The sequence below is a fragment of the Nonomuraea marmarensis genome, assembly GCF_043197025.1.
Classification (GTDB): Bacteria; Actinomycetota; Actinomycetes; order Streptosporangiales; family Streptosporangiaceae; genus Nonomuraea; species Nonomuraea marmarensis.
Genome location: NZ_JBICRM010000032.1, coordinates 1 through 111415, shown reverse-complemented (window position 1 = coordinate 111415; position 111415 = coordinate 1). Strand labels below are relative to the sequence as shown.

Here is a 111415-nt window from a genome sequence, read left to right as displayed (position 1 = left end):
CGCATCGCCCCAGGTGTTCGACGAACGTGCCGAAGGTGCGCCGGCTTACCGGGGCGACCCTGAAGGCGGGATCAAGGGTGAGCTTGGCCTGATGCACGGAGGGGACTCCTGGTTTCGCGGGCGTTACGTGATCCCGATTGTTAGCGTTATCACTTGATCGGGTCAAGGGGCCCGTCGCCGGGTCCGGCTCCCGGGAAGCGCTTGCGGCCTGGGCCTTGACATGCTTGGTGTTACCGCTAACACTCGGGTAACCCCAACGAAACAACCGGGGTCCGCGCGGCGGCCTGCGCAACCTGGCGGCTCGCACCGTCACCTCTGCGCGCCTTCACGGCTGCCCCGAACCCTCTGATGTTAGCGAGAACATGGCCAAGCACTAGCTCGGTAGGAAGAGGCCATCGTGCAAGATCCCCCCGACATCTCCCGCCGGCATCTCCTCGGCGGCAGCCTCGCCCTCCTCGGCGCCGCCGCGACGGGTTGCGCCATCCCCGTCGGACTCGGCTCGGCCCAGACCCGCGTCCAGTACTGGCACTTCCTGGGCGCGAGCGACGGCATCATCATGAACAAGATGGTCGGGGCGTTCGCCAAGGACAATCCGGGCATCTTCGTCGAGGAGAACGTGCTCGCCTGGGGTGAGCCGTACTACACGAAGATCGCGATGGCGGGCTCCGGCGGCCGCTCGCCCGACCTGGCCACCTTCCACCTGGCCCGGCTGGCGGGGATCGGCGCGGGGCAGATCCTCGACCCCATCGACGTGAAACTGCTGGAGGAGAACGGCCTGCGCGCCGCCGACTTCAGCCCGCCGATCTGGGAGCGGGCCCACCTGGACGGGGTGCTGTACGCGATCCCGTTCGACGCCCACCCGATGGTGCAGTACTACAACACCGACATCTGCGGCAAGGCTGGACTGCTCGGCTCGGACGGCAAGCTGCTGCCCACCAAGGGCCCCGACCAGTTGGTGGCCGCGCTGCGCAAGGCCAAGGAGGCGATGGGCGGCAAGCCGCCGCTGGCCTTCGACACGCTCGGCCTGGGCACGGTGGGTCCCTGGCGGGTGTGGTGGTCGCTCTATCCGCAGAGCGGCGGCACGCTGCTGTCGGACGACGGGACGAAGATCACGATCGACGACGGCAAGGCGCTGGAGGCGCTGCGGTTCATGCGCATGCTCGGGCAGGAAGGGCTGTGCGACACGCGTACGGACTACGGCGCGTCCGTGGCCAACTTCACCAACGGCCAGGCGGCTTTCCTGTGGAACGGCGACTGGGAGACCACCGGGCTCAAGGAACGCGGGACGCCGTTCAGCATGACGCGCTTCCCCAGCGTCTTCGGCACCGGGTCCGCGCAGGCCGACTGCCACTCGTTCGTGCTGCCGCACCAGCGCAACCGTGATCCCGAGGTCGAGCGGGCCACGTACCGGTTCATCGCCTACCTCGTCAAGAACAGCGCCGACTGGGCGGTCGCCGGGCACGTGCCCGCGTACCTGCCCACCCTGGAGCAGCCCGACTACCTCGCGCTGCAGCCGCAGTCGGAGTACCGGTCGGTCATCACCGAGGTCGCGCTCGATCCCCAGGTGTGGTTCGCCGGCTCGGCCTCGCGGTTGTGGCTCGAGTTCGGCGACGCGTTCTCCCCGGTCATCACCGGGCAGCGCACGCCGGAGGACGGCCTGGCCGCGGCCAAGGCCTCGCTCAACAGGCTGCTGTCCGCCCCGAACCCCTTCCCCGACCAGGAGCGATGATGACGACCACCGTCGCGGCCCGCGCGACCGCCGCCCCCGTCGCCAAGGTCAAGGTCCGGCGTGCCTGGACGCAGCACGGGCTGCTGTTCGTCGCCCCCTTCCTGCTCATCTACGTGGCCTTCCTGGTCTGGCCGACCGTGCTCGGCTTCCGGATGAGCCTGTCGAGCGTCAACATCGCGGGCTCCAACGACAGGCTCGTCGGGTTCGGCAACTACGCCGAGGCGTTCGGCGACCCCCGGATGTGGCACTCGTTGTGGAACACGCTGGTCTTCACCGTGCTGAGCACGATCCCGCTGGTGCTACTCGGGCTCGGGTTCGCGCTGCTGGTGCACCACCTGCGGTTCGTGCAGTGGTTGTGGCGGCTGTCGTTCTTCGGGCCGTTCCTGCTGCCGTCGGCCGTGGTGGCGCTGCTGTGGCTGCAGATGATCTACCCGCCCGACTACGGCCTGCTCAACGGCACCCTGAGCACCGACACGTTGTGGCTGGGCGACCCGTCCATCGCCATGTGGTCGATGGTGCTGACCACGGTCTGGTGGACGGTGGGCTTCAACTTCCTGCTCTACCTGGCCGCGTTGCAGTCGATCCCGCAGCACCTGTACGAGGCTGCCGCCATCGACGGCGCCTCCGCCTGGGACAAGCTGCGCTCCATCACGTTGCCCATGCTCGGCCGTACGACCGCGCTCATCGTGGTGCTGCAACTGCTGGCCTCGCTGAAGGTCTTCGACCAGATCTACCTGATGACCGGCGGCGGCCCCGAGGACTCCACCAGACCGATCATCGAGTACGCCTACGACGTCGGCTTCACCGGTTACCGCATCGGTTACGCGTCGGCCGTCTCGTACATCCTGTTCGTCCTCATCGTCATCGTCTCCCTGGGCCAGCTCCGGCTGTTCCGCAAGCGGGCGGAGGTCTCGTCATGACCAAGCGGTTCAGCTTCAGCCAACTCGTCCTGCTGGTGGCGGCGCTGGTGCTGGCGGCCATCTGGATCGCGCCCATCGCCTGGGCCGTGGCCACCTCGCTCAAGCCCGAGTCCGAGACCACCGTGGTGCCGCTGCAGTGGTTCGGCAGCGAGATCACCTTCGACTCGTACGCGCTGGTCCTGGGGACCGGGGGCATCGTCAAGTGGGCGATCAACTCGACGGTTACCGCCGTGATCGTGACGTTCATGACCGTGTTGTTCTCGGCGATGGCGGCCTACGGGTTCGCGCGTACGCAGTTCAAGGGGCAGCGGGTGCTGCTGGCGGTGATCCTGGCCGGGATCATGGTGCCGCCGCAGGTGCTGATCGCGCCGCTGTTCGCGGAGATGGTCTCGCTCGGGCTGGTGGACACGTGGTGGGCGGTCATCCTGCCGCAGGTGGCCGCGCCGCTGATCGTGTACATCCTGTTCAAGTTCTTCCAGGACGTGCCGCCGGAGCTGGAGCAGGCGGCGTTCGTGGACGGGGCGGGGCGCTGGCGGGTGTTCTTCACGATCGTGTTGCCGCTGTCGCGGCCCGTGCTGGCCGCGGTGTCGATCTTCACGTTCATCACCACGTGGAACAACTTCCTCTGGCCGTTCCTGGTGTCCACCGACCCGAACACGATGACGTTGCCGGTGGGGCTGGCGAACGTGGTGCAGGGGACGTTCGGGCTGCGGTACGCGCAGATCATGGCCTCGGTGGTGCTGGCCGGGCTGCCGCTGCTGGTGGTGTTCGTGCTGTTCCAGCGGCAGATCATCCGCGGCGTCGCGCACACGGGCCTCGCGGGGCAGTGAGCTACTCCAGGTAACGCGCCAGGTCTTCCTGCGTGTCGGGAACGAGTCAGCAGGGCGGCGGCTCTGACCGGGGCGTCCCCTGGCAGGCGCCGCTTGCTGATCTTGGTGGCCAGTGTGGCCAGTGTGGCCAGGTCGCCGTAGGGGAGCGGCGCGGGCCCGGTGGCGGTGAGGAGGCTCCTGATCTCGTCGCGGGCCCGCTGTGGTGCGTCCTCGCCATGCAGGTTGACCAGCGCGAGCGCCGCCGCGTCCCGTACGAGCTCGGGCGTCGCGGGATCGGCGGCCAGGCGCACCAGGACGCGTGCTTCGACCTGGGCCACTTCACCTGGTCGAGATCGCCGAGCGGATCGTCCATGCGCGAGATGGGTGCCTTGCCGGGGATCAGCCGGTTTCGGGTGACCCGGCGCTGGTACCGGCCATGTTCCTGGCCCTACAAGATTCAATTAGATGATCTATAGTACGTGGCCTGATTGACGACCATTGAACGAAAGTGCCCGTCATCGAGCCGAAGGGACCGTTCATGCCGAAGGAGAGCGAGAGCACCGAGGTCGTCGTCATCGGGGCAGGCCCGGCCGGCCTGACCCTGGCCAACCTGCTCCGGCAGGCCGGAGTCGCCTGCGTGGTCCTGGAACGGCAGAGCCGGTCGTACGTGGAACAGCGGCAACGTGCGGGCGTGCTCGAATACGACGGCGCGCGTGTCTTCGAGGACTGGGGACTGGGCGACAGCGTTCTGGCCGGCATGCCGCACGACAGCATGTTCGAGATCCGCGTCGACGGGGAGCCGCGCTACCTCGACATTCCCACCCTGTCGGGCGGCAGGACAGGCCGGATCGTCCCGCAGCAAATCCTCGTCGGGCGCCTCATCACGACCTATCTCGAAGGCGGGGGAGACCTGAGGTTCGACGCGACCGAGGTGACCCCGTACGACCTCGACGGCGCCCGTCCGAAGGTCACCTACCGCGACTCCGACGGGGACTTACGCGAGATCGCCTGCGACTACGTCGCCGGGTGCGACGGCTACCACGGCGTCAGCCGCGCCAGCGTGCCCGCACAGGCTCTGACCACGTACTCCTACGACCACGGCATTGGCTGGTTCACCGTGCTCGCCGACGTGCCGCCGCCGCGCTACCCGCTCTTCGCGATCACCTCCTACGGCTTCGCCAGCAGTTCCCGCGAGGCCCGGTCGCCAGCCGCTTCTACCTCGAATGCGCACCGGACGACGTCCTCGACGACTGGACCGACGAGCGGATCTGGACGCAGTTACGGCTCCGCCTCGGTGACGAGGGCCTGCCCACCGGCACGATCACCGAGAAGGCCGTCGTGGAGATGCGCAGCTTCGTCTCCGATCCGATGCGGTACGGCAGGCTCTTCCTCGTCGGAGACGCTGCGCACATCATCACCCCCATGGGCGGCAAGGGGATGAACCTCGCGATCGCCGATGCCAACGTGCTCGCCCACGCGCTGCGTGCGGCCGTGCACGACGGCGACGACGAGCAACTCGCCGCGTACTCCGCCACCTGCCTCAAGCGGGTGTGGAACCATCAGGAGTTCTCCCGTTGGATGACGGAAATGACCCACGAGGCGGGTGACGACACGCTGGCCGGGTCGTTCCGCCGCCAGTTGGCGAGGGCGCGCCTGGACCGGCTGTTCACCTCCGACCTCGCGGCCCGCGCCTTCGCCGACATGATGGCGGGCGGCGACGCCCACGACAAGTAGCGGCGTACCCCGATCGCGCGCCTGGCCGGCACGCGGATCTGCGAGCGGCGTACGGACGGCAGTGCGGGGACCGTCTATCGGACGGGTCCCCCGGTCGAGCCGGTGTCCGGTTGCTTCACGAACGTGTCATCGTGCGCCAAAGTTTGTGACCCTTGCAGTCCTTTCTGTCCGAATTGGGGTATTCGACGACAAGGCCGCGGCCCGGAGTGGGTGCGGTCGTCGATAGGGGAGGATCAATGCGAACCGAGGGACAGCTGAGTCCTGAGATGCAGCGGTGCATCGACGCGTGCATGGAGAGTCACAGCTCCTGCGAGCAGACCATGAGCTACTGCCTGCAGCAGGGTGGCCGGCATGTCGACATGGCGATGATGGGCGCGCTCATGGACTGTTCGGACATCACCCGCCTGTGTGCGGACATGACGATGCGCCGGTCGCCGATGGCGATGGAGATGGCCCGGATGTGTGCCCAGGTGGCCGCCAAGTGCGCCGAGGCGTGCATGGCCATGAGCGGTGATGCGACGATGAAGGGCTGTGCCGACAAGTGCAGGGCCTGCGCCGACGCGTGCAAGGCCATGGCGGCCATGCGGGCCTGAGAGCCCGCCCGAGTCCCGGCCGGCGCCTTTCCCGATCATCGCGAAAGGCGCCGGCTGGACGGAATCGGTGACGAAGACGCACCATCCACACCGGCGCGCGCATCCGCCCGCTCGACGGCGAGCCGGGCGCCCGGAAAGCAGAGCCTTCCATTTCGGCGTAGCGTACTGTTTTCGGTCATAATCAAGGAGTTTTCGACCTTTGGAGGGGCGACGCATGGGTGACGAGGACAGGTGGTTCGCGGGCATCGATACCAGCACACCCAACCTCGCCCGGATGCACGACTACTTCCTCGGTGGCAAGGACAACTTCGCCGTCGACCGGGAGGCGGCCGAGGCGGTGCTGGCCATCGCGCCGGAGGTCCGGGTCATGGCGCAGGAGCATCAGGCGTTCCACGTACGCGTGATCCGGTTTCTCCTGGAGCAGGGCATCACCCAGTTCATCAACGTGGGCTCGGGGCTGCCCACCGTACTCAACACGCATGAACTGGCCCGATCTCTCGTACCCGACACCCGCGTGGCCTACGTCGACACCGACCCGGTGGTGCTCACCCACGGCAGGGCGATCCTCGCCAGGGCGCCCGGGGTCTCCGTCGTCGAGGGTGACGTCATGCGTCCCGCCGAACTGCTCGCCGACCCCGATCTGCGTCAGGTGATCGACCTCGATCAGCCGGTGGCGCTGTTGCTGTTCGTCGTCCTGCAGTACATTCCGGACAGCAGCGACCCCTGGGCACGCGTGGCCGAGCTGCGTGACGCTTTGCCGGCCGGCAGCCACATCGTCATCACGCACGTCGTCTTCGACTCCCGCCCGGAGGTTGCGGAGCCGATCGTCGCCCTCTACCGGACGGTCCTGGGCCACGATCAAGGCCGCGCTCGTACGCGTGAGCAGGTGCTGCCCTTCTTCGACGGGCTTCACCTGGTGGAACCCGGGCTGGTGTACGTCCGCGAGTGGCGGCCCGACAGCCCGTTCCTGTTCGAGAGGCCGGAGAAGGCGTGGATGATCGTGGGCGTCGGCCGCTCGGGCGAGCCACCGGCGGAGGGCCGTTCGGCGGGTGAATGAATCACCCGTCACGGGCCGATGGCCGAGGCCGGCTTCGACAGGGTGTACGACAAGGGCCAGATCCGCATCCTTGGATCTGGCCCTTTGAGCTGGTCGAACATGGTGGACGATACTGGGATTGAACCAGTGACCTCTTCCGTGTCAGGGAAGCGCTCTCCCGCTGAGCTAATCGTCCTTGGAGGTGGCGACGGGATTTGAACCCGTGTGGACGGCTTTGCAGGCCGCTGCCTCGCCTCTCGGCCACGCCACCGAGCCAAATCTCTTCGAGCGGAAGACGGGATTCGAACCCGCGACCCTCACCTTGGCAAGGTGATGCTCTACCACTGAGCCACTTCCGCAGTGCTCGATTAACTCTAGCGCCTTTCACGACCGGATGCTCACGCGTGGACCGCGTCCAGCGGGCCACGGCAGGTTACTTGCGCAATTGTCGGGCCACGCTTCGCTCCGTGGCGGGCAGGCTCAGGAAGATCTCCAGGATCCTGGTGAGGCGGTGGACCTCGATGCGGTGGAAGGCCGGGCCTTCCGAGCGGGCCAGGAGCAGGGACAGCGCCAGGGGCGGCAGCGGGGCGTGGATGACGTGCAGGCCCCCTTCGAGCGTCATGGCCGTCGGGCGCGGCGGCGTAGGCTCCGGGATGGTCAGCTCCTGCGGGGCGCGCCAGCTCGCGTAGACGACGCGGTGCTCGGCCGTCGTGGCGGCCCAGTCGGCGCTGAAGAGCACGGGGAGCGAGTCGACGAGCGTGGTCAGGGCCCTGTCGCCGGCCGTGGTGATGTATTTCAGGATTTCCAGCTCGGGATAGGTGCCGGGCGCCTCGCGGGTGGTCCAGATGCCTTCGACCGTCACGTCCTGGACGCTCTGCAGGCTCTTGAGCAGGGCCTGCCTGGGCGTGCTCTCCGGGCAGAAGACCGTGATGTCGTCGACGGCCATGCCCGCGCCCCGGTCGAGAACGGTCACCTGCGTGATGTCGGCCCCCGCCACGCCCAGAACCTTGGTGACCTGCGCCAGGGAACCCGGCCGGTCGGGCAGCGCCACGCGCACTCGAAGAAGCATCCATCTCCTCCCACTGAAGATCCCGTTCACAGCCTATCCGTCGAATACCGGTTGCGGCCTGACCTGCGCTACAACTGAGGGAGTGAAGATTGGGCCGATTGGGGTTTGGCCGCCCGTGGTGCTCGCGCCGATGGCGGGCATCACGAACGCGGCGTTCAGGGTGCTGTGCAGGGAGCAGGGCGCCGGGTTGTTCGTGTGCGAGATGATCACGACGCGCGCGCTGGTCGAGCGCAATCCCAAGACGTTGCGGATGATCAGGTTCGCGGAGTCGGAGACGCCCCGGAGCATCCAGCTGTACGGGGTGGATCCCGACGTCGTGGGGCGGGCGGTCCGGATGATCGCCGAGGAGGACCTGGCCGACCACGTCGATCTGAACTTCGGGTGCCCGGTGCCCAAGGTGACCAGGCGTGGGGGCGGGTCCGCGCTGCCGTACAAGCGGAATCTGCTGCGGCGGATCCTGCGGCAGGCGGTCGCGAACGCGGGGTCGTTGCCCGTGACGATGAAGATGCGCAAGGGGATCGACGACGATCACCTGACGTACCTGGACGCCGGGCGGATCGCGGCCGAGGAAGGTGTGGCCGCCATCGCGCTGCACGCTCGTACGGCGAAGCAGCACTACGGCGGCGTGGCCGACTGGGAGGCCATCGCCCGGTTGAAGGAGGCCGTTCCCGAGATCCCCGTGCTGGGGAACGGGGACATCTGGTGTGCCGACGACGCGGTTCGCATGATGGCGCGGACCGGGTGCGACGGCGTGGTGGTCGGCCGGGGGTGTCTCGGGCGGCCGTGGTTGTTCGGGGACCTGGAGAACGCGTTCAACGGCAGCCCCGAGCGGGCCCGGCCGACGCTCGGCGCGGTGGCGGAGGTGATGGCCAGGCACGCCGAGGGGCTGGCCGGGTGCTTCGACATCGAACGGTACGCCGTGGCCGACTTCCGCAAGCATGTCGGGTGGTATTTGAAGGGGTTCACGGTCGGCAGCGAGCTCAGGCGCGAGCTGGCCACGGCCGAGTCGCTCGACGGATTACGCGAGGGGCTGGCGAAGCTGGAGCACGACCAGCCGTGGCCGCCGAACACGGACACGCCCCGGGGCAAGTCGGGGGAGCGGTCGAAGGTGCTGCTTCCCGACGGGTGGCTGGACGACCCGTGGGACTGCGTGCTACCCCAAGACGCCGAGTCGGACATCTCCGGTGGGTGACGTTCAGTGGGGGCCGGTGGCCTCGGTGCCGCAGGGGCCGCCGCCCACGGCGGGCTGCAGCCGGACGGGCTCGCCGGACATCGTGAGCGTCGGATAGTACTCCGAGATCCGTTCGGCCGAGCGGCCCGCGTAGTGGCAGATGTAGCTGCGCCTGAAGCGGTCGGCGGTGCTGTTCGGCTCCGAGCCGTGCACCAGGCTGCCGTTGAAGAACAGCACGTCCCCCGGGTCCATGTCCACGGGCGCCCGCGTCAGGCCGGGCGGCGGCGGGACGTACTCCCTGGTGAACGAGACGTCCTGGTCGGCCTCCTCCGGGCAGAACAGGTCCATCAGGTGCGTGCCCGGCACGACCTCGAGGCCGCCGTTCGCCCGGTCCACCCGGTCGAGGGCCACCCACGCGGCCACGCACGTGCCCGGCTCGACCCGGAGATAGAAGTTGTCCTGGTGCAGCGCCTGGCCCCTGGCGCCCGGCGGTTTGAAGTAGAACATGCTCTGGGCTGCTATCGGCTCTTCCCCTAGGATGTCGCGGAGAATGGCGGCGATGCGCGTGTCGAGCAGATATCGCAGGGCCACGTCGTTCACCTGGTGAGGGTGCATGATCCGCGGGTAGTCACGAAGAATGTCGTACGGCTGGCCGGGTTCCTGCGGCTGGGGCGAGAAATGTCCCGGGATCGGTCCCCTGGCGTGCAGCGCCATGAACTCGTCGCGTAGCTCGGCCACCTCTTCGGGTGCGAGGAGGCCGGGCACCAGCAGGTACCCCTGATCGTGGAAGTCGTCGAGCCTCATGTGTTCCACGCTAGAGAGGGGGATCGTTGAACGGTATGCCTGTGACCGCTGAGGACTTGTCCGTTCCTGCTGCCGAGCTGATGATCGTGGGCCATTACGACAAGGCGCCCGGGTACGCCACGCGCCGCGCGGGCGGATCGCCCAGCTGGCTGCTGATGTGGACGGAGGCGGGCGCCGGGTTCGTCGAGCAGGGCGGGGCGTCGTTCGCGGTAGGGGCGGGGGATCTGGTGGTGCTGGGGTCCGGGGTGGCGCAGTACTACCGAGTGTTGCCGGGGGCGGCGCGGTGGCGGTTCTGGTGGGTGCACTTCCAGCCGCGGCCGGCCTGGGCGGCGTGGCTGGGGCCGTATGCGAGGGGTGACGGCTCCCATCTGGTGGCGGGCGTGCCCGCGGCCGTGCACGAACGTATCGACCTGGCCTTCCAGCGGGCGCTCCAGGATGCCCGGTGGGTGCCCGCCGCGCCTCTCCCGGCCGTGACCCCCGTTGAGGCGCGGGTGCCCGCCGTCGTCGTCGCGGTACCTGCGCGTGAGCTGGTGCTGGGCGCCGTGGAGGAGGTGCTGGTGCTGGCCACCGCCTCCGCGCGGCCGGAAGGCGGAAGTGACGACGGCGACGAGCGGGTCCGTCGCGTGCTCGCGATCATCGCCGCCGAGCCCGGCGCCCCGCACTCGGTCGCCTCGCTCGCCCGCGCGGTCGCGCTCTCACCGTCCCGCTTCGCCCACCTGTTCGCCGAGCAGACCGGCCAGACCCCCATGCAGTCCGTACGGCAGGCGCGGGTACGCCACGCCGCGAGCCTCCTGGAGGTGACCGACATGGACGTGGGCCAGGTGGCGGCGGCCTCCGGGTTCGTCAGCCCGTTCCACTTCAGCCGGGCCTTCAGGAGGGAGTACGGCCTGCCGCCCCGCGACTACCGCGCCCGTCTTCGGTCATAGCTTCCGCGAGCGGCTGGCCGCGCACCTGCCCCGGCTCGACGCGATCGGCGTGGAGTACCGCTTTAGACGTCCACGTGGCCGCCGCTGCGCCAGTAGACGTTGTCCTTCCTGGACAACAGCCCCTCGTCCACCAGATAACGGCGCAGCGCCGCATAGTCGTCGTGGAACGCCCGCAGCGCCACGTTCACGTCCTTCTCCGCATAGCGCACGCCGGGTTCGAACACCAGCGCGATGTAGCGCAACACCACCAGCCGCTTGTCGCGCTTCATCCCCATGGTCGTCAGCCGCCCGTCCACCAGGAACGTGCGCAGCACCCGCTCCTCCGCGCTCAGCTCCTCGACCGGCTCGGCCCGCGCCCGCAGCAGCTCGCGGAACCGCCCGGGCGTGGCCCGCCACTTCCCGCTCTCGTCGCACGCCGCCAGGCCGCCGGCGGCCAGCTTGTGCAGCGCCCTGGGGGAGTGCCCGCCGGCGTCGCCGAGCACCAGGGAGGCGAAGGTCCGTAACGTGTCATCCTGCGAAAGCAGCCCGAGGACGCGCCGCATCTCTTCGTTGTTCACCCCTACCATTTTGTCCCATGATCACAACACTGTTACTCGTGGCGTCGCTCGCCATCCCGAACAATTTCCTGCTGTACGAGAAAGCCGCCGCCAAGAAGGACGACAACCCGGAGACGAGCTGGTCGGCGAGCGGCAAGAAGGCGGCCAGGCTGGTCGTCAACCCCTGCCAGCAGGCCAAGCTGGGCCAGAGCGGGCGCAGGCAGGCCAGGACGCTCATCTACACGGCGGTGCCCGACTACTCCAAGTCGGAGCAGGTGATCCTCTATTCATCCCCGGCGGCCGCGGGCAAGGCGCTGCGCGACCTGCAAGCCGCGGTACGCGTCTGCGGCACCTCCGGCTACCGCTACTCCGCCAGCACGGTGGACCTCGGCGACAACGCACTGAAGGTCACCGGCCAGGCGTACCAGGGCAAGAAGGCGGCCGTCGGCGGCGAGCGGGCCATCGTGACCCGCCGCGCGAACGCCCTGATCCTCTACACCGTGTCCGGCGAATGGGGCAAGCCCGCCAAGGGCGACTTCCAGCAGCAGACGAAGGACGCCAAGCGCATGCTCGCCAAGGTCTGCACCATTGCCAACTGCTGATTGAAGGAAATGTCCCGATCTTGGGACATGGTCATGACACGACTCCGACGTTTTCCGTTCGAAACTGAATCGACAGGCGTGTGCCGGGACGCCCTTGCCAGTCCGTTCCGGCACACGGCTTGTCGTACTCAGAGCCGGTTGAGCCCGATCACGTGCAGGACCGCGCGGCCCTCCTCGTCGGACGCCGCCAGATCCACCTGCGCGGCGATGCCCCAGTCGCCGTCACCGGCCGGATCCTTGACCGTCTGCCGCACCTTCCACAACCCGCTCTCCTCCTCGATCCGCAGCAGCGCGGGCCCGCGGGCGTCGGCGTCGGTGAAGATCTCCTCGTGCTCGGCGTAGTACGCGTCCAGCGCCGCACCCCAGTCCACGTCGGGAGCGAGCTCCTCCAGCTCGTCCTCCTTCTCGATGGCGCACAACTCGACCAGCCGGAACATCGCGTTGCGCACCAGTACGCGGAAGGCCCGCGGGTTGGCGGTGACCGGGCGCACCTTGGCTTCGAGCTGCTCGTGCTGCTCCAGCGCCGCGGCCGGGTTGGTCAGCTTCTCCCACTCGTCGATCAGCGACGAGTCGACCTGCCGGACCAGCTCGCCGAGCCACTCGATCAGATCGACCAGGTCGTCGGTCTTGAGATGTTCGGGCACCGTACGCGACAACGTGCGGTAGGCGTCGGCCAGGTAACGCAGCACCGTGCCCTCGGACCGCGCCAGCTCGTAGAACTGGATGTAATCGCCGAACGTCATGGCCCGCTCGAACATGTCGCGCACCACGGACTTCGGGCTGACCGTGTAGTCGCCCACCCACGGATGCCCCCGCCGGTAGGTCTCGTAGGCCCCGAGCAGCAGGTCCTCCAGCGGCATCGGGTACATGACCTCGGCCAGCTGCTCCATCCGCTCCTCGTACTCGATCCCGTCGGCCTTCATCTGCGCGACGGCCTCGCCTCTGGCCTTCTTGAGCTGGGCGGACAGGATCTGGCGCGGGTCGTCGAGAATGGACTCCACGATCGAGACCAGGTCCAGCGCGTAGGACGGCGACTCGCGGTCGAGCAGGTCGAAGGCGGCCAGCGCGAACGTGGACAGCGCCTGGTTGAGCGCGAAGTCCTCCTGCAACCGGATGGTCAGCCTGGCCAGCCTGCCCTGCTCGTCGGGCTCGGCGAACTGCTCCACGATGCCCCCGGCCAGCAGCGACCGGTAGATGGCGATGGCCTGGCTGATGTGCCGCCGCTGCCACTTGCGGTCCTCGTGGTTGTCGGTCAGCAGGTGTTTCATCGCCTGGAAGCAGTCGCCGGGCCGGTTGATGACGGCGAGCAGCATGGCGTTGCTGACCTTGAAGCGCGAGTTCAGCGGCTCCGGCTCCGCCTCCTGGAGTTTCTGGAACGTGTCCTCGCTCCAGCCCACGAACCCCTCCGGCGGCTTCTTGCGCGCGTAGCCGCGCCGCCGCTTGGGATCGTCGCCGATCTTGGCCAGCGCCTTGGCGTTCTCGATGTCGTGCTCGGGGGCCTGGCAGGTGACGTAGCCGATGGTGTCGAAGCCCGCCCGGCCGGCGCGCCCGGCGATCTGGTGGAACTCGCGGGCCCGCAGCCGCCGCACCTTGTTGCCGTCGTATTTGGACAGCGCGGTGAACAGCACCGTCCTGATCGGCACGTTGACGCCGACGCCGAGCGTGTCGGTGCCGCAGATGACCTTCAGCAGGCCCGCCTGGGCCAGCCGCTCGACCAGCCGCCGGTATTTCGGGAGCATCCCGGCGTGGTGCACGCCGATCCCGTGGCGTACGAGCCTGGACAGCGCCCGCCCGAACCTGGTCGTGAAGCGAAAACCACCGATCATGGTGGCGATCGCCTCTTTCTCGGCCTTTGTCGCCATATTGATGGACATCAGGGCCTGGGCACGTTCCATCGCGGCGGCCTGCGTGAAGTGCACGACGTAGACCGGCGCCTGCCCGGTGCTGAGCATCTCCTCCAGCGTCTCGTGCAGGGGAGTCATCCGGTAGGAGTAGACCAGCGGCACGGGCCGCTCGGAGTGCTTGACCATGGAGGTCGGCCGGCCGGTGCGCCTGGTCAGATCGCGCTCGAACATCGACATGTCGCCGAGCGTGGCCGACATCAGGATGAACTGCACGTCGGGCAACTCCAGCAGCGGCACCTGCCACGCCCACCCGCGGTCGGGCTCGGCGTAGAAGTGGAACTCGTCCATGACGACCTGGCCGATGTCGGCCGCCGCGCCGTCGCGCAGCGCCACGTTGGCCAGGATCTCGGCCGTGCAGCAGATGATCGGCGCGCCGGGGTTGACGCTGGCGTCGCCGGTCATCATGCCGACGTTCTCGGTGCCGAAGACGGCGCACAGGTCGAAGAACTTCTCCGACACCAGCGCCTTGATCGGCGCGGTGTAGAAGGTGCGCACGTCCCTGGTCAGCGCGGCGAAGTGGGCGCCCGCGGCCACCAGCGACTTGCCGGAGCCCGTCGGCGTGGAAAGGATCAGGTTGCTGCCGGAGACGATCTCGATGAGCGCCTCCTCCTGGGCGGGATAGAGGGTGAGTCCCCGCTCGGCATTCCAGGCGACGAACGCGTCGAAGATGGCGTCGGGATCAGCGTCGATCTCTTCGGGCAGGCGGTCAACGAGTAGGCTCACGCTCTCTATCCTGCCGAAGTTTGCCGCGTGGTCGAACCGGATACGGCCATCTCAGGTCAAGCCGGTTCGGCTAACGAAGATCGAGTTGCAGCAGCACGGTGTCGATCATCCGCCTTCGCCCGCCACTCGCCGAGACCCGGCGGCGTCTCGTCGAACGTGGCCAGGCTGCTCACACCCGGGCCCGCGGGGCCGTCATCAGCAGCCCGCCGAGCAGGGCGAGCACCGCGAGGAACGGCCCGCCGCCGGGCGCGAAGCCGCCCACGGTCAGCGTCAGCACCCCGCCGCCGACCAGCGCCGCCGCGCAGATGATCGAGCCCCACCCACCCTTGCCGTACGGCAGCGCCGGCGGCGTCTCGAACCTGGTGAACGCCTTGAGCAGCGGCCACATGACCAGGCAGAGCATCCCGAACCAGACCGGCCACCCCACGAGCCAGAACGCGCTGCCCGGCACCGGCGTGTCGATCCCCAGCAGGACCACCACCACCCCGGACACCGCGAACAGGGCCGGCATGTGCCACAGGTACACCGTCATGATCCGCGGCCCCGCCCAGGCCAGCAACCGGCCCGTCCGCAGCCGCAGCAACCAGGGCCGCAGCAGCGTGGCCAGACCGATCTGCCCGGCGCCGACGGCCAGCATGGCGAGGGTGGGCGGGCACATGTTCGACATCTCGGCGCCCGGCAGCCCGATCATGCTGCCCGGATAGGGCCCGAACGCCACCAGCAGCGCCGCCGTCCCGAACCCGCCGAGCGCCAACGCCCAGGCGCCCTTCATCCGGCCTTCGGCGTAGAAGAAGCCGAGCTGGTGCACGGCCAGCCAGACGAACACCACGTTCAGGTAGCCCACGACCTCGAACCCGGTCGAGAACCGCACCACGTCCGTCAGCACCGCCCCGGCCGCCAGCGCGGCGGGGACCCGCACGCCGTACCGCTCGTGCAGGCGCAGCGCGTACGGGGTGGCCGTGACGGCGATCAGGTAGACGGCGAGGAACCAGAGCAACTGCCCGGTCAGCCGCGCCCCGACCTCGAGTGGCTGGGCGGGCACGCCCAGCGTGAGCAGGATGTGGGGGAGCGGGATCCACACCGCGGCCAGCGGCAGCAGCGGCCAGGCCAGCCGGCGCAGCCGTGCGCTCAGCCACTGCTGCGCCGGCTTGGCCGACCTGCCGAAGCTGATCGCGTTGGCCGCGCCGCCCGCGAAGAACACCAGCGGCATCACCTGGCTGATCCAGGTCACCACCCACACTCCGGGAGTCGACAGCGCGTTCCCGGTGGTGAGCCGGTCGCCGTCGTAGGTCAGGACCGGGATCGTCCAGTGCTGGAACACGATGAGCGCCATGCCGAACACGCGCAGCAGGTCGATGAACGGGTCCCGCACCGTCGTGCGCGCGCCTGCCGCGCGCTCCACGGTCGCGGCGACGGGGCGGTCCAGCAGGACGGTCATGGGGGAGCCTCGATTCACAGGGAACGGATGGCTCAAGGCTCCCTTCCAGGGCGTTCGCGCACATTGCCGCGAGCCGCCCTCTTGCGGTCAGTTCGCACCACCCCGTCTGGTAGGGCTGGCCCTACCCCCGCACACCGGCGCACCTACTCGTCTCGGGGCTGGGTGCGGCCATACCGTGTAAGCCATGCGCTCCCTGATGAGGCGTGTCCTTCTCGACACCCGTTACACGCTGGTCGGCTTCCCCACGGCCGTGATCGGCTTCGTGCTCCTGATCGCGGGCTTCTCCGCGGGCCTGGGCACCGCGGTCGTGTGGGTAGGCGTGCCGCTGCTGGCCGGCACCCTGATGATCGCGCGGGGCTTCGCGGACGCGGAGCGCGGCTGGTTGTCCGATGTGCTCAAGCGCCCGCCCGTACGCCCGCGCTACCGGCCCGCGCCGTCGGGCGCCGGTCGGTTCCGCCGAATCGTCAACCCGATGACGAGCGGGCAGTCCTGGCTCGACCTGCTGCACGGCATCCTGGTCTTCCCGTTCGCGATCATCTCGTTCGTGCTCACCGTGGTGTTCTGGTGCGTGCCCATCGCCGGGCTGACCTGGCCGCTGTACGGCATCGTCACCTCGCAGATCCCCGGCAACATGGAGCTGCCCGAACTGCTCGGCCTGGGCGACGGCTACTTCGTCAACTCTGTCTTCTACGTCTCGGTCGGCCTGGTCTTCGCGTTGATCATGCCGTTCATGGTGCGCGGGGCCGCGCTGATCAGGGCCGGGCTCGGCCGGGCGCTGCTGACCGGCGTGGCCGAGCTGCAGGAGCGCATCGACGACCTGGCCGAGGGCCGGGCCGCGGCCGTGTCCGCCGAGGCCAACGCGCTGCGCAAGCTGGAGCGCGACATCCACGACGGCCCGCAGCAGCGGCTCGTCTCGCTGGCCATGGAGTTGTCCAGGGCGCAGCGGCAGATGGCCAAGGACCCGGACGCGGCCCAGGCCACGATCAAGTCGGCTATCACCGCCACCCGCGAGACGCTCGACGAGCTGCGCGCGCTCTCGCGTGGCATCGCCCCGCCCATCCTGTCCGACCGCGGCCTCGCGCCCGCACTGGCCGCCCTGGCCGGGCGCTGCACCATACCCGTGGACCTGGACGTGCAGACCGTCGAGCGCTACCAGGCCGCCGTCGAGAACGCGATCTACTTCGTCTGCGCCGAGACCCTCACGAACGTGGCCAAACACAGCCGCGCCACCGTCTGCACGGTCCAGCTCATCCGCATCGGCGACGTCCTCATGCTCACGATCGGGGATGATGGGGTCGGCGGCGCACACGTCGCCAAGGGACATGGTCTCGCCGGGCTGGCCGACCGGCTCCGCGCCGTTGACGGGGAGCTGGCCGTGCAGTCGCCGGACGGCGGGCCCACATTGATCGTGGCGGAGGTGCCGTGCGCGTAGTCGTGGCCGATGACGCGGTCCTGATCAGGGAGGGCCTGGTCAGGCTGCTGGAGGAGTTCGGCTGCGAGGTGGTCGCGACCGTCGGTGACGGCGACGCCCTCGTCCAGGCGATCGCCGAGCACAAGCCCGACGTGTCGGTGGTCGACGTGCGCATGCCGCCGTCGTTCACCGACGAGGGGCTCAAAGCGGCCGTCGAGGCGCGGCGCAGGGTGCCGGGGGCGCCCGTGCTGATCCTGTCGCAGTACGTCGAGGTCTCCTACGCCGATGACCTGCTCGCCGACGCCCGTGGCGCGGTGGGTTACCTGCTGAAGGACCGGGTCGTCGACGTCGAGGAGTTCCTCGAGGGCCTGCGGCGGGTGGCCGCGGGCGGGACCGTGTTCGATCCGCAGGTGGTGTCCCAGTTGATGGTGCGCAGGCGCAAGGACGACCCGCTGGCTCAGCTGACGCCGCGGGAGCGCGAGGTGCTCGGGCTGATGGCCGAGGGGAAGTCGAATCCGGCCATCGGGCGGCAGCTCGTGATCAGTGACGGAGCCGTGGAGAAGCACATCAGGAGCATCTTCAACAAGCTCGGCCTCTACGCGGAGGACAGCGACCAGCATCGCCGGGTGCTCGCCGTGCTGACCTACCTGCGTTCCTGACTCTGTTCAGTTCGGGTCCCTCGGCCCGGCCCGCCGGTGAGCGGGGCGGCTCCGCTCTCCGGTCCCTCCTCGGCCTGCGAGGGTCGCTGGCCGGTCCGCGCGGCGTGCGCGCGGACCTGGCCGCTCGGGTCTAGCCGAGCGCGTCGACCAGCTTCTTGCGCTGCTGGGCGCCCAGGCCGCCGAGGCGGCGCTTCTCGTCGACGCCCGCCTCCTCCATCAGCGCGGTGGCCTTGGCCGGACCGACGCCCTTGACGGCGCGGAGCGCCTGGGACACCTTGATCTTCTTCGCGATGTCGTCATCGCGCTCCAGCAGCTGCGCGAACGTCAGCTCACCGGCCTTGACCTTGCCGAGCAGGGCCGTGCGGGCGGCACGGGCCTCGGCTGCCTTGGCCAGCGCCGCTTGACGCTGCTCGGGGGTGAGAGTGGGAAGTGCCATCTCTGTTCTCTCCTCGGGGAGTTTTACGTTCGGGTCCTGTTACCCGTGGTGCAGTGGCTAATCATGGCGGATACCAGCGGTTCGTGTTGCGGAAAGCGCCCGCTCAACGTGTCCGCCACACCGACGCGGCCGCTTCCGCGCACCTCACGTCCTGCGTGATCGTGCCTCCGCTGACCCCCACGCCACCGACCACGCGCTCTCCCTCACCGTAGTCCGCCCAGAGGGGGATGCCACCTCCGAAACACAGGAATCGGTCCCCGGCCAGCCCGAACAGCTCCCCGCCCGGGGCGGTCAGCTCGGCCAGGTCCTCGGTGGACCTGCGCAGGGCCACCGAGGTGTACGCCTTGCCCTGCGCGAGCACCGGCCCCGCGATCTCCGCACCCTCCATACGCTGGAAAGACACCGGATGCCCGCCCTCGTCCACGACCGCGACGGAGATCGACGCGCCTTCGCGGGCCGCCTGCTTCATGGCCGCTTCCGTCATGCGGAGCGCGAGTTCGAGATTCACGGGTTCGCCCCTCGGCTCAAGATTCTTTCGCCCATTGGACGCTTCATGCGTGCGGGGCGTTGAGAGAGCCCGGGAGATCGCTTGCATCTCCCAGGGAAGAGTGCGGGTTATATCGGGTTTTGTCCCTTCAACGTGGAATGCGTCACATTTTGCCGTTCGGGCGTGTCGCGGCCCTGGTCAGGGTGGCTTTCGCGCCACCGGTCGAGGCCCTCCGGGGTGAGGAAGGCGTCGAAGATCGACTCCATGGCGCCGAGCAGCGCGCCGCGCCAGCCCAGGGCCGAGCCCTCGATCCTGGGCGGCTGGTCGCGGCGGATCGCCATGAGGCCGGGCTCGCAGGCTCGATGCAGGGCCGCCGCCGCTCGCTCGTACAGCTCCACGCCGTGGCCCGACAGCGTCACGGCCTCGGGGTCGTGGGCGTTCACGAGGGCCGCTATGCCGCGTCCGAGCGCGGCGGCGTTGGCCGCGACCGCCTCCTCGCTGGTGGCGAGCACGTGCTCGGCCTGCTCGCGGCCCCGGCCGCCGCCGTGGGCGAGGCCGACGTGGCGCAGCAGGGCGTTCGCGCCGACGTCCATGCTCCAGCAGCCGATCGCCCCGCACGGGCAGGGCCTGTCGCTGCCGGTGAGCGGCATGTGGCCGAACTCGGCGCCCGTGCCGCTCGCGCCGCCCAGCGGTCTGCCGTCCACGACCAGGACGCCGCCGAGGTCGAAGTCCACGTGCAGGTGCAACCCGACCTGGATCCCTTGGAGCCGCCCGCGCCGCGCCTCGGCCAGCGCCGCGAACGCGGTGTCGTTGCCCACGATCGGCATGTCCAGGCCGAGCAGGGCGGGCACGTTCACCGAGCGCCAGCCCAGGTGCGGGATGTCCACGAGGCCGCCGTGCCGTACCGGGCCCGCGAGCGCCACTCCGACCCCTGCCACCCGGTGTCCGAGGCGCTGCTCGTGTGCGGCGACGGCCTCGCCCAGGGGGCCGAGCGCGCCTTGGGGGGTGCCGTCGTGCGGGCGGACGTCGAGCACGGTGACCCGGCCGCCGAGCTCGCACGCCGCCAGCTCCCAGGCGTCCTCGCGCACGTCCACGGCCAGCGCGAGGGGTCCGCGCGGATGCGGCCCCGGCACCTGCGTGGGCCGGCCCCGCGCGTGCTCCGGAGCGGGCTCCTCGTGCAGCAGCTCGTCCTCCGACAGCCCGGCGACGAGCACCGACGCCGTGCCCCTCGCCAGGCGCAGGTCGCGGGTCAGCTGCGACCTGGTGCGGGCGGCCCCGCAGTCGTGTACGGCCCGCAGCAGCCTGACCCGGTTGTGCGCGCGAAGCTCGCCGCTGGTTGTGGCTCCATTCACGGAACACAGTTTATGCTCTAGCCGTGAACAAAAGCCTCATTGATGCCAGACGTGCTCGTGCCGCGGTTTTCGGGTTCTTCTTCCTCGCCGGTTTGGTGATGGGTTTGTGGGCGGCCGGGCTGCCGTCGCTGAACGACCGGCTCGGTCTCGGCCCCGCCCGGCTCGGTAGCGTGCTGCTGCTGATCTCGGGCGGGGCGCTGGTGTCGATGCTGGTGGCGGGGCCGGTCGTGGACAGGTTCTCGAGCCGGAGGGTGTGCTGGATCGCCGGGCCCTTCTCCGGCCTGGTGCTGCTCGGGCCCGCGCTCGCGCCCTCGTACTGGGCGCTGGCGGTCCTGGCGGTGGTGTTCGGGATCGGGCTGGGCGTCACCGAGGTCGCCATGAACGCCCACTCCGTCGAGGTCGAGCGCCGCTACGGCCGGCCGATCATCTCGGCCTTCCACGGGACGTGGAGCCTGGGCGGGGCGGCCGGTGGCGGGATCACCTCGCTCGTCCTGCAGGCACGGCTGGACCCGCAGGTGCTGCTGATCGTGGCGGCGGTGGTGGTGCCGTTCCTGTACGTTCCGGCGGCTCGGTTGCTCCTTCCCGACCCGCCCGAGCACGAGTCGTCCGTGGACGCCGGGGCCAAGCCGGGGGCTTCGTTGCGGTGGGGGCTGATCGCGCTGCTCGGGCTGGCCGCGTTCGCCGGGCATCTGAGCGAGGGGGCGGCCATCGACTGGGCCGCGCTGCACGCCCGCTGGGTGCTGGAGACCGATCCCGCGATGGCGCCGCTGGCCTACACGATCTTCTCCGTGGCGATGACGACCGTGCGGCTGCTCGGGGATCCGATCAGGGCCAGGCTCGGGTCCGTACGCACCATCCAGCTCGCCGGGCTGTTCGCCACCGCCGGGTACGTGCTGGTCCTCGCCTCACCGCTGGCCGGGGAGTCGCTGCGGGTGGTGTGCGCGTGGGCGGGGTGGGCGCTGGCCGGGGTGGGCCTGGCCACGGTGGTGCCCGTGCTGTTCAGCGCGGTGGGGGCGGCGGGCGGCCGGGTGGGGCGGGCGCTGGCGATGGTGACGGCGTTCGGGTACAGCGGGTTGCTGCTCGGCCCCGCCGTGCTGGGGTACGTGGCCGAGGCGTCGTCGTTGCCGGTCGCGCTGATCATCCCGGCCGTGCTGGCCGCCGTGGTCGCGCTCGCCGGTTCCCCGGCCATCCGCTCGCTGCTCCACCTCTCCGCCCCCGCGCCCGTCGCCGCGGAGCCCGCGCCGGCGCGCGACTGAACCTCTCCGGCGGCCCGCCTCGTGCGGTTGGTGGGCTGCCGGAAATTTGCGTCTATGTATGCTGACCTGGTGTTATGCGATCGTGACTTGACCTGCAAGTTACATCCAGGTTTCATGTGCCACACGCGGTAAACGTTTACAGATGGCTGATCGTAAACGTTTACCCAACCTGGAAGGACAGCCTTGGCCGACGGACCCACGATCAACACGATCGCCGAGCGCGCCGGTGTCTCGATCGCCTCCGTCTCGCGGGTCCTGAACGGCCTGCCGACCAGGCAGGAGACCGTGCGCAAGGTGATGGCCGCTGCCGACGAGCTCGGCTACGTGCGCAACGCCGTGGCCAGGTCGCTCAAGTCGCGCCGCACCCACCAGGTGGCCTTCGCCATGGCGGACGTCGGCAACCCCGCCTACCTGGCCATGCTGCGCGAGATCCAGCCGGTGCTGAAGGCCGCGGGATACCGGCTCGTGCTGCACTCCACCGACGCCGTCGCGGCCGACGAGATCGACGTCCTGCACAGCCTCGGCGAGCGTTACGTGGACGGGCTGATCATGAGCCCGCTGCGGGTCACCGAGGCTCATCTCGAGATGCTGGCCGCTGCCAGGGCTCCCGTCGTGATCATCGGCTCGGTTCCGGAGGGGACGCGGGTGGACAACGTACGGGCCGACTCGCGTACCGGTGTCAGGCTGGCCGTCGATCACCTCTACTCGCTCGGCCGCCGCCGGATCGGCCTGGTCAACGGCCCGCTCGACACCGTTCCCGGTGCCGCTCGCGGGGCCGCTTACCGGGAGGCGCTCGGTGACCTCGGCCTGCCCTACGACGAGGGCCTGGTGCAGATCGGCGACTTCTACCGCGCGGAAGGGGGCCGCGCGGTGGCGGAGCTGCTCGCCAGGGTCCCCGACGTGGACGCGCTCATGTGCGCCAACGACCTGATCGCGCTCGGCGCGCTCGACGTGCTGCGGGCGGCCGGTCGGCGGGTGCCCGACGACGTGGCGGTGGCCGGCATGGACGACACCGACCTGGCCGCGGCCTCGTGGCCGTCGTTGACCAGCGTCTCGCTCGGGTCGGCCGAGCGTGGCAAGGCGGCCGCCGAGTTGCTGCTCGACCGGTTGCAGGGTGGGGAGCGGGAGCCCCGGCTGGTCACCGTGCCGCCCCGCCTCGTGGTGCGGGCCTCCACGGTGGGCGAATCGGCCGCCGGGTTCCGTACAGACGAGAAGGAGAGCGGCTCGTGACGGCGACCGTGACGAGGCCGGCGCCGCCGCGCCGGCCGCGGGCCAGGCGCCGCGGGATCTCGCGCCAGACGCGCGAGATGTGGCTGCTCATGTTGCCCGCGCTGGTGCCGGTGCTGCTGTTCAGCGTCGGCCCGCTGCTGTACGGCATCGGGCTGGCGTTCACCGACGCCCGCAACACCCGCGTCCACGAGACGAGCTTCGTCGGCCTGGAGAACCTCGGCCAGCTGCTGGGCGACGACGAGTTCTGGTCCTCGTTCAGGATCGGCGCGATCTGGGCGGTCTCCGTGACCGTGCTGCAGTTCCTCGCCGCGCTCGGGCTCGCGCTGCTGCTGAACGAGAGGTTGTGGTTCAGGGGCGTGGCCAGGGTGCTGGCGGTGGTGCCGTGGGCCATGCCGCCGGTGGTCATCGGGCTGATGTGGAAGCTCGTGTACCACCCGGACGCGGGCATCCTGAACGACCTGCTCGGCACGAACATCAACTGGCTGGCCGACTTCTCCCTCGCGCTGCCCGCGATCATCGTGGTCGGCGTCTGGACCGGCATGCCGCAGACCACGGTGGTGCTGCTGGCGGGCCTGCAGGGCGTGCCCAAGGAGCTGTACGAAGCCGGTGAGATGGACGGCGCGGGGAGTTGGCGGCGGTTCTGGAACATCACGTTGCCGCAGCTCCGGCCGGTGATCGTGGCGATCACGTCGCTCGACTTCGTGTGGAACATCAACCAGTTCGGCCTGGTCTACGTGCTTACCCAGGGCGGTCCCGGCGGGCAGACCAAGTTGCCGATGTTGTTCGCCTACGAGGAGGCGTTCCGGTACAGGTTCGCCGGTTACGCCTCGATGCTGGGCCTGGCCATGGCGATCGTCGTGCTCGCGGTGCTCGCGCTGTACCTGTGGCGGCAGATGAGGGAGACCCGATGAGACGCGTCCCGCAGTACGTCGCGCTGGTCGCGTACATCGTCTTCCTGGCCTTTCCGCTGGTGTGGCTGCTGTCGACGGCGCTGAAGACGCCGCAGGAGATGGCGCTGGCGGACCCGACGTGGATCCCGCGCGAGCCGACGCTGGCCAACTTCGCCGACGCGTTCGGCGAGCAGGACCTGGTCGGCGCGGCGGCGCGCAGCCTGGTCGTGGCGCTGTTCAGCAGCCTGATCACGGTGCTGATCTCGTTGCCCGCCTCCTACGCGATGGCGCGCTACCGCAGCCTGCTCAACCGGGTCGCGATCGGGTGGGTGCTGGTCAGCCAGGTGTTCCCGTTCATTCTGATCATCATCCCGCTCTTCATGATCCTGCGTGATCTGGAACTGGTGAACACGTTGCCGGGGCTGGTGGTCGTGCACGTGACGTTCACGCTGCCGTTCGCGTTGTGGATGTTGCAGGGGTACGTGCGCGCGGTGCCGCCCGAGCTGGAGGAGGCGGCGGCCGTGGACGGCGCGACGCGGCTGCGCTCGATCGCCAGCGTGGTCGCGCCGCTGCTGGGGCCGGGCGTGGTGGCCACGTTGCTGTTCGCCTTCATCTCGTCCTGGAACGAGTTCATGTTCGCGCTCGTGATCCTGCAGGACCCCGACGTCATGACGCTCCCGCTCACGCTGGTGAGGTTCACCGGCCCCGAGGGCGTGGCCAGGCTCGGCCCGCTGGCCGCGGCGTCGCTCATGGCGACGATCCCGAGCCTGATCTTCTTCGCAATCATTCAGCGGCGACTGAAGTCCGGCCTGATGGCCGGCGCCGTCAAGGGCTAGGAGGCTCATATGCGAATCAGGTCCGCTCTGGCGGCGGCGACGATCGTCGCGCTCGCCGCCGCGTGCGGCAGCGGAGGCGGCGGCGAATCCCCGGCCTCCCCCAACGAGCCGGTGAAGATCAACTTCCTCAGCCTGGCGTGGCAGAAGGAATCGGTCGCCGCGAACAAGCAACTCGTCGACGAGTGGAACAAGGCCAACCCCAACATCCAGGTCACCTACGTCCAGGGCAGCTGGGACAACGTCAACGACCAGCTCGTCACCCAGTTCGCCGGTGGCACGGCGCCCGACGTCATCCACAACGACTCGCCCGCGCTGTCCGGCTTCGCCAGCGACGGCTACCTGCTGGACCTGTCCGGCAAGCTGCCCGCCGAGCTGAAGAGCGACATCCCGCAGGCCGCGTGGGACACCGTGACCTTCGACGGCGGCAAGGGCGAGCAGGGCGTGTACGGCGTGCCGTTCCTGCAGGAGTCGCAGGTCATCATCGCCAACAAGAAGCTGCTCGACGCCGCCGAGGTGCGCATCCCGACCGCGGACAACCCGTGGACGTGGGACGAGTTCTCCGAGGCGGCCAAGAAGATGACCAAGGACGGCACATACGGCGTGGCGTGGGCGATGAAGTCGCCGGTCAACAAGACGCTCAACCTGGCGCTCAACTTCGGCGGCACGTTCTTCCAGACGGCCGACGGCAAGACCACGGTCAAGGTCGGGCCCGAGGAGCGCGAGGTGCTCCAGCGCATCCACGACCAGCTCTACAAGGACAAGTCGGCCGACCCGGCGGCGCTCGGGCAGGGCACCGCGGACCCGCTGCCGGCCTTCTACAAGGGCAAGTTCGCGCTGCTGCCCGCGGGCGTCTACCTGCGGCAGCAGGTCGTCGAGCAGGCACCCGACGGCTTCGAGTGGGTCACGCTCCCGGCGCCCAAGGGCACCAGCGCCCAGCAGGGCGCGGTCTCGCAGACGTTGTCGATCGCGCAGGACAGCAAGCACCCGGACGAGGCCATGAAGTTCATCTCGTTCTTCCTGAACGGCGCCAACCAGGCCAAGCTCGCCAAGGGCGACTGGCTGCTGCCGACCTCCCAGACGGCCGCCGCCGACCCGGCGATGACCACTGCGGAGAACGGCTGGGACGTGGCCACCGCCTCCGGCAAGAACCTGGTCGTGGCGCCGTTCCTGAAGGTGAACGGGTTCGACGAGTGGAAGAGCAAGGTCGCCACGCCGGCCCTGCAGGAGTACTTCGGCAACAAGATCACCATCGACGAGGCCGCCGCGAAGCTCGTCGAGGACGGGAACAAGGTGTTGGAGCGGTACCAGCGGTGACTTATCGCGACAAGGCCCGGGGGTGTCTGCTCGGCCTCGCGGCCGGCGATGCCCTCGGGGCCCCGGCCGAGAACCTGTCGCCGTCGGAGATCCGGCGGCGATGGGGGCGGCTCACCGAGATAGAGGGCGGGGGGACCGATGACACGGAGTACGCGATCTTCGCGGCGTCCTTGCTGGTGCGGCACGGTCACTCGCTGACCTCCGCCGACGTGGCGTCCGCTTACCGTTCGGACATCATTCCGCGCGTGACGGGCCCGATGCGGGGGGCGGGGTTCTCCGAGCTGGGCACCGTCGAAGCGCTTCGCCGCGGCCTGGAGCCGCCGCTGACCGGACTGGTGCACTCGCACGGCTGGTCGGACGGGCTCGCCATGCGGGCCGCACCCTATGGTGTGTTCTGCCCTGGTGATCCCTTTGAGGCGGCTCGGCTGGTGGAGCAGGACGGGCTGGTCAGCGGGTCCGGCGAGGGCATCCTCGGCGGCCGGGCGGTCGCCGGTTCCGTGGCGGCCGCCATGGGTGGGGCGTCGCCTGGTGACGTGGTGCTCGCTGCTCTTTCGGTGATTCCCGCCGACTCGTGGACGGCCCGGAACATCGTGCGGGTTCGCGAGGTGCTCGGCCGGTCGCCGGCCACGGGCGCGGTGGACGCGTTGCACGAGGCCGTCGTCGTCAAGCATTACCCGTGGACGGACGTCGCCCCCGAGGCCGTGGCGCTGGCGCTGGCCGCCTTCCTGGTGGGTGACGGCGACGTCGAGGCGTCCGTGACGTTCGGGGTGAGCCTGGGCCGGGACGCCGACACGATCGGCGCCATCGCCGGTGCCATCGCCGGAGCCGGGCAGGGTGAGCGGGGCGTGCCTGCGCGGTGGGCCGCCAGGATCGGGCCCGTGACAGGCAAATGCCTGCCCGTCGTGGCCGGGAAACATGTGCTGGACGTCGCCGAAGAACTGGCGGAAGGACTGTAGATCACGATGTCGGGGGACAGAATCAGGGGGGCGTTCGCCGGTCTCGCCGTCGGTGACGCCGCCGGGTGGCCGGCCGCCAGGCACCGGGCGGCCCTGCACGCGCCCTGGAGCAGGCGCCTGCACCGGGAGCTCGACGCGTTCGCGGAGGACCACCAGATCACTACGTTGCCGGTGCCGTTCGCGCTCAACCAGCCCGTGGCGCCGCTGCGGATCGGCCCGTCCGACGACGCCGAGTGGCTCGCGTGGACGGCGCTCACGATCGACCGGCCGAGGGCCGCGGCGTTCAAAGAGCTCGGCCCGGTCAGGGCGCGGATTTCGGTGGCCACCGCGCTGGACAACCTGGCCAAGGGCGTCGAGCCGCCCGCGTCCGGGCACGACAACCCGCACCATTTCGACGATGCCGCCGCCGTCAGGGCCGTCGCGTTCGGGGTGCTGGGGCGCGACCCCACGCAGGACGCCCAGGTGACGAATGCCTACGACGGCGTCCTGGGCGCCCAGGCCATGGCCGCCGCCATCGCCGAGGCCGTGGCGTCGGGCTCGGTGGCCGGGGCGGTCGAGGCGGCGCTGGCCGTACTGCCTGAGGACACCGCCATCGGGCACAACGCCCGCCTGGCGCTGGCCGTCACCAGGACGGCGGGAGATCCGTTCGGTGCGGTGCCCGCGCTGGACGGCGCGCTGCTCGACCACGTCTACAGCTACGGCGTCGGTGCCGCGCAGACCGTGCCCGTGGCGCTGGCGCTGGCCGAGGCGTCCGGTGGCGAGGTCGGCCGGGCGGTGCCCGCGGCAGCGTGCCTGGCCGCGCTGGCCGACTCCGCGCCCGCGCTGGCCGGGGCGCTGGCGGGGGCGTGCGGCGGGTACGACACGATCCCGGAGGGGTGGCTCGCGTCGGCCCGTACGCTGGCCGGATGTTGCCTGCCTGACCTGGCGGGCCAGGATTTGATCGAACTAGTGGAGGGAATCGCATGACGCCGCTTGAGGACAGGGCCACTGGCTGCGTGGCGGGGGCGGCGGTCGGTGACGCGCTGGGTGGCGCCACCGAGGGCTGGACTCCCGAACAGATCGTCGAGAGGTACGGCGGCCGCGTCGAGGGCATCGTGCCGCCGTTCAACGAGGACTGGCGCAACGCCCGCCCGATCGCCCCCTACCACAAGGGCGACGGCCACATCACCGACGACACGTTGATGACGCACGCCCTGATCCGCGTGTACGAGCAGGTCGGCGGGCACCTCGGCGCGTACGCGATGGCCGACCACCTGGTGCCGGAGCTGATGGGCGAGCGGCGGTGGATCCCCGAGCTGGAGGCCGAGGCTCTGCCGCTGCAGCGGATCTTCCTGGCCGAGAAGTGGATCGTGGCCAGGCTGCACTACGGTCATGTGGATCCCCGCGAGGCCGGTGTCGGAAATATCGTGAACTGCGGCGCGGCCATGTACGTCGCCCCCGTCGGCATCGTCAACGCCGCCGACCCCGACGCCGCCTACGCCGAGGCCATCGACCTGGCCGGGGCGCACCAGTCGAGCTACGGCCGGGAGGCCGCGGGGGTCATGGCCGCGGCCGTCGCCGAGGCCATGCGTCCCGGCGCCACGGCCGACTCCGTGGTCGCCGCCTGCCTGCGCCTGGCCAAGGACGGCACCAGGGGCGCCATCGAGGCGGTTTGCGAGGCCGCCGCCGGGCTTGGACACTGGGACGGCTCGTTCGAGGCGCTGCGCGCCGCCATGCGGCCCTACGACACGGTCGCCGACACCTACCGCGACCAGGGGCTGGGGGCGCGGCGGCCGAGCCGAGTGCACAGCATCGAGGAGCTGCCGCTGGCGCTCGGGTTCCTGGTGATCGCCAAGGGCGACTACCGCGACACCGTGCTGGGCGGGGTCAACTACGGGCGCGACGCCGACTCCATCGCCTCGATGGGCGGGGCCATCGCGGGCGCGCTCGGGGGGCTGGCCTCGGTGCCGCCGGAGTGGGTCGGGCAGGTGGGGGCGGCCAGCCGTACGGACGTGGTGGCGCCCGGGCTGGCGATCGCCGAGGTGGCGCGCCGGGTGCACGCCGACGACCTGGTACGGCGGCGCGGCCACGAGGCCGCCTTCGCCGACCTCGACCGCCGATGATCCGGCTCACCTGGGTCCAGCCCGAGGACCTGGTCGGGCACGAGCTCCGCCAGGCCGCCGAGGACGGCCGGGAGGTGGCGCAGATCGCCGCCCGGTGGCACGCGGCCGGAGGGCACGACGCACCGCCGCGCGCCGGGGCCTCCGAGCCGGGGGCCGCGCGGTTGCGCGGGCTGGCCGAGGAGCTGCTGGACGAGCTGGCGGCGATCCCGTCGCCGCTGGCAGAGCCGTCGGAGCTGGCCGACATCATCGCCGCCTGCCCCGCGTGGCCGGGGAGGACATCGGGCGGCGTCGCGGTGGATCCGGCACGGGTGCTGGGGGCGTGGCTGGGGCGGGCGGCCGGATGTGTGCTGGGCAAGCCCGTCGAGAAGATCCCGCGCGAAGGCATCAGGCAGATCGCGGAAGCCACCGGCAACTGGCCCATCCGCGGCTGGTTCACCGCCAAGGGACTCCCCGGCGACCTCGCCCGCCGCTGGCCGTGGAACCGCCGCAGCGCCGTCAACTCCCTGGCCGAGAACATCGACGGCGTCCCCGAGGACGACGACCTCAACTACCCGCTGCTGGCCCTGTCCCTGCTGGAGCGCCACGGCCGCGGATTCACCACCGACGACGTGGCGAAGTTGTGGCTGGACGAGCTGCCCGCCGGCCGTACGTTCACCGCGGAGCGCGTCGCGTACCGCAACCTTCTGGACGGGGTCGAGCCGCCGCGGACGGCGACGTACCGGAACCCGTTCCGGGAGTGGATCGGCGCGCTGATCAGGACCGACGTGTACGGGTGGGTCAATCCGGGCGACCCGGCCACGGCGGCGGAATTCGCCTGGCGGGACGCCAGGCTCACGCACACCGCCAACGGGATCTACGGGGCGATGTTCGCGGCCGCGATGTGCGCCGCCTCGATGGTGGCCACCTCGGCGGAGGAGGTCGTGCGGGCGGGGTTGTCCGTGGTGCCCGAAGGGTCGCGCCTGCACGAGGCGGTACGCCTGGCCGCCGCGGACGCCGCCCGCGAGGACGACTTCGAGCGTGTCATCGACCTCCTGCACGAACGCCATGGCAATCTGCACTGGGTGCACACGATCAACAACGCCGCCCTCGTCGCAGCCACGCTGGTGCACGGCCGGGGCGACTTCACCGCCACGATCGCCGGAGCGGTCGCCGGAGGCTGGGACACCGACTCGGCGGGCGCCACGGCCGGTTCGGTCGCGGGCGCGCTGAACGGCGGCGTGCCGGACCGCTGGCGCATGCGCGACAGCCTGGCCAGCAGCCTGACCGGGTTCGACGGGGTGGGTCTGGACGAGCTGGCCGCACGTACGCAGGAGATGATGAGGTCATGATCTCGGTTTTCGGCAGCGCCAACATGGACCTCGTCGCGTACGTCACCGAAGCCCCCAAACGGGGCGAGACCATCACCGGTCACCGGTTCCGCACCGTACCCGGCGGCAAGGGGGCCAACCAGGCGATCGCCGCCGCGCGCGCGGGCGCGGAGGTGGCGTTCCTGGGGGCGGTGGGCGACGACGGGTTCGGGGCCGAGATGCGGGCCACGCTGACGGAGGCCGGAGTCGACGTACGCGGCCTGCGCCAGGTGCCCGGGCCCAGCGGCATCGCGCACATCGTGGTGGACGACCACGGCGGCAACTCGATCATCGTCGTGCCCGGCGCGAACGGCACCGTCACCGGCCCCTGTGGCGACGACCTGGCCGCGATCGCGGCCTCGCAGGCGCTGCTGCTCCAGCTCGAACTCCCCATGGAGGCCGTCGTCGCGGCGGCGCAGGCGGCCCAGGTCTCGGGCGTGCCCGTCATCCTCACCCCCGCGCCCGCCCAGCCGCTGCCGGAGGAGTTGCTGGACGCCGTCACCATGATCGTCCCGAACGAGCACGAGGCCGCCGCCATCACCGGCGTCACCGGCCCGGACGCCGCCCTGGACGCGCTGCTCGAACGGGTCCAGGAGGCCGTGATCACGCTGGGCTCGGAAGGAGCGCTGTACGGGTCGCGGGCGGGAGAGCGGCTGCGGATGCCCGCCGTGACGGTGCAGGCGGTGGACACGACGGCGGCCGGCGACACGTTCGTGGGGGCGCTGGCCGTGGCGCGTTCCGAGGGGTCCGGGGTGGAGGACGCCCTGCGCTTCGCCTCCGCGGCGGCGGCACTGTCGGTGCAGCGCGAGGGCGCCAGCACCTCGATGCCCACCCGCCCCGAGATCGAGGACAGCCTCAGCGGTTGAGCCTCAGGTTCACTCCGGGCCGGAACGGCGGGCCGCTCACCGGGCGGTGGGGCGTTGGGTGCGGGTGGTCATGATCGCACGGTAACAAACCGGTTCAGAGGGTGTTCGGGGGGCAGGTGGTGACTATGACCAAAAAATCCGATGAGCTGCCAGCGGCGGTGGGAGACGTAGGCGAGAGCGACGTCGTCGCGGAGCGTTCGGGTGCCAGCACGCCGAGGACCCGCCGCCCGGTGCCGGCCGACACGCCGGACGAACTGGACGAGCCGGAGCCGGAGGAAGTGCCGGAGGACGAGGACGTCATCCGCCCGGACGCCGGCCCCACCGGCTAGCTCATAGCCGCGCCGCAGCTTGTCTGATGCTGCCCTCATGGCCACGAGCTGGACCTGCACCGAGGCGTACGGGATCGCCACTCACTTCTGAGCGGCGGGCCTGCGGGCCAGCTGGGCGGCGCACTCGTCCCGGTAAGAGAGGGTACGGGCGCGCAGGCGCTTCGGATCGGCCAGCACGGCCCTGGAGACCGAGGGCACGACCGTATGCCGTACGGTCCCGAACAACCGCGCCACGTCGGCGGGTGAGGCGCCCTGGGCGCCCAGCCCCGGAGCGAGGATGGGGCCGTTGAGGTCGGCCAGCGAGTGCTCCAGCGCGGGCAGCGTGGCGCCCATGACCACCCCGACCGGCCCGAACGGAGTGTGCCCCGCGTTCGCGGCGGCGGCCCCCGCCAGCACCTGGTCGGCGACGAGCCGCTGCAGCGGGGCCGCTTCCGGGTTGGAGGTGCGGGCCAGCACGAACACGCCCGCGTCGTTGGCCACCGCCGACATGATCGCCCCTTCCAGCGACCCGAACCCCAGGTAAGGGCTCAGCGTCACCGCGTCCACGGCCAGCGGGCTGCCCCGGTCGAGGTACGCCTCGGCGTAGGCGGCCATCGTGCTGTCGATGTCGCCGCGCTTGACGTCGAGCAGCACCAGCGTCCCGGCCTCGCGCAGATCCGCGATGGTGCGTTCCAGTACGGCGATGCCGCGGCTGCCCCAGCGCTCGAAGAAGGCCGACTGCGGCTTCACCACGGCGGCCACGTCACTCACCGCGTCGACGACGGTGCGGCTGAAACGTTCGAGGCCGGCGGGCGAATCGTCCAGCCCCCAGGCATGGAGCAGCGCCGGGCTCGGATCGATGCCCACACACAGCGGTCCGCACTCATCGAGCCTGGCTCGCAGGCGCGTCCCGAAGGAATCGTTCATCTCAAGGGCCCCCTTACGACCGTTGGCAGACTAGCCCGCGGCGGTCGTAGGCAGGAATGTTTTCTCCGGCGACGATATGGGACCGAGGCTCTGCTGCTGAACACATGCAAGGCTCAGTCTTCCATGACTGGCCTTGGGGGTAGATCAGCAGACATGTACGAGATCGCCCATCGGGCATTGGTGCTGCGTACCGATCCGCCGAGTGACGTCGTGGTCGCCGTCGGCGTGCCTTATGAGGAACCGACGGGCGAATGGTCGTGCCCGTACCGGATCGACGGGCTCGACGGGTGGGAGCACGAGCGGAAGGTCACCGGACTCGACTCGCTGGAGGCGATCGAGCTGGCGATGGTCATGGTGCGGGCGGCGCTGGCCGGGTCGCACGAGGCCAGGGAAGGGTTGCTGGTCTGGGACGCCGCGCCGTCGAGCCAGCGTAAGCAGGCGGTGTATGTGACCTGGGACAAGGAAGGCGATATCGCCTATATCGCGATGAAGCACGAAATAGTTCCAGGAGAGGCCGTACGGCAGGTCGTAGCGGACAATGTCGTCCTTGACTTCGGGGAGTCGGGGCAACTCCTGGGCCTGGAGCTCCTGAACGCGGAAGCGCTGCTCCCCTCCGAGATGCGCATCTAGGGGCTTCGGGATAATGGTCACCGTGACCTCTCCCCGCATCGTGGCCACCGACCTCGACGGTACCCTCCTCACCTCTACCGGCGTCATCACGTCCCGTACCAAGCAGGCGCTCAGTTCGGCCCGAGCGGCCGGCGCCGAGATCGTCTTCGTCACGGCCCGAGCGCCGCGCGGCGTCCGCGAGATCGCCGAGCAGGCAGGCGTCACGGGCACCGCGATCTGCAGCAACGGCGCCATCGTGTACGACCTGGCCACCGACGAGATCGTCACCAGCCGGCCCCTCGAACCGGCGGCGGCCAGAAAGGTCGCGTACCTCCTCGCCGAGGCCCTGCCCGGCATGGGCCTGGCCGCCGAGACGGGCCGGAACGTGCTGACCGAGGTCGCGTACACCAGGCGGGTCAGCCACGACCTGGCCTACTACCGCGAGGTGCGCTCCGTCTTCGACGAGGACGAGCCCATCGTCAAGCTGCTGGCCCTGTCGTCCGGTCACACGGCGGACGAGATGGTCACGGCCGTGGCGGCGGCGGTCGAGGGGCAGGCCGAGGTCACGCACTCCGGAGTCGACGGGCTGCTCGAGATCAGCGCTCCCGGGGTGACGAAGGCGGGCACGCTCGACCTGCTCTGCCAGGAAAGGGGCGTCTCATCGGGGGAGGTGGTGGCGTTCGGTGACATGCCGAACGACCTGGCCGTGCTCGCCTTCGCGGGCGCCGGTTACGCCATGGCCAACGCGCATCGGCTGGTGCTGGCGGCGACGGAGCGCCGTACGCTCTCCAACGACGAGGACGGGGTGGCGGCGGTGCTGGAGCGGCTGTACGGCTGACGCGCCGGGTCGCCCGGATGCCGCCACGGTGCCCGCCCACCACGCGGGCGGGCACGTACGGCGCGGCGTCACGTGTCCTGCCTCACGCGTCGTCGTCCGACACGCGCGACGCGCCCTCACAGGTGCTGGGCGACTTGCCGAGCAGCGGCAACAGGCTTCCGCAGGTGCTCACTGGCAGAGACACGGGCTCGACGATCTCATCATTGAAAATGATCACATCGCCGATGAGTGGGGTGGGGCCCTCCTTGCGGGCCTCGCCGTCGGCGTACGCGGCGGCGCTGGGAAGCAGCACGCCCGCGATCACGGCGAGCCCCGCGATCGTGGGGCCTTTCACCCTCATCAACAGCCCCATCCGCAGTGCGGCGGCGTTCCCCTCCGGCGATCCGGCTGGGCTAGGCGGCGGCCCGCTGCGGCTGCCGGTCCGCGGGCCGCTCGCCGCGACCGGTGCCGTGGTTTGGGCGCCCGCCCGCCATGATGCGATCGATCAGGGCCAGCGCCAGTGCGGAGACCACGAAGGTCAGGTGGATCAGTGTTTTCCATATCAGCTCTCTGTCGGTGACGGCCGGTCTGGCCGCGTTGATGAAGATCTGGAGGAGGTGGATGGACGAGATGCCGATGATCGCCATGGCCAGCTTGACCTTGAGCACGTTCGCGTTGACGTGGGAAAGCCATTGGGGCTGGTCGGGATGCCCCTCGATGCGCAACCGCGAGACGAACGTCTCGTAGCCGCCGATGATGACCATGATGAGCAGGTTGGAGATCATCACCACGTCCACGAGACCGAGGACGATCAGCATGACGGTGGTCTCCGGTGGGTGGCCGCCGAACCCGAGTTCGATCAGATGGATCAGCTCCATCATGAACCGCCACACGTACACGATCTGGGCGACGATCAGCCCCAGGTAGAGCGGCGCCTGTATCCATCGGCTGAGGAACATGACATAGCCGACACGTCCGGGCATCGTCCGTGACTCCGTCGATGTATCGGCCACGGGTACGTGCGCGAGCCGCACTAGGACGTCAGGACGTTGATGTGCTGGATCCAGGTCTGCACCTCGACGAGCGGCGGGTCGTTGGAGGCGAGGGAGCCGAGGGAGTCGAGGGTGATCGGCGGTGCGGCGGCGGCCAGCGCGAGGGCGGCGACGGCGGTCAGGACACGGACCTTCAACGGGGAACTCCTTGCTGCTGCTCTTCGTAGACGATCATTGCGCTGTGGGATGACTGCGTAACCAGCCCGAGACCTGGGCTGGGACTGGATCTGGGAGGGGGACCGCCCGCGGGCAGCGCGACATGCTCGGCCGCGTCGCCCGCGGGCGGCCCTGCGCCGGACCCCTGCGTCCGGGCCCCGGGGCTGGGAGGTTGGGGCTGTCGGGCGAGTCAGGACGGTCCGGCGGATCGGGGCCCGCCGGCCTGGAGGGGGCAGGGCTGCCGGGCCAGGTCGGGTCAGGGCTGCAGGCAGCTCACGACCGGCACCTCGGCCGGCACGCCTGGAGCGGCCGGATCGACCAGTGTGGTGAGGTCGCCGGCGGAGCCCGCCAGGCAGGTGCCCACGCCGACGGGATCGACCACGGCGTGCGAGGGTGGGGCGCCGAACAGGGTCAGGCCACCGGCGACGACGGCGGCAGCGGCTATACGGCGGGGGGTGAAACGCATCGAACCTCCTGGGTGACGGTAACGAACAACCTTCGACTAGCTACCCAGGGTAGTTGTTACGTAACACTTGGTTAATGTAAAGGTTTTTGCAGGTGGGAGGCGGTGCTCAGGACTCCCAGCGGTCCTGGGCGGCCATGACGTCCTCGGCGTGATCGAACGCCCATTCGCCGAACATCCCGATCGGGCCCAGGAGGCTGCGGCCCAGGTCGGTCAGCTCGTACTCGACGCGGGGAGGGGCCTCCGCGTACGTGCGCCGCGCCACCAGGCCGTTGAACTCCAGGCGGCGCAGCGTCTCCGTGAGGACCTTGGTGCTGATGCCGCCGATCTCCTCGCGCAGCCGTCCGGGACGGCGCGGGCCGTGGCGGAGCGACCAGACGACGACCGCGTTCCAGGTGTTGGCGATCAGGTCGAAGGCGAGTCTGGCCTGGCAGTCGGCGAGGAACAACGGGGCCTCCGTTAGGCACCGAATGGTGCGCGACGAAATTTCTACAGTCCTTCTACCAGTAAACCGCTGTACGAAGACGGAGGACGAACATGCGTATCGGGATCCTGGGCGCCGGAGGGATGGCGGACGCCCTGGGCACGCAGTGGGCCAGGGCGGGCCATGAGGTAATGATCAGCGGAAGGGACCTGGCCAAGGCCACCGCACAGGCCGCGAAGATGACCGCCCAGGCCGCGCAGGCGGTGGTGCGGGCTGGGACGTGGGTGGAGGCGGCTGAGTTCGGGGACGTCGTGATGGTGGGCGTCAGGGATCACGGGATCGTGGACGTGCTCCAGGCCGCCGGCGCGGCGATGCGCGGCAAGCCCGTCATCGATGTGACCGCCGAAGGCCCCGGCAAGCACGACTTCAGGCGCCCGCTCGCCCACCTGATCAGCGACCTCACCGGCGGTCATGTGGTGAAGGCGTTCAACCTGTGCCACGTGGACGTGTGGCGGATGACGCCGCCGGTGTTCGACGGCCGGCCACTGGCCGTGCCGCTGTGCGGTGACGATCCGGCGGCGATGGAGGCCGTACGCACGCTGGTCGCCGACCTCGGCTGCACGCCCGTGAACGGCGGCGGGTTCGACCGGGCGGCGCTGCTGGAGGCGACGGCGACGTTCATGATCGGGCTGTGGTTCGCCGGCGCCGACGCCCAGGCCGTCCTTCCGCCCTTGGCGCTCTCGGGCGACCACCAGCCCGGCTGAGCCCGGCCATGAGCCGGAGTGCGGCGGGTGTGCGCCTCTCGGGGTACAGACGGGGCCCGATGTACGGCAGGTGGCGTAGCGGGGATGACGACGGCCGGTGGATGCCATTCGCGGGTCACGGCAAGATCCTGGAGGCCTTCATACGAGGTCAAGGGAGAAGTCCAGTGGTAACCCAGGTCGCCAAGGGGAGCGGGTATGTGACCGCGTTCAAGGCCGTGGCCACGCTCAACACGCTGTCCGTGCTCGTTCAGGCCGTGACGGCGGGGCAACTCATGAGCGGGGCGGGTGCCGGCCTGCACGGCGTGGGGGCGGGCGCCGTGCACGTGCTGGGGCTGGTGCAGCTCATCGTGGCCGTGCTGATGTGGCGGCCCGGGCGCGGCGCGGGCTGGCCGGCGCTGGTCAGCCTGGCGGTGCTGCTGCTCGGCTTCGTCCAGTCCGCGCTCGGCGGCTCCGGGGTGGTGACCGTGCACGTGCCGCTCGGGATGTCGATCTTCGGGCTCAGCGTGTGGCTCCTCGTCTGGGCTTGGCGCCGCTGACCTCCCGCCATCCGACGAAGGCACGCCGTCCTGCGCCAGGGGGTCGCGGCCGTGCTCCGGCCCGGTGGCCGCGTCGCCCTCCTGCGTCAGGTGGCCACCGTCCGGACGGCGACGCCGAAATCCTGGGGCGGCTTCTGGTCAGGACGGGTGCCTGGCCAGATGGTCGGCGTGGCGGATCGGGTCCGGGAGGCGGTAGCGGGAGGTGAGGCGCAGCGCCTGGTCCGTGGCGGTGTCCAGGGAGATGCGATGGCCCTGGGAGACGTACACCGGCTTGACGCCGCGTTGCGTGCGCAACGCCCGCCCTATCGTGGCGCCCTCATGGACGATCGGCGTCCAGGCTCCTCGCTCCGGCCCCGGCGTCTCATGCGTGCCGATGAACGGCGTCTTGCCCACGCCCATCGCCGGCAGCCCGGTCAGCACACCGAGGTGGCACGCCAGGCCGAACCCGCGCGGGTGCGCCAGGCCGTACCCGTCGCAGACCAGCAGGTCAGGTGTCACGGCGAGCCGTTCGAGGGCCTCCACCAGAGCGGGCAGCTCCCGGAACGCGAACAGGCCCGGCACGTACGGGAACGCCGCCCGCCCGTGCGCCACCACCTGCTCCACCGGCGCGAGCGTGTCGCCGTCGAGCACGACCACGGCGGCCGTCAGCGAGTCGTCGCCGTGGTAATGCACGTCCAGACCCGCCACCAGTGTGAAGGTGGTGGGTCCGGTCAGTTCGACGTGTACGCGGAGCCGGTCCTGGATGGCCTCCGCCTCGGCGACACCGGTGGGCCAGGGGTGAAGTCGCTCAACATGCACCGGCCCAAGCTATGCCTTTTCGTCGTCTGCACGAGCAACTCCCGCTCGGGGTGGGCGTCGTGCGGGTTCCTCGGTGGCGTGGCCGAGCTCCGTGGCCTGGATGGCGGCCCCTCGGTTGGAAAAGGTTTCGGCGGAGTCCTGTTCTGTAGTGTCAGGCTCCATGGGAGATGTCCTCGTAGTCGCAGGTCCCGGCGTCGTCCCCGACGCCGGACTGCTGGCGGAGGTCGCCGCGCGCGAGTTCACCGCGCTGGGCGTACGAGGTGCGCTCGTGCACGCCCGTGACGCCGCTCATCTGCTGTCTCTTGCCAGGGGTGGCGCGGTCGTGATCCCCGGGCCTTCGCCGGAGGTGCGCGAGCTGATCGGGCAGCCGATCGGGCCCGTGGTCTGGGTGGACGTCGAGCGCGCCGACGACGTGGCGGCGGGGGAGGGCGCGACGCACCTGCATGGGCGCGGCATCAGCGGCCTGGCCTGGGGGATCCGGCATGCCGTGCATCGGATGCGGCACCCGTCCCGGCGGATCGCTTACGGGGCGTCGCGGGATCAGTGGGGCGATCTGTACGTGCCCGGAGGAGCGCGGAATGCGCCGGTCGTGGTGCTGATCCACGGCGGGTACTGGCGGTCGATCTGGGCGGCCGACCTCATGGAAGCGCTCTGCGCCGACCTGACCGGACGCGGCTTCGCGGTGTGGAACCTCGAATACCGCCGCCCCGACTTGCACGGCTGGCAGTCGACGACCGCTGACGTCGCCGCCGGTCTGGCGGCGCTCGACACGGTGAACATGCCCGCAGCCGACGCTCACCCGGACGTAGACCTCGGCGGGGGCGCGGTGGCCGGGAGTCCGGCTCTGGACCTCGGCAGGGTCGCCGTCGTCGGGCACTCCGCGGGTGCCCAACTCGCCCTGCGAGCCGTGGCCGACGGGGTGCGGGTGGCGCTTGCCGTGTCGCTGGCGGGCGTGCTCGATCTCGTCGAAGGCGATCGGCGATGGCTCAGCTCCGGCGCCGTCGCCGCCGCCCTCGGCCACCCCTCCACCGAAGCGGCCGCCCGCCGCGGCGCTGAGGAACCGGCACACGTCTACCGCGTCTCGTCTCCTTTGCTCAGGTTGCCGCTCAACGCACCCCAGCTCATCGTCCAAGGCACGGACGACGACCTCGACCTGATCGACTTCAGCCGCCGCTACGCCCGAGCAGCCCAGCACGCCGGGGACGAGGTGACATACCTGGAAATGTCCGGCGACCACTTCGCTGTCATCACCCCCTCCACCCCGATCTGGCAGGCCACGGCCGAGGCCATCACCACCGCACTGGCGTAGTGGAAGCGGGCCGCTGGAGGTGGGGTCTGGTGCGTACGCGGGACGGCGGCTGACACTGTGGGCATGCTGTCGTACTCCAGCGCCACCGCCCAGACGCCCCTCCTGGGCGAGACCATCGGTGAGAACCTCGAACGCACAGCGGCCCGCTTCGGCGACAGGGAAGCCCTCGTCGACGTGCCCGCCGGCCGCAGGTGGACCTACACACAGCTCAACGAAGACGTCGACGACCTGGCCGGATCACTGCTGGACAGGGGCATCGCGAAAGGCGACAGGGTCGGCATCTGGGCGCCCAACCGGGCGGAATGGGTGCTCGTCCAGTACGCCACCGCCAAGATCGGCGCGATCCTGGTCAACGTCAACCCGGCGTACCGCACCCACGAGCTGCGGTACGTGGTCGAGCAGTCGGGCATGCGCCTGCTGATCAGCGCCCAGACGCACAAGAGCAGCGACTACCGCAAGATGGTCGAGGAGATCGGCTTCGCGGACGTCGTCTACCTGTACGACCCGACGTGGGACGCCCTGACCGCGCGCAAGGCGGACCGGTCCGCGCTGGAGGCCCGCATGGCGGAGCTGGCCTTCGACGACCCGATCAACATCCAGTACACCTCGGGCACCACCGGCTTCCCCAAGGGCGCGACGCTCTCGCACCACAACATCCTCAACAACGGCTATTTCGTCGGCGAGCTGATCCACTACACCGAGCACGACCGGGTGTGCCTGCCGGTGCCGTTCTACCACTGCTTCGGCATGGTCATGGGCAACCTGGGCGCGACCTCGCACGGCTCCTGCATCGTGATCCCGTCGCCGGGCTTCGACCCGGAGGCGACGCTGCGCGCCGTACAGGAAGAGAAGTGCACGTCCCTGTACGGGGTGCCGACGATGTTCATCGCCGAACTCGGCTTGTCCGGAAATTTCGACCTTTCGACCCTGAGAACGGGCATCATGGCCGGATCCCCGTGCCCCGTCGAGGTCATGAAGCGCGTCGTCGGCGAGATGAACATGCGCGAGGTCGCCATCTGCTACGGCATGACCGAGACCTCACCCGTGTCCACGATGACCAGGTCCGACGACGACCTGGCCCGCAGGACCGAGACGGTCGGCCGGGCGATGCCGCACGTGGAGGTCAAGATCGTGCACCCGGAGACCCGCCTCCCGGTGCCCAGGGGCGAGCCGGGCGAGCTGTGCACGCGCGGCTACTCGGTCATGCTCGGCTACTGGAACGAACCGGACAAGACCGCCGAGGCCATCGACGAGGCGCGCTGGATGCGTACCGGGGATCTGGCCACCATGGACGACGACGGCTACGTCAACGTGGTCGGCCGGATCAAGGACATGATCATCCGAGGCGGCGAGAACGTCTACCCGCGCGAGGTCGAGGAGTTCCTCTACAGCCACCCGGACATCGCCGACGTGCAGGTCATCGGGGTGCCCGACGAGAAGTACGGCGAGGAGGTGATGGCCTGGATCATCATGCGGCCGGGCGCGCGGCCGCTGACGGCGGAGCGGGTCAGGGAGTTCTGTGCGGGCAGGCTGGCGCATTTCAAGGTCCCGCGGTACGTGCACGTCGTGGAGGAGTTCCCGCTGACGGTGACCGGGAAGATCCGGAAGGTGGAGATGCGGGAACGGTCGTTAGACCTGCTCGGGCTGCGCTCGGCCGCCGAGATCCGCAACGCCTAGAGCAACCCGCCCGCAGGGACGAAACGGACAACACCTAACATATCTGGGTGATCGTCGGAGAAACGTTCGGCCTGCTCATCGTCGGCGTCGCGGCCGGTGTGTTGAGCACGGTCGTGAGCCTCGCGTCGATCATCTCCTATCCGGCGCTGCTGGCCTTCGGCCTGTCCCCGCTGACCGCGAACGTGACCAACACCGTCGCCCTCGTCTTCACCGGCATCGGCGCCGCCGCCGGGTCACGTCCCGAACTGGCCGGGGAGGGCGGCCGGGTGCGCAGGCTCGGCCCGGTGGCCGCGCTCGGTGGTGCCACGGGCGCGTTCCTGCTGCTGGTGACCCCGGCCAGGACGTTCGAGCTGATCGCGCCCTGGTTGATCGCGATGGCCTCGCTGCTGCTCGCCCGCCCGCCGTCCGGCCGGGTGCACGGCGATCATGGGGTGCTGGGCAGGGTGGGGCTGTTCGCCGTGACGATCTACGTGGGCTATTTCGGCGCGGCCGGGGGGATCCTGGTGTTCGCGGTGCTCGCGGCCATGATCGACCATTCTGCGGCCAGGCTGAACGCGATGAAGAACGTGCTGTCCGGGCTGGCGAACGCGGTGGCGGCGCTGGGGTTCGCGTTGTTCGGGCCGGTGGACTGGCGGGCGGCGGTGCCGCTGGCGGCCGGGTTCCTGCTCGGCGGGTGGGTCGGGCCCAAGATCGCGCGGAGGGTGCCCGGCCACGGCCTGCGCTACCTGGCGGCGGCCTGCGGGCTGGCGGTGGCGATCAAGCTGGGCTGGGACGCCTACTCACGATGACGGGCGCGCCGCCGCCACCCCCGCCGCGCTGCCATGCCCGCGGGCGCCGCTTCGGCCCTTCGACGACGCCCGTTCCGTGATGAGCGCCGCGAACCGGGTGGTGACCTCGTGCCAGATCGGCGTCGAGACCGGCTCGTCGGCCACCGCCCGCGCGTACACCTCGTCGGGGTCGAACCCGTCGGCGCGCCACCCGCGGATGCGCGCGGGCAGCACCTCCGGGTGGAACTGCACGCCCCACGCCCGCTCGCCCACCCGGAACGCCTGGAAAGGACATCTGGCGGTCTCCGCCAGATGCACGGCCCCCTCGGGAAGCCTGGTGATCGCGTCCTTGTGGTGTTCGACGGCGGGCACCACCTGCGGCAACCCGTGGAAGAGCGGATCGCCGGCCGCCTCGGGCCGGATCGTGACGGGAAGGCTGCCGTTCTCCGGCGCCCCCACGTCGCCGGTCACCTCGCCGCCCGCGACCTCGGCCAGTAGCTGCCCGCCCAGGCAGATGCCGAAGAACGGCACCCCCTCCCGCAGCGCCTGCCCCGCCAGCCGTCTGGCATCGCGCAACCACGGTGCCTTGTCGTCCTCGCCGGGCAGGTAGCCGCCGCCGAGCATGATCATGGCGTCGTGCTCCAGGCGGGCGGGCAGGGGAGCACCCTCGTGGGCGAGCACGACGTCCAGCTCCAGCCCGGCCTCCGCCAGCCAGTCGCCCACCCGGCTCGGGCCGCCGCTCCTGCTGTTCTGCACGATCAGAACGTCACCCATCGTAGGCCTCCGCCATCCAGTCCAAGATCCGCTCGTCCACGTCCTCCGCGTCACGGCCGGCTCCCCGACGCGGTGGCGGTCCCGGTCGTGGCGGGGCTCGCTGTCAAAGGAGCGGCCCTGGTCGTGTCGGGGCTCGCCGTCGAGGTGGAGGGCCTGCCCACGGCGGGCTCGCCGTCGCTGGTCATGGCAGGTTCGCCGCCCTGGCCGTGTGGCGTAGCAGTAGCGCGGTCGTCACCGGGCCGACCCCGCCGGGCACCGGCGTGAGCGCTCCAGCCAGGCCCGCGACCGCCTCGGAGTCGACGTCGCCGGTCAGCCCGCCGTCGCCGGTGGGATTGGTGCCGACGTCGATCACCACCGCCCCAGGCGCCACGTGATCGGCGCCGATCAGCCCGGCCCGGCCCACGGCCGCGACCAGCACCTCGGCCTCGGAGGTCACCGAGGGTAGGTCGCGGGTGCGCGAATGGCAGACGGTGACCGTGGCGTGCCGGTCGAGCAGCAGGTGCGCCAGTGGCTTGCCCACCACGGTCGAGCGCCCGACCACCACCGCCCGCCGGCCCCGCAGCTCCACCTCGTAGTGGTCGAGAAGCGCCATCACGGCCGCCGCCGTGGCGGGCGGGAACGCGGGCAGCCCGGCCGCCAGCCGGCCCAGCGAGAGCGGGTTGGCGCCGTCCACGTCCTTGCGCGGATCGATGGCCCCGGCCAGCTCCTGCGGCGAGGCGCCCGCGGGGAGCGGGGTCTGCAACATCACGCCGTGCACGTGGGAATCGCCGCTGAGCCTGGCCAGCGTCTCGCCGATCTGCTCGCGGCGGGCCTCGGGGCCGAGATCGACCAAGTCGCAGGCGATGCCCACGCCGGCCGCCGCCTTGGCGATCGAGCGGACATACCACAGGCTCGCCTCGTCGGCCGTGGCCACGACCACGGCCAGCCTGGGTTGCGGGCCCGCCGCCGCCTCGGCCTCCGTCTGGGCTCTGATGGCGGCGGCCAGGTCTTTCCCGGTCAGCGTCTTCACGAGTGGATCACCTCGCGTACCTCGGCGGTCACCCAGTCTGCCCTGGCGACGGCCGCGTCGACGCCGGAGATGCGGATGTTCAGCGCCTCGCGTACTCGCTCGTCCTTGATGCCGCCCAGGTTGACCTCCACGTTCACCCTGGCCGTGGTGAGGGCGGCGCGCGCGGCCTCCGCGGCGGCGGCCACGTCCGTGACGACGTTGCGGTTGCCGAACGGCAGCAGCAGCTCGCACAGCTCGATCACCCGCGTGGCGGCCTCGATCACTCTGGCGGGCGGTTCGGCGGCGCCGGCCAGTGCCCTGGCGATGGCGGCGCTGCGCTCCTCGCCCTTGGGCAGCCGGTAGGCGTCGGTGACCGCGAGGAACGCCGCCGCGTCCTCCTCGGCCAGCTTCAGCGCCCGCGCCCGCAGGTTGTCGGTCTCGGCGATCACGGCGACGACGGTCTCGGCGTGGCGGGTGTACCTCTCCCCGGTGGTGTAGCGGGCGACCATGCCGAGCAGCGCGGCGGCCTGCGCCGCGTGCAGGGCCGCCGTCGCGCCGCCGCCCGGCGCGGGTACTCTGTCGGCCAGCTCGGCCAGGAAGTCGACGATCTTTGAGTCGCGCATGGCGGCATTCTGCCAGGCCAAGCGGTCCTCATTCGCGGTGCATCGGCCGCGTGGCGTCCTCGGGACCGTTCTGCGGCAGGTACGGCGACGACGTTGGCGGCGCGTACGCGGGCGAGTAGACGAGAGGCTCCGCGCTCGACCGCCACCGCGACGGGAACGCCGACACGGCCAGCAGCACGACCCCGACGAACAGCAGGGTGCCCGTGTAGGCCACGGTCTGGAAGCCGGCCAGCAGCACGCCGGGCAGCCAGCGGTCCGGCAGGATCCGCAGGCCGAACCCCACCTCCAACAGGGGAAGGGCGCCCAGCGCGGTGAACCCGAGCCCGCCGAGCAGGGACGCGATGGGCGACACGCGCGAGCCGGCCAGGAAGGCGAGCACGATCGCCGAGGCGGCCACCACGGCCACCCCGAGCCAGGAGAGCTCGAACGCCTGCCCCGATCTGAGCTGGATGTCGCCGATGCCGTACCACAGCCCGACGGCGATCAGCGGAGGGAGGAGCAGCCCGGCGACCACTCCGAGAGCATGACGGGAACCGTTTGACATGATTGAACCCCGTTTGTTCGGCTGGCCTCAACTTACCGCAGCGAGATCCGTCAACGTGGGGTGGTCTTGGAGTCGAGCCAGGTGTCGATCAGCTTGGTGAAGTCCTCGCCGGTGTGCTTGTTGATCCACTTGACGAACGCCGCCCGGTCCTGGGTGGTGTTGCGGTGCTGCTGGGGCCAGGCTTTGGTCATCGCGAAGAACTTCTTGTCGCCGATCCGCTTCCTGATCTCGTGGATCATGATCGCCGGGCCGTAGTAGACGTTGCTCTGGCCGAAGGAGTCGCGCCGGTACCTCCCGGGCGGGCCGCTCTCCGCGCGCAGCTCGGGGTCCAGGCGGCGGATGTTGGCGATGAAGTCGTCGATCGTGCCGTCCTCGTGGTCGGCGTACCACTGCATCTCGAAGTACATGGCGAAGCCCTCGTTCATCCACAGGTCACGCCAGGTACGCGGGGTGACGGTGTCGCCGTACCAGTGGTGTACCAGCTCGTGCGCCACGACCGACGGCTCCATGTAGCGGGGGCCGAGTGCGATCATCTGCTGCGTCTCCATGCCGGAGTCGCTCGTCGCCACCAGCCCGGCGCTCGGGAACGGGTACGGACCGAGCCGCTTCTCCAGCCACTTCATGATCTCCGGCATCCGGCGGGCCACGGGGAGCTGCTTGGCCACGTCCTGGGGGCGGATCCAGTACGTGATCGGGATCCCGTGCGGCCCCTTGTCCTTGAACATCCGGTACTTGTCGGCGGTGAACACCGTCAGGTAACTGGCCACGGGATCGGTCGACTGCCAGCGGAACGTGCTCGTACCGCCTTCGGTGGTCTTGCCCTTGTACGTGCCGTGCGCCACGCCCGACCAGCCCTTGGGCACGGTGATCGCCACGTCGTAGAGCGCCTCGTCCGACGGATGGTCGTTCACCGGGAACCAGGTGAACGCCCCGAACGGCTCCTGCAGCGCCCACGCGGATCCGTTGCTCCCCGTGTGGAAGCCGAGCAGGTTGATGTCCTCGCGCCGCTGCTTGGCGTCGACGGGTTTCGGCTTGCCGTGGTAGCGCACGGTCACGACGGTGCCCTCGTCGGCGTCGAGCGGCTCGGGCAGCGGGATGGTCAGGTCGTCGTACTTGCGGGCCGGCTTGACCTGCGCGTCGCCGACCGTGGCCTGGTCCACCTTGAGCGCGCGGCCGAAGTCGAGCTTGACCGCGGTGATCGGCTTGGCGGCCCTGAGCGTGAGCTTCGCCGTGCCGGACAGGGTGCGGGTGCCGGGCTTCCAGGTCAGCGCCAGGTCGTAGTGGAGCACGTCGATCGACGGGTTGCCGTAGGCCGGATAGACCGGATCGGCCACGGGCTTTGACCTGCCCTTCTCGTACGCGCTCAGGTCCACCCGCCGCTCCATGGCAGGCGCGGCCGACGGCGGCGCCGACTTCACGGGAGCTGCGGGCGCGGGCGTGCTACACGCCGGTACGGCCAGCGCGACGGTCAAGAGGGATAAGAGGGGCCTCAGCATTCGGGCAAAGGTAATGATCCCGACACTTCACCACAAGTCGTTTTCGCACCTTTCTCCAAACTCCCTGTGAAGCCTCTCGCAAGTCTTTGCCGCGACCCGGAGCGCGGGCATCGTGGGCCGCATGAGATCCGCGATCCTGAAGACCGCACTCAGCGCTTTGGTCGTGATCCTGCTCGGCGGCGTGCCTGCCCAGGCCGCCGTCTCGAAGCCGGACACGTTCCCGCTGCCCAACGGGTTCCAGCCGGAGGGGATAGCGATCGGGCCGGGGCACTTCGCGTACTTCGGCTCCCGCGCGACCGGTGACATCTACCGGGCCGACCTGCGTACCGGGAAGGGGTCCGTCATCAGCAAGGGGCCGGGCACGCCCTCGCTCGGGCTCAAGACGGACGGGCGCGGGCGGCTGTTCGTGGCCGGGGGCACGGGGGGCGACGCCCGGGTGGTCGACCTGCGCACCGGGGCGGTGCTCAAGACGTACCCGCTGGCCACCGGGGCCTCGTTCGTCAACGACGTCATCCTCACCGAGCGCGCCGCCTACTTCACCGACTCCACCAACCCCGTCCTGTACAAGCTGGAGCTCGGCCACAAGGGCGCGCTGCCCGGCGAGGCCGTCAAGATCCCGCTCAGCGGCGCCATCCAGTACACGACCGGCACCAACGCCAACGGCATCGCGCCCAGTCCGGACCGGAAGTCGCTGCTGATCGTCCAGTCGAACACCGGCAAGCTGTTCGAGGTCGATCCGTCCTCCGGCGTCACCACCGAGGTGGACCTGGGCGGCGAGTCGCTGGCCAACGGCGACGGCCTGCTGCTGGCCGGCCGCACCCTGTACGCCGTCCAGAACCGCCTGAACACGGTCACCGCCATCGGCCTGGCCCGCGACGGCTCGTCGGGCAAGATCGTGAAACGCCTGACCGATCCCCGGTTCGACGTCCCCACGACCGTCGCCGCCTTCGGCAACCGCCTCTACCTGCCCAACGCCCGCTTCACGACGACCCCGACCCCCGACACGCCCTACTCCGTCGTCGCCATCAAACCCTGACGGTAGTGCCGCCCCGGCCGACGCCGGGGCGGCCCCGCCTCAGCTCTTGATCGTGTAGCTGTCGCCGTAGACCTTCCAGGTCAGGGGCGGGTTCAGGTCGAGGTTGCCGTTCTTGAGGAACACGCGCTGCATCGTGTCCACCCGGCTCGTGTCCTCGTGCGCCGCCTCGGCCTTCATCGCCGCCTTGCGCGCGTCCAGGAACGCGTTCAGGTACGTCACCTCGTCCCCGCCCTGCGCCGGCGGTTTCGCCTTGGCCAGGGCGCTCTTCCTGATGCCGCCGAAGCTCAGCCGGTCGGTGCCGGGGCCGTGCATGACCATGGCGTCGTAGTACGCGAACTGGCCCAGCGCCCGCAGGCCATCCTGCTTGGCCTGGCGTACGGCCGGGTTGAAGTAGACGCGGTCGCGCTCGTCGTTCTGGGCCTGCTGGAAGGCGGGGTCCTTGGCGGCCGCCGTCCAGTCCTTGCTGAAGTGCGGGTCGAGGCCCTGGTGGGAGTCGGTGCCGTTGACCTTGCGCAGGGCGGGGAGGTATTCGGCGAGGACGTTGCCGGGTTTGCGCTCGGTGTAGAGCTCGACCAGCTCCAGCATGTCGCCGGTGCCGGAGCAGAAGCCGATGATCCCGGCCGTGTAGCCGCGGTCGTCCTCGATGTCCTCGATGTAGCCGTACTGCGCCTTCCAGTCGAGCGAGGAGTTCTCCGCGCTGGACACCAGCCGCATGGCGATGTCCTTCTTGTGCGGGTCTGTGAGGTCGGCCGGGCACGTGCCGGTGATGGTGAGGGAGAAGGTCAGGAGTGTGGCGGTCAGCACATGCGCCCCTGTTCGTTAGGAAAGATTCCTAACGAACCATAGTGCGGAGCTCGGCTTGGAAACTAGCCCTGCGGGCGCACCGCCGCGAGCTGCTCCTCGAACGGTACGACTTCCTCGTCCTGCTTCCTCGTGGGAGCGCGGTGCAGCAGGAGATCGGTCAGTTCCGCCGCGGCGCGGGCTATGCGCTCGCCGAGGCCGTCCGTGAACGCGTCACCGCCGCCGCCCCAGTCCTCCGCGGCCGCGTAGACGGCCGTCGGGACGACCACGGCGCGCAGGTAGGCGAACAACGGGCGCAACGCGTGCTCCAGCGCCAGCGAGTGGCGGGCGGTGCCGCCCGTGGCGGCCACGAGCACGGGCTTGCCCGCCAGCGCGGTGTTGTCGATCACGTCGAAGAACGACTTGAACAGGCCGCTGTACGAGCCGCTGAAGATCGGCGTGACCGCGATGAGCCCGTCGGCCTCCGTCACCGCCTCGATCGCCTCGCGCAGCCGGCCGTTGGGGAAGCCGGTGACGAAGTTGTTCGCGATGTCCACGGCGAGGTCGCGCAGCTCGACCACGCGCACGTCCGCCTGCCCCTCCAGGCGCCGCGCCACCGCCTCGGCCAGGCGGTCGGCGAGCAGGCGGGTGGCGGAGGGCTGCGTCAGACCCGCCGTGACGACCACGAGCTTCATGGGCCGGATCTCCTTTCTCAGGCGCTCACGGGCTGGGCGGCCGCGAGTCGCGAGGCGTGGGTCGGCGCGCCGGGCACCTCGGCCGGGCGGTCCTTGGCGAACTCCTTGCGCAGCACCGGCACGACCTCCTCGCCGAGCAGGTCGAGCTGCTCCAGGACGGTCTTCAGCGGCAGCCCCGCGTGGTCCATGAGGAACAGCTGCCGCTGGTAGTCGCCGAAGGACTCCCTGAACTCGAGGGTCCTGTCGATGACCTGCTGCGGGCTGCCCACGGTGAGCGGCGTCTCCTCGGTGAACTCCTCCAGCGACGGCCCATGGCCGTACACGGGGGCGTTGTCGAAGTACGGGCGGAACTCGCGTACCGCGTCCTGGGAGTTCCTGCGCATGAACGCCTGGCCGCCGAGGCCGACGACGGCCTGCTCGGGGGTGCCGTGGCCGTAGTGGGCGTAGCGCTCCCGGTAGAGGTTGATCAGGCGCATGAAGTGCTCCTTCGGCCAGAAGATGTTGTTGGCGAAGAAGCCGTCACCGTAGTAGGCGGCCTGCTCGGCGATCTCCGGGCTGCGGATCGAGCCGTGCCATACGAACGGCGGCACCCCGTCGAGCGGGCGCGGCGTCGAGGTGAAGCCCTGCAGCGGCGTGCGGAAGCGGCCCTCCCAGTCGACGACGTCCTCGCGCCAGAGCCGGTGCAGCAGCGCGTAGTTCTCGATGGCGAGCGGGATGCCCTGCCTGATGTCCTGGCCGAACCACGGATAGACGGGCCCGGTGTTGCCCCGGCCCATCATGAGGTCCACCCGGCCGTCCGCCAGGTGCTGCAGCATCGCGAAGTCCTCGGCGATCTTCACTGGGTCGCTGGTCGTGATGAGCGTGGTGGCGGTGGACAACACGAGGCGCTCGGTCCTGGCCGCGATGTAGCCGAGCATGGTGGTCGGTGAGGATGGCACGAACGGCGGGTTGTGGTGCTCGCCGGTCGCGAACACGTCGAGCCCGACCTCCTCCGCCTTGAGCGCGATCGCCACCATCGCCTTGATCCGCTCGTGCTCGGTCGGCGTCCTGCCCGTGGTGGGATCCGTGGTCACGTCGCCCACGCTGAAGATTCCGAACTGCACTTTAGTCACCATCCATGACTGTTGAATCTTTGACGGCTAGTAGCACCAAGGCCTGCTGAGATATTCCATCATTGTGTGCACTTGTACGCGGAAGCTCCAGGCGCACTCTCACAGGCTTGAACGGTGACACGCTGACGCCCACCGGCGGGGGAGACGGGCCGGGCTACGCAGTCGACGAAGGCCCGCCGCCTGAACCATGAAATCAGTAGCAACGAAGACCGCAACCGGCCTGGCCATGGCCGCCCTGGCCGGCGGCCTGCTGATCGCCACCCCGCAGGCGGCGTCGGCCGCCGGCATCTGCGGCCCCAGTCAGAGCCGATCCGAGCAGCGCGGGGAATGGGTGACCTTCGGCAAGGGGGGTGTCCACGGCTGCGGTACGTGGAGCAGAGTCGGGAAGGTGACCTTCCTCAAGGGCGCCGTCAAGGACACCCGGCACGACAACAAGCGGGCATACGTCGTGATCCGCTTCGTCGTCACCTCGGACGTACGTAAGATCTACCGATTCGAGGCGCCCAGGGACGGGGGATCGCGAACCTTCGCCCTGCAAAGCCCCTATCACCAGGTCTCGGTGCAGGAATGCCTGAACGTCGCCTGGCGCCTCGATCCCTGCGGACCGGCTGACGACTTCGACGTCACCGCCCCGCAGGTCCACGTCCCCAGCCCGCCACCTGGAGGCTGACCGAAGTCGAGGGCTCGGAGCGAACGTCTCCGGGCCCTCGATCATGCGGCGAGCGCGTTGATGTCCGACGGGCCGAGGATGCGCATGGGCGCACCTCGCTCGGCCACTGTGATCACCGCCTGCCCGATCCGCTCGGTCGTGGTCACCGCCGATGGGAACAGCCGCCGCAGCACCGGATAGAGCGGCCGGGTCACGACATACGCCAAGCGGTAGATCCGCGTACGCGATGTGACCCTGTGCGGCTGGATGTAGCCGGGCCGGAACATGTAGGCCCGGAACGGCAGCTCAAGGAGCGCATTCTCGGTGGCGCCCTTCACCCTGGCCCACATCGCCCGCCCCTGCGGATCGGTCCCGACGCCCGACACGTACACGAAAGTCGAGTCGGGGCTGAGCCGGGCCAGCACCTGAGCTACGGAGAGCGTGAAGTCATAGGTGACCCGGCGGTACTCCTTCTCGCTCATCCCCGCCGACGAGACCCCCAGGCAGAAGAAACACGCGTCGTAACCGGCCAGCTCGCCCTCGATCGGCGCGAGATCGAGCAGGTCGTCGTGCCTGATCTCACGCAGCTTGTCATGGACCACGCCCGTGGGGGCGCGCCCGACCGTGAGCACGGCCGTGACCCGATCGTCGAGCAGGCACTCCCTGAGCACTCCCCGCCCGACCATCCCGGTCGCCCCAAAAAGGATCACTCTCATGTCCTGCTCGCCCCGATCGTCTCCAGGAGGTCGTCGGTCAGAGGATAGGACTGCTCGGCAAGCGGCGAACCGGTCGTACGGGAGGGCAACGGGTTAAGATCGCGCCAGGTCGCGGACCGCGGTCGCGAGCCGGGCGGCGGCGAGTTGGGGGATGGCCAGGCCGCGGGTCGAGATGCCGAGCGCCCACTGCGTGCCGGGCACGACCGCGCTCGCGCACGCCACCTCCTCCCTGAACTGCCCGTGCTCCTCCACCACCTGCCCCGGCCGCAGCCCCGACAGCTCCACCTCGACGTCCTCCACGCTCGACGGGGTCGAGGGGGTGAAGCGGCGCAGGCCGTACTCGGTGAGGATGCCGCGCCGGACGCGGGACGGGAGGGAGAGCAGCAGCGCCTTGCCGAGCGCGGTGGCGTGCGGCGCCGTCTCCAGGCCCGCCTGCAGGTCCTCCAGCCAGGGCGAGCGCGGCCCCTCCGCCACTTCCACCACGACCAGCCGCGCGTCGGTGAGCTGGGCCAGGTAGGCGGTGTGGCCGGATTCGGCGGCCAGCTGGCGCAGCACCGCCGAGGCGCGCGGCGGCCGCTCGAAAGCGTCCAGCATCTCGTGGTACCGCTCGGCCACCTGCGAGCCGATCAGGTAGTCCCCGTCGGGCCGCCGGTGCAGGTAGCCCTCGTAGCACAGGGTGCGGACCAGGTGGTAGGAGGTGGACAGGTTCAGGCCGCAGCGGCGGGCGATGACCTTGACCGACAGCGGCCGGTCGGCCCGCGCGACCTCTTCCAGCACGCGGAGCGCGCGGGAGACGCTGCGGATCAGATCGCTGGGTTGTTCACCGGTCATCACCCAAGCATCTGCGCTATCTGAAAATCGCACGCCTACCTCAAGCGGCACACCCGTCCGACGATGAGGTCATGCCGGAGATACCGCAGTGGGCCAGTCAGGCGCTGTCCGGGGTCTATGACCCGTGCTGCAGGGAGAAGGGCATCTCGGTCGTGGAGATGGGCCTGGTCAGGTCGGTCGAGGTCACCGGGGAGAAGGCCCGGGTGGAGCTGCTGCTGACGTCGGGCTGGTGCCCGTTCGCGGCAAGGGTGCTCACCGAGGTGCGCGACCGGATCCAGGAGCAGCCGGGCATCCGCGAGGCAGAGGTGGAGGTCGTCTGGGACGAGGCGTGGACGGTGGACCGCCTGTCCCCGAGGGCGGCCCGCATGTTGCGCTTCCTGCCCGCCCCCGCGCAGGTGCCCGACAGGGAGGCCTACATCAGGGAGGAACTTCGATGATCGACGACATGTTCGTGTTCGACAGCGTGGCCCACGTGTTCAACTTCGAGGCCAAGAACGCCTACGGCTCCGCGGGCCAGATGTTCTCCAACCACCTGTACGCCTTCCACACCACGCTCACCCCGGAGGGCCAGACCAAGCTGCCGCCCGAGGAGTTCCTGCGGCAGTGGACGATCGACGACATCCGCCGCATGGTCTACGAGGAGTCGGACACGGACATGCTGGTCGCGATGCCGCTGCCGCTGACCGATCTGTACCACGACGGCCTGTCCCCGTGGCAGGAATGCGCCGAGCTGGCCGCCCGCGACCCGGATCGCACGGTGTTCTGGGGCTCGGTCAACCCGCTCGAAGGCCGCAGGGCGCTCGACCTGATGGAACGCCAGGTGGGGGAGTTCAACGCGCGCGCGTTCAAGCTGTACAACGTCCGTTACGACTACGGCTCGCCGTACCCGTGGCGCATGGACGACCCGCGGGTGGCGTTCCCCATCTTCGAGAAGGCCCGCGACCTGGGCGTCAACCTCATCGGCGTGCACAAGGGGGTGCCGCTGGGGCCGCAGCCGATCGAGCACACGCAGACGTGGGACATGGACGGCGCCGCCGCCAACTTCCCCGACATCAACTTCGTCATCTTCCACGTCGGCCTGCCGTTCCTGGACGAGACCTGCTGGCAGCTCATCCGCTACCCCAACCTGTACGCCGACCTGGCGGCCACGATCAACTTCATCGTCCGGGCGCCCAGGATGTTCGCCGAGATCATCGGCAAGCTGCTCTTCTGGTGCGGCGAAGACAAGATCATCTACGGTTCTGAGGCGCCGATCTTCCATCCGCAGTGGGCGCTGAGGGCGTTCAGGGACTTCACGATCCCGCAGGACCTGTGCGACGGGTACGGCTACCCGCAGCTCACCGACCAGGCCAAGCGCAAGATCCTGGGCGAGAACCTGCTACGGCTGCATGGCCTTGGTCCGGTGCACGGCCTGTAGCAGTCCGATCGCCAGCAGCCCGGCGACCGTGGCGGAGCCGCCGTACGACACGAACGGCAGCGGCACCCCCACGATCGGCATGAGTCCCACCGTCATGCCCACGTTCAGGAACGTCTGGAACGCGATCCACGACACCAGCCCGCCGGCCAGCACGGTCCCGTAAGGGGAGTCGCTGTGCCGCGCGATCGCCAGCCCGCGCCACAACAACACGCCCACGGCCAGCACGATGGCCGCGGCGCCGGCGAACCCGAGCTCCTCGCCCGCCACGGTGAAGATGAAGTCGGTGTGCTGCTCGGGTACGAAGTGCCCGGCCGTCTGCTCGCCGTTGAACAGCCCCTTGCCATAGAGGCCGCCCGACCCGATGGCGATGCGCGCCTGGGCGGCGTTGTACCCCACGCCGCCCGGGTCGGAGGCGGGGTTGGCCAGCACGAGCAGCCGTTCGAGCTGGTACGGCTGCACCAGCCCGAGCTTCCACGCCGCCACGCCCGCCCCCACCGCGCCTACCACGAGCACCAGCAACCACCGCTTGGGCGCCCCCGACACCAGCAGCGCCCCCGCGACCATGGCCGCGAACACCAGCATCGTCCCCAGGTCGGGTTGCAGCGCGATCAGCCCGATCGGCACCGCGGCCAGCACCAGTGCCAGCAGCACCCCGCCGAACCCCGGCCGCCGCTGACCGTCCCGCAACTCCCCGAGCGGCACCGCGAACGCCAGCGCCAGCGCCACCTTGGCGAACTCCGACGGCTGGAACTGCACCCCGGGCGCCAGCACGATCCACGAGTGCGCCCCGTTCACCCGCACGCCCAGCGGGCTCAGCACGCCCGCGAGCGAGAGCAGCGCCAGCACGTACGCCAGCGGCACGTACGCCCGCAACACCCGCAGATCGACCCGCGACAGCAGCCACATCAGGACCAGCCCGCCCCCGACGGCCACGGCCTGCCGCACGAGCAGCGAGTAATCGCCCTCCATCCGCGTGGCCGACCACACCAGCAGCAGCCCGACCACGGACAGGGCCAGCGCGAGCAGCGTCAGCACATGGTCGGGCGGGGCCAGCGTCGGCGCCCACACGATCCTGCGTTTCCCGGTGACCGCGATCATCGCCGCTCCCTCAGCGCCAGGATGCCCTCCCAGATGTCGCGGGCCGCGGGCGCCGCGCCCTCCGCGCCCCGGCCGCCCTCGGACAGCACGACGACGACGGTGTAGGCGGGATCGGGGGCGAACGAGGCGAACCAGGAGGTGTCCCGCCGCCCGAACGACTCCGCCGTGCCCGTCTTCCCCGCCACCGCGATCTCGTCGAACGGGAACTTCTTGAACGCCTCCTCCGCGGTCCCCGACCGGGGCACCTGGCTCAGCGCCTGCCTCATGAACCGCAGCGTCTCGGCCGAGGCGGGCAGTTTCCCGGCCACCGGCGGTGTGATCGTCTCGATCGTGCTCCCGTCAGGACGCACGACTCGCAGGCCGACGCGCGGGCTGTGCAGCGTGCCGCCGTTGGCGATGGCCGCGTACGCTCGCGCCAGCTGCAGCGGCGTGACCAGCACGCCGCCCTGCCCAATGGCGAAGTTGGCCGCGTCGCCGCCCCGCCACACGCCGCCGCCCTGGCAGTTCTCCCTGGCGATCGCCTTCAGGTACGCGGCCCGCCCCTGGTCGGCCATCTCCGGGTACCCCTTGACGGCCCGCCGGCAGCTCTCCTTGCGGGTGGCCTGCCACAGGGCCTTCTTCGACTTGGCGTCGGGCACCGCCCCGGCCGCCTCTCCCGGCAGGTCCACCCCGGTGGCCTTACCGAAGCCGAACCCGCGGGCGGTCTTCTGCATGACGTCGGAGCCGCGCTCCCAGAGCTGGTCCGCGAGCCGGTAGAAGATCGTGTCGCACGACTTCACCAGCGCCCCGTGCATGGTCATGAGGCCCAGGTCGGCGCTGGCGAAGTTCCTGAACAGCCGGTTGCCGACCGTGTAGCCGCTCGGGCAGTCATAGGTGGCGCCGAGCCCGTACCCGGCCGTCGCGGCGGCGGCCGTCGAGGTGACCTTCCAGGTGGAGCCGGGCGCCCATTCGCCCTGCACGGCCTGCGACAGCAGCGGCAGCGCCTTGTATTCGCGGGCCGTCACCCCGTCGGTCCACACGGCGGGGTCGTAGGCGGGCCGCCCGGCCAGCGCGACCACGCGGCCGGTCTTGGACTCCATGACCACGGCCGCGCCCGACTTGCCGCCGCTGCTCGACAGCGCCTGACCGAGCGCCTGCTCGGCGATGGTCTGGATGCGGGAGTCGATGCTGGTCACGAGCGTGTTGCCGGGAACGGGCGGGTCCTCGCGGATGGTCCTGGTGACCCGGCCGGTGTTGTCCACGGCCACGTCCCGGCGGCCTACCTCGCCTGCCAGGTCCTTGTCGTACACGCCTTCGAGGCCGTCGCGGCCCTTGGCGCCCTGGACGTACCCGAGGGTGTGCGCGGCCGCCGTGCCGAAGGGGTAGACGCGGACGGGCCGCAGCTCCGTGCGCACGCCGGGGAAGTCCTGCTGCCGCTCGCTGATCTGCAGCGCCGTCGGCACCGTGACCCCCTCGGCGACGGGGATCGGCTCGTACGGCGAGCCCTGCCAGCACGGCTCCGGCACCTGCGGCCCGCACAACCGGACCTTCTCCGCGATCTGCCGGTACGGCTGCTTCAGCACCTTCCCCAGCCGGGTGAGCACCGCCCGGCCACCGTCCGGCTGGTGGGCCAGCGCGACGGCGTCCACGGTGACCACCGGCCTGGTCCTGTTCGTCACCAGGGGACGCCCGGCCACGTCGAGGATCTGCCCCCTGGTGGGCGGCAGCGACACGGTCCTGAGCCGCACGTCGGCCGCCGCCTGGACGTAGTGCGCCCCGCTGACCACCTGCAGCTGCCACAGCCGTCCCACCAGCGTGATCAGCATCGCCGTGACGACCAGCCGCAACACGACCACCCTAGCCCTGGACACGGCGCATCGCCTCCCTGTCAGGCCGCCTGCGCCGCACCACGACGGCCCCCAGCGCCCCGACCACCACCGTCCACCCGAACGCCCAGGGCAGGGCGGCCACCGCGGACGTCCAGTGCTCGTCACCCAGCGCCACCGCGGCGGCGGCCTGCAGCGACGTCCCGAGCGCGGCGCCGGCCGCGCCCACCAGCAGCGGCTTGCCCTCGCGCCACCCGCCCACCAGCAACCCGACCACCGACAACACCAGCGCCGTCCGCCCGACCGTCCCGTCCGCGGGCGGTATCACGTCGGCGGCCAGCCCCGCCACCAGGCCCGCCGCGCATCCCCAGACCGGCCCCCTGGCCAGCGCCAGCCACACCACGGCCAGCGTCACCAGATCAGGCCCGCCCCACGGCGACCGGTTGACCAGCAGCACCTGCAGCAACGGGGCCGCCAGCACCATCAGCACCAGCCCCACGTGCTCACCTCCCAGTCGCGAGGTCCGGCACGATCACGGCGACGAGGTCGAGCGCGGACAGCCGGGCGGCCGGCCGCACCAGCGCCGTGCGGGTGGCCGCGCCGGGCACGCTCTCGATCGCGGTGACCGTGCCGATGGGCACCCCGGCCACGTACGGCCGCGCGCCCGCCGAGCCGAGCGTCACCACCTGGTCCCCGACCTTCAGCGGCGCGTTCGGGTCGAACAGGCTCAGCCGCAGCCCCTCACCCGGCAGTCCCGTCACCACGCCCAGCTCGCCGGAGCCGGCCATGCGCGCGCCCACCGACGAGGCCGCGTCCGTGATCAGGGACACCGAGGCCGTCGCCGGGCCCGCCCAGGTGACCTTGCCCACCAGGCCGTCGGCGTTCAGCACCGTCACGTCCCGCGCGACGCCGTCAGCGGCGCCGGTGTCGATAGTGACGTTCTGGCCCTGGCCGAACCCCACCACGTGCGCCGCCACGCCCCGGTGCTTCCCCGTCGCCACGGCCAGCCGCTCGACCTGGCCCGCCGTGCCCGGCGCGGCCGCCAGCAGATCGGCTTTCAGCTTCGCGTTCTCGCCTTCCAACGCGCGCAGGCGGCCCTCGCCGCCGATCGACCTGGTCACCGTGCCGATCGCGTTCTCGACGGTGCCGTAGACGGTGGAGCCCGCCGCGCGTACGGGGGCCAGCGGCATCAGCGTACGGTCGAACACGATGAGCAGGACACCGGCGGCGAGCACGAGCAGGACGAACGCCCGTTTCACCGCCGTGACCAATCGGGCAGCAGCACGTCGCGCATGGCCTGGAACCGCTCGACGCAGCGGCCCGCACCGAGCGCCACCGAGTAGAGCGGCTTGTCCACGACCCTGATGGGCATGCCGGTGGCCTCGCCCATGCGGTCGGCCAGGCCGCGTAACAGGGCGCCGCCGCCGGTCAGCACGATGCCGTTGTCCAGCAGGTCGCCCGCCAGCTCGGCCGGGCACTGGTCGAGCGTCGTCTGCACGGCGTCGATGATGGACTGCACCTGGTCCTCGATGGCCTCGCTGATCTGCTCGGCGGTGATGGTGGCCGTCTTCGGCAGCCCGCTGACCAGGTCGCGGCCGCGTACGGGGGCCGAGGTGCCCGGGTCGAGCGCGCGCGGCGCGGCGGTCAGCGTCACCCCGTCGGGTTTGGGCCTGGACCGGAACGGGTTCCAGCTGCGCGGCGCGGGCGGCGGCTCCGCCTCCTCGTCCTCGACCGCGATCGGATCGGCGCCGTCCGGTGAGGCGGTGACGCCGACCCGGTGCCGGCCCTTGGGGGAGGGGTCGGCGTCGCGGGCCGTCACGGGCGCGGGCCGCACCATGCCCAGGTCCATCTTCAGCCGCTCGGCCGTACGGTCGCCGAGCAGCAGCGCGTGCTCCTTCTTGGTGTAGGTGATGATCGCCTCGTCCAGCTCGTCGCCGCCGACCCGCAGCGACTTGGCGACCACGACGCCGCTCATGGACACGATGGCGACCTCCGTGGTGCCGCCGCCGATGTCGACGACCATGTTGCCGGTGGCCTCGCCGACCTTCAGCCCGGCGCCGATCGCCGCGGCCATCGGCTCCTCGATGATGTGCACCCGGCGCGCGCCCGCCTCGTAGGCGGCCTCTTTGACCGCCCGCTGCTCAATGGAGGTGGTGCCGCTCGGCACCGCCACGACGATGCGCGGCTTGGCCAGGAACCGGCTCGGATGAGCCTTGTGGATGAACATGCGTAACATCCGCTCCGCCGCGTCCAGATCCGCGATCACGCCGTCCTTGAGCGGCCTGATCGTGGCGATGTGCGGGGGAGTGCGGCCCACCATGCGCTTGGCCGCCTTGCCGACCGCCACGACGGTGTTCTTGTGCAGGTTGATAGCGATGACGGAGGGCTCGTTCAGCACGATGCCCTTCCTGCGGACGTAGACGAGAGTGTTGGCTGTTCCGAGATCGACCGCTATGTCATGACCGAGAAGACCCAATGCGAATGCCATGTAGCGCACAGCCTTTCGACCGGGGGGTGGAGACTGCCCGCATTCGCGCTGCCCTCAGCGATCTGCCACAAACGTATTAAGTCCGTACCCGCCCGCTGGTCAGCGGGCCGTGCGCCAGCTCTGCTCCTCCACCAGCTCCGTGCTGCGCCAGCCGTCCGGGGTGCGCCGCAGGCGGTGGTGGTACCAGCCCCCGCCGTGCAGGAACCCCTCGGTGCCCGCCGCGACCATCTGCCTGGTCGGGGCGAGCGTGTCGGTGAAGGGCGCGCGTACGCTGGCCTCGCCGTCGTGGAAGTCGATCGTGGCGGCCCCGATCAGGTGTAACCGTCCCGGCCAGTGCGAGAGGACGTCGGCCAGCCAGGTCTTGGCCTCGTCCCGGGTGCCCCTGATGCCGCCCGAGGAGCTGTAGTCGATCGTCGCGTCCTCGGTGAACACCTCGTCGAGCAGCTCCCACCGGCCGGAGTCGATGGCGTGGGTGTACCGGGCCAGCAGGTCGGAGATCTCGAGTCGGTCGGCGATTTCCTTGGCGTCCATGCGGTGATCGTCGCCCTAGAAGCGCTCATTGACCAGCAGCCCGGCCAGCCGTTCCGACGGCACCCGTACGGTGAACGGTTCGCAGCCGGCGCAGAAGTAACCCCGGCCGAAGGTGAACTCCACGGCCTTCACGCCCAGGTTGACCAGCAGGAGTTCGTTGTCCACGGTCACGGTCCGCGGGTTCTGGTCGCGCGGCATGAGAGGCCGCAGCGCGTCGGCCAGCCGCCGCCGGCCCGCTGCGGAGAAGGCATCGGGGACGAAGATGTCGCGCGCGGTGAGCGTCCTGCCCGCGACCCGGTCGTAGTTGACCGCGCGCCCGGCCTCGTCCGCCAGCTGGTAGCGCACCGAGATCACCTCGGTGTCGTTGCGCACCACGACGTAGGTGCCGCGTACGTGGGCGGTGGCGTTCTGGTTCGCGCGCAGGTCCCGCAGCGTGTCCTCGACGACCTTCCGGACCGGCGCCATCAGTGCCGCGTTGATCCGCGTCACGTCGCCGTCCTCGGCCCGCGGATAGGACACGTCGATGGTCAGCCGCGGTCGCGTCTCCCGCCAGGTGGCCGGGCTGAGCACGACCTGCTCCCGCGCCGGCGCCCCCCGTACGAGCGGCGCCGCCGCCATGAGCACCAGCACCACACCCCCGTACAGGAGCACCTTCCGCCGCACCGCCACCACCACCCCCGCCACCACGAAGGGCCCGGCGACCAACCCCATCTGCAACCCCGAGGGCCCCAGCGCCGCCAGCCCGCCGGCCACCACGGACAACCCCCACAGGGTCAGCCAGGCGGACAGGCGGCGCTCTTTGACGTTCACCTTCATGAAGGCGAGGAAGACCAGCCCGGCCAGGAGCACGACGTAGAGGGCGACCGCCAGGTTCTCCAGCGCCGGCAGCGCGACCGACAGGGCCGGCAGCGCGCGGAAGAGTTCACCACCCGGCCCCCCGAGGCCGAACCCGTGCAGCGCCCCCGCCACCACGGCCAGCACCAGCGCTCCCGCCGCCGCCCGCGCCGCGATCACCCCGCGCTCCCGCCAGCCCGGAATGTACGGCTTCACCTGCTCCTTCCAGGCCCGGTACCGCTCGGCCAGCTTCCCCCACTTCTCCTCGCCCTCCAGCTCCACGATGCGCGCGAACCTGGTCACCCCGACCTGCGAATGCACGATGAACAACAACGCCGCGAACACCGGCACCACGAACGCGGTGAACGCCGCCGCCTCCTCCGCGGGCGAGCTCCCCAGCAACCGCTCTCCGGTCAGCGCGTAGGCGATCACGCCGCCGACGTTCCAGGCCAGCGCGGCGGCCAGCGCCAGCGCCGCCACCAGCACCAGATAGGACGTCGCCGGTAAGACCCGGACGAGCTGCCCGCGCACCGCGACGTAGACCAGCACCGCCGCCGCCACCCCGAACACCGCCGCCACCGCCCATAACCACACCACGACGGTCCGGCCCAGCACCGGATCGGGCGGCGCGAGGAGTGCGAGCGCGCGCGCCATCACGGGCGTCTCCGCGTCGAACGTCCGCCGCGTCAGCACGGGGAACCGCGACGTGGCGGCCAGGCAGAAGTACGTCAGCGCGACCGCCGCCCCCGCCACCAGCAGGCCCCACCGCCGGTCGGTCCTGACCGGATCGGGCGTGCTGGGAGAGCGCTCCCTCCCCGGGACGACCTGCTGCAACCCGGTGGCCACCAGCGCCAGCAGCAACGGCGGCACCGCCACCTGCGCGGGCTCGGCCACCAGCACCGCCCCGATGTCCCGCAGGTACTCCGCCACCCACGCCAGGCCCCGCGGCTCGGCCAGGAGCAACTCCCGCATCCCGCGGTCGATCGCCACCACGGCCGAGTAGACGACCGGGGCCGCGGACAACGAGATCCACGCCAGCGCGAACGCCCGCCCGGGCCGCCCCTCCACGGGCAACCGCCGCCGCAACACCCCCTCCAGCGAGGTGACCGCGATGGTGGCGAGCACCACGGCCACCTGGTCGAAGTAGCCCAGCGACAGGGGTAACCAGGCGAGCAACGGCTGATCCCTGAGGAACACGCTCCACAGCACCGCCCACCCGGCCGCCAGACCGGGCAGCACCCAGGTGCGGGGGTGGAACGACCGCGTGCCCTTCTTCCGGGGGGTGGCAGGCAGCGCGCGGGTCACGGCCAGCGCCAGCAGCGCGGCGAGCAGGGCCGTCGCCATCCCCCACGAGGCGGCGTACCTGGCGTGCTCCTGGAAGGGCGAGCCCTGCAGCCGCGCCCACATCAGGACGGCGAGCACCCCGGCGGGACCTCCCGCGAGCCCCCAGCAGACGAGCAACCCGACCCGTGACCCGCCGAACCCCGACCACCTGAACACGACATAGGCCCCGCCCGACAGCGCCACGGAGAACGCCGCCAGCGTCGCCGCCGTGCCCACCGCCTGCCCCTGGCCCAGGGCGGGGAAGACGAGCACCCCTGCGAGCGCCCGGCCCAGCAGGAACCCGCCCACGGGCGGAAGGGCGCACAGGCCCGAGACGAGCAGCGTGATGCCCGCGGCCACGAGCAGGAATGTACGGGTCGGTTTCGCCACGCCCCTGCCTCTGCCCTCAGGGGGCCGTCCCGCACTGCGGTGACCCTGAAGTGGCCGGGAGGTGAGCGCCTACGTTTGCCCGGCGGGCGGCGGGTAGGCGAGGTGCACGGAACCGATCCCGTGAAAGGCAGGACTGGTGGGGAGCAGGGGGCACCGGGTGCTGCCGCACACCGCCGACATCGCGGTGGAGGCGTGGGCGGACAGCCGGGAGGAGTGTCTGGCGGAGGCGGTCCAGGCGCTGGTGGAGAGCTTCGCCGACGTCGGCGAAGCGGTGCCCGACGACTGCGTCACGGTGGCCCTGGGCGAGGAGTCCGACGAGGAGCTGCTCGTCTCGGTGCTGGACGAGGTGATCTACCAGGTGGAGGTGTACGGCCGGGTGCCGGTGGACGTGTCGGTCGACGAGCGGACGGGCGCCACCAGGGGGCAGGTGGAGGTCCGGATGGCCACCGTAGGGGTCGAGCGGGCCCGCCAGGTGGGCGCGATGCCGAAGGCGGTCTCCCTGCACGGGCTGCGGTTCCGGCGGATGGAAGGCGCCTGGCGGGCGCACGTCGTCGTGGACGTGTAGCCCTACCCCTTGACCACCCCGACCGGGGTCAGCCTGGCCACGATGCGTGCCAGCCCGGCGTGCGCGCACGCGTCCACCACCGCGTCCAGGTCCTTGTAGGCGCAGGGTGTCTCCTCGGTCAGCCCGCGGGCGGAGGCGCCGCGGACGGCGATGCCGGCCGCCTCCAGCTCGGCCCGCAGCCGCGCCGCCTTGGTGGTCCTGGCCGCCTGATGCCGGCTCAGCCGGCGGCCCGCCCCGTGACAGGCGGAGGCGAACGCCGGCCCGTCGGGCACCCCGGCCAGGACGTACGAGCCGACGCCCATCGACCCGGGGACCAGCACCGGCTGACCCACCGGCCGCAGGTCGTCGGGCAGGTCCGGGTGGCCGGGCGGCAGCGCCAGGGTCGCGCCCTTGCGGTGCACGCAGAGCCGGCTGGACCGGTGCGTCTCGAGCTTGGCCAGATTGTGCGACACGTCGTAGAGGAGGGCCAGCTCGCCGTCGCCGGTGACGCGTTCGAAGGCGCGGCGGGTGGCTTCGGCGAGCAGCTGCCTGTTTGTCCGGCCATAGTTGGCGGCGGCCGCCATCGCCGCCAGGTACGCCTGCCCCTCGGGCGAGGAGACCGGCGCGCAGGCCAGCTGCTTGTCCGGGACGCTGATGCCGTACCGGTGCATGGCGGCCTGCATGGTGCGGACGAAGTCGGTGCAGATCTGGTGCCCGAGCCCGCGCGATCCGGTGTGGATCATGACGCAGACCCGGCCCGGCCACAGCCCGTAGCTGCGCGCGATCGGCTCGTCGTACACCTCGGCGACCGTCTCCACCTCCAGGAAGTGGTTGCCGGAGCCGAGGCTGCCGACCTGCTCCAGCCCACGTTGCCGGGCCCGCGCGCTGACCGCGGCCGGATCGGCGTCGGCGACGGCCCCCCGATCCTCGCAGTGGTCCAGGTCGCCGTCCCGCCCGTGGCCCTGCGCCACCGCGTAGCGCACCCCACCGGTGAGGATCTCCTCCAGCTCGGCGGGCCGGCGCAGCCGCCACACCGCGCCGTGGCGCATGCCCCGGGGAATCGTGACGTCCAGGGCGTCCATCAGCGCGGTCAGGCGCGGCCGCAACCGGTCGATGTGCAAATCGGCCAGCAGCAGCCGGACGCCGCAGGAGATGTCGAAGCCCACGCCGCCTGGCGAGACCACACCGTCGTGGTCGACGTCGGTCGCCGCCACGCCGCCGATCGGGAACCCGTACCCCCAGTGCATGTCCGGCATGGCGTAGGAGGCCTCGACGATGCCCGGCAGGGTGGCCACGTTGACCACCTGGCCCAGCGCCTGTTCCTCCGACAGATCGGGCAGCAACGCCCGGGACGCGAAGACCACGCCGGGCACGCGCATGGCTCCCTGCCGCTCGATCCGCCACCGGTAGGGCGTCTCCTCGACCAGGCCGACACTCATGCTCAGCTCTCGCCCTCGAACAGGCTGGTCACCGAGCCTTCGCGGAACACCTCGCCGATCGCCCGGGCCAGCAGCGGCGCGATGGAGAGCACGATCAGCTTGCCGGAGGGGAAGCACGCCGGGATGGGCAGCGTGTTCGTGATGACCAGCTGGGCCAGGTCGGCCTTCGCCAGCCGCTCGGCGGCGTCGCCGGAGAACACCCCGTGGGTGGCGGCCGCGATGACCTGAGTGGCGCCGCGGCTGGTGAGGGCCTCGGCCGCCCGGACCACGGTGCTGCCGGTGTCGATCATGTCGTCGATGATCACGCAGGTACGGCCGGCCACATCGCCCACCACCTCGTGCACGCTCACCTGGTTGGGGCGCTCGGTGTCCCGGCGCTTGTGGATGATCGCCAGCGGGCAACCGAGCCGGTCGGTCCACCGCTCCGCCACGCGGACCCGCCCGGCGTCCGGCGCCACCACGGTCAGCCGTCTGGTGCCCATGTGCCGGGTGACGTGCTCGGCGAGCAACGGCAGGGCGTGCAGGTGGTCCACGGGGCCGTCGAAGAACCCCTGGATCTGCGCCGTGTGCAGATCGACGGTCATGATCCGGTCGGCGCCGGCGGTGGCGAACAGATCGGCCATCAGCCGGGCGGAGATCGGTTCACGACCGCGGTGCTTCTTGTCCTGGCGGGCGTAGCCGAAGAACGGCGCCACGACGGTGATGCGCCGCGCGGAGGCGCGCTTGAGCGCGTCCACCATGACGAGCTGCTCCATGATCCAGGTGTTGATGGGGCTGGTGTGACACTGGATCACGAACGCGTCCGAGCCGCGGACCGACTCGGCGACCCGGACGTAGATCTCGCCGCTGGCGAAATCACGCAGCTCGGTCGGAGTGATCTCGGTCCGCAGTTCCCGGGCCACCTCGTGGGCGAGATCGGGATACGCGCGTCCGGAGAAGAGCATCAGCTTCTTCTCCCCGGCTTGCTTGATACCCGTCACAATCTCCCCCTTACCGGGCGAGGCCCATGAAAACGGACAAACTCCTCGAACTGGATAGTTACCGGGATTTCGGGATAGGGGAGTCGGGAGGGGAGGCGGCGATGCGAGATGGCACGTACCAACGACGACGTGGCCGCTGTGCTGGAGGAGTACGCCGACCTGCTCGCCATCACCGGTGACGAGGATTTCAAGGTCCGCGTCTACCAGAAGGCGGCCCGCTCCATAGGCGCCCACGGAGACGACATCGCCGGCTATGACGCCGGTGACCTGCAGCAGATTCCCAACGTGGGTGCGAAGATCGCCGCCAAGGTGGCCGAGTACCTGCGCTGCGGCACCATGGCGCAACTGGAGCAGCTGCGCGGCCGCATCCCCGCCGGAGTCCGCGAGCTGACCCGCATCCCGGCGCTGGGTCCCAAACGGGCGATGGCGCTGCACGAGCGCCTGGGCGTGGACTCCCCGGAAAGCCTGGAGTCGGCGATCGTCGCCGGTGCGCTGCACGGCCTGCCGGGGTTCGGCGCCAAGACCGAGGAGAACCTGCTGCACGGCATCTCCCTGCTGCGGGACGCCGGCGGGCGGGTTCATCTGGGCGTGGCCATGCCGCTGGCCGAAGACATCGTCGGAGCCCTCGAGTCGGTACGGGGCTGCCGCAGATGCGGTTACGCCGGGTCGCTGCGCCGCATGAAGGACACCATCGGCGACATCGACGTCCTGGCCACCTCCAACCGGCCGAAGGTACTGATGGACGCCTTCGCCCGCCTCCCTCAGGTGACCGAGGTCGTCGTTCACGGTGACAAGAAGACCTCGCTCCGCACCAGCCAGGGGCTGCAGGTGGACCTGCGGGTGGTGCCGCCGGACGCGTGGGGCGCGGCCATGCAGTACTTCACCGGCGCCAAGGCGCACAACATCCGCACCCGCGAGATCGCCCAGCACCACAAGCTCAAACTGTCGGAATACGGCCTGTTCGACGCCGTCACCGAAGAGAAGATCGTCTCCGCCACCGAGGAGGAGGTCTACCGGCGGCTCGGCCTGCCGTGGATCCCGCCGACGCTGCGCGAGGACACCGGCGAGATCCAGGCCGCGCTGGCCGGCGAGCTGCCCGAACTGGTCACCGAGGCCGACGTGCGCGGCGACCTGCACACCCACACCGACCTCACCGACGGTCACGCGACGATCGAGGACATGGCCGCCGCCGCGGCCGAGCGCGGGTACGCGTACTACGCCGTCACCGACCACGGGCCCAAGCTGTACATGCAGCAGATGACGCTGGAGAAGGCCACCGCGCAACGCGAGCGGCTGCGCCGGCTGGACGGCACGGCGGGGGTGCGGCTGCTGCACGGCGTCGAGCTCAACATCGACCCCGACGGCGAGGTGGACTGGCAGCCCGACGTGCTGGCCGGGTTCGACCTGTGCGTCGCCTCGGTGCACTCCCACTTCGACCTGCCGCGGGCCAAGATGACCAGGCGGCTGGTCCGCGCCGCGCGGAACCCGTACGTCAACATCATCGGCCATCCCAGCGCCCGGCTGATCGGCCGCCGGCCGCCGATCGACGTGGACTGGGACCAGGTCTTCCAGGCGTGCGCGCGCTCGGGGACCGCGCTGGAGATCAACGCCTTCCCCGACCGGCTCGACCTGGCCGCCGACCTCATCCGGCGGGCGCAGCCGTACGGAGTTCGGTTCGCCGTGGACAGCGACGCCCACGCGATCGGCCACCTGGCCAACCTCCGCTACGGCATCGGCACGGCCCAGCGGGGCTGGCTCACGGCGGACGACGTGATCAACACCTGGCCGCTGGACCGGCTCACCGCCTTCCTCCGGAAGAACCGGTAAGGGCCCGGTCACTGGTGCCCGGGTCGCAAGCCGGACAGATCCCGTACGACGACGGTGTTGCGGTCGGAGAGGCTGCTGCCGAGCGAGAACTGCGGCCAGTAGCCCGCGATCTCCTGGCGCAGCGCTCACTCCACTGCCGGGCGACCTGTGTCAGGCCCCGGCGCCGGCGAAGGGCATGTGCTCGCCCGGCACGTAGGTGGGGAACGGCTGGTAGACGTTCACACCACGCTCTCCTCGGAGCAGGAACGCGGAGACGAACGGTTGCTCCTCGCTCGTGATCCGGGTCGAGGTCGGGATGTACCTGATGGTCAGGCCGCAGCGGCGCCGGGGGGAGGTGTTGGCACTGGAGCCGTGCAGGATGTTCGGGTGGTGCACCTCCACGTCGCCGGGCGACAGCACCAGGTCCACGGCCTTCGACTCGTCCACCGTCACCGCGCTCTCCGAGCCGAGCACGTTGTCGATGTCGTCGCGCTGCCGCAGCTCGTGCAGGTCCTGCCGGTGCGACCCGGGGATCACCCGCAGGCAGCCGTTCTCCGGTGTGGCCTCGTCGACGGCCAGCCAGAGCGTGACGACGCGCATCGGCTCCAGCGGCCAGAACGCGCCGTCCTGGTGCCACAGGACCGGCTTGCCGGAGAAGGGCGGCTTGCTGATGTAGTGCGAGGCGAACAGCGCGATGTCCGGGCCGACGAAGAGCTCGGCGATGTCCAGCAGCCGTTCGTCGCTGACCAGGCGGACCCAGAAGGGATCCCCGGCGACCAGCTCGGTGCCCAGGTCCTCGCCGAGCCGGTCGGGGTACCTGGCCTGGAGCCATGCGACGTGGTCGCTCGCTTCGCCGATCAGCTCGCGGTCGAGGACGTTCGGGAAGATCGTGTAGCCGTCGCGGTCGTAGTCCTGGAGAGTGCGGTCGACTTCCGTGGTCACCATGTGCTCCTTTGGGGCCGGCGGGGAATGGGCGTCGATCCGGATTCTTCGTGCTCCGCGCCGTGAGTTACTAGTACTCGCCACTCCATAGCTATTAATTTCCTGACATGCCGACTGTTCTGCGCTGGGTCGATTTCGCGGCGGGCCTGCCGTACCACGCGGCTCTGGTGCCGGTGACCGGCAGTCGTCGTGACCGGCCCGAGCCGCACAGTCACGCGGATTTCCACGAGTTCGTCTTCGTGACCGCGGGGGCGGGCGTGCAGCGGGTCGGCGAGACGGAGATGCCCCTGCGTGCGGGCGACGTGGTCCTGGTACGGCCGCACGACCGGCACGAGTTCGCGAGCACGGCGAATGAGGGGATGCGCTTCGTCAACATCGCCTTCGCGAGCGCGCGCTGGCGGGCCTTCGCCGATCTGGCCGGGCTGGCGGGCACGGTGGACTGGGATCGGCGCGACCTCCCGCTGTTGGCGCGCGCCGATCCGGCCGGGCCGGTCGCGGCGGAGTTCGCCCGCGCGCTGGGGGCCTATTCCGGCGTGCCCAGCGGTCTCGATCTGGTCAGGCTCTGGACGACGGTCATCCCGTTGCTGGAAGGCGCCGATGGCACGCCGGTGGACGAGCGGCCCGGCTGGCTGGTGTCGGCCTGCGTCGCGATGAGCCGCGAGGAGAACCTGCGCGAAGGGCTGCCCAGGCTGCTCGCGATGGCCGCGGTGAGCTCGGGACATCTGGCTCGCTCCATGCGCAGGCACTACGGATGCACCCCGATCGCGTTCGTCGCCAGGCGCAGGCTGGAGCACGCCGCCCTGCTGCTGACCACGACGACGGAGGGCATCGGCAGGATTGCCCAGCGCTGCGGTTTCTCCGGCCAGTCGTACTTCGGCAGGCTCTTTCACGAGAAGTACGGCCTGGCGCCACGCGACTACCGCGAAGCCACCCGGCGCGCGGTGGTTCCGTCGGCCCTGGACACCAGCTAGCGGGGGAGCCTTGGCCGCAACGAGCTGCACGTACCCGAGCACGGCGGCGGTCAGTGCGGCAGACCGCACGCCGCGAGCCCGGCCACGATCGCACCGGGCCACGGTCAGGTGAGCACCATGTTGGTGGCCTTTACGTATTGAATTCGCCGTCAAATCTCTGCGAAATCGGAGAATATGTCCTAGTTCATCATGATTTGGGGTTAACGTCGAAATTGAGGAAGCAATCATCGGGGGGAGGAACGATGGCCGGAATTCATGGCTTCGAGCAAGGAGGGGGCTGTAGACGCCGCCGCTGGGGTCGTCGTCGCTGCCGCCGCCGTAGGCGGTGGTGGGGGAACTGGGGCGGCCCCTGGGGAGATGACTGGGATTGGTGATGGACCAACCCCATGAGAACCGCGGGTTGCGACGGTCTTCGCTCCGCGTTTGATCCTCGCCCGTTGGCTGCGCTCTGCGAAGTCGCCGCGATCCGCCTCTTCCATCGCATCACCCGACAAAGTGCCTTCGGCTGCACCACTGCGGCTGGCCTGTGTGGTTCTGCCGATGCTGGCGCCTAGCCTCTGAGCTGGTGAAACCTGGTGGACGATACTGGGATTGAACCAGTGACCTCTTCCGTGTCAGGGAAGCGCTCTCCCGCTGAGCTAATCGTCCTTGCAGAGGTGGCGACGGGATTCGAACCCGTGTGGACGGCTTTGCAGGCCGCTGCCTCGCCTCTCGGCCACGCCACCGAGCCGGAAGCCCCGAGCGGAAGACGGGATTCGAACCCGCGACCCTCACCTTGGCAAGGTGATGCTCTACCACTGAGCCACTTCCGCCTTCGCCCCGCTCACGCCGGGCGACGAGAGAACTCTAGCGAATCCCGGCCGAGTCCCCAAACTGGATTACACCCGCCCAGGTCACGTGTGGCCGCCGTTGACGGTGATGCGCTCCCCGGTGACGAACGCGCCCCCGTCCGAGGCGAGGAACGACACCGCGGCCGCCACGTCCTCCGGCGTGCCCATGCGGCCCAGCGGTATCTCCGCGAGATAGCCGCTCTCGTCGAGGCCCGTGTGCCGCTCCACCGGGATCCAGCCGGGGGCGACGACGTTGACCGTGACGCCGTACGGGCCCAGCTCCCGCGCCAGCACCTGCGCCAGGGCGTGCTGGGCGCCCTTGGCCGCGACATAGGCGGACATGCCGGGGAGTTTGCGGTCCACGATGTCGGAGCCGATCTGGATGACGCGGCCGCCGCGCCGTTCCTTCATGCCCGGCAGCACCGCCTGCGCGAGCAGCGTCGGGCTCTTGACGAAGAAGCGGAGCTGGTCGAGGTGGGCCTCCCAGGTGAGGTCCTCGAACGGGATGGACGGCTGAGGTCCCGTCGCGTTGGCCACCAGCACCTCCACCGGCCCCAGCCGGTCGGTGACGGCGGCCACCAGGCCGGCCACATCGGACTCGTCCGTGACATCGGCGGCGAACGACTCGGCGGTCCCGCCCGCGGCGCGGATGTCGTCCACCACCTGCTCGGCGCCGGCGGCCTCGGAGTGGTAGTTGACGGCGACGGCCAGGCCGTCGGCTGCCAGCCTGCGCGCGATCACGGCTCCGAGGCCGCGCGACGCGCCGGTCACGAGGGCGACTGTCATGCCCCAAGACTCTAGCGACCGAGTCGCAGCCCCGCCGGGTGCGGTCCTTCCGTCTCCAGGCGGTACTCCTGGCCGGAGACGGTGCGGTTGTCGTCGATGACCTGCTCCGACGGCGCCTTCTCGCCGCCCATGACCACCTCCCGCATCCTCGAGAACCGCTCATGGGCCTCCCACACGTACCCGGTGCCCAGGGTGGTGCAGTCGATCTGGGTGGCGAGCAGATCCCGTACGTACGCCTTGTTCGGCTCGAACGTCACCGGCGGCGGCAGCGCCGGAGCGAGCACCTGGTCGGGATCGCGCCCGTCGAACCGCCTGAACAGCTCCGCCGCCAGCCGCAGATGTTCCAGCTCCATGCTGAGATGCAGCTCCCAGACGTTCCGCACCCTGGGATCGCACTCGGTCTCCACGAACGAGTGGTACAGGTAGCACTCGTTGTACTCGTGGTTGAGCAACCGCTCCCAAGGGCTCTCGCCCGGGTCCACGAGCGACTCGTAGTGGGTGACGTGCTCTTCCTCGATCTGCGCGATCTCCTGGTAGAGCTGGCGCGCGATGGGCTCCATGTACATGGGGCCGGCGTTCAGGTAGAAGTTCATGGTCTGCTGCTCCGCCGACAGGACGGTGAGCGCGTGCAGCTTGGACAGCGGCTCCGTCGCGTTCTTGTCGTACGGCGCCCGCACGTCGTCCATCGCATCCCGATGCTGCAGGTACGAAGGCCGCCCCGGCATCACCTCGGTCAACTGGCCGACGAGCCTGCCGGCCGGGCGGTGCTCGATCATCTCGTACAGGTTCGCGTACCGGTAGAGATGGTCGAAGTGCTCCAGCAGCCCGAACTGGTAGGCCTGCCTCAGGTACGGGTCCGGCTCCATTCTGGCCACCCACGCCGTCAGGTCCACGGCCGCCTGCTCGTAGGCGATCGTCGTCTCCAGCACCGACGCCACCCCCGGCAGCAGCCAGTTGACCGCCTTCTGCTGCTGTGCCTCGATGTAGCGCACCCGGGCGAGCTGCTGCCTGATCTCCAGGTCGGGGCAGTGCCGGGCGAGCTGGTGGCTGAACGTGATCGCCTCCACCTCGATGCCGTTCATCGTGATGATCCGGCACCTGGTGTAGGGATCGGCGTGGTCGGGGTCGATGGGCGTGACGTTCAGCTCGCGCCAGTTCCGCAACTGCTCGTCCAGCGGGATACCCCGCTCCTGGAGTGGGTCGAAGGCCATGTCGCCGCCCGTACCCGCGCCCCGGTCCGGCAACCTCCGCGTTGGGTGCTCGAACGGCCCGCGTTCGGTAAGGGAGCGCGTGCCCGCCATAGTCCCGGGTAGGGCTCTGACGTGGGTGAACACGATGTGATCGATTTGCTGGTGAGCCAGCACAGCCGGATCAGGGACCTGTTCGACGAGGTGGAGCAGGCGCCGCCGGACAAGGTCGGGGAGGCGTTCGGCCGGTTGACGCGGATGTTGTGCGTGCATGAGACGGCCGAGGAGGAGATCGTCCATCCGTACGCGCGCCGGAAGCTCGACAACGGCCAGGGCGTGGTCGCCGACCGGCTCACCGAGGAGAACCGCGCCAAGCGCCTCCTCCTGGAGCTCCACCAGGCCGGGGTGGACGACCCGAGGTTCTGGGACCGCCTGGCCGAGCTGCGCGCCGCCGTGACGGCGCACGCGCGCAGCGAGGAACGGTACGAGTTCGCCAGGCTCCGCGCGAGCACCTCCGCGGTCGAGCGCCGGGCGATGGCGGCGGCGGTGAAGGCGGCCGAGGTCATCGCGCCCACCCGCCCCCATCCCGGTACGGAGTCCGCCGCCAGGAACGTGCTGATGGGCACCCCGATGGCGGTGATGGACCGGGCCCGCGAGGCGATCCGCAAGGCCCTGGGCAAGCATTGACGGAACCTTTCGATGCCGGGCGAAATGTCGGCGTACTACCGTCGAAAACATGGAGTACATCGCTCGTGACGCCGACATAGCCCCCGTCGCCGCGCTCATCGCGGACCCCACCAGGGCGGCCATGCTCACGGCCCTGCTCGGCGGCCGGGCCCTGGCGGCGGGCGAGCTGGCCCGGATCTCGGGGGTGAGCGCCGCCACCGCGAGCGCCCACCTGGCCAGGCTGCTCGAAGGCCGGCTGGTCGACGTCGTGCGCCAGGGCCGCCACCGCTACTACCGCCTGGCCGGGCACGAGGTGGCCGAGGTGCTGGAGGTGCTGGCCGGGGTCAGCGCCCGCCCGCCCGTACGATCCCTGCGCCAGTCCAGGCAGGCCAGGCTGCTGGAGGAGGCGCGCACCTGCTACGACCACCTCGCGGGGCGCGCCGGGGTGGGGCTGCTCGACCGGCTCAGGGAGGGCGGCTACTACGAGGCGCAGGAGCTCACGGGCGCGGGGGAGCGGCTGCTGACCGGGCTCGGCGTGGACGTGGCGGGTGCGCGCCGGGCCAGGAGGAGGTTCGCGCCCGAGTGCCTGGACTGGACCGAGCGCAGGTCGCACCTCGGCGGCGCGCTGGGGGCGGCGATCACCGAGGTGCTGTTCGAGCGGGGGTGGTACCGGCGCGGAACGGTTCCCAGGGCGGTGGTGCTCACCGACGAGGGCAGGAAGGGGCTGTCGGAGTTGTTGCCAAGTAAGGAGCTAACATCACATACGCCGGTTACCTAGCAGCGAGAGAGACATCATGCGCGACAACGGAGTCGTGAACGTCGGTCCTGAGCCCCTGACCTTCGACGACGTCATCAGGGTGGCCCGCCACGGCGCCCCCGTACAGCTCACCGACGACGCGATGGCCGCCATATCGGCGGCCCGCCAGCGGGTGGACGAGCTGGCCGAGAGCCCGACGCCCGCGTACGGCATCTCCACCGGGTTCGGGGCGCTGGCCACGCGGCACATCGACCCGGCGCTGCGCACCCAGCTCCAGCGCTCCCTGGTACGGTCCCACGCGGCGGGCAACGGACCCGAGGTCGAGACCGAGGTCGTGCGCGCGCTCATGCTGCTGCGCCTGCACACGCTGGCCACCGGCCACACCGGCATCAGACCCACCACGGCCAAGACCCTGGCCGCCCTGATCAGCGCGGGGATCACGCCCATCGTGCACGAGTACGGCAGCCTCGGCTGCTCCGGCGACCTGGCCCCGCTGGCGCACGTCGCGCTCACGCTCATGGGCGAGGGCGTCGTACGGGATAAATCCGGAAATATCCAGTCGGCCGCTGAGGCGCTCAAGCAGGCCGGGATCGACCCCGTCGAGCTGGCCGCCAAGGAGGGCCTGGCACTCATCAACGGCACGGACGGCATGCTCGGCATGCTCATCCTCGCCATCGACGATCTCACCAGACTCGTCAGGACCGCCGATGTCAGCGCCGCGATGAGCGTGGAGGCGCTGCTGGGCACCGACCGGGTGTTCGCCCCCGAGCTGCAGGCGCTGCGGCCGCACCCGGGCCAGGCGCTAGCAGCCGCCAATATGACGAAAATTCTGCAAAATTCCGGCATCATGGCCAGCCACCGCGACCCGGAGGCGTGCACCCGCGTCCAGGACGCCTACTCCCTGCGCTGCGCCCCCCAGGTCGCCGGCGCCGCCCGCGACACGATCGCGCACGCCGCCACCGTGGCCGGCTGGGAGCTGGCCAGCGCCATCGACAACCCCGCCGTGCTGGCCGACGGCCGCGTCGAGTCCAACGGCAACTTCCACGGCGCCCCCATCGGGTACGTGCTGGACTTCCTCGCCGTCGTGGCCGCCGACCTGGCCTCGATGTCCGAACGTCGTACCGACCGCTTCCTGGACGTGGCCCGAAACCACGGACTGCCCGCGTTCCTGGCCGACGACCCCGGCGTGGACTCCGGCCACATGATCGCCCAGTACACCCAGGCGGCCATCGTCTCCGAGCTGAAGCGGCTGGCCGTGCCCGCCAGCGTGGACTCCATCCCCAGCTCGGCCATGCAGGAGGACCACGTGTCCATGGGCTGGTCGGCGGCACGCAAGCTGCGCAGGTCCGTGGACGGGCTGACCAGGGTGCTGGCGATCGAGGTGCTCACCGCCGCCCGCGCGCTCGACCTGCGCGCCCCGCTGGAGCCCGCGCCCGCGACGGCGGCCGTGGTCAGGGCGCTGCGCGAGACCGTGCCCGTCCCTGGGCCCGACCGCTTCCTGGCGCCGGAGATCGACTCCGCGGTCCGCCTGGTGGCCGACGGCGGCGTGGTGACGGCGGCGGAGTCGATCACGGGCTCACTGGCCTAAGCGGGCAGCGCGACGATCAGGCCTCGCGGGACCCCCGCCGACATGCTCGTCGATGGCCGTCAGGTCGCGCTCGCCCAGCCCGGCCGCCCGCGCCTCCTGCAGTCCGCCCCGGTGGCCCGATCATCGAGGGGGCCAGGGAGGCGCCCTCCCAGGCGGCCAGCTCCAGGTCCTCGGCCGCGGCCCTGCCCGAGTCGCCGCTGCCCGCCGCGCTGGAGCTCGTTGAGATGCTGGGAGAATGGGATGTGTGTACGACGGTTTCGCCCACTTAGGGAACATGCTCGCGACCGGCCTGCGTGACGTCACCACCGATCTGGCCGCGCTCGACGGCGAGGGCTGGTGGGCGGTGGTCGTCGACTACGAGGGCAAGGTGACGTGCGCCCGGTTCGACCGGGTGCGCCAGGCGCCCCTGCCCGCACCGGCGGGTCCGTGGCACGGGCCGCGCCCGGACCAGTGGCGCAGTTCGCTCGAGCGGGCCGCCTACGAACGCGGCGTGCGCACGATCCGCGACTACATCGAGCAGGGCGAGGTCTACCAGGCGAACCTTTGCCGGATTTTGACCGCCCCCGTCCCGCACGACGCGCACCCGCTCGCCCTGGCGGCCAGGCTCGCGAAGGGTAATCCCGCACCTTACGCGTCCGTCATCCAGGTGCCCGGGCTGAGCGTGGTGTCGGCCTCGCCGGAGCTCTACCTGTCGCGCGACGGCGACGTCGTGGAGTCCAGGCCCATCAAGGGCACCGGCGTGACGGCGGACGACCTGCTGGAGAAGGACTACGCCGAGAACGTCATGATCGTCGACCTGGTCCGCAACGACCTCGGCAGGGTCGCGGCCGTCGGCTCGGTCGAGGTGCCGTCGTTGTGCGCGATCGAGGAGCACCCCGGGCTCGTCCACCTCGTCTCCACCGTCCGGGCCAGATTGGCGCCGGGGACGGGCTGGCCGGAGCTGTTCGCGGCGACGTTCCCGCCCGGATCTGTCACGGGCGCGCCCAAATCATCGGCGCTGCGGATCATCAATGAGCTCGAACCAGCACCTCGGGGGCCGTACTGTGGGGCTGTGGGCTGGGTCGACGCCGACCGAGGCAGGGCGGCGCTGGCCGTGGGCATCAGGACATTCTGGATCTCAGCAGGCGAGATCCGGTTCGGCACGGGAGCGGGCATCACCTGGGGCAGCGACCCCGGGCGCGAATGGCTCGAGACCGAGCTCAAGGCAGCCAGGCTCATAGCGCTGGCATCCACAGGAGGAATCTGAATGAACATCCCTGTCTGGGTCAATGGAGAGCTGCTCGACCCCGCGCAGGCCACCGTCTCGGTGTTCGACCACGGGCTGATGGTCGGCGACGGCGTCTTCGAGACCATCAAGATCGTGAACGGCGAGTCGTTCGCGCTCACCAGGCACCTCGACCGGCTCACGCTCTCGGCCCAGCGCATGGACCTGCCCGAGCCCGACGTCGAGGCCATCGCCGACGGCATCGCCAGGTGCCTGGCGGCCGCGCCCAAGTGGACGCTCGGCCGCATCCGCGTCACCTACACCAGCGGCCCGGGCCCGCTCGGCTCCGACCGCGGCGATCAGGGCAGCACCTCCGTGGTCATCGTGGACGAGCAGCAGCCGTTCCCCGGCACCGCCAACGTCGCCGTCGTCCCCTGGCCCCGCAACGAGCGCGGCGCCCTGGCCGGCGTCAAAAGCACCTCGTACGGCGACAACGCCAAGGCCCTGCTGCACGCCAAGAGGCGCGGCGGCGGCGAGGCCATCTTCGGCAACCTCGCGGGCAACCTGTGTGAGGGCACCGGCTCCAACATCTTCATCGTCCGCGACGGCCGCCTGCTCACCCCCACCCTGGAGTCCGGCTGCCTGGCCGGGGTCACCAGGGCGCTGGTGCTCGAATGGTGCGGCGGCGAGGAGACCGACGTGCCGCTGTCGGCGCTCTACGAGGCCGAGGAGGCGTTCCTGACCTCCACCACCCGCGACATCCAGCCGATCAGGCTGGTCGACGAGACCGAGCTGCCGGTCGCGCCCGGGCCGATCACCACCAAGGCCATGCGGGTCTTCGCCGAACGCTCCGCCACCGACCTCAACCCGTGATCTTTCTTCGGCCCCGTCCCGGCGGCGGGGCCGCGGCTTTTCCGGTCTGACTGGCGGCGTTACGATTCTGTCCAGGATCGCCGCCGATTCAGGGTGAGTCCATATGAGCGGAGAGGGCGCCGTTCCGGCACCGCCGATTTCAACGCTGGGCGCGATCGTCACGGTGGAGCGCGTGCTGGCCCGCACTCCGGTCCTCGCCGTCCTGCTGCCGATGATCCAGGTCTACGACACCGGCTGCCTGCTCAACATGGACGTCGTGGCCCGCAACGCCGCCGCGCCCAGCAGCCTCGCGCTGCAGCTCGACTCCGCGTTCTCCGGCGAGGAGAGCACGTCGCTGCACATCACGCTGCGCTACCCGGACGGCCGCGAGGTCGCCTCCGACGCGGACCACCACTGCGCGCCGCCGAGCCTGTCCTGGTTCCCGGGAGGGGTACGCGGCGACGCGACATTCACCCTTTACCAGATGCCCTTGTGGTTGTTTCCGCTGCCGCCGCCGGAGGTTCTCCTCCTGACCGTGGAATGGCCGTGGGCCGGCATCGAGCCGACGGCGGTGGAGCTCGACGGCGCCGCCATCACGGGGGCGGCGGCGCGGTCGGCGCGCTGCTGGCCTCAATAAGACTTCTGCGTCTGTACGTTGAAGTCGTCCATCTTGACCTGCTTGGCCGGGTCGGTCAGCGGATCGGTGATCTCCAGGACGTCGAGGCCCTCGCGGATGTCGCTGGAGTAGATGTAGCCGTTGTAGTAGTAGGCCGACCACGAGCCCGCGATGCCGCCGTCGGGGTACGGGCCGCGTTCGAAGTAGCCGATCTCCTTGGGGTTGGCCGAGTCGGTGAAGTCCCAGATCGACACGCCGCCCTGATACCACGACTGGACCATGATGTCCTTGCCCGGCACCGGGATCAGGGAGCCGTTGTGGGCCACGCAGTTCTCGTTCTGCTGCTGCTCCCTCGGGATCTTGAAGTAGCCGCGCCGCTCCAGCTTGCCGTTCGCCAGGTCGTACACGGCGTCCGCGCCCTTGGTGTTCGGCGTGTTGCTGTCACAGGTGGCCTGGCCGCCGCCGCCGAGCTCGTCGCTGAACACGACCTTGGTCGCGTCGTTGTTGAACGTCGCCGAATGCCAGATCTGGAAGTTCTCCGTGTCGGTGATCTGCTGGAGGACCTTGGGCTTGACCGGGTCGGAGATGTCGAGCAGCACGCCGTCGCCGAAGCAGGCGGCCGCGGCCAGCTTCTTCTCCGGGTAGGCGGTGATGTCGTGGCAGCCGGAGGCGAGGTCGGAGTGCTGGCGCTCCGGGAAGATATTCGGCTTCGCCACGATTTTTGCTGACTTAGGCGACTTTGTCGGGATTTCTACGATCTGGATGAGTTCGTGGGGTGGTGGGCACGTCTTCGACTCGGGCTCCGGGCCGGGCGAGGAGACGTACACGTACAGGGTCTCCCCGTCGGGGACCATCGTGTGCGTGTGCGAGCCGCAGTCGGTCCTGACGGCGCCGACGTACTGCGGGCTCTTCTTGTCGCTGATGTCGAAGATGCGCAGCCCTTCCCACTCGCGGCTGCCCGTGCCGGAGTCGCACTCCTCGCCGCCGCGCGGCTCGTCGATCGACAGCACCAGCAGGTCGCCGTAGACGGTGACGTCGTTCTGCTGCGCCGGGCAGGCCACCTGGCTCACCATCTCGGGCTTGGTGGGGTCGCTGATGTCGTAGATCGCGAACCCGCCGAAGTTCCCCACGTACGCGTAGTCGCCCTGGAAGGCCAGGTCCGTGTTGAAGTCTTCGTCGCCGTTGAGCGGGGGGGTCCTGGGCATGTTGGCGACGAGCTTGACGTTGTCGCTCGTCATCACGTCACCCGTGGGCCCAGTGGTGGGCGTACCGGCTGGAGCGCTGGTCTCCTGCGGAGTGGCGGGCGTCGGAGCCCCGGTCGCCCCCTGACCCGCCGCGCACGCAGAGACCAATAACAGCACCGTACCCAACAACGCTCCGCGCAACTTGGCAGAGATCAACGCGCATCCCCTTTGTCTCGTAGCTCACTATGGAAGCTATGTCAGGAGGTTCGCCGCCGCGTACGGTATTGATCACAGTTATGGCGACATTTGCCCTTACCGCCTGCTCGCCGCGGCCCACATTGCCCTCGGCTGTGGGCACGGGAGCGCCGGTCATCGTGCCGGGCAGCCCGGGGGCGCCGGGGCGTACCGCGACGCCGGGGGAGCGGGTCGGGCAGACACCCGTACCCACGGTGGCCTCGGACGTCCGCTTCGCGGAGGCCATGATTCCCCACCACCGCCAGGCCCTGGAGATGACGTCCTTAGTGAACGACCGCACCACCACGGCCTCCATCCGCTCGTTCGCCCGCTCGATCACCGCCGCCCAGACCCCGGAGATCAAGGCCATGACCGGCTGGCTGACCGAACTGGGCCGCTCGGCCCCCGCCTCGCATGCGCACGGGGATGCGACCGGGTACGGCATGGCGTCGGAGGCGGAGCTGAACGCGCTGCGAGGGGCGAAGGGGGCGGCGTTCGACCGGATGTTCCTGCAGCTGATGACGCGGCACCACCAGGGGGCGGTGAAGATGGCGGGGGAGGAACTGGCGACAGGCCGCGACCAGCGGATGCGGATGCTGGCCAAGGACGTGTACTCGGGCCAGAGCATCGAGATCGCCCGCATGACCGAGGCCCTGGAATCGCTCCCGGCCTAGCGCTCGGTAGCCCTGTGCGGGCTGACGCCATACCGACGAGCCAGGTGACGGCGAAGGGGCGTTCAGGCGCGGCGGGTGGGGTCGCCCGCCGCGGAGTCGGCCGGGGGTCAGGACGGCCAGAGCATGTTGGTCAGCTCGGCGTCCAGGTCCATGTAGTCGGTCTCCCGCCCCGCGGGCACCTTCTCGTAGGTGCGGTGCAGGAACTCGGTGAGCGGGGCCAGCGGCACTTCGAAGAGCGCCTGGCCGAACGGTGACGTGAGGCTGATGTGCAGCGTGCGCTCGCCGTCGGCGCGTGCGGGCCAGACCTGCACGTCGCCGTCGCCGACACGCCGCACGATGCCCACGGTGAGCAACTCGCGGGCGAAGATCCACTCGACCGGCTCGTCGTTCCCTACGTGGAAGGCCATGCGGATGGCGTACGGATCGTCGGCTGTGTAACTCAGTCCGGCGAGCAGGGGGACGGTAGTACGGTCGGGGACCACAAGCCGAAGGCCAAGCTCGGCGGAGACGGTGGTGCTGTTCATCGTCAGCCAAACCTTTTCGTCGAAGGTCCCCTCTTCGGGGCTTTCACTGCTCTGACGGACTTCGTCCTGAGCTATCACGCGGAACGAAGAAACCTGTAGGAAAGATTCCGCTCCTAGGGCCTTCTGTAACGCACATCACAGCTGGACATTTAGGCATCTACCAGGCTAAACGGCATCAATCGGGTCGTATTTACAAGGGTTTTGCGTGCTGTGGAGCCTGTCCCGGCGCACCGACCATGAACGTTTCTCCCCAAAAGATCGCGATCGAAGCCTTACGGAACACGACGATGGTATGCCACCGACCCACCATGCCGGTGGGCAACCGCCGCGTTTCACCCGAATCCCTCTCGCCGCCCCCGCAGCCCTCTCCGCCCGCTTCGCTTCGCCAGCAGGTGCTGGAGTGCGGTATGGTTTTCCCCGTCGGCACCGCGAGGAGCCGGCAGGGCGGGCGATTAGCTCAGCGGGAGAGCGCTTCGTTCACACCGAAGAGGTCACTGGTTCGATCCCAGTATCGCCCACCACATCTGAGGCCGTCTCCCAAGGCAGGGAGACGGCCTTTCTGATCGTCAGGGGAGAATTCGGGGAGAAGACCGTCGGATCCGGCGGCAGCGGGTGACGACTTCCTATCTTCACGGAAAGTGATTGATCAATTACAGATCGTTCAGGATTGCCGCGTCCCGCAGGGCACCACCACTTTCCTGAAGCCGATCTTTACCGTAGCGGTCTTGGTGTCACGTCAAATCCCCACTTCTTCCGACATCCATTACGACGGCCACCACGGGCTGCGCCGGCGTACGGCGGCCTGCGCGCGCGACACCAGGCCCGCGTAGTTCTTGCCCGGATACCACGGTTGCGTGCCGACCTTGTCGAACCCCTGGATCGTCTCCATGTGCTCCACCATGCGCTTGCGCATGGCCGCGTCGGGGAGCGGGCCGCGCATGGCGGCGATGTTCTCGGTCAGGTGGCCGGGGTTCGAGGTGGCGGGGAGGACGCAGGTGATCGACGGATTGGAGATCACCCATTTCAGGAAATATTGCGACCAGGTGGTGATGCCCAGTTCCTTGACGAAATCGGGTAGTTGCCGGCCCTCGACGATCGCGTGCAGCCGTCCCTTCTCCAGGGCCATGTTCACGAGCACGGCGGTGCCTTTGTCCGCCGCCGCGGGGATGAGCCGCTCTTCGGCCTGGCGGGTGTGGATCGAGTAGTGCAGCTGCACGAAGTCCAGCTCCGCCCGCTGCACCCAGCTCGCCAGCACCGCGTAGTAGGGAACTTCGTGGTGGGTCACGCCGACATTCCTGATGCGCCCCTCCTTCTTCCACGCGTGCAGGAGAGGAACGATCACGTCGACGTTGATGAGGCTGTGGCACTGCATCACGTCCACGGGCCGGTCGAGCGACAGGCGCTTGACGGTCTGCCGCAGGCTGCCGGCGGCGTGGCTGTCGTCCCAGAGGTGGTCGCCGGTGGACCAGATCTTGTTCGCCAGGAACATGCGGTCGTTGATCCGCAACTCCTTGACGATCTCGCCGAGGTTCACCTCCGACGCCCCGTACAGCGGCGAGACGTCGAACACTCTGCCACCCGCCTGCCAGTAACGCTTGACCACCTCCTTCAGGCGGGCACGCTGCTGGTTCGACGTGGTGTCGAAGGTCATGAAAGTGCCGAGCCCGATCACGGGCAGCCGCTCACGCGAGCCCGGGATCGTACGAGTGATCAGATCGTCCGGCGCCGCCGCGGCGGCCGCCGTGCCCAGCGGGAGCACGCTCGCCACGGCGCCGAGGCCGCCTGCCGTCACCAACTGCCGCCGCGTGGGCGACCACGACATAGTTCTGTTTTCATGCATACCGGAATGCTTTCGCGCAGACCAGGCGTAAGGCCAAGTCCGGTTCGGACCGGCGATATACCTTCTAGGTATGCCGGTCGATCTACGCCTCATGCGCTACGTGATCGCGGTCGCGGAGGCGGGCAGCTTCGAGGCCGCCGCCGAGCGGCTGCACATGACCCAGCCGCCGCTCAGCCGTCAGGTCCGCGACCTGGAGCGCGAGCTGGGCGTCCACCTCTTCCACCGCCGCCCCACCAGGCTCACCGAGGCGGGGCGGGTGTTCGTCGAATCGGCCCGCCAGGTCCTGGCCGAGGCCGAGCAGGCCGTGGAGCGCACCCGCCGGGCCGCGGGGGTCGACCACGGCGCCGTACGGATCGGCTACACGGTGACGACGGCGTTCGACGAGATGCCGAAGTTGTTCGCCGCGATGCGCGCCCGGCACCCCGGCATCCGGATCGAGGCCCGTGAGGCGTGGGACGCCGAGCTCACGGCGGCCGTGGCGGGGGGCGAGCTGGACGTCCTGCTGGGCCGGCACCTGCCCATCCCGCCGACGTTCCTCACGACGGTCCTGCGTACGGAGGACTTCGTGGCGGTCGTGGGCGCCGGTCACCGGCTGGCGGGGCGGGAGGAGGTGGGCCTGCGCGACCTGCGGGGCGAGACGTTGCGGTTCTTCCCCCGGCGGTTCGCCCCGCACTACTACGACGAGGTCCTGGGCGCGCTGCGGGGCACGGGGAAGGAGTTCGACGTCTGGGAGAACCCGCTGCCCGGCCTGCGCAATCTCAACGTCAGCCTGAGCGACAGCGGGTTCATGCTGCTGCCGCGCTCCCTGAGCCGCCAGTTGCCCGGCGGGATCGCCCACCTCACGATCACCGACGACCTGCCGCCGATCGAGTTGCGGCTCTCCTGGGAGCGCAACCCGTCGCCCGCGGCGACCGCCCTGGTCAGGACGGCCCGCAGGCTCGCCGGCAGGGAAGGCTGGACCACCTGAGCTCAGCGCCCGCGTACGATCAGGCGCCACAACCTGCCGGGCCGCTTCCGATCGAACGCCGCCCGCTCGTTGACCTGCGGAAACGGCTCCTCGGGCACCGGCACCCCGAGGAACGCGCACAACGGCTCCCACCCCTGCTCGCTCTCGAACACCAGCAGCCGATCGGCCGCGATCGTGGCCTTCACCTGCGCGATGTGCCGTTGGAAGACGTCGATGGCGTGGTCGCGGTCGTCGATGCGGCCGTCGAAGAGGCGGTCCATGACGGTCGTCCTGGCCATGCGCGGGTAGAGGGCGAAATCGGGGGAGCGCCGCGCCACCAGCCAGCGGATGATCCGGCGGCGCAGGGGCAACCGCTGACGTTCCGCCAGGGCGCTGCGGAAGATGGTGGCGCTGACGCTGTCCCACCAGCGTTTCGGGTCGCGTACGGTGAGGATGATCTTGGCGTCGGGATAGTGCTCGGCCAGTTCGCGCCAGTACGCGGCGGCGGGCCAGTCGAGCGCCGCCTGGAAGCCGCGGAAGACCTCGTCCCAGTCGCGGGAACGGCCCTCGCCGACGTCCAGCCACTGCCGGACCCGGAACGGCTCCGCGATGACCGTCGACATGTGGTAGCAGGGGCCGTACCCGAGCTGTTCGAGCGCCGCCTTCAGCGAGCGGGTGCCCGTGCGGCCGAAGCCCGCGCCGATCACCTTCACGTCGCGCTCACCACCCGCTGGTCTCTGATCCATCTCTGATTCGAATCCGGTTTTATGACGACATGCCTACCGCAGACGGGCTCGAAAGCACAGAGGAACCGACCATGCTCTTCCCGCACCCCCTTCTCGACGCGCTCCGGGCCGCGCCCGGCAGCCCGGCCTTCGAGCACGGCGACCGGATCGTCTCCCGAGGTGAGCTGCTGGAGCTGATCCGCAGGCTGGCGGGTGCGATGCGGACCGTGGGCCTGGGCCCGGGGCGGGCGGTCGCCGTCCGCACGGCCGTCACACCCGAGGCGTTCGCCGCGCACATGGCCGCGCACGCGCTGGGCTGCCGCGTCGTGGGCGTCCGGCCCGGGTACCCGCCCGGGCAGCTCGCCCACGTGCTCGGCATGGGGATCGATGCCGTGCTGGTGGACCCCACGACCGCGACGCCCCAGCTGCTGGCGGCCACGGGGAAGGCGCTCTCGCTCGGCCCCGCCGCAGGTGCCAACGATCTGCTGGAACACCCCGGCGACGGCCGGCCGCTCACCGTGACCGCCCGCCCCGGCGACGTGGCCGCCCTGACCTTCACCAGCGGCAGCACCGGCCGGCCCAAGGGCTGCGCGATCACCTATCAGGCACTCAGCGAGCACTGGGCCTGGCAACCGCGCGTCTGGGGTCCCGTCGCCGCCGGCTTCGCCCGGGACTTCGAGCGCTACCTGCTGTTCGGCACGCTGGCGAGCATGGTGGTCATGGAGTTCCTCGCCCCGTGCCTGCTGGGCGGCGGCACCGCCGTGATCCCCGAGGACGACGGCCGTCCCATCTTCCCGTACGCGATCGAGCGTTACCGGATCACCGGGTCGATCATCACGGTGCCCAGGTTGTCCCAGATGCTGGAGCTGCTCAAGAACGAGCCGGCCGACGTCGGCAGCCTGCGCGCGCTGATGGTGTCGGGCTCGCCGATCGGCCCGGGACGGCTCAGGGCCGCGGCGCAGCGCCTTGGCCCCGTGGTCTACCAGGGGTATGGGCAGACCGAGGCGGGCAACGTCGCCATGCTCACCCCCGAGCACATCGCCGCGGGCGTCGTGGAGCCGGTCGGCCGCCCGCATCCCGGGGTCGAGATCAGCGTGCGGGACGACGACGGCCACGAACTGCCCGCGGGGCGGACGGGCGAGATCCACGTACGCAGCCCGTACCTGATGCGGGGTTACTGGGGTGACGAGGAGGAGACCCGCGACACGCTGCGGGACGGCTGGTTGCGCACCCGCGACCTCGGCCACGTGGATCGGGACGGGTTCCTGCACCTGTCGGGCCGCTCCCGCGACGTGATCATGGTGAACGCGATGGTCGTCTACGCGGGCCCGATCGAGCGGGTCCTGACCACGCACCCCGACGTGGCCGAGGCGTACGTGGCCGGTGCGCCCGACGAGGGCACCGGGGAGGCCGTGCACGCGTTCGTGGTGCCCGCGGAGGGCCGCACCCCCGACCGCCGAGAGCTGACCGCGCTGGTGCGATCGCACCTCGGCGCGGACAGCGTGCCCCAGACGATCACGATGGTGCCCGGAGTCCCGGTTGCCACCAGCGGCAAACCCGACAAACACGCCCTCTCTGAGCAATTTCTGAGAATTCCCCGCCAACACTGATGTTGTCCTTTCAACCACATCGCTGTGACGGAGGCGTCAGTGCCGGACAACACCCTGGACTACCTGGTGATCGGCGCCGGCCCGGCGGGACTGCAGCTGGGGTACTTCCTACACAAGACCGGGCGTAACTACCTGATCCTGGAGGCGGGTTCCGCGCCGGGCCAGTTCTTCCGCACCTTCCCGCGCCATCGCACGCTCATCTCGATCAACAAGAAGCACACCGGCTGGGACGACCCCGAGCTCAACCTCCGGATGGACTGGAACTCGCTGCTGTCGGACGACCCCGGCCTGCTGTTCACCCGTTACAGCGACCGGTACTTCCCGCACGCCGACGACATGGTCCGCTACCTCACCGACTTCGCCAGGGCGTGCGAGCTGCGGATCGCCTACGACGCCCGCGTGGTCCGCGTCGACCGTCCCGGCCCGTTCCGGGTGACCGACGAGAACGGCCGCACGTACGAGGCGAAGAGGGTCATCGTCGCGGCCGGCGTCACCCGGCCCAACATCCCGCCGATCCCGGGCATCGAGACGGTCGAGACGTACGGCACCGCCTCCACCGACCCCTCCGACTACGTGAACAAGCGCGTGCTCATCATCGGCAAGGGCAACTCGGGCTTCGAGACGGCCGACAACCTGATCGAGACCGCCGCCGTGATCCACGTCGCGGGCCCGAACTCTCTGCGCATGGCCTGGCGCACCCACTACGTCGGCCACCTGCGCGCGATCAACAACAGCCTGCTCGACACCTACCAGCTCAAGTCCCAGAACGCCCTGCTCGACGGCGACGTCAAGCGCGTCGAACGCCAGGCGGACGGCACGTACCTGGTCACGGTGGCCTTCGCCCGGGTGAACGAGGTCACCAAGGACATCCCGTACGACAACGTGATCCTCTGCACCGGCTTCCGCTTCGACGCCCTGATCTTCGGCGACTCGTGCTGCGCCGACCTGACGATCGGGGGCAGGTTCCCGGCGATCACCCCCGCCTACGAGTCCGTCAGCGTCCCCGACCTCTACTTCGCGGGCACGCTGACCCAGTCACGCGACTTCAGGCACGGCACCAGCGGCTTCATCCACGGCTTCCGGTACGGCGTGCGCGCGCTGCACCGCATCCTCGAATCCCGCTACCACGACGTCCCCTGGCCGGCCAGGACACTGCCCGCCGACCCGGCCGCGCTCGCGGAGGCGGTCATCGAGCGCGTCAACCGCAGCTCGGCACTGTGGCAGCAGTTCGGGCTGCTGGCCGACGTCATCGTGCTCGACGGCGGCATGGCCCGCTACCTGGAGGAGCTCCCGCACGACCTGGAGGGCCCGCCGATCGGCGACCGCGGCCACTTCACGATCACCCTGGAGTACGGCCCCGACCACGACAAGATCGACCCCTTCGACATCGGGGTCGGCCGCATCAGCCAGAGCGACGCGAAACGCGCCCACGAGGGCCACTACCTGCACCCCGTCGTACGCCACCACCTGCCGGGACAGCCCCCCGTCGTCCACCACATCACCGAGAACCTGGAGAACGAGTGGACCTCGCCGGAGATCCACGTCGAGCCGCTCCGGGCCTTCTTCGCCCGCCGGACCTCCTCGGTGCCCGCGTGATGGACAGGTGGACGCTGCGCGAGTTCGAGGCCGAGGCCCGCGCCCGCCTCGAACCGGCGCACTACGACTACTTCGCCGGCGGGGCCGGTGACGAGGTCACCGTGCGGGCCAACGAGACCGCGTTCGGGCGGCTCGGGCTGCTGCCCAGGGTGCTGCGTGGCGCGGCCAAGCTCCAGACCGACGTCACGCTGCTCGGCAGCCGCGCGGCCATGCCCGTGCTGGTGGCGCCGACCGCGTTCCACCGGCTGGCCGACCCGGAGGGCGAGCGGGCCACGGCGCGGGCGGCCGCCGCCGCCGAGACCATCATGATCGTCAGCATGGCCGCCACCGTCGCGGTCGAGGACGTGGCCGCCGCGGCGCCCGGCGCCGAGTTGTGGTTCCAGCTCTACGTCCAGCCGGACCTGGCCTTCACCGAGAAGCTCGTCCGCCGCGCCGAGGCGGCCGGTTGCAAGGCGCTGGTCGTCACGGTGGACTCGCCGGTCCTGGGCATGCGGGAGCGTGACCTGCGCAACGGCTTCAACGACCTGCCCGAGCACCTGTGCTGCGAGAACCTGCGTGACGGAGCTCGAGGAGACCGGGTACGCCCCGTCGTCATGGCGCCGGAGTTGTCGTGGGAGCACATCGACCTGCTCAGGGAGATGACGGCGTTGCCCATTGCGCTCAAGGGCGTCACCCATCCCGCCGACGCCCGCCTCGCGGTCGACCACGGCGCCTCGGCGATCATGGTGTCCAACCACGGCGGGCGGCAGCTCGACACCGTGCCCGCCACGATCGACCTGTTACCGGAGATCGTCGAGGCCGTCGGCGGGGCCGTACCGGTGCTGCTGGACGGCGGCGTCCGGCGCGGCACCGACGTGCTGAAGGCGCTGGCGCTCGGCGCCGCCGCCGTCGCGGTCGGCCGGCCCGTGATCTGGGGCCTGGCCGCCGACGGGGAGCGGGGCGTGACCCGCGTGCTCGGCCTGCTGCGCGCTGAGGTCGAGCACGCGCTCATGCTGTGCGGCTGCGCGTCGATCCACGAGCTCGAACCAGGGTTGGTACGGCGGCCATGCTGATCGCGCTGCTGGTGACCGTCGTCGTGGTGGCGAGCCTGCCGTGGTGGCTGCCGGCCCGGATCGTGGCGCTGCGGGCCCGCGTCTTCGCCCGGATCAACGGCGACGAGGGCATCCCCGTGCCCGGCGACCTCGTCGGGATCGACCGGTTCAGGGAGGTCTACGCGCAGCCGGCGGCCGGCGGCAGGAGCAAGGGGGCCGCGCTGTCGGACCTGTTCTGGTACTGGCTGGCGCCGGGCCCCGAGATGCACCAGGAGCACCTGGAGGCGGGCGAGCGGTACGACGCCGTCGCCCGGGTCACCCGCGGCCTGCTCGCGGTGCCGCGTGCGGAGGCCGAGGAGCTGACCCGCCGGTGCGTCGCTCGTACGCTGGGGGACGCGCGGGGCCTGGTCCGGCTGCGGGACCTGATGATGCCGCTGTGGGCGGAGTTCTCCTACGAGCTGGTGTTCGCCGAGCCGTGCCCGCGCGAGGCCCGCGACCTGATCGCCGGCAACGCGAACGACGTCGTCACCGCGCTCAAAGGCACCGGCCTGCGCCATATGGAGCGCCGCCACCGCCTGACCAGCTACCTCCGCACCCGCCTGTCCCGGGTGCGGCTGCCGCTCCCGCCGGGCCTGTCACCCCAGGAGCAGGCGTTCTACCTGCAGGGCGCCTTCTTCAACACCGCCGTCGTGCAGATGTCGGAGGCCGTGGCCCACCTGCTGATGGTCCTCGCCCAGCACCCCGGCGTGCAGGACAAGGCCCGTACGGGCGACGCCCGCTACCTCGACCAGGTGATCGCCGAGACGCTGCGGCTCTACCCGCTCTTCGGCATCGCCCACCGCATCACCACCGACGGCATCCCGCTCGACGAGCACACCACGATCCCGGCCGGCTCGGTGCTCTGCTTCAACTACCCGGAGTTCCACCGCGCCGGATTCGCCGACCCGGGCCACTTCGACCCGAGCCGCTTCGACCCTGCCCGATTCAATGGGCCGGCAAAGGACCTCAACCACATCCCGTTCGGCATCGCCGCCAACCGCCCGTGCCCCGCCTGGCGGCTGGCGCCGATCACCATGCGCGTCGCGGCGGCGGAGATCCTGCGCAGGTACACGCTGCACACCTCCGCCTCCCACACCCGGTCCCTGCCCAACAGGGGGCCGTGCCTGCTCATCCCGCGCGACGACCCGCCCAGGAAGGTCCGCGGGCTCCTCCTGTACATGCGGTTCCGCGACCGCTGGGAGGACGTCTGGCGCGGCGTCGTACAGCTCGTCCTCGGCACGTACATGGTCTGGGACGCGCGCCGGCAACGGCTTTGCGAGCACTACTTCGAGGAGAACTCGTATGCCCATTCTGGCCCAGGTAGCGGCTCCTGACCCGAACCTCGCACTCATCCTGAAGGTCTTACCCGCCCTCGTCGTCATCTTGATCGCCGCGGCCGTCTGCGGCCGCCTGGCGTTGATGGTGATGCAGCCGCGCGTGCTCGGCGAGATGGTCGCCGGCGTGCTCCTCGGGCCGACCCTGTTCGGCTGGTTGTTCCCGGAGGCGCAGGCCGCCCTCTTCCCGCCCGAGGTCAGGCCCGTCCTGTACGTCCTGAGCACCATCGGCCTGACCCTCTACATGTTCCTGGTCGGGGCCGGCCTCGACCACAGCGCGCGCACGCCGGGCGAGGTCCGCAAGGCCTCCGTCCTGGCCGCCTCGGGCATCGGTCCCTCCCTGCTGCTCGGCGCCGGCGCCGGTCTCGTCCTGTACGACCTGCTCTCCCGCCCCGACGTCAGCCCGTTCCAGTTCGCCCTGTTCGTCGGCGGCGCGCTGTCGCTGACCGCCTTCCCCATGCTGGCCAGGATCCTGTACGAGCGCGGCCTGGAGAACTCGCCCCTCGGCCGGCTGACCCTGCTGGCCGCCTCCATCGACGACGCCCTGGCCTGGTGCATCCTGGCCGTCCTGTCGGCCATGCACCTCGGCACCGGCGCCACCGACGCGCTGCCCACGATCGGCCTGACGGCGCTGTTCGCCGTGGTCATGCTCAAGGTCGTCGCCCCTCTGCTGCGCCCCATGGGCCGGACCGTCGCGCGCACCGGCAAGCTCGGCCCCACCGCCATGTACGCCGTCATCCTCATTCCCCTCACGGCCGGCTGGCTGACGGACTGGATCGGCGTGTACGCGGTCTTCGGCGGCTTCTTCGCCGGGCTGGCCATGCCCCGCGACCCCAAGTTCCGCGAGGTGCTGCACGGCCGCATGTTGGAGGTCGTCTCGACGCTGCTGCTGCCCACCTTCTTCACGTTCTCGGGGCTGAACACCCATCTGGGCGGCATCGCGGGCGGCGCCATGCTGCTGGCGTTCGGGCTGATCCTGGCCGCGGGGTTCTCCGGCAAGTACTTCGGGTGCGCGTTGTCGATGCGGGGCATGGGGTTCGGCTGGCGGGAGTCGTACGCGGTGGGGGCGCTCATGAACGCCCGCGGGCTGATGATCCTCATCTTCATCAACATCGGCCTGGCCCAAGGCATGATCACGCAGGAGCTGTTCGCCATGCTCGTGCTCGTGGCCGTGCTCACCACCGCGGGCGCCCTGCCGCTGTACAAGCTCGCCCTGCCGGACCGCCTCGAACACGGCACCAAGGTCGAGCCGGTGGCCCGGGAACCCGTGGAGGTCAGGTCCAATTCATCCTGATCGCGCAGGTAGGCTCCGGTCCGAGCGGGCCGGGGCCTGAGTGGACCTGGTAATTCCCCGGGCGGTGGTGTAACCGTTGACGAGTGGCTGGGACACCGGGTACGGCCGACCCGCCCTCTCGTCGGCTGCTACTCGTCGAAGACGACCTGGAACTGGGACACATGCTGGTCGACCTGTTCACAGAGCAGGGATACACGGTCGATCTGGCGCTGGAGGGGCAGCGGGGGCTGCACCTGGGGCTGAGCCGCGCGTACGACGTGCTGATCGTCGACCGCGGCCTGCCCGCGCTCGACGGGATCGACCTGCTGCGGCGGTTGCGCCGGCAGGCGGTCACCGCGCCCGTGCTCGTGCTCACCGCCTTCGGCACGGTGGCCGACCGGGTCGCCGGGCTCGACGCGGGCGCGGAGGACTACCTGGTCAAGCCATTCGACATCGAGGAACTGCTGGCCAGGGTGCGGGCGCTGCACCGCAGGAACCTGGACCTGGCCAGACTGCTGCCGCTCGGGGCCGGCTGGCTGGACTCCGAGTCGCACATCGTCCGGCTGCCGACCGGCGAGCAGGTGACGCTGTCGGGTCAGGAGTGCCGGCTGCTCAGCGCCCTGGCCGCCCGGCCGCGGCAGGTGCACACCCGCAGGTCGCTGCGGCAGCGGGTCTTCGACGGTGCCAAGACGGAGTCGATCGTGGACACCTACGTCTACTACCTGCGCAACAAGCTGGGGTCGGGGGTCGTGAGCACCGTGCGCGGTGTGGGGTACCGCCTGGGCGCGCTGTGAACGGCCGGCTGCCGGACCTTCGTGCCCGGCGCGCGGACCTTCGCGGGCGGCGGCCGGACCCTGACCGGCGGCTGCTGATCCGGGCCCGGCGGCGGCTCACCGTGCAGGTCGCGGGTGCGATCTCCGTCGTGCTCGCGCTCGTCGGGGTGCTGGTCTACTGCGCCATGGTGCACTCCCAGAGCGGCGCGGCCGGCCGCGACCTGGCCGCCGCCGCCCAGCGCGCCCCCATCGCCCAGCCGCCCCCCTGCGTGTGGCTGTACGAGCTGCGGCCCGACGGCACCGTCCAGAGCTCCCCAGGCGCGCCGGCGGCGCTCCCGGTACGCACGGCACTCGACCAGGCGGCGGCAGGGGGTGAGCCGGAGGTCGCGCAGGTGGAGGTGGCCGGTCACGACTACCTCATCCGCACCCAGCGGCGCGACGGCACGACTGTCCAGGCGGCGATGGACCTGCGCTACCAGGCCGCGGAACGCAACCGGCTGCTCAGCACGCTCGTCGGCGCCGAGATCGCCGGCCTGCTGGCCGCCCTGCTGGTCGGCCAGGTCGTCTCCCGCCGCGCGATCGCCCCGCTGGGCGAGGCCCTGGCCCGCCAGCGTCGCTTCGCCGCCGACGTCAGCCACGAGCTGCGCACCCCGCTGACCCGCCTGAACACCCGCGCCCAGCTCCTGGCCCGCAGGCTGCGCGGCGGAACGGACCCGATCCTGCTCATCGACGAGGTGGACCAGCTCGTCACCGGCTCCAGGCAACTGGGCGAGGTGGTCGAGGACCTCCTGCAGTCGGCCCAGTTCAACCAGTTGCGCAGGCCGTTCGGCCCGGTGGACCTGGCCGTCCTGGCCGCCGAGCTGGCCGTGGCGGAGAACGCCAGAGCCGAGGCCCGCGGGGTGAGCATCGAGGTCCGCTGCGAGGGGCCGGGCGACCACATCGTCCGCGGGGTGGAGTCGGCCCTGCGCCGGGTGATCTCGGCCCTCCTGGACAACGCCCTCGGCCACACGAGCGTCGGGGGGCACATCTGGGTCACCCTCTCCAACGACCCGGAGACGGTCCGGCTCACGGTCCAGGACGACGGCGTGGGCCTCGACCCCGGCGACACCGAACGCCTCTTCACCCGGTTCGTGGGCGGCGGGTTCGGGCTGGGGCTGGCGCTCGTACGGGAGGTGGTGGACGGCCACAACGGCACGATCACGGCCGACGGCCGCCCGGGAGCCGGGGCTACCTTCACCGTCCACCTGCCCGCCGACCTGTCCAGAACGCCCCTCGACCGCCCGCCGCCCGTACCGGCCAGGGAGCCGGAGCGGCGCCTGTGAGCGTCCTGGACGCCCGCCGCGAGCGACCTCGGGAGTGCCTGCTAGGGTGCGGCGGATGAGCGGACGTGGAGTTCTTGTCACCGGCGCGTCGAGAGGGATCGGGCGGGCCATCGCGGCGGCGTTCGCGGCCCAGGGAGACCGGGTCGCCATCCACCACCGGGACTCCGCCCAGGAGGCCCAGAAGCTGCACGGAGAGCTGCCAGGAGAGGGGCACGCCGTCGTGCGGGCCGACCTGGCAGATCCCGCCGAAGTGAGCGGCATGGTGGAGTCGGCGGCCCAGGCGCTGGGCGGGATCGACGTCCTGGTCAACAATGCCGGGATCTTCCTCCATCACCCCGTCACCGAGCTGTCCTACGCGGAGTGGCAGGCCGCCTGGCGGCGCACCCTCGACGTCAACCTGGTGGGCGCGGCCAACGTCATCTGGTGCGCGCTCAAGCACATGCCCGCCGGAGGCAGGATCGTCAACGTCTCCTCGCGCGGCGCCTTCCGCGGCGAGCCGGACAGCCCGGCTTACGGGGCGAGCAAGGCGGGACTGAACGCGCTGGGCCAGTCGCTCGCCATCGCCCTCGCTCCGCACGGGATCGCGGTGGGCACCGTGGCGCCGGGTTTCGTGGAAACGGACATGACGAACGAGCACCTCAAAGCGCCCCGGGGCGATGCGATCCGCGCGCAGAGCCCCTTCGGGCGGGTGGCGCGGCCGGAGGAGATCGCGGCCGCCGCCGTGTACCTGGCGTCCCCGGGTGCCGAATGGGCCAGCGGCGCCGTACTCGACCTGAACGGCGCTTCGTACCTGCGCTGATCCGCCGGCGTCAGCGCAGGCGGCGGTCCAGCAGCAGGGCGCCGCGCCCCGACAGCAGCGACGCGCACCACTCGCGCAGGTCCGCCGGCTTCGGCCCGCTCACAGCTCCCCCCTCCAGCAGGTCGGCCCAGTCGAGGAGGGACTCGGCGAGCATCAGCGGCACCCCGCGCCGCTCGTGCACCTCCGCCGCCGCCTCGAAGTGCTCCGCAGCCAGCTGCGGAGCGCCCCTGGCCACGCACAGGTGGGCCAGGTAGTGGTGCCCGCAGTGGTGCGCCACCGTCCCGTGCCCGAACGTCTCCCCGTCCGAGGCCAGCGAGTCGTACAGCAGCCCGGCCAGCTCCGCCCGCCCCAGCCGCGAGGCGGCCACGGCCAGGTTGTCCAGGGCGGGCCGGTGCGCCATGTTCCGCGGCGGCACCGCCCCCTGGTCAGCCAGGATGCGGTCCAGCAGCGGCTCGGCCTCCTCGTCCGCCAGCTCGCACAGGTAGCGCAGCACCGCGTGCACGGGATCGACCCGCGGCGCCTGGGCGACGAGCCGCAGCCGGTCGCGCAGCTCCCACAACCGCCCCTGCAGCCGCCGGATCTCGGCGATCTGCTCGGAGTAGATCGCCACCGCCTCCAGGCGGCGGCCGATCTCCGAGCCCAGCCGCATGGCCGACTCCGCCTCGGACTCGGCCTGCGCCAGGTCGCCCTGCATCAGCGTCAGACCGGCCTTGGAGTAGCCGATCAGCCAGTTGAGGTGCGGCTGGCCCAGCCGGTGCGCCAGCTCGTCGGCCTGGTCGAGCAACATCGCCGCCCTGGTCACGTCGCCGCTGTCGAGCACCGGAGGAGTGCGCTGCACGTACGCGTGGAACAGCGCCAGGTCGTCACCCGTCCTGCGGGCGGACTCCAGCATCTCGTCGCCGTCGCGGTGCCGCTGGTGCAGCGGGTCGGCGGGGATGATGGTCAGGCTGCGCATGCCGAGCACGCCGGCGAGCGTGCGCGGGTCGCCGGACTTGCGGGCCAGGGCCACCGCCTCGTCGCTCAGCGCGAAGCGCCGCTCGCCGTCGGGAGCCCAGATGAGCTCCGAGGCGAGCTGGGCCGCCAGCAGCGCCCTGGTGCTCAGGTCGGTGGAGTCGACCAGCTTGCGGGCCTCGGTCAGCAACGCGATGCGCTGCAGGTCGGGCGTCGCCGAGACGCTGGAGCCGCGGTCGCCGCCGAGCGCCGCCGTGACGATCAGGTCGTGGCGCCCGCACTCCCTGGCCAGGTCGGCCGCCCGCACCAGGGTCGGCCTGGCGTCCGGGTGCCCGGCCAGCCACATCGCCCGGCCGCACTCCATGAGCAGCTCGGCACGCCGCTCCTGGGTGGCGCCAGGGAAGTCCTGCAGCAGTTCCAGCACCCGCTGGTACCAGGTGACCGCCTCACGGTGCGCCAGCCCGGTCAGGGCGTGCTGCGCCGCGTGCACGGCCGCGTCCGCCGCCGCGCTCACCCGGCCGGGGTCACGTCCGTGCTCGGCGGCGGCCAGCAGGTGCGCGGCCACGACGTACGGCCGGGACTCCATGGCCTTCGGGTCCGTCTGGCACAACGCGTCGGCCACCCGCCCGTGCAGCAGCCCGGCGCGCGGCGCGGACAGGGTGGCGTAGAGGGCGTTCCTGGTCAGCTCGTGGGAGAAGTGGTACGGCCCGCGGCCCGTCATGGTCACCAGCCCCGCGCCCATCGCCTCCTCCACCGCGGCCACGAAACGGGCCTCGTCGAGCCCGAGACCGAGCCGCAACTCCGCCGACTCCAGCCGCTCGCCGACGGCCAGCAGGCTGACCAGGTCCCTGGCGTCCGGGTGGAGCTGCGACAGCCGGGCCTTGACCATCCTGGTGACCGAGTCGGGCACGGTCAGCGCGTCCAGGTCCTTGCCCGCGGCCAGCTCCCTGACCACTTCGCTGATCAGGAACGCGTTGCCGCCGGTGATCCGGTGCAGCAGCCCGGCGTCGCCGCGGGCGCGCGCCTCCCGCAACGCGTCGGAGACCTCATCGAGCCCGAACGAGCCGACCTCGACGACCCGGCTGTCGGCCGTCAGCTTGTGCAGCTCCGGCATGGCGGACTCGACCGGCACCGGCCGCGACGTGGCCAGGACCAGCAGCGGCAGCGCGTCGGCGTCCCACCTGAGGGCGTTGAGCATCTGCAGCGACTCCAGCGTCGCCCACTGCAGGTCGTCGATCACCAGCAGCACGGGACGCACGGTGGCCAGCCGCTCGATCAGGGTGCGGGCCGCCGCCATCAGGTGGTAGCGCTCCGAGACGGGCTCGGTGGCCGGCGGCACCTGCAGCGACAGCGGCGGCGCGGCCAGCGACGGCGCGAGGCGGACGAGCTGGCCGCACTGCTGGTCGACCCCGGCCCGCAGCAGCAGCGCGGGCGAGGTGCGGGCCAGCCGCTCCACCGCGCCGGCGATCGGCTCGTACGCCTGCCGCGCCGGATCCGTGCACCGCCCGGCCAGCACCGTGAACTGCCGCTTGAGCGCCCGCCTGGCCACCACCGACGCCAGCCGGGTCTTGCCCACCCCCGGGTCGCCCTGCAGGATCACCAGCCCGCTGCCGAACTCCGCCGCCGCCAGCTCCCCGTCCAGCGCCCGCAGCTCCTCCTCACGGCCGACGAAGGGCAATACGTGCCCGTTGTCCAGCCACGGGGCCAGCTCGCCGCTCTGGTGGTGGTCGGCGCTCTGCCAGTGCAACTCGTACGTGTGCAGCGGCTCGCGCAACCCCTTGCCCGGCAGCCGCCCCAGATCCTTGAACTCGTGCCTGCTGCGCCCCTGCGCCAGCCGCCGCACCAGGTCCGTGCACAACACCTGACCGCCGTCCGCCACGGCCACCAGGCGGGCCGCCTCCACCGTCGGCAGCCCGCTGACGTCGTCGTGTCCCCAGGCCACGTCGCCGGCCGCGAGCGCGGCCCTGATGGAGATCTTCTCGTGGGCCCGCTCGTTCTCGTCCGCCACCGCCTGCTCCACCGCGATGATCGCGTCCAGCCCGGCCGTCGCCGACTCGAACACGGCCATCAGCCCGTCGCCCAGGCTCTTGGTGAAGGTCGAGCCGTTCGTGGTCACCACGGAGTGGAGCAACTGGCGGAGGCGGTGGAAGACGACGTTGGCGCGCTCCTCGCCGAGCCTGATCCGCATGGCGGTGGAGCTCACCACGTCGGTGAACAGGATGGTCGCCGTGGTCAGCGTGCCTGGCTCGTGCGGGGCACTCACGTGCGCAGCCCTTTCAGCCCCTGCGCGGGCGCTCGTAGCTTCTGGCGGACGTTCCGGCGGATCGAGCGGGTCTTCACCGCGCGGCTCGACTGCTTGATCCGCCAGGCTCGGGCCAGCTCCTCGGGGATCCTGAACGCCGCCTGCCCGTCGGAGTGGCGGTCGATCAGGGCGACCACGATGTGCCGCCCGGCCTTGCGTACCAGCCAGCGAATCACACCGTCAACCGGTCCGGCCAGCCGGGCACGCCGGTGCGCCGCCCGCGCCACCGTGAACAGCGCCGTGCACCACCAGGCGGGCTTGGGCACGCCGAGCAGCTCCGGCACCCGGTCGGCCCCGTAGGCGGCGTCGCGGAAGACCCAGTGCACCAGGCTGCGCGGCAGCTTGCGCCAGCCCAGGTACATGAACTCCTCCATCTCCTCCAGCAGCCTGGCCATCAGCCGGCGGCCCTCGTCGCTGGACTCGTACAGGCGGCCCAGGCGCTCGCTGACCGGCTCGATGTCGTCCAGCGTGAGGGGTCCGTCGCGGCACGCCTCCACGCCCATGAGATGGCCGAACACGCTCCAGGTGTAGAGGTGGGCCGCGCGCTGCTCCTCGGTCAGCACCACGCCCATGGAGTCCAGAGCCTCCCACGTCACCACGGAGAAGTCGAAGATCGTGGCCAGCAGCAGCTCCTGGTTGACCGGCGGCCCGAACCTGCCGGTCTCCCAGTGGTCGGCGTAGCGCTCGTTGACCAGGGCGCGCACGAACGAGTGCAGGATCCGCAACCCGATCGCCGTCGTGTTCCCGGGACCGCCGGGCGCGAGGGTGTCGGTCGCCTTCAGCCCCATCACGTCCACGAGCATCTGGCCGGTCTCCGCCACCCGGCGGGTGAGGCTGTGCGTGGCCAGGTTGGAGACGCCGGCCAGCACCTTGGCGCTGGACACCTCCACGTACGCCATCGGCAGGCACTTGCAGAACAGCGCGGCCGACTGGTAGAGCCCGTAGTCGGCGAACACGGCCTGCCCCGTGGCCAGCAGCACCTTGTCGTCGCCCCACTCGGGAAGGTCCCTGGCGAAGTCGATGGCCTCGAAGATGCCGGAGGCGGGCGGCCTGGCCTCCCGCTTGGCCCGTGCCAGCTCCTCGATCATGGCCTTCACCAGCTCCAGCGGGCCCCGGTCCGCGGGCTGGGCGGCCAGGTATTCGGCCACCACCTTGTCGATGTCCGGGTCGGCCTGCTGTCTCAGCTGCCGGAATTTCTCCTCCGGCCAGCGCCCCTCATGATCCTTCATGTTCCCCGTACTCCAGATTCGGTCAGAGTCCACCCCGTTTTCGCAGGGCGGCGACGTCCAGCAGCGTGATGGTCCGGCCTTTGACGGCGATGAGGTTCCTCGACACGAGTGACTGCAGGGCCCGGTTCACCGCCGGTCGCGACGCGCCGATCAGCGCGGCGAGGTCCGACTGGGTCAGCCCGGGCAGGTCCACCACCCCGTCGGAGTGCCCGTGCTTGTCGGCCAGCTGCAGCAGCAGCTTGGCCAGCCGCCCGCCCAGGTCGAGGAAGGCCAGGTCGGCGGCCTGGTCGGTGAGCCTGCGCACCATGTGGCCGAGCATCCGCAGGAACTCGTCGGCCAGCCCAGGATGCTCCCGCATCAGCTCCAGCAGCCGCGCCCTGGGCAGCGCGAACACCCACGCGGGCCGCACCGTGACGATCGACGCCGACCGCGGTGAGCCGTCCAGCAGCGCCATCTCGCCGAAGGTGTCTCCCCGGCCCAGCATGTTGAGCACGATCTCGTCGCCGTGCTCGGTCGTGAACACCACCTTCACCAGGCCGTCCAGCAGCACGTAGAGGGACTCTCCCGGGTCCCCCTGATGGAAGATGATCTGCCCGGACCGGTATCTCCGCGCCAGTCCGGCTCGCGCCGTGCTCTGGATGCCGCTCTCTCCGAGTACGCGGAACAGCGGGATCTCCGCCAGCACGGCCGCCACCGGCTCTTCCTGTGGAACCCCGCCGCGCCCGCTCATGCAAGAACTTTAGGCCGCAATCCGCGCTTGGGCAGTATGTGGTAAGCGATCTCCCGAATGTGACGAGGAACACATCCGCACTGTGTCGTCCGAGACAGACCCGGCGGACCGCTCGGCGGAGCGTGGACCTGCCGGCCGGTAATGGCCCCCCGAGTACCCGGACCGGCAGGGAGCTGGACATGTTGGAGACCATCGAACGCCCCGACACCGCGGCCCTGGTGTCGGCGGCGCAGGACGGCGACGCCGAGGCATGGGAACGGCTGATCGAGGAGTTCACCCCCATGCTCAGGGCCCGCATCCGCCGCTTCAGGCTCAACCACGAGGACGCCCAGGACGTGCTGCAGACCACCTGGCTGCTGGCCTGGCAGAACCTCAGGAGCGTCGAGGACGGCCAGCGGATGGCGGGCTGGCTGGCCACGATCGCCTTCCGCGAGTGCCTCAAGCTCACCAAGCGGACCAGGGAGATCTGCACCCCCGACCTCGACTCCATCGGCAGCACGGACGACGTGGACAGGGAGCTGGCCAGGATCTGGCTGGCCGGCACGCTGGCGGAGCTGGTCGAGGAGCTGCCGGCAGCGCAGCGGGTCCTGTTCAGAGCGCTCACGGAAACCTCCGAGCCGCACTATGTGGACGTGGCACGCAGGCTGGGCAGGCCGGTAGGGAGCATCGGGCCCACCCGAGCCCGCACGTTCGCGAAGCTACGCGGGCTCCTGCAAGCCCGCGAGATCACCAGAGACTTCCTGGACTGACTTACTTCGCGGTCGGGTCAAGCTGGATCGCCTCCAGGAACGGCTCGAAGTCGAAGTGCGCCATCTCGTACGCGTCCGGGTCGCTCTCCATCGGATAGAGGTAGACCTTGCGCCGGATCGCAGGCAGCGCGGGGTTGCTCTCGAACATGTCGCTGACGGCCTGGGGGACCAGCCCCCGCTCCATCTCCTCCGCGAGGCCGTCGGCGACCGCCTGCTCGAAGGGGACGTCGTAGAGCGCGGCCACGTTCTGGTAGACGCGGAAATAGCTGACGATGAAGCGCATGCGGTCGGGGTAGGACACCCAGTCGGCCACCCCCGCCGTGGACGCCTCCTGGTCCTCGGTGATGAACTCCTCGGCCAGCTTGCGTACCTTCTCGTGCTGGATCGGCGCCCACATCTTCGCCAGGTCCACGCCCGCCGGGGCCGTGAGCGGCTTGCCGACCTTGATGTCACTGAGTGGCGTCTTCACGGCGAACAGGTGGCGGGTGTAGAGCGAGGACCACTTGTCCTCCAGCCAGCGCGTCAGCCACGGCTGGTCCTGGTGCGGCGCGTTGTAGAGGCGGAACCTGGGGAAGCGCCGCCGGGTCACCAGCGAGCGCAGCGACCGCCACGACACCCGCGTCAGCCATCTGACCGGCCGGTAGAGCACCAGCTCCAGGGCCTTCTGCGCGCGTGCCTGCTCGTAGGCGGACAGGGCGATGTTGGCCCCGAACATCAGCTCGGCCCGGACCGCGTGGTCGGTGGCCTGCTTCGCCTCGATCAGGAGTTGCGCGGCGTCCTTCAGGTAGCGTGCGTCGGCTTCGGACAGCAGGTCCGTGAGGAACTCCGGCGGCGTCGGCGTCAGGTCGGACTCCGGGCTCACCTTGAGGTAGCGGTCGGGCGTGTCGTTCCACAGGTTGACCGCCAGGCTGGCCGTCTCCAGGAAGATCGCCCGGTTGGCCAGCGCGAGCCCCAACTCGTAGCTGGGGCCGAGCAGGGTGAGCAGCACCGCCCTGAACATCCTCCGGAAGCGGGCCGGCACCCTGAACCGGCGGCCGAAGTCCATGATGAACGGCGAGTTCGGGCTGAGGTCGAGGCTCTCACCCACGGCCTTGGAGGTCCAGGTGGCGTAGCAGTACCAGTTGTTCGTGTCCTTGCCCAGGTGCTGGGCGAGGTCCCCGGCGACGCGGTGGTAGCTGTAGGCGATGACCAGCGCTTGGAGTGCCGGGCTCCGGTCCTTGTAGGCGGCGATCCGCAGCACGTCGTCCGCGGTCATCGGAGTGTCGGACATGGGGTCTCCCGTTTTGTGGTCCCTTCGCCTCAAGGAGATAAGAGCGTCCTGGGAGGCGTCAGATACACGGCGGCCGGTGTTGCCCCGTGGCCGCCAGCCAGGAGCGTAGGGCGCGCGACTTGCGAGGTGCTTGCAGCCGCCCCGGGTGGACCGCCCGGGGCGGCCGCCGTCATTCCTTCACCATAATCTTGCTGATCACCACGAATCCGCCGAGCGCCCCCGCGGTGCCGGCGGCCGTCGTGGTGGTGAGATTGACCACCAGGTCATATGTGCCAGGGGCGAGTTGGCCGCGCATCGGAATCGAGGCGGTATATCGGCCCGAGCCAGGGGTGAAGGTCAGCTCCACCGGTGGTGAGGGATGCCTCGACTCACCGCCTCCCAGCAGGTCGGCGATGATCTCCAATTGCCAGCGTCCCGCCAGCCAGTCGACGAGTTCGCCGGTTACCTCCCAGCTCACATCGATGGTCCAACCCTCGCCACGCCGGACGACGTTCGTCGGCTGGGCGCCCGGATCGACAACCTGGCCATGGAGAATACCGGCCAGCTGCTCGGCCGGTACTTTCATCACTTGAAATTCTCCAGTCGCCATTTCTCTCTCCTTTCCGGTGGGACCCAGGTCCCCGTGTGAAGGAGCAGAGCGATGACACCGGCAGGTAAATACGCCCCCTTCCAGCGATACTTCTGCGATAAACGCCGGATTTTCGTCAGGCTCGCGTTCCGCCGATCCTGATGAGGTCCCCGGGGCCCGAGGCGCCGACGCGCACGCCGTTCAGCCGCACGCTCGCTTCCACCGCGCACGACAGGTAGGCGTTGATCCCCTTGACCACCAGGTCGCCGAGCTCACCGCCGGCCAGGCGCAACACCGCCGCGCCGCCTTCCGCGGCGACGACCTCCACGGTCCCGTACGGGGTGCGCACGCCGATCGGGCCCTCGTTCCCGGTCTGGACGAGCACCGTGAGGTAGTGCACGTCCCGGCCGGGATGGCTGCGCAGGAACACGTCGGCGTCGCCGTACAGGATCGGGCTCTCAGCGGAGTCCGGCGGGGGAGCCGACGGGGTGAGCAGGGCACAGGGGGCCATGGTCTCGTCCACCGTGGGAGCGGGCCCGTCCACCAGCACCCGGCCGCCCGCTTCGGTGTAACCGGCGAGCAGTTGCTGCACGCGCCGGTGCATGAAGGGGCCGCCGGGCACGGTGACCGTCCGGTACGCGGCCAGCTCCTCGAGCGTCGTGTTCTCCAGGTCGAGGACGGCGTAGTCCAGGCCGCGGGCGCGCATGCGCTCGTGGAAGGCGCGCAGCGGGCGGCCGCACTGCGGACCCTCGGGCCCCGACAGGGCGGCGATCCCGGCGTACGGCAGGTAGAGCCCGAAGGCGTCGTCCGTCACCCCCGCGCACTCCAGGAACTCCGTCCCGTGCCGGGCGAAGAAGTCCGCCAGTGCCCGCACCACGGGCGCCTTGCCGGTGGCCGTGCCGTTCGCGTCGATGGGCGCGCAGTCCGGGTACGGCCCCACCTGCGCCGCGTCGAGCTCCGGCGCCCAGCCCGAGGTGGCGACCCCGGTGTAGATGTTGAACCCGGTCGCCCCCGCCGCCAGCGCCAGCAGCGACTGGTGGAAGCTGGTGGCCGCATCGATGTAGGCCGGGTGGTAGAGCTGGGAGAAGCCCCAGTTCTCCTCCAGGTTCGGCCCCGGCGCGCGCTTGGCGGCGATCACGTAGCGGGCCTGCGAGTCGCGGTCCTGCGACACGACCCCCATCCAGTTGGTGAACCCGTAGCAGATGTCGCCCCACAACTCCGGCCTGACCCTGGCCAGCCAGTCGTCCAGCTCGGGCACGGTCGGCGGGTTCAGGTTGACCATGACGGGCAGGTCGGAGCCGACGGCCTGCGCCCAGACGCGGTAGACCTCGGCCAGGTATTCGGCGTGGAAACGCCCCCAGTCGGCCTTCGCGAGCAGGCCCGCGGTCCCGGTGGGCGGCTCGACGCCGGCCCAGTCGCCGTACGACGTCCCGTGGACCCTGTTGTACGCCTCCAGCCCTCCATACCAGGCCCGCAGCCGGTCACGGAAGAACGACACCCCGGAAGGACTGTAGTCGTAGGCCGTCAGCGGCAGCGCCCCGCTGGTGTAGATGCCCTCGTTCGCGATCTGCAGCGCGATGACAGGACCCTCGGCCGCGAGCACCTCCTTGCCCACCGCCGACAACCACTGCGTGGCCCTGGTCAGGAACGCGGCCCCGAGCGGCGCGGGCAGCGCCCGGCCCACCGACCCGTCCATCCAGCGCGAAGGGCTGCCGGAGGCGTCCAGCAGCGGCTCGATCGAGGGATCAGCGTCCGGGCACACCCAGTCGGGCAGCCCGCCGTAGCTCACCTCGGCATGGATGAACGGGCCCGGCTTGGCGATCACCCGCAGCCCCAGCTCGTGACAGAGCGCCAGGAAGCCGATGACGTTCCTGGCCGGATGGGTGGCGCCGGTGAAGTCGGGAGCCGTGCCCGGGTCCGGCTGGTGGTGCCGCCAGGGCAGGTAGCAGGTGACCACCTCGATCCCGAGCTCGTCCCGTACGGACCGCAGCCGGTCGGCCCAGACGGCCGGGTCGTCGCGGTAGTAGGGATAGTCGGCGGTGACGAGCACCCGCGGCACGCCGTCGACGACGGCGACCCCGTCGCGGACCTCGATGATCACTCTGTTCCTCCTCAAGCCTTGAGACCGGTGAACGCTATGCCCTGCAGGATGCGCCGCTGGAAGATCAGCAGCACCACGATCACGGGCACGACGGCGAGCGTGGCGCCCGCCATGATGTAGTAGGCGCGCCCGCCGTCCGGACTGGCCACGAGCTGCTGCAACGCCAGCGGCAGCGTGTACAGCTCGGGATCGTTGGTCACGACCAGCGGCCACACCAGGTCGTTCCAGTGGAACAGGAAGCTGGTGATGGTGACGACCGCCAGTACCGGCTTCGACAGCGGCAGCACGATCCGCCAGAAGATCTGCATCCGGCCCGCGCCGTCGATCAGCGCGGCCTCCTCCAGCTCGGCCGGGATCGACAGGAAGAACTGCCGCAGCAGGAAGATGTCGAGCACGGAGGCCACGTTCGGGACGATGAGCCCCCACCCGGAGTCGAACATGCCCAGCGCCTGCGTGACGTGGAGGCGCGGCACCAGCAGCGTGATCGTGGGCACCATCATGCCGCCGAGCATGATGACGAACAGCTTGTCGCGCCCCGGGAACGGGATCCGCGCGAACGCGTACGCCGCCAGCGCGTCCACCAGCAGCTTGGCCGGCACCAGGATCGCGGTCACCCACACGCTGTTGACGAACGCGGAGCCGAGCCCGCCCACGTTCAGCACGTAGTCGTAGTTGTCCAGCGTCGCGGCCCACTCGCCGGTCTTCTTGTCCAGCGGCAGCAGGCTGGGCACCTTGGTGTAGATGTCCGGCCCGTGCTTGACCGAGGTCGCCAGCATCCACACGAACGGCACCACCGACACGGCCGCCAGCAGCACCAGCGCCACGTAGATGGAGACCTTGCGGCCCTTCGTCATGACGCCTCCTGCCTGACGAACCTGAACTGCAGCGCCGTGACGATCATGATGAAGACGAGCAGGATGAACGACATCGCGCAGGCCGCCCCCATCGCGTCGTAGCGGAACGCGAAAAGGTAGAGGTGCAGCACGTACGACAGCCCGGATTGTTCGGGGCCGCCGGTGACGCTGCGCCCGCTGCCGGAGAAGATCACGTACACCAGGCCGAACACCTGCAACGCCGCGATCACCCCCGTCACCAGCAGGTAGAACGTGGTCGGCCGGAGCATCGGGAAGGTCACCCGCCAGAACCGCTGCCAGGGACCGGCCCCGTCGATGATCGCCGCCTCCTGGATGGCGCCGGGGATGCCCTTCAGCCCCGCCAGATAGATGATCATCGAGATGCCGCACTGCCAGGTCGCGATGAACGCCAGCGCGGGGATGACCAGCTCGGGGGTGTTGAGCCAGTTCTGCCCCGGGATGCCGAACAGGCCGAGCACCGAGTTGATCAGGCCGTACTGCGGGTCGTAGAGCCAGCGCCAGATGGCGCCGACCGCGGCCTCGGCCGTGACGACCGGCAGGAACAGCAGCAGCCTGAACAGGTTCGCGCCGCGCCTGATCGCGTTCAGCAGCAGCGCCTGCACCATCGCGGCCACCATCGTCATCGGCACGGCGAGCAGTGTGTACTGCAGCGTGACCTGCACCGACTTCCAGAAATGCGGGTATTTCACGTCGTCGAAGAGCAGGTCCGTGTAGTTGGACAGGCCCACCCAGTTGGCGTCCGAGCGCAGGTTCCAGTCGGTGAAGCTGTAGTACAGGGCCGACAGAGCCGGATACAGCAGGAAGATCACGAAATAGGCGAGCGCCGGGGTGATGAGGAGCCAGCCGATGAGATGGTCACGGCGGCGGGCGACCGGGCGACGGCGGGCCCGCCTCCCGGGGCCCGGCGCCAGCCCCGGCTGGTCCGCCAGCACGGGTGCCGTCACGTCAGCTGTTCCATCCGAGCAGCGACCGGGTCTTGGCGGCCGCGTCCGTCAGCGCCTGCTGGGCGGTGGCCTTGCCGGTCAGCGCCGTCTCGATCGCCGGGGCGATGATCTCGTCGTTGACCTGGATCCACTGCGGCACCGCCGGCCGGGCGTGCGCCACCTTGAGCTGCTCCAGGAACGCCGCCTGCTCGGGGCCGGCCTCGACCGCCTGCGCCTTGAGGTTGACGGGGAAGCCGCCGAGCGCGTCGGCGAGAGGACCGTTGTTCTGGGCGTTGGTCAGGAACGCCAGCCACTTCCACGCCAGATCGGCGTTCTTGCTGGTGTTGAAGACCACGGAGTCCTCGCCGCCGATGTTGCCGGCCGGCTCGGTCTTGTACGGCAGCGGCGCCACGCCGAAGTCGATGTCCGGGAAGTCGGTGTGGATCGTCGGCACGTCCCAGGGACCGGAGATCGTCATGGCCGCCAGGCCGTTCTCGAACGGCTTGTCCGAGTCGGTGATCTTGCGCGGCGACGACTTCAGCAGGTCCACCCAGAGCTGCAGCGCGTCCACCGCGGGCTGCTGGTCGAACAGCACCTTCTTGCCCGCGTCGTCGACCATCTGGCCGCCGGCGCCGTGCACGATGCCGGGGAACATCCAGGCGCCGTAGCCGTCGCCCTTGGGCACGTTCATGCCGGCCACGTTCGCGTCGGCGGCGTGCACCTGGGCGGCCACCTGCTTGAGCTCGTCCCAGCTCTTGGGCGGGGTCGGGACCAGTTTCTTGTTGTAGAACAGGGCCACGCAGGTCTGGTCGGCGGGCAGGCCGTAGAGCTTGCCGTTGGCGCGGTTGGTGTCGAGCGCGCCCTTGTAGTAGTCGGCCTCGGCGATCAGGCTGGCCGGCACCTCCTTGATCGTGCCGTCCAGCGCGTACTTGGAGACCAGGGGCTGGTCGAGGATGCCGGCGTCGGGTGCGCTCTTGCTGGCCACGGCGCTGCCGAGCTTGGTGTTGTAGTCGTCCTTCGGGATCTTGACGAGCTTGACCGTGACACCGGGGTTGGCCGCCTCGAAGTCCTTGCGGAGCTTCTCGATGACCTGGCCCGCCTGCGGCGTGCGATCTTGGTACATCCAGAAGGTCAGCTCCTTGTCCGACCCCTGGCTGCCGCCGCCACCGCAGGCGGCCAGCCCGGTCGCGAGTACGGCCGCGACGGCGCCTCGCACAAGTCCTCGGCTCATTGTCATCTCCTCATCGGGGGGATGGCCAGACCATAATCTAAGCTCCGAATAAAGTCAGGACCCGCCTGGAAACGCTTCGGTAACGTCGCGGTCATGGGCCTGGCTTAGGGCGGCCTTCGAGCCTTGAACTAACATGGCGAGCGGATTCGGGAGAGGACGCGAATGGGCACGTCAGGGCGCAGGACCGTACGGGATCTTCGCAGGGGGAACCGGGCGATGCTCCTGCGCGCGCTGTACTTCGGCGGCCCGGCCAGCCGCAACGAGCTGTCCGCCGCGACCGGCCTGAGCTCGGCCACGGTCAGCACCATGACCGGCGACCTGCTCGCCGACAACGTCATCGTCGAGGCGGGCCAGGTGGAGTCCGACGGCGGCCGCCCCCGCGTGCTGCTCAAGGTCAACCCCGCCTTCGGGTACGCCGTCGGCGTCGACGTGGGCGAGACCCAGGTCCGGGTCGAGCTGTTCGACCTGGAGATGAAGGAGCGGGCCAGGGCGCACTACGCGGTCCGCTCGGCCAAGCACGACCCCGAGCTGGTCGCCCGCCACATCCTGACCGGCGTCGACGCGGTGATCGCCGAGGGCGAGGTGGCCGCGGACCAGGTGCTCGGCGTGGGCGTCGGCGTGCCCGGCATCGTCGAGCCGGGCCCCGACGCGCTGGTGCGGGCCAAGACGTTCGGCTGGCAGGCAGTGCCGCTGGGCGCGCTGCTGCGGGCCGGCAGCTCGCTGCCGCTGTACGTGGACAACGGCGCCAAGACCATGGGGCAGGCCGAGCTCTGGTTCGGCTCGGGCAAGGGCACCCGCGACGCGATCATCGTGCTGATGGGCTCCGGCGTCGGCGGCACGATCGTGACCGACGGCGAGATCTACCGCGGCGCGGGGAAGGCGGCGGGCGAGGTCGGCCACCTGAAGATCGTCGCGGGCGGCCGGACCTGCCGGTGCGGGGCCCGCGGCTGCCTGGAGGCGTACCTGGGCGCGGAGGCGATCCTCGACCGCGCGGGCGTGGTCGCCGACTCCGCCGACGAGGAGGCGGCGCTGGCGCGGCTGCTCGAAGCGGGCTCCCCGGTCATCGACGAGACCGTCGAGCTGCTGGGGGTCGGCCTGTCGAGCCTGGTGCACCTGTTCAACCCCGAGCGCATCGTCATCGGGGGCTGGGCGGGGCTGATGCTGGGCGGGCGGCTGCTGGCGGAGATCCGCGCGGCCACCGCCGCCAACACGCAGGCGCAGCCGTTCCAGCCGGAGACGGTCGTGCTCGGCCGCCTCGGTCCCGACGCCGTGGCACTCGGCGCGGCCACGCTGGTGATCGAGCCGTTCTTCGGGGGTGTCGCGTTTCGGGGATCCGTCCCAACTATTGCGTAAGTGTTAAATAAAGCATTGACACAAGTCTCGGGCGCAGTCACGCTCGGCTCGATAGAGCGCTCTCTCACCACCCCCCAGTTCGTGAGGAGAAGCAGTGCACCCCCGCCGAAGTCCCGCCCTCATCTGGGCTCTCATCGTCGCGCTGATCCTGCCGGCCCTGGTCGCAGGGCCCGCGCAGGCCGCCGACCCGCTCCTGTCACAGGGCAGGCCCGCCACCGCCTCGTCGGCCGAGAACGCCGGCACGCCCGCCTCGGCCGCCGTGGACGGCAACACCGGCACCCGCTGGTCCAGCGCCTTCAGCGACCCGCAGTGGCTCCAGGTGGACCTGGGCGCCACCGCCACCGTCACCAGCGTGACGCTGCGCTGGGAGGCCGCTTACGCCAGGGCCTTCCGCATCCAGGTCTCGCCCGACGCCTCGACCTGGACGGACATCTACTCCACCACGACCGGCACGGGCGGCACGCAGACCCTGACCGTGTCCGGCAGCGGCCGCTACGTCCGCATGTACGGCACCACCCGCGCCACCGGCTACGGCTACTCGCTCTGGGAGTTCCAGATCTACGGCACCACCTCGGCCCCGCCCGCCGGCGGCGACCTCGGCCCCAACGTGCACGTCTTCGACCCGTCGATGTCGTCGGCCAGCATCCAGTCCACGCTGAACTCGGTCTTCACCGAGATGGAGTCCAACCAGTTCGGCACCCAGCGCCACGCCCTGTTGTTCAAGCCGGGCAGCTACAGCGTCAACGCCAACATCGGCTTCTACACCTCGATCATGGGCCTCGGCCGCAACCCCGACGACGTCACCATCAACGGCCAGGTCAGGGTGGACGCGGGCTGGTTCGGCGGCAACGCCACGCAGAACTTCTGGCGCTCGGCGGAGAACCTGTCGATCACCCCGTCCGGCGGCACCAACCAGTGGGCGGTCTCCCAGGCCGCGCCGTTCCGCCGCATCCACGTCCGGGGCAACCTCAACCTGGCGCCCACCGGGTACGGCTGGGCCAGCGGCGGCTACATCGCCGACTCCAGGATCGACGGGACCGTGCAGCCGTACTCGCAGCAGCAGTGGTTCACCCGCGACAGCAACATCGGCGGCTGGCTCAACGGCGTCTGGAACATGGTCTTCTCCGGCGTGGCCGGCGCCCCCGCGCAGTCCTTCCCCGACCCGCCGTACACGACGCTCGACACCAGCCCGGTGACCAGGGAGAAGCCGTACCTGTACGTGGACGCGTCCGGCAACTACCAGGTCTTCACCCCGGCCCTGCGGCAGAACTCGCGCGGCGCGAACTGGCCGGGCGCCGGCACCTCGATCCCGCTCACCCAGTTCTACGTCGCCAAGCCCTCCGACACCGCGGCCACCATCAACGCCGCGCTCGCCTCGGGGCTGAACCTGCTGTTCACGCCCGGCATCTACCACGTCAATCAGACCATCAACGTCAACCGGGCCAACACCGTCGTGCTCGGCCTCGGCTACGCCACGATCATCCCCGACAACGGCGTCGTGCCGATGCGGGTCGCGGACGTGGACGGGGTCAAGGTGGCCGGGCTGCTGTTCGACGCGGGCAGCGTCAACTCGCCGATCCTGATGGAGGTCGGACCGTCGAGTTCCGCGGCCGCGCACGCCGCCAACCCCATCTCGATCCAGGACGTGTTCTTCCGCATCGGCGGCGCCCACGCGGGCAAGGCCACCACCAGCCTCGTCGTGAACAGCGACAACACGATCATCGACCACATCTGGGCCTGGCGCGGCGACCACGGCACCGGGATCGGCTGGACCGTCAACACCGCCGACACCGGGCTGATCGTCAACGGCGACGACGTCACCGCGTATGGGCTGTTCGTCGAGCATTACCAGAAATATCAGGTCATCTGGAACGGGCAACGCGGGCGGACGATCTTCTTCCAGAACGAGATGCCGTACGACCCGCCCAACCAGGCCGCCTGGATGAACGGCTCCACCCGGGGCTACGCGTCGTACAAGGTCGCCGACTCGGTCACCTCGCACGAGGCGTGGGGGCTGGGGGCGTACTGCTACTTCAACGTGGATCCCAGCATCGTGGCCGAGCGCGGCTTCGAGACGCCCGCCAGGTCGGGCGTGCGCTTCCACGACCTGCTCACCGTCTCGCTCGGAGGGAACGGGACGATCGCGCACGTCATCAACAACACGGGAGGCCCGGCACAGGGCACGGACACGGTCCCGGTGAAGGTGGTCACCTTCCCCTAGCGCAGGCGCACCAGGTCCGGGCTCAGCTCGGCGACCCCGGCGGCGCCCAGCAGTTGCAAGGTGCGTACGAGCTCGGCGTGCAGCAGGTCGAGGACCCGCGTCACGCCGGGCTCGCCGCCGGCCATCAACCCGTACAGGTAGGCGCGGCCGACGAAGCACGCCTTCGCGCCGAGCGCGACCGCGGCGGCGACGTCGGCCCCGCTGCGGACCCCTCCGTCCAGGAAGACCTCGGTGCGGTCGCCCACGGCGTTCACCACGTGCGGCAGCAGCTCCAGCGGCGCGGGGGAGCGGTCGAGCTGGCGTCCGCCGTGGTTGGACACGACCAGCCCGTCCACCCCCACGTCGGCCAGCTCCTTGGCGTCGTCCACCCGCTGCACGCCCTTGACCAGCAGCGGCCCCTGCCACGCCGCCCGGATCCACTCCAGGTCGCTGATCGTCACCGAGGGGTCGAACATCAGGTTCGTGATCCCCGCGAGGTCGTCCGGCGCGCCGTCCACCGTGGCGAACCTCAGGGGCTCGCTGGTGAGGAAGTCGAACCACCACGCCGGCCGCAGCATCGCCTGCAACACGCTGCGCCAATGCAGCGATGGCGGGATCGTCAGGCCGTGCCGCACGTCCCGCAGGCGCGCCCCGGCCACCGGCACGTCCACGGTCACCACCAGCACGTCCATGCCCGCGTCCCGGGCCAGGGCCAGCGTCTCCAGGTTGCGGGCGCGGTCGCGGACGACGTACAGCTGGAACCAGTTCCACCCGCCGGGGGCCGCGGCGGCGACATCCTTGGCGCTCGTGGTGCCCATGGTGGACAGGGTGTAGGGGATGCCCGCGCGCTCGGCCGCCCGCGCCACGGCCCGCTCGCCCTCGCGGTGCATCATCCGGGTGAACCCGGTGGGCCCCAGCACGACCGGCATCCCGATCCGCCTGCCCAGGATCTCCACGGCGGTCGGGGCCTCGGCCACGTCACGCAGCACGCGCGGGCTGAACTCCACCCGCCCGAACGCCTCCACCGCCCTGGCCATCGACCGCTCGCCCTCGGCCGCGCCGTCCACGTAGTCGAACACCATGCGCGGGGCGCGCCTCATGGCGAGCCGCCGCACATCGGCGACGTCGGCCGCGTCCGCCAGCCGCCGCGCCCTGGACATCCGGGGCGCGCGAGGCAGCACGGCCCGCAGCTCCCGCCATCGGGGCAGGCGCCTGGGCTCCTTCGGTGTCGCGTCGATGCCCAGGACGCTATCAAACGGTCTTGGCGCGTACGGTGGGGTGGTGATCGACTGGACCGCGCTCGCGGGCGACTCGCCCGCATCCAGGGCTCTGGGGGCGGAGCTGGTGGCCCGCTGGTCCGAGCCGCATCGCCGCTACCACACCCTCGACCACCTGGCCGCCGTCCTGGCCGCCGCCGGCCTGCTCGCGGACGAGGCGGACGACCTCGCGGCGGTGCGGCTCGCCGCCTGGTTCCACGACGCCGTCTACGACGGGAGACCGGGCTGGGACGAGGAACGCAGCGCCCAGCTCGCCCAGGCCCGCCTGCCTCGGTGCGGGGTGCCCTCGGGGCGGATCGCCGAGGTGGCCAGGCTGGTACGCCTCACCGCCGCCCACGACACCCTGGCCCCCGGCGACCGGAACGGCGCGGTCCTGTGCGACGCCGACCTGGCGGTGCTCGGCCGTTCCGGATACGACGACTACGCGGCCAGGATCCGGCAGGAGTACGCCCACGTACCCGATGACCTGTTCAGGCAGGGCCGCGCCGAGGTGCTGCGCCGCCTGCTGGCCGTGCCGCGGCTCTACCGGACGCGGCGGGCGCGGGAGTTGTGGGAGGGCCCGGCGCGGGCGAACATGACCGCGGAGCTAGCCCCGTTCTCCGCATGATTGTTTACGCGGTCCGCGTCATAGATGGCGGGCTGGTCCGTGGGACAGGTATGAGTGGTCTTTCGGGTCAGCCTCGTCATCGTGCGCGCCGGGGGCGGGCAGAGA

Annotated in this window: 108 protein-coding genes, 7 tRNA genes and 1 pseudogene (1 of these 116 cut by a window edge); 58 read left to right on the top strand and 58 right to left on the bottom strand. The window is 70.4% G+C overall.

All coding sequences use genetic code 11. The features are described from left to right. Positions 1–97 carry the beginning of an arabinosylfuranosidase ArfA gene (arfA, locus tag ACFLIM_RS38080; RefSeq protein WP_393173372.1) on the bottom strand. 1397 nt of this gene lie to the left of the window's left edge, so 97 of the gene's 1494 nt are visible here — the first part of the coding sequence; the start codon lies at positions 95–97; its stop codon lies beyond the left edge, outside the window. Between the two features lie 300 nt (positions 98–397). Here arfA and ACFLIM_RS38075 point away from each other — a divergent pair, with 300 nt between their 5' ends. From ACFLIM_RS38075 to ACFLIM_RS38045, 7 genes and pseudogenes are all read left to right on the top strand, one after another. Then, complete coding sequence (locus tag ACFLIM_RS38075) at positions 398–1729, top strand: extracellular solute-binding protein (protein ID WP_393173370.1); 1332 nt, start codon at positions 398–400, stop codon at positions 1727–1729. Beyond that, complete coding sequence (locus tag ACFLIM_RS38070) at positions 1726–2649, top strand: carbohydrate ABC transporter permease (protein ID WP_393173368.1); 924 nt, start codon at positions 1726–1728, stop codon at positions 2647–2649. Before ACFLIM_RS38075 ends, ACFLIM_RS38070 begins: the two co-directional genes overlap by 4 nt. Further along, positions 2646–3479 (top strand): carbohydrate ABC transporter permease, encoded by an 834-nt coding sequence (locus tag ACFLIM_RS38065; protein ID WP_393173366.1) that lies wholly within the window; start codon positions 2646–2648, stop codon positions 3477–3479. The genes ACFLIM_RS38070 and ACFLIM_RS38065 overlap by 4 nt, the downstream gene beginning before the upstream one ends. 517 nt (positions 3480–3996) lie before the next feature. Further along, a pseudogene (locus tag ACFLIM_RS38060) lies at positions 3997–4599 on the top strand (FAD-dependent monooxygenase); the annotation flags it as partial. Next, the gene (locus ACFLIM_RS38055) at positions 4485–5192 is read left to right on the top strand and encodes an FAD-dependent monooxygenase (protein WP_393173364.1); all 708 of its coding nucleotides are present in this window, start codon (positions 4485–4487) and stop codon (positions 5190–5192) included. The pseudogene ACFLIM_RS38060 and the gene ACFLIM_RS38055, both read left to right, overlap by 115 nt. Before the next feature lie 236 nt (positions 5193–5428). Next, on the top strand, positions 5429–5785 hold the full coding sequence (locus tag ACFLIM_RS38050) for a four-helix bundle copper-binding protein (protein WP_393173362.1): 357 nt from the start codon (positions 5429–5431) through the stop codon (positions 5783–5785). A gap of 214 nt (positions 5786–5999) precedes the next feature. Further along, a complete protein-coding gene (locus ACFLIM_RS38045) occupies positions 6000–6842 on the top strand; it encodes an SAM-dependent methyltransferase (protein ID WP_393173360.1) in 843 nt (280 codons plus the stop codon). Positions 6843–6942: 100 nt separating this feature from the next. Here ACFLIM_RS38045 and ACFLIM_RS38040 read toward each other — a convergent pair. From ACFLIM_RS38040 to ACFLIM_RS38025, 4 genes are all read right to left on the bottom strand, one after another. After that, a tRNA-Val gene (locus ACFLIM_RS38040) sits at positions 6943–7017 on the bottom strand. 1 nt (position 7018) lies between these two features. Then, positions 7019–7092: transfer RNA gene (locus ACFLIM_RS38035), tRNA-Cys, on the bottom strand. A gap of 16 nt (positions 7093–7108) precedes the next feature. Next, a tRNA-Gly gene (locus ACFLIM_RS38030) sits at positions 7109–7180 on the bottom strand. Positions 7181–7254: 74 nt separating this feature from the next. Further along, positions 7255–7890 (bottom strand): ACT domain-containing protein, encoded by a 636-nt coding sequence (locus ACFLIM_RS38025; protein WP_393173358.1) that lies wholly within the window; start codon positions 7888–7890, stop codon positions 7255–7257. Positions 7891–7972: 82 nt separating this feature from the next. Here ACFLIM_RS38025 and dusB point away from each other — a divergent pair, with 82 nt between their 5' ends. Beyond that, positions 7973–9082, top strand: a complete 1110-nt coding sequence (dusB, locus tag ACFLIM_RS38020; protein ID WP_393173356.1) for a tRNA dihydrouridine synthase DusB — start codon at positions 7973–7975, stop codon at positions 9080–9082. A gap of 3 nt (positions 9083–9085) precedes the next feature. On the opposite strand, the gene ACFLIM_RS38015 is transcribed toward dusB, so the two are convergent. Beyond that, entirely contained in the window at positions 9086–9865 is a 780-nt protein-coding gene (locus tag ACFLIM_RS38015; protein WP_393173354.1) for a phytanoyl-CoA dioxygenase family protein, read from the bottom strand. 41 nt (positions 9866–9906) lie between these two features. On the opposite strand from ACFLIM_RS38015, the gene ACFLIM_RS38010 reads away from it, so the two are divergent. Continuing rightward, positions 9907–10791 (top strand): helix-turn-helix domain-containing protein, encoded by an 885-nt coding sequence (locus ACFLIM_RS38010; protein ID WP_393173352.1) that lies wholly within the window; start codon positions 9907–9909, stop codon positions 10789–10791. Positions 10792–10853: 62 nt separating this feature from the next. On the opposite strand, the gene ACFLIM_RS38005 is transcribed toward ACFLIM_RS38010, so the two are convergent. Then, positions 10854–11357: a DUF2087 domain-containing protein gene (locus ACFLIM_RS38005; protein WP_393173350.1), complete on the bottom strand. Its 504-nt coding sequence runs from the start codon at positions 11355–11357 to the stop codon at positions 10854–10856. A gap of 8 nt (positions 11358–11365) precedes the next feature. Between ACFLIM_RS38005 and ACFLIM_RS38000 the strand changes: the two genes are divergently transcribed. After that, on the top strand, positions 11366–11929 hold the full coding sequence (locus ACFLIM_RS38000) for a hypothetical protein (RefSeq protein WP_393173348.1): 564 nt from the start codon (positions 11366–11368) through the stop codon (positions 11927–11929). Between the two features lie 128 nt (positions 11930–12057). Here the strand turns inward: ACFLIM_RS38000 and ACFLIM_RS37995 are convergent, their stop codons facing one another. Further along, entirely contained in the window at positions 12058–14565 is a 2508-nt protein-coding gene (locus tag ACFLIM_RS37995; protein ID WP_393173380.1) for a DEAD/DEAH box helicase, read from the bottom strand. A 160-nt stretch (positions 14566–14725) separates the two neighbouring features. Beyond that, a complete protein-coding gene (locus tag ACFLIM_RS37990) occupies positions 14726–15994 on the bottom strand; it encodes an acyltransferase family protein (protein ID WP_393173346.1) in 1269 nt (422 codons plus the stop codon). Between the two features lie 184 nt (positions 15995–16178). Between ACFLIM_RS37990 and ACFLIM_RS37985 the strand changes: the two genes are divergently transcribed. Together ACFLIM_RS37985 and ACFLIM_RS37980 are read left to right on the top strand one after the other, a co-directional pair. After that, on the top strand, positions 16179–17426 hold the full coding sequence (locus ACFLIM_RS37985) for a sensor histidine kinase (protein ID WP_393173344.1): 1248 nt from the start codon (positions 16179–16181) through the stop codon (positions 17424–17426). Further along, positions 17417–18064, top strand: a complete 648-nt coding sequence (locus tag ACFLIM_RS37980; protein ID WP_393173342.1) for a response regulator transcription factor — start codon at positions 17417–17419, stop codon at positions 18062–18064. Before ACFLIM_RS37985 ends, ACFLIM_RS37980 begins: the two co-directional genes overlap by 10 nt. Positions 18065–18194: 130 nt before the next feature. Here ACFLIM_RS37980 and mihF read toward each other — a convergent pair whose 3' ends face one another. The 3 genes from mihF to ACFLIM_RS37965 form a co-directional block, all read right to left on the bottom strand. Further along, positions 18195–18500, bottom strand: a complete 306-nt coding sequence (gene mihF / locus ACFLIM_RS37975) for an integration host factor, actinobacterial type (RefSeq protein WP_138697789.1) — start codon at positions 18498–18500, stop codon at positions 18195–18197. 103 nt (positions 18501–18603) lie between these two features. Further along, a complete protein-coding gene (locus ACFLIM_RS37970; RefSeq protein ID WP_393173339.1) occupies positions 18604–19008 on the bottom strand; it encodes a GlcG/HbpS family heme-binding protein in 405 nt (134 codons plus the stop codon). Between the two features lie 107 nt (positions 19009–19115). Next, entirely contained in the window at positions 19116–20339 is a 1224-nt protein-coding gene (locus ACFLIM_RS37965; protein ID WP_393173337.1) for an ROK family protein, read from the bottom strand. Between the two features lie 23 nt (positions 20340–20362). Here ACFLIM_RS37965 and ACFLIM_RS37960 point away from each other — a divergent pair, with 23 nt between their 5' ends. From ACFLIM_RS37960 to ACFLIM_RS37910, 11 genes are all read left to right on the top strand, one after another. Next, on the top strand, positions 20363–21595 hold the full coding sequence (locus tag ACFLIM_RS37960; RefSeq protein ID WP_393173335.1) for an MFS transporter: 1233 nt from the start codon (positions 20363–20365) through the stop codon (positions 21593–21595). A gap of 183 nt (positions 21596–21778) precedes the next feature. Next, positions 21779–22825, top strand: coding sequence for a LacI family DNA-binding transcriptional regulator (locus ACFLIM_RS37955; protein WP_393173333.1), 1047 nt, complete (start codon positions 21779–21781; stop codon positions 22823–22825). Further along, entirely contained in the window at positions 22822–23736 is a 915-nt protein-coding gene (locus tag ACFLIM_RS37950; RefSeq protein ID WP_393173331.1) for a carbohydrate ABC transporter permease, read from the top strand. The genes ACFLIM_RS37955 and ACFLIM_RS37950 overlap by 4 nt, the downstream gene beginning before the upstream one ends. Then, positions 23733–24551, top strand: coding sequence for a carbohydrate ABC transporter permease (locus ACFLIM_RS37945; RefSeq protein ID WP_393173329.1), 819 nt, complete (start codon positions 23733–23735; stop codon positions 24549–24551). Before ACFLIM_RS37950 ends, ACFLIM_RS37945 begins: the two co-directional genes overlap by 4 nt. 9 nt (positions 24552–24560) lie before the next feature. Next, entirely contained in the window at positions 24561–25865 is a 1305-nt protein-coding gene (locus ACFLIM_RS37940) for an ABC transporter substrate-binding protein (protein ID WP_393173327.1), read from the top strand. Continuing rightward, positions 25862–26821, top strand: a complete 960-nt coding sequence (locus ACFLIM_RS37935; protein WP_393173325.1) for an ADP-ribosylglycohydrolase family protein — start codon at positions 25862–25864, stop codon at positions 26819–26821. Before ACFLIM_RS37940 ends, ACFLIM_RS37935 begins: the two co-directional genes overlap by 4 nt. Positions 26822–26827: 6 nt before the next feature. After that, positions 26828–27787, top strand: a complete 960-nt coding sequence (locus ACFLIM_RS37930; RefSeq protein ID WP_393173323.1) for an ADP-ribosylglycohydrolase family protein — start codon at positions 26828–26830, stop codon at positions 27785–27787. Next, complete coding sequence (locus ACFLIM_RS37925; RefSeq protein ID WP_393173321.1) at positions 27784–28923, top strand: ADP-ribosylglycohydrolase family protein; 1140 nt, start codon at positions 27784–27786, stop codon at positions 28921–28923. The genes ACFLIM_RS37930 and ACFLIM_RS37925 overlap by 4 nt, the downstream gene beginning before the upstream one ends. After that, positions 28920–30251, top strand: coding sequence for an ADP-ribosylglycohydrolase family protein (locus ACFLIM_RS37920; protein WP_393173319.1), 1332 nt, complete (start codon positions 28920–28922; stop codon positions 30249–30251). Before ACFLIM_RS37925 ends, ACFLIM_RS37920 begins: the two co-directional genes overlap by 4 nt. Further along, positions 30248–31135 (top strand): ribokinase, encoded by an 888-nt coding sequence (gene rbsK, locus ACFLIM_RS37915; RefSeq protein ID WP_393173317.1) that lies wholly within the window; start codon positions 30248–30250, stop codon positions 31133–31135. The genes ACFLIM_RS37920 and rbsK overlap by 4 nt, the downstream gene beginning before the upstream one ends. Positions 31136–31260: 125 nt before the next feature. After that, positions 31261–31464, top strand: a complete 204-nt coding sequence (locus tag ACFLIM_RS37910; protein WP_393173315.1) for a hypothetical protein — start codon at positions 31261–31263, stop codon at positions 31462–31464. An 81-nt stretch (positions 31465–31545) separates the two neighbouring features. Here ACFLIM_RS37910 and pyrF read toward each other — a convergent pair whose 3' ends face one another. Then, entirely contained in the window at positions 31546–32370 is an 825-nt protein-coding gene (gene pyrF / locus ACFLIM_RS37905) for an orotidine-5'-phosphate decarboxylase (RefSeq protein WP_393173313.1), read from the bottom strand. A gap of 153 nt (positions 32371–32523) precedes the next feature. Here pyrF and ACFLIM_RS37900 point away from each other — a divergent pair, with 153 nt between their 5' ends. After that, on the top strand, positions 32524–33000 hold the full coding sequence (locus ACFLIM_RS37900; protein ID WP_393173311.1) for a DUF6968 family protein: 477 nt from the start codon (positions 32524–32526) through the stop codon (positions 32998–33000). Between the two features lie 22 nt (positions 33001–33022). Beyond that, the gene (locus tag ACFLIM_RS37895) at positions 33023–33817 is read left to right on the top strand and encodes a Cof-type HAD-IIB family hydrolase (protein ID WP_393173309.1); all 795 of its coding nucleotides are present in this window, start codon (positions 33023–33025) and stop codon (positions 33815–33817) included. A gap of 82 nt (positions 33818–33899) precedes the next feature. On the opposite strand, the gene ACFLIM_RS37890 is transcribed toward ACFLIM_RS37895, so the two are convergent. From ACFLIM_RS37890 to ACFLIM_RS37870, 5 genes are all read right to left on the bottom strand, one after another. Continuing rightward, positions 33900–34157 carry a hypothetical protein gene (locus ACFLIM_RS37890; protein WP_393173307.1) on the bottom strand — a complete coding sequence of 86 codons (258 nt, stop codon included), beginning with the start codon at positions 34155–34157 and terminating at the stop codon, positions 33900–33902. Between the two features lie 52 nt (positions 34158–34209). After that, entirely contained in the window at positions 34210–34779 is a 570-nt protein-coding gene (locus tag ACFLIM_RS37885; RefSeq protein ID WP_393173305.1) for a TIGR00645 family protein, read from the bottom strand. 50 nt (positions 34780–34829) lie between these two features. Next, positions 34830–34985, bottom strand: coding sequence for a hypothetical protein (locus ACFLIM_RS37880; protein WP_393173303.1), 156 nt, complete (start codon positions 34983–34985; stop codon positions 34830–34832). Positions 34986–35260: 275 nt separating this feature from the next. Next, a complete protein-coding gene (locus tag ACFLIM_RS37875) occupies positions 35261–35470 on the bottom strand; it encodes a hypothetical protein (RefSeq protein ID WP_393173301.1) in 210 nt (69 codons plus the stop codon). Between the two features lie 106 nt (positions 35471–35576). After that, positions 35577–35915: a winged helix-turn-helix transcriptional regulator gene (locus ACFLIM_RS37870; RefSeq protein ID WP_393173299.1), complete on the bottom strand. Its 339-nt coding sequence runs from the start codon at positions 35913–35915 to the stop codon at positions 35577–35579. Positions 35916–36004: 89 nt separating this feature from the next. Here ACFLIM_RS37870 and ACFLIM_RS37865 point away from each other — a divergent pair, with 89 nt between their 5' ends. Together ACFLIM_RS37865 and ACFLIM_RS37860 are read left to right on the top strand one after the other, a co-directional pair. After that, entirely contained in the window at positions 36005–36655 is a 651-nt protein-coding gene (locus ACFLIM_RS37865) for an NADPH-dependent F420 reductase (RefSeq protein WP_393173297.1), read from the top strand. A gap of 164 nt (positions 36656–36819) precedes the next feature. Then, positions 36820–37191, top strand: a complete 372-nt coding sequence (locus ACFLIM_RS37860; protein WP_393173295.1) for a hypothetical protein — start codon at positions 36820–36822, stop codon at positions 37189–37191. Between the two features lie 138 nt (positions 37192–37329). On the opposite strand, the gene ACFLIM_RS37855 is transcribed toward ACFLIM_RS37860, so the two are convergent. After that, positions 37330–37989: an endonuclease V gene (locus ACFLIM_RS37855; RefSeq protein WP_393173293.1), complete on the bottom strand. Its 660-nt coding sequence runs from the start codon at positions 37987–37989 to the stop codon at positions 37330–37332. A 160-nt stretch (positions 37990–38149) separates the two neighbouring features. Between ACFLIM_RS37855 and ACFLIM_RS37850 the strand changes: the two genes are divergently transcribed. The 3 genes from ACFLIM_RS37850 (at position 38150) to ACFLIM_RS37840 (ending at position 41763) form a co-directional block, all read left to right on the top strand. Beyond that, the gene (locus tag ACFLIM_RS37850) at positions 38150–39298 is read left to right on the top strand and encodes an alpha/beta hydrolase family protein (protein ID WP_393173291.1); all 1149 of its coding nucleotides are present in this window, start codon (positions 38150–38152) and stop codon (positions 39296–39298) included. A gap of 63 nt (positions 39299–39361) precedes the next feature. Beyond that, positions 39362–40975, top strand: a complete 1614-nt coding sequence (locus ACFLIM_RS37845; RefSeq protein ID WP_393173289.1) for an AMP-binding protein — start codon at positions 39362–39364, stop codon at positions 40973–40975. Between the two features lie 47 nt (positions 40976–41022). Beyond that, positions 41023–41763 carry a sulfite exporter TauE/SafE family protein gene (locus tag ACFLIM_RS37840; protein WP_393173287.1) on the top strand — a complete coding sequence of 247 codons (741 nt, stop codon included), beginning with the start codon at positions 41023–41025 and terminating at the stop codon, positions 41761–41763. Here ACFLIM_RS37840 and ACFLIM_RS37835 read toward each other — a convergent pair. From ACFLIM_RS37835 to ACFLIM_RS37815, 5 genes are all read right to left on the bottom strand, one after another. After that, complete coding sequence (locus ACFLIM_RS37835; RefSeq protein ID WP_393173285.1) at positions 41755–42516, bottom strand: type 1 glutamine amidotransferase; 762 nt, start codon at positions 42514–42516, stop codon at positions 41755–41757. The two genes, ACFLIM_RS37840 and ACFLIM_RS37835, sit on opposite strands and share 9 nt — an antisense overlap. A 181-nt stretch (positions 42517–42697) precedes the next feature. Then, positions 42698–43525, bottom strand: coding sequence for a bifunctional 5,10-methylenetetrahydrofolate dehydrogenase/5,10-methenyltetrahydrofolate cyclohydrolase (locus tag ACFLIM_RS37830; RefSeq protein WP_393173283.1), 828 nt, complete (start codon positions 43523–43525; stop codon positions 42698–42700). Then, complete coding sequence (locus ACFLIM_RS37825; protein WP_393173281.1) at positions 43522–44127, bottom strand: cyclodeaminase/cyclohydrolase family protein; 606 nt, start codon at positions 44125–44127, stop codon at positions 43522–43524. Before ACFLIM_RS37825 ends, ACFLIM_RS37830 begins: the two co-directional genes overlap by 4 nt. Before the next feature lie 28 nt (positions 44128–44155). Further along, on the bottom strand, positions 44156–44671 hold the full coding sequence (locus tag ACFLIM_RS37820) for a hypothetical protein (protein WP_393173279.1): 516 nt from the start codon (positions 44669–44671) through the stop codon (positions 44156–44158). A 50-nt stretch (positions 44672–44721) separates the two neighbouring features. After that, entirely contained in the window at positions 44722–46167 is a 1446-nt protein-coding gene (locus ACFLIM_RS37815; protein WP_393173277.1) for a M1 family metallopeptidase, read from the bottom strand. 121 nt (positions 46168–46288) lie between these two features. On the opposite strand from ACFLIM_RS37815, the gene ACFLIM_RS37810 reads away from it, so the two are divergent. Continuing rightward, positions 46289–47203: a superoxide dismutase gene (locus tag ACFLIM_RS37810; RefSeq protein ID WP_393173275.1), complete on the top strand. Its 915-nt coding sequence runs from the start codon at positions 46289–46291 to the stop codon at positions 47201–47203. A 39-nt stretch (positions 47204–47242) separates the two neighbouring features. On the opposite strand, the gene ACFLIM_RS37805 is transcribed toward ACFLIM_RS37810, so the two are convergent. The 3 genes from ACFLIM_RS37805 to ACFLIM_RS37795 form a co-directional block, all read right to left on the bottom strand. Then, positions 47243–48007 (bottom strand): chitosanase, encoded by a 765-nt coding sequence (locus tag ACFLIM_RS37805; protein ID WP_393173273.1) that lies wholly within the window; start codon positions 48005–48007, stop codon positions 47243–47245. Positions 48008–48069: 62 nt separating this feature from the next. After that, the gene (locus tag ACFLIM_RS37800; protein ID WP_393173271.1) at positions 48070–48678 is read right to left on the bottom strand and encodes an FMN reductase; all 609 of its coding nucleotides are present in this window, start codon (positions 48676–48678) and stop codon (positions 48070–48072) included. Between the two features lie 17 nt (positions 48679–48695). Beyond that, a complete protein-coding gene (locus tag ACFLIM_RS37795) occupies positions 48696–49781 on the bottom strand; it encodes an LLM class flavin-dependent oxidoreductase (RefSeq protein WP_393173269.1) in 1086 nt (361 codons plus the stop codon). Between the two features lie 196 nt (positions 49782–49977). Here ACFLIM_RS37795 and ACFLIM_RS37790 point away from each other — a divergent pair, with 196 nt between their 5' ends. Further along, positions 49978–50460, top strand: coding sequence for a hypothetical protein (locus ACFLIM_RS37790; RefSeq protein ID WP_393173267.1), 483 nt, complete (start codon positions 49978–49980; stop codon positions 50458–50460). Between the two features lie 41 nt (positions 50461–50501). On the opposite strand, the gene ACFLIM_RS37785 is transcribed toward ACFLIM_RS37790, so the two are convergent. Both ACFLIM_RS37785 and ACFLIM_RS37780 read right to left on the bottom strand, forming a co-directional pair. Continuing rightward, positions 50502–51155, bottom strand: coding sequence for an epimerase (locus ACFLIM_RS37785; protein WP_393173265.1), 654 nt, complete (start codon positions 51153–51155; stop codon positions 50502–50504). A 93-nt stretch (positions 51156–51248) separates the two neighbouring features. Continuing rightward, the gene (locus ACFLIM_RS37780) at positions 51249–51986 is read right to left on the bottom strand and encodes an IclR family transcriptional regulator (RefSeq protein ID WP_393173263.1); all 738 of its coding nucleotides are present in this window, start codon (positions 51984–51986) and stop codon (positions 51249–51251) included. 71 nt (positions 51987–52057) lie between these two features. Here ACFLIM_RS37780 and ACFLIM_RS37775 point away from each other — a divergent pair, with 71 nt between their 5' ends. Then, complete coding sequence (locus tag ACFLIM_RS37775) at positions 52058–52423, top strand: metal-sulfur cluster assembly factor (RefSeq protein WP_393173261.1); 366 nt, start codon at positions 52058–52060, stop codon at positions 52421–52423. Next, positions 52420–53403 (top strand): amidohydrolase family protein, encoded by a 984-nt coding sequence (locus ACFLIM_RS37770; protein ID WP_393173259.1) that lies wholly within the window; start codon positions 52420–52422, stop codon positions 53401–53403. The genes ACFLIM_RS37775 and ACFLIM_RS37770 overlap by 4 nt, the downstream gene beginning before the upstream one ends. On the opposite strand, the gene rodA is transcribed toward ACFLIM_RS37770, so the two are convergent. The 7 genes from rodA to ACFLIM_RS37735 form a co-directional block, all read right to left on the bottom strand. Continuing rightward, positions 53365–54501, bottom strand: a complete 1137-nt coding sequence (gene rodA / locus ACFLIM_RS37765) for a rod shape-determining protein RodA (protein ID WP_393173257.1) — start codon at positions 54499–54501, stop codon at positions 53365–53367. The two genes, ACFLIM_RS37770 and rodA, sit on opposite strands and share 39 nt — an antisense overlap. After that, positions 54498–56351 carry a penicillin-binding protein 2 gene (gene mrdA / locus ACFLIM_RS37760; protein WP_393173255.1) on the bottom strand — a complete coding sequence of 618 codons (1854 nt, stop codon included), beginning with the start codon at positions 56349–56351 and terminating at the stop codon, positions 54498–54500. The genes rodA and mrdA overlap by 4 nt, the downstream gene beginning before the upstream one ends. Beyond that, positions 56338–56805 (bottom strand): rod shape-determining protein MreD, encoded by a 468-nt coding sequence (locus ACFLIM_RS37755; RefSeq protein WP_393173253.1) that lies wholly within the window; start codon positions 56803–56805, stop codon positions 56338–56340. The genes mrdA and ACFLIM_RS37755 overlap by 14 nt, the downstream gene beginning before the upstream one ends. 4 nt (positions 56806–56809) lie before the next feature. Next, positions 56810–57565, bottom strand: coding sequence for a rod shape-determining protein MreC (gene mreC / locus ACFLIM_RS37750; protein ID WP_393173251.1), 756 nt, complete (start codon positions 57563–57565; stop codon positions 56810–56812). Then, positions 57562–58794: a rod shape-determining protein gene (gene mreB / locus ACFLIM_RS37745; RefSeq protein ID WP_393173249.1), complete on the bottom strand. Its 1233-nt coding sequence runs from the start codon at positions 58792–58794 to the stop codon at positions 57562–57564. The genes mreC and mreB overlap by 4 nt, the downstream gene beginning before the upstream one ends. A gap of 99 nt (positions 58795–58893) precedes the next feature. Beyond that, positions 58894–59325: a nuclear transport factor 2 family protein gene (locus ACFLIM_RS37740; RefSeq protein WP_393173247.1), complete on the bottom strand. Its 432-nt coding sequence runs from the start codon at positions 59323–59325 to the stop codon at positions 58894–58896. A gap of 15 nt (positions 59326–59340) precedes the next feature. After that, positions 59341–61872 (bottom strand): hypothetical protein, encoded by a 2532-nt coding sequence (locus ACFLIM_RS37735; protein WP_393173245.1) that lies wholly within the window; start codon positions 61870–61872, stop codon positions 59341–59343. Positions 61873–62008: 136 nt separating this feature from the next. Here ACFLIM_RS37735 and ACFLIM_RS37730 point away from each other — a divergent pair, with 136 nt between their 5' ends. Continuing rightward, positions 62009–62437, top strand: a complete 429-nt coding sequence (locus ACFLIM_RS37730) for an archease (protein ID WP_393173243.1) — start codon at positions 62009–62011, stop codon at positions 62435–62437. Between the two features lie 2 nt (positions 62438–62439). On the opposite strand, the gene ACFLIM_RS37725 is transcribed toward ACFLIM_RS37730, so the two are convergent. Both ACFLIM_RS37725 and ACFLIM_RS37720 read right to left on the bottom strand, forming a co-directional pair. Continuing rightward, a complete protein-coding gene (locus ACFLIM_RS37725) occupies positions 62440–63855 on the bottom strand; it encodes an RtcB family protein (protein WP_393173241.1) in 1416 nt (471 codons plus the stop codon). A 2-nt stretch (positions 63856–63857) separates the two neighbouring features. Next, positions 63858–64835, bottom strand: coding sequence for a ribose-phosphate diphosphokinase (locus ACFLIM_RS37720; protein ID WP_393173239.1), 978 nt, complete (start codon positions 64833–64835; stop codon positions 63858–63860). 108 nt (positions 64836–64943) lie between these two features. Here ACFLIM_RS37720 and polX point away from each other — a divergent pair, with 108 nt between their 5' ends. Beyond that, positions 64944–66662, top strand: coding sequence for a DNA polymerase/3'-5' exonuclease PolX (gene polX / locus ACFLIM_RS37715; protein ID WP_393173237.1), 1719 nt, complete (start codon positions 64944–64946; stop codon positions 66660–66662). Positions 66663–66812: 150 nt separating this feature from the next. Here the strand turns inward: polX and ACFLIM_RS37710 are convergent, their stop codons facing one another. Next, positions 66813–67586 carry a phytanoyl-CoA dioxygenase family protein gene (locus tag ACFLIM_RS37710; RefSeq protein ID WP_393173235.1) on the bottom strand — a complete coding sequence of 258 codons (774 nt, stop codon included), beginning with the start codon at positions 67584–67586 and terminating at the stop codon, positions 66813–66815. 104 nt (positions 67587–67690) lie between these two features. Between ACFLIM_RS37710 and ACFLIM_RS37705 the strand changes: the two genes are divergently transcribed. Beyond that, the gene (locus tag ACFLIM_RS37705; RefSeq protein WP_393173233.1) at positions 67691–68554 is read left to right on the top strand and encodes a helix-turn-helix transcriptional regulator; all 864 of its coding nucleotides are present in this window, start codon (positions 67691–67693) and stop codon (positions 68552–68554) included. Between the two features lie 573 nt (positions 68555–69127). On the opposite strand, the gene ACFLIM_RS37700 is transcribed toward ACFLIM_RS37705, so the two are convergent. The 5 genes from ACFLIM_RS37700 to ACFLIM_RS37680 form a co-directional block, all read right to left on the bottom strand. Then, positions 69128–69202 (bottom strand) — tRNA-Val (locus tag ACFLIM_RS37700). A gap of 6 nt (positions 69203–69208) precedes the next feature. After that, a tRNA-Cys gene (locus ACFLIM_RS37695) sits at positions 69209–69279 on the bottom strand. A gap of 15 nt (positions 69280–69294) precedes the next feature. Continuing rightward, positions 69295–69366 (bottom strand) — tRNA-Gly (locus tag ACFLIM_RS37690). A gap of 81 nt (positions 69367–69447) precedes the next feature. Next, positions 69448–70170 carry an SDR family NAD(P)-dependent oxidoreductase gene (locus ACFLIM_RS37685; protein ID WP_393173231.1) on the bottom strand — a complete coding sequence of 241 codons (723 nt, stop codon included), beginning with the start codon at positions 70168–70170 and terminating at the stop codon, positions 69448–69450. Positions 70171–70181: 11 nt separating this feature from the next. Next, positions 70182–71381, bottom strand: coding sequence for a hypothetical protein (locus ACFLIM_RS37680; RefSeq protein ID WP_393173229.1), 1200 nt, complete (start codon positions 71379–71381; stop codon positions 70182–70184). Between the two features lie 111 nt (positions 71382–71492). Between ACFLIM_RS37680 and ACFLIM_RS37675 the strand changes: the two genes are divergently transcribed. The 6 genes from ACFLIM_RS37675 (at position 71493) to ACFLIM_RS37650 (ending at position 77061) form a co-directional block, all read left to right on the top strand. After that, positions 71493–72044, top strand: coding sequence for a hemerythrin domain-containing protein (locus ACFLIM_RS37675; protein WP_393173227.1), 552 nt, complete (start codon positions 71493–71495; stop codon positions 72042–72044). A gap of 49 nt (positions 72045–72093) precedes the next feature. After that, positions 72094–72801 (top strand): ArsR/SmtB family transcription factor, encoded by a 708-nt coding sequence (locus tag ACFLIM_RS37670; RefSeq protein WP_393173225.1) that lies wholly within the window; start codon positions 72094–72096, stop codon positions 72799–72801. A 16-nt stretch (positions 72802–72817) separates the two neighbouring features. Then, entirely contained in the window at positions 72818–74368 is a 1551-nt protein-coding gene (gene hutH, locus ACFLIM_RS37665; RefSeq protein WP_393173223.1) for a histidine ammonia-lyase, read from the top strand. A 274-nt stretch (positions 74369–74642) separates the two neighbouring features. Then, positions 74643–75614, top strand: a complete 972-nt coding sequence (locus tag ACFLIM_RS37660; RefSeq protein WP_393173221.1) for a chorismate-binding protein — start codon at positions 74643–74645, stop codon at positions 75612–75614. Then, positions 75615–76445, top strand: a complete 831-nt coding sequence (locus ACFLIM_RS37655; RefSeq protein WP_393173219.1) for an aminotransferase class IV — start codon at positions 75615–75617, stop codon at positions 76443–76445. Between the two features lie 103 nt (positions 76446–76548). Continuing rightward, complete coding sequence (locus ACFLIM_RS37650) at positions 76549–77061, top strand: hypothetical protein (RefSeq protein WP_393173217.1); 513 nt, start codon at positions 76549–76551, stop codon at positions 77059–77061. Here the strand turns inward: ACFLIM_RS37650 and ACFLIM_RS37645 are convergent. Then, entirely contained in the window at positions 77055–78278 is a 1224-nt protein-coding gene (locus ACFLIM_RS37645; protein ID WP_393173215.1) for an LVIVD repeat-containing protein, read from the bottom strand. The two genes, ACFLIM_RS37650 and ACFLIM_RS37645, sit on opposite strands and share 7 nt — an antisense overlap. Positions 78279–78574: 296 nt before the next feature. On the opposite strand from ACFLIM_RS37645, the gene ACFLIM_RS37640 reads away from it, so the two are divergent. Beyond that, positions 78575–79132 carry a DUF305 domain-containing protein gene (locus ACFLIM_RS37640; protein ID WP_393173213.1) on the top strand — a complete coding sequence of 186 codons (558 nt, stop codon included), beginning with the start codon at positions 78575–78577 and terminating at the stop codon, positions 79130–79132. Positions 79133–79239: 107 nt separating this feature from the next. Here ACFLIM_RS37640 and ACFLIM_RS37635 read toward each other — a convergent pair whose 3' ends face one another. After that, entirely contained in the window at positions 79240–79656 is a 417-nt protein-coding gene (locus ACFLIM_RS37635; protein ID WP_103958541.1) for an SsgA family sporulation/cell division regulator, read from the bottom strand. 446 nt (positions 79657–80102) lie between these two features. Between ACFLIM_RS37635 and ACFLIM_RS37630 the strand changes: the two genes are divergently transcribed. After that, a tRNA-Val gene (locus tag ACFLIM_RS37630) sits at positions 80103–80177 on the top strand. 242 nt (positions 80178–80419) lie between these two features. Here the strand turns inward: ACFLIM_RS37630 and ACFLIM_RS37625 are convergent. After that, positions 80420–81496 (bottom strand): aldo/keto reductase, encoded by a 1077-nt coding sequence (locus ACFLIM_RS37625; protein ID WP_393173211.1) that lies wholly within the window; start codon positions 81494–81496, stop codon positions 80420–80422. Between the two features lie 70 nt (positions 81497–81566). Here ACFLIM_RS37625 and ACFLIM_RS37620 point away from each other — a divergent pair, with 70 nt between their 5' ends. Next, positions 81567–82463: a LysR family transcriptional regulator gene (locus ACFLIM_RS37620; RefSeq protein ID WP_393173209.1), complete on the top strand. Its 897-nt coding sequence runs from the start codon at positions 81567–81569 to the stop codon at positions 82461–82463. A 2-nt stretch (positions 82464–82465) separates the two neighbouring features. Here ACFLIM_RS37620 and ACFLIM_RS37615 read toward each other — a convergent pair whose 3' ends face one another. After that, positions 82466–83188, bottom strand: coding sequence for a sulfotransferase family protein (locus tag ACFLIM_RS37615; protein WP_393173207.1), 723 nt, complete (start codon positions 83186–83188; stop codon positions 82466–82468). Between the two features lie 71 nt (positions 83189–83259). On the opposite strand from ACFLIM_RS37615, the gene ACFLIM_RS37610 reads away from it, so the two are divergent. The 8 genes from ACFLIM_RS37610 to ACFLIM_RS37575 all read left to right on the top strand — a co-directional run bounded on the left by ACFLIM_RS37610 (position 83260) and on the right by ACFLIM_RS37575 (position 92944). Continuing rightward, positions 83260–84777: a class I adenylate-forming enzyme family protein gene (locus ACFLIM_RS37610; RefSeq protein WP_393173205.1), complete on the top strand. Its 1518-nt coding sequence runs from the start codon at positions 83260–83262 to the stop codon at positions 84775–84777. A 39-nt stretch (positions 84778–84816) separates the two neighbouring features. Further along, positions 84817–86373, top strand: coding sequence for an NAD(P)-binding domain-containing protein (locus ACFLIM_RS37605; RefSeq protein WP_393173203.1), 1557 nt, complete (start codon positions 84817–84819; stop codon positions 86371–86373). Beyond that, positions 86373–87425: an alpha-hydroxy acid oxidase gene (locus ACFLIM_RS37600; RefSeq protein WP_393173378.1), complete on the top strand. Its 1053-nt coding sequence runs from the start codon at positions 86373–86375 to the stop codon at positions 87423–87425. The genes ACFLIM_RS37605 and ACFLIM_RS37600 overlap by 1 nt, the downstream gene beginning before the upstream one ends. Then, a complete protein-coding gene (locus ACFLIM_RS37595; protein ID WP_393173201.1) occupies positions 87419–88777 on the top strand; it encodes a cytochrome P450 in 1359 nt (452 codons plus the stop codon). Before ACFLIM_RS37600 ends, ACFLIM_RS37595 begins: the two co-directional genes overlap by 7 nt. Beyond that, positions 88746–90071, top strand: coding sequence for a cation:proton antiporter (locus ACFLIM_RS37590; RefSeq protein WP_393173199.1), 1326 nt, complete (start codon positions 88746–88748; stop codon positions 90069–90071). Before ACFLIM_RS37595 ends, ACFLIM_RS37590 begins: the two co-directional genes overlap by 32 nt. 83 nt (positions 90072–90154) lie before the next feature. Beyond that, positions 90155–90844, top strand: coding sequence for a response regulator transcription factor (locus tag ACFLIM_RS37585; protein WP_393173197.1), 690 nt, complete (start codon positions 90155–90157; stop codon positions 90842–90844). Further along, positions 90841–92145 (top strand): sensor histidine kinase, encoded by a 1305-nt coding sequence (locus tag ACFLIM_RS37580; protein ID WP_393173195.1) that lies wholly within the window; start codon positions 90841–90843, stop codon positions 92143–92145. The genes ACFLIM_RS37585 and ACFLIM_RS37580 overlap by 4 nt, the downstream gene beginning before the upstream one ends. Positions 92146–92200: 55 nt before the next feature. After that, a complete protein-coding gene (locus tag ACFLIM_RS37575; protein WP_393173193.1) occupies positions 92201–92944 on the top strand; it encodes an SDR family NAD(P)-dependent oxidoreductase in 744 nt (247 codons plus the stop codon). A gap of 10 nt (positions 92945–92954) precedes the next feature. On the opposite strand, the gene ACFLIM_RS37570 is transcribed toward ACFLIM_RS37575, so the two are convergent. The 3 genes from ACFLIM_RS37570 to ACFLIM_RS37560 are packed head-to-tail and all read right to left on the bottom strand — an operon-like array spanning position 92955 to position 98156. Beyond that, positions 92955–96158, bottom strand: a complete 3204-nt coding sequence (locus ACFLIM_RS37570) for an ATP-binding protein (protein WP_393173191.1) — start codon at positions 96156–96158, stop codon at positions 92955–92957. Continuing rightward, positions 96155–97426 carry an oxygenase MpaB family protein gene (locus ACFLIM_RS37565; RefSeq protein WP_393173189.1) on the bottom strand — a complete coding sequence of 424 codons (1272 nt, stop codon included), beginning with the start codon at positions 97424–97426 and terminating at the stop codon, positions 96155–96157. The genes ACFLIM_RS37570 and ACFLIM_RS37565 overlap by 4 nt, the downstream gene beginning before the upstream one ends. 22 nt (positions 97427–97448) lie before the next feature. Further along, complete coding sequence (locus ACFLIM_RS37560; RefSeq protein ID WP_393173187.1) at positions 97449–98156, bottom strand: Crp/Fnr family transcriptional regulator; 708 nt, start codon at positions 98154–98156, stop codon at positions 97449–97451. A 179-nt stretch (positions 98157–98335) separates the two neighbouring features. Between ACFLIM_RS37560 and ACFLIM_RS37555 the strand changes: the two genes are divergently transcribed. Then, on the top strand, positions 98336–98905 hold the full coding sequence (locus ACFLIM_RS37555) for an RNA polymerase sigma factor (RefSeq protein ID WP_393173185.1): 570 nt from the start codon (positions 98336–98338) through the stop codon (positions 98903–98905). A 1-nt stretch (position 98906) separates the two neighbouring features. Here the strand turns inward: ACFLIM_RS37555 and ACFLIM_RS37550 are convergent, their stop codons facing one another. From ACFLIM_RS37550 to ACFLIM_RS37525, 6 genes are all read right to left on the bottom strand, one after another. Further along, positions 98907–100175, bottom strand: a complete 1269-nt coding sequence (locus ACFLIM_RS37550) for a hypothetical protein (protein WP_393173183.1) — start codon at positions 100173–100175, stop codon at positions 98907–98909. 169 nt (positions 100176–100344) lie between these two features. Next, the gene (locus ACFLIM_RS37545) at positions 100345–100764 is read right to left on the bottom strand and encodes a hypothetical protein (protein ID WP_393173181.1); all 420 of its coding nucleotides are present in this window, start codon (positions 100762–100764) and stop codon (positions 100345–100347) included. Between the two features lie 115 nt (positions 100765–100879). Then, the gene (locus ACFLIM_RS37540) at positions 100880–102844 is read right to left on the bottom strand and encodes a beta-galactosidase (protein WP_393173179.1); all 1965 of its coding nucleotides are present in this window, start codon (positions 102842–102844) and stop codon (positions 100880–100882) included. Between the two features lie 11 nt (positions 102845–102855). Continuing rightward, complete coding sequence (locus tag ACFLIM_RS37535; RefSeq protein ID WP_393173177.1) at positions 102856–103698, bottom strand: carbohydrate ABC transporter permease; 843 nt, start codon at positions 103696–103698, stop codon at positions 102856–102858. Continuing rightward, complete coding sequence (locus ACFLIM_RS37530) at positions 103695–104663, bottom strand: carbohydrate ABC transporter permease (protein WP_393173175.1); 969 nt, start codon at positions 104661–104663, stop codon at positions 103695–103697. Before ACFLIM_RS37530 ends, ACFLIM_RS37535 begins: the two co-directional genes overlap by 4 nt. Position 104664: 1 nt before the next feature. Continuing rightward, complete coding sequence (locus tag ACFLIM_RS37525) at positions 104665–105873, bottom strand: sugar ABC transporter substrate-binding protein (RefSeq protein WP_393173173.1); 1209 nt, start codon at positions 105871–105873, stop codon at positions 104665–104667. 216 nt (positions 105874–106089) lie between these two features. Here ACFLIM_RS37525 and ACFLIM_RS37520 point away from each other — a divergent pair, with 216 nt between their 5' ends. Both ACFLIM_RS37520 and ACFLIM_RS37515 read left to right on the top strand, forming a co-directional pair. Beyond that, a complete protein-coding gene (locus tag ACFLIM_RS37520) occupies positions 106090–107226 on the top strand; it encodes an ROK family protein (RefSeq protein ID WP_393173171.1) in 1137 nt (378 codons plus the stop codon). Between the two features lie 94 nt (positions 107227–107320). Then, positions 107321–109447: a discoidin domain-containing protein gene (locus tag ACFLIM_RS37515; RefSeq protein WP_393173169.1), complete on the top strand. Its 2127-nt coding sequence runs from the start codon at positions 107321–107323 to the stop codon at positions 109445–109447. On the opposite strand, the gene ACFLIM_RS37510 is transcribed toward ACFLIM_RS37515, so the two are convergent. Continuing rightward, positions 109444–110607, bottom strand: coding sequence for an alpha-hydroxy acid oxidase (locus tag ACFLIM_RS37510; protein ID WP_393173167.1), 1164 nt, complete (start codon positions 110605–110607; stop codon positions 109444–109446). The two genes, ACFLIM_RS37515 and ACFLIM_RS37510, sit on opposite strands and share 4 nt — an antisense overlap. 100 nt (positions 110608–110707) lie before the next feature. Between ACFLIM_RS37510 and ACFLIM_RS37505 the strand changes: the two genes are divergently transcribed. Then, complete coding sequence (locus ACFLIM_RS37505) at positions 110708–111310, top strand: HD domain-containing protein (protein ID WP_393173165.1); 603 nt, start codon at positions 110708–110710, stop codon at positions 111308–111310. Positions 111311–111415 lie beyond the last annotated feature (105 nt).

Bases quoted from the DNA above. Each gene is read 5' to 3' on its own strand.
- ACFLIM_RS38070 (WP_393173368.1), top strand. From the start codon at position 1,726: ATGATGACGACCACCGTCGCGGCCCGCGCGACCGCCGCCCCCGTCGCC.
- ACFLIM_RS38065 (WP_393173366.1), top strand. From the start codon at position 2,646: ATGACCAAGCGGTTCAGCTTCAGCCAACTCGTCCTGCTGGTGGCGGCG.
- ACFLIM_RS38050 (WP_393173362.1), top strand. From the start codon at position 5,429: ATGCGAACCGAGGGACAGCTGAGTCCTGAGATGCAGCGGTGCATCGAC.
- ACFLIM_RS38045 (WP_393173360.1), top strand. From the start codon at position 6,000: ATGGGTGACGAGGACAGGTGGTTCGCGGGCATCGATACCAGCACACCC.
- ACFLIM_RS38025 (WP_393173358.1), bottom strand. From the start codon at position 7,890: ATGCTTCTTCGAGTGCGCGTGGCGCTGCCCGACCGGCCGGGTTCCCTG.
- ACFLIM_RS38015 (WP_393173354.1), bottom strand. From the start codon at position 9,865: ATGAGGCTCGACGACTTCCACGATCAGGGGTACCTGCTGGTGCCCGGC.
- ACFLIM_RS38005 (WP_393173350.1), bottom strand. From the start codon at position 11,357: ATGGTAGGGGTGAACAACGAAGAGATGCGGCGCGTCCTCGGGCTGCTT.
- ACFLIM_RS38000 (WP_393173348.1), top strand. From the start codon at position 11,366: ATGATCACAACACTGTTACTCGTGGCGTCGCTCGCCATCCCGAACAAT.
- ACFLIM_RS37990 (WP_393173346.1), bottom strand. From the start codon at position 15,994: ATGACCGTCCTGCTGGACCGCCCCGTCGCCGCGACCGTGGAGCGCGCG.
- ACFLIM_RS37985 (WP_393173344.1), top strand. From the start codon at position 16,179: ATGCGCTCCCTGATGAGGCGTGTCCTTCTCGACACCCGTTACACGCTG.
- mihF (WP_138697789.1), bottom strand. From the start codon at position 18,500: ATGGCACTTCCCACTCTCACCCCCGAGCAGCGTCAAGCGGCGCTGGCC.
- ACFLIM_RS37945 (WP_393173329.1), top strand. From the start codon at position 23,733: ATGAGACGCGTCCCGCAGTACGTCGCGCTGGTCGCGTACATCGTCTTC.
- ACFLIM_RS37940 (WP_393173327.1), top strand. From the start codon at position 24,561: ATGCGAATCAGGTCCGCTCTGGCGGCGGCGACGATCGTCGCGCTCGCC.
- ACFLIM_RS37930 (WP_393173323.1), top strand. From the start codon at position 26,828: ATGTCGGGGGACAGAATCAGGGGGGCGTTCGCCGGTCTCGCCGTCGGT.
- ACFLIM_RS37925 (WP_393173321.1), top strand. From the start codon at position 27,784: ATGACGCCGCTTGAGGACAGGGCCACTGGCTGCGTGGCGGGGGCGGCG.
- ACFLIM_RS37920 (WP_393173319.1), top strand. From the start codon at position 28,920: ATGATCCGGCTCACCTGGGTCCAGCCCGAGGACCTGGTCGGGCACGAG.
- rbsK (WP_393173317.1), top strand. From the start codon at position 30,248: ATGATCTCGGTTTTCGGCAGCGCCAACATGGACCTCGTCGCGTACGTC.
- ACFLIM_RS37910 (WP_393173315.1), top strand. From the start codon at position 31,261: ATGACCAAAAAATCCGATGAGCTGCCAGCGGCGGTGGGAGACGTAGGC.
- pyrF (WP_393173313.1), bottom strand. From the start codon at position 32,370: ATGAACGATTCCTTCGGGACGCGCCTGCGAGCCAGGCTCGATGAGTGC.
- ACFLIM_RS37900 (WP_393173311.1), top strand. From the start codon at position 32,524: ATGTACGAGATCGCCCATCGGGCATTGGTGCTGCGTACCGATCCGCCG.
- ACFLIM_RS37890 (WP_393173307.1), bottom strand. From the start codon at position 34,157: ATGAGGGTGAAAGGCCCCACGATCGCGGGGCTCGCCGTGATCGCGGGC.
- ACFLIM_RS37885 (WP_393173305.1), bottom strand. From the start codon at position 34,779: ATGCCCGGACGTGTCGGCTATGTCATGTTCCTCAGCCGATGGATACAG.
- ACFLIM_RS37875 (WP_393173301.1), bottom strand. From the start codon at position 35,470: ATGCGTTTCACCCCCCGCCGTATAGCCGCTGCCGCCGTCGTCGCCGGT.
- ACFLIM_RS37865 (WP_393173297.1), top strand. From the start codon at position 36,005: ATGCGTATCGGGATCCTGGGCGCCGGAGGGATGGCGGACGCCCTGGGC.
- ACFLIM_RS37850 (WP_393173291.1), top strand. From the start codon at position 38,150: ATGGGAGATGTCCTCGTAGTCGCAGGTCCCGGCGTCGTCCCCGACGCC.
- ACFLIM_RS37845 (WP_393173289.1), top strand. From the start codon at position 39,362: ATGCTGTCGTACTCCAGCGCCACCGCCCAGACGCCCCTCCTGGGCGAG.
- ACFLIM_RS37835 (WP_393173285.1), bottom strand. From the start codon at position 42,516: ATGGGTGACGTTCTGATCGTGCAGAACAGCAGGAGCGGCGGCCCGAGC.
- ACFLIM_RS37825 (WP_393173281.1), bottom strand. From the start codon at position 44,127: ATGCGCGACTCAAAGATCGTCGACTTCCTGGCCGAGCTGGCCGACAGA.
- ACFLIM_RS37820 (WP_393173279.1), bottom strand. From the start codon at position 44,671: ATGTCAAACGGTTCCCGTCATGCTCTCGGAGTGGTCGCCGGGCTGCTC.
- ACFLIM_RS37815 (WP_393173277.1), bottom strand. From the start codon at position 46,167: ATGCTGAGGCCCCTCTTATCCCTCTTGACCGTCGCGCTGGCCGTACCG.
- ACFLIM_RS37810 (WP_393173275.1), top strand. From the start codon at position 46,289: ATGAGATCCGCGATCCTGAAGACCGCACTCAGCGCTTTGGTCGTGATC.
- ACFLIM_RS37800 (WP_393173271.1), bottom strand. From the start codon at position 48,678: ATGAAGCTCGTGGTCGTCACGGCGGGTCTGACGCAGCCCTCCGCCACC.
- ACFLIM_RS37790 (WP_393173267.1), top strand. From the start codon at position 49,978: ATGAAATCAGTAGCAACGAAGACCGCAACCGGCCTGGCCATGGCCGCC.
- ACFLIM_RS37785 (WP_393173265.1), bottom strand. From the start codon at position 51,155: ATGAGAGTGATCCTTTTTGGGGCGACCGGGATGGTCGGGCGGGGAGTG.
- ACFLIM_RS37780 (WP_393173263.1), bottom strand. From the start codon at position 51,986: ATGACCGGTGAACAACCCAGCGATCTGATCCGCAGCGTCTCCCGCGCG.
- ACFLIM_RS37775 (WP_393173261.1), top strand. From the start codon at position 52,058: ATGCCGGAGATACCGCAGTGGGCCAGTCAGGCGCTGTCCGGGGTCTAT.
- ACFLIM_RS37770 (WP_393173259.1), top strand. From the start codon at position 52,420: ATGATCGACGACATGTTCGTGTTCGACAGCGTGGCCCACGTGTTCAAC.
- rodA (WP_393173257.1), bottom strand. From the start codon at position 54,501: ATGATCGCGGTCACCGGGAAACGCAGGATCGTGTGGGCGCCGACGCTG.
- mreB (WP_393173249.1), bottom strand. From the start codon at position 58,794: ATGGCATTCGCATTGGGTCTTCTCGGTCATGACATAGCGGTCGATCTC.
- ACFLIM_RS37740 (WP_393173247.1), bottom strand. From the start codon at position 59,325: ATGGACGCCAAGGAAATCGCCGACCGACTCGAGATCTCCGACCTGCTG.
- ACFLIM_RS37725 (WP_393173241.1), bottom strand. From the start codon at position 63,855: ATGAGTGTCGGCCTGGTCGAGGAGACGCCCTACCGGTGGCGGATCGAG.
- polX (WP_393173237.1), top strand. From the start codon at position 64,944: ATGGCACGTACCAACGACGACGTGGCCGCTGTGCTGGAGGAGTACGCC.
- ACFLIM_RS37710 (WP_393173235.1), bottom strand. From the start codon at position 67,586: ATGGTGACCACGGAAGTCGACCGCACTCTCCAGGACTACGACCGCGAC.
- ACFLIM_RS37705 (WP_393173233.1), top strand. From the start codon at position 67,691: ATGCCGACTGTTCTGCGCTGGGTCGATTTCGCGGCGGGCCTGCCGTAC.
- ACFLIM_RS37685 (WP_393173231.1), bottom strand. From the start codon at position 70,170: ATGACAGTCGCCCTCGTGACCGGCGCGTCGCGCGGCCTCGGAGCCGTG.
- ACFLIM_RS37680 (WP_393173229.1), bottom strand. From the start codon at position 71,381: ATGGCCTTCGACCCACTCCAGGAGCGGGGTATCCCGCTGGACGAGCAG.
- ACFLIM_RS37670 (WP_393173225.1), top strand. From the start codon at position 72,094: ATGGAGTACATCGCTCGTGACGCCGACATAGCCCCCGTCGCCGCGCTC.
- hutH (WP_393173223.1), top strand. From the start codon at position 72,818: ATGCGCGACAACGGAGTCGTGAACGTCGGTCCTGAGCCCCTGACCTTC.
- ACFLIM_RS37660 (WP_393173221.1), top strand. From the start codon at position 74,643: ATGCTCGCGACCGGCCTGCGTGACGTCACCACCGATCTGGCCGCGCTC.
- ACFLIM_RS37655 (WP_393173219.1), top strand. From the start codon at position 75,615: ATGAACATCCCTGTCTGGGTCAATGGAGAGCTGCTCGACCCCGCGCAG.
- ACFLIM_RS37650 (WP_393173217.1), top strand. From the start codon at position 76,549: ATGAGCGGAGAGGGCGCCGTTCCGGCACCGCCGATTTCAACGCTGGGC.
- ACFLIM_RS37645 (WP_393173215.1), bottom strand. From the start codon at position 78,278: ATGACGAGCGACAACGTCAAGCTCGTCGCCAACATGCCCAGGACCCCC.
- ACFLIM_RS37635 (WP_103958541.1), bottom strand. From the start codon at position 79,656: ATGAACAGCACCACCGTCTCCGCCGAGCTTGGCCTTCGGCTTGTGGTC.
- ACFLIM_RS37625 (WP_393173211.1), bottom strand. From the start codon at position 81,496: ATGCATGAAAACAGAACTATGTCGTGGTCGCCCACGCGGCGGCAGTTG.
- ACFLIM_RS37620 (WP_393173209.1), top strand. From the start codon at position 81,567: ATGCCGGTCGATCTACGCCTCATGCGCTACGTGATCGCGGTCGCGGAG.
- ACFLIM_RS37615 (WP_393173207.1), bottom strand. From the start codon at position 83,188: ATGGATCAGAGACCAGCGGGTGGTGAGCGCGACGTGAAGGTGATCGGC.
- ACFLIM_RS37610 (WP_393173205.1), top strand. From the start codon at position 83,260: ATGCTCTTCCCGCACCCCCTTCTCGACGCGCTCCGGGCCGCGCCCGGC.
- ACFLIM_RS37600 (WP_393173378.1), top strand. From the start codon at position 86,373: ATGGACAGGTGGACGCTGCGCGAGTTCGAGGCCGAGGCCCGCGCCCGC.
- ACFLIM_RS37595 (WP_393173201.1), top strand. From the start codon at position 87,419: ATGCTGATCGCGCTGCTGGTGACCGTCGTCGTGGTGGCGAGCCTGCCG.
- ACFLIM_RS37590 (WP_393173199.1), top strand. From the start codon at position 88,746: ATGCCCATTCTGGCCCAGGTAGCGGCTCCTGACCCGAACCTCGCACTC.
- ACFLIM_RS37575 (WP_393173193.1), top strand. From the start codon at position 92,201: ATGAGCGGACGTGGAGTTCTTGTCACCGGCGCGTCGAGAGGGATCGGG.
- ACFLIM_RS37565 (WP_393173189.1), bottom strand. From the start codon at position 97,426: ATGAAGGATCATGAGGGGCGCTGGCCGGAGGAGAAATTCCGGCAGCTG.
- ACFLIM_RS37560 (WP_393173187.1), bottom strand. From the start codon at position 98,156: ATGAGCGGGCGCGGCGGGGTTCCACAGGAAGAGCCGGTGGCGGCCGTG.
- ACFLIM_RS37555 (WP_393173185.1), top strand. From the start codon at position 98,336: ATGTTGGAGACCATCGAACGCCCCGACACCGCGGCCCTGGTGTCGGCG.
- ACFLIM_RS37550 (WP_393173183.1), bottom strand. From the start codon at position 100,175: ATGTCCGACACTCCGATGACCGCGGACGACGTGCTGCGGATCGCCGCC.
- ACFLIM_RS37545 (WP_393173181.1), bottom strand. From the start codon at position 100,764: ATGGCGACTGGAGAATTTCAAGTGATGAAAGTACCGGCCGAGCAGCTG.
- ACFLIM_RS37535 (WP_393173177.1), bottom strand. From the start codon at position 103,698: ATGACGAAGGGCCGCAAGGTCTCCATCTACGTGGCGCTGGTGCTGCTG.
- ACFLIM_RS37525 (WP_393173173.1), bottom strand. From the start codon at position 105,873: ATGAGCCGAGGACTTGTGCGAGGCGCCGTCGCGGCCGTACTCGCGACC.
- ACFLIM_RS37520 (WP_393173171.1), top strand. From the start codon at position 106,090: ATGCTCCTGCGCGCGCTGTACTTCGGCGGCCCGGCCAGCCGCAACGAG.